General features: G+C 68.3%; 95 protein-coding genes and 1 tRNA gene (2 of these 96 cut by a window edge). 48 read left to right on the forward strand and 48 right to left on the reverse strand.

Going from position 1 to position 115343, the window contains the following annotated elements:
- Positions 1 to 648: the 3' portion of an agmatinase gene (speB, locus tag ROJ8625_RS07195; protein WP_085791185.1), read on the forward strand. 297 nt of this gene lie to the left of the window's left edge; only the last 648 of its 945 coding nucleotides appear in the window; its start codon lies off the left edge, out of view; its stop codon occupies positions 646 to 648.
- Positions 649 to 689: 41 nt separating this feature from the next.
- Here the strand turns inward: speB and ROJ8625_RS07200 are convergent, their stop codons facing one another.
- The 4 genes from ROJ8625_RS07200 to ROJ8625_RS07215 all read right to left on the reverse strand — a co-directional run bounded on the left by ROJ8625_RS07200 (position 690) and on the right by ROJ8625_RS07215 (position 5720).
- Entirely contained in the window at positions 690 to 1787 is a 1098-nt protein-coding gene (locus tag ROJ8625_RS07200) for a DUF1513 domain-containing protein (protein WP_085791186.1), read from the reverse strand.
- Positions 1787 to 2776: an imelysin family protein gene (locus ROJ8625_RS07205; protein WP_085791187.1), complete on the reverse strand. Its 990-nt coding sequence runs from the start codon at positions 2774 to 2776 to the stop codon at positions 1787 to 1789. The genes ROJ8625_RS07200 and ROJ8625_RS07205 overlap by 1 nt, the downstream gene beginning before the upstream one ends.
- Positions 2776 to 4359 (reverse strand): di-heme oxidoreductase family protein, encoded by a 1584-nt coding sequence (locus tag ROJ8625_RS07210; RefSeq protein WP_085791188.1) that lies wholly within the window; start codon positions 4357 to 4359, stop codon positions 2776 to 2778. Before ROJ8625_RS07210 ends, ROJ8625_RS07205 begins: the two co-directional genes overlap by 1 nt.
- Positions 4360 to 4457: 98 nt before the next feature.
- On the reverse strand, positions 4458 to 5720 hold the full coding sequence (locus tag ROJ8625_RS07215) for an imelysin family protein (protein WP_143535065.1): 1263 nt from the start codon (positions 5718 to 5720) through the stop codon (positions 4458 to 4460).
- Between the two features lie 306 nt (positions 5721 to 6026).
- Between ROJ8625_RS07215 and ROJ8625_RS07220 the strand changes: the two genes are divergently transcribed.
- Positions 6027 to 7904 (forward strand): bifunctional sugar phosphate isomerase/epimerase/4-hydroxyphenylpyruvate dioxygenase family protein, encoded by a 1878-nt coding sequence (locus ROJ8625_RS07220; protein ID WP_085791190.1) that lies wholly within the window; start codon positions 6027 to 6029, stop codon positions 7902 to 7904.
- 28 nt (positions 7905 to 7932) lie between these two features.
- Here ROJ8625_RS07220 and ROJ8625_RS07225 read toward each other — a convergent pair whose 3' ends face one another.
- Entirely contained in the window at positions 7933 to 8844 is a 912-nt protein-coding gene (locus ROJ8625_RS07225) for a LysR substrate-binding domain-containing protein (protein ID WP_085791191.1), read from the reverse strand.
- Between the two features lie 87 nt (positions 8845 to 8931).
- On the opposite strand from ROJ8625_RS07225, the gene pcaC reads away from it, so the two are divergent.
- The 7 genes from pcaC (at position 8932) to ROJ8625_RS07260 (ending at position 17322) form a co-directional block, all read left to right on the forward strand.
- Complete coding sequence (pcaC, locus tag ROJ8625_RS07230; protein ID WP_085791192.1) at positions 8932 to 9312, forward strand: 4-carboxymuconolactone decarboxylase; 381 nt, start codon at positions 8932 to 8934, stop codon at positions 9310 to 9312.
- Positions 9313 to 9329: 17 nt separating this feature from the next.
- The gene (gene pcaH, locus ROJ8625_RS07235; RefSeq protein ID WP_085791367.1) at positions 9330 to 10034 is read left to right on the forward strand and encodes a protocatechuate 3,4-dioxygenase subunit beta; all 705 of its coding nucleotides are present in this window, start codon (positions 9330 to 9332) and stop codon (positions 10032 to 10034) included.
- Positions 10034 to 10645 (forward strand): protocatechuate 3,4-dioxygenase subunit alpha, encoded by a 612-nt coding sequence (gene pcaG / locus ROJ8625_RS07240; protein WP_085791193.1) that lies wholly within the window; start codon positions 10034 to 10036, stop codon positions 10643 to 10645. The genes pcaH and pcaG overlap by 1 nt, the downstream gene beginning before the upstream one ends.
- Positions 10638 to 11471, forward strand: coding sequence for a 3-oxoadipate:acetyl-CoA acetyltransferase (locus tag ROJ8625_RS07245; RefSeq protein ID WP_085791194.1), 834 nt, complete (start codon positions 10638 to 10640; stop codon positions 11469 to 11471). The genes pcaG and ROJ8625_RS07245 overlap by 8 nt, the downstream gene beginning before the upstream one ends.
- A 277-nt stretch (positions 11472 to 11748) precedes the next feature.
- The gene (locus ROJ8625_RS07250) at positions 11749 to 13023 is read left to right on the forward strand and encodes an efflux RND transporter periplasmic adaptor subunit (RefSeq protein WP_085791195.1); all 1275 of its coding nucleotides are present in this window, start codon (positions 11749 to 11751) and stop codon (positions 13021 to 13023) included.
- Between the two features lie 30 nt (positions 13024 to 13053).
- Positions 13054 to 16179 carry an efflux RND transporter permease subunit gene (locus tag ROJ8625_RS07255; RefSeq protein WP_085791196.1) on the forward strand — a complete coding sequence of 1042 codons (3126 nt, stop codon included), beginning with the start codon at positions 13054 to 13056 and terminating at the stop codon, positions 16177 to 16179.
- A gap of 150 nt (positions 16180 to 16329) precedes the next feature.
- Positions 16330 to 17322: an aldo/keto reductase gene (locus tag ROJ8625_RS07260; RefSeq protein WP_085791197.1), complete on the forward strand. Its 993-nt coding sequence runs from the start codon at positions 16330 to 16332 to the stop codon at positions 17320 to 17322.
- 30 nt (positions 17323 to 17352) lie between these two features.
- Here the strand turns inward: ROJ8625_RS07260 and ROJ8625_RS07265 are convergent, their stop codons facing one another.
- The 8 genes from ROJ8625_RS07265 to ROJ8625_RS07300 all read right to left on the reverse strand — a co-directional run bounded on the left by ROJ8625_RS07265 (position 17353) and on the right by ROJ8625_RS07300 (position 26691).
- Positions 17353 to 18930 carry an LTA synthase family protein gene (locus ROJ8625_RS07265; RefSeq protein ID WP_143535066.1) on the reverse strand — a complete coding sequence of 526 codons (1578 nt, stop codon included), beginning with the start codon at positions 18928 to 18930 and terminating at the stop codon, positions 17353 to 17355.
- 67 nt (positions 18931 to 18997) lie between these two features.
- Positions 18998 to 19720 (reverse strand): CDP-alcohol phosphatidyltransferase family protein, encoded by a 723-nt coding sequence (locus tag ROJ8625_RS07270; RefSeq protein WP_159456735.1) that lies wholly within the window; start codon positions 19718 to 19720, stop codon positions 18998 to 19000.
- 415 nt (positions 19721 to 20135) lie between these two features.
- Positions 20136 to 22400: a xanthine dehydrogenase family protein molybdopterin-binding subunit gene (locus ROJ8625_RS07275; RefSeq protein WP_085791200.1), complete on the reverse strand. Its 2265-nt coding sequence runs from the start codon at positions 22398 to 22400 to the stop codon at positions 20136 to 20138.
- Positions 22400 to 23398 carry an FAD binding domain-containing protein gene (locus tag ROJ8625_RS07280; RefSeq protein WP_085791201.1) on the reverse strand — a complete coding sequence of 333 codons (999 nt, stop codon included), beginning with the start codon at positions 23396 to 23398 and terminating at the stop codon, positions 22400 to 22402. The genes ROJ8625_RS07275 and ROJ8625_RS07280 overlap by 1 nt, the downstream gene beginning before the upstream one ends.
- A 4-nt stretch (positions 23399 to 23402) precedes the next feature.
- Entirely contained in the window at positions 23403 to 24011 is a 609-nt protein-coding gene (locus ROJ8625_RS07285; protein ID WP_085791202.1) for a (2Fe-2S)-binding protein, read from the reverse strand.
- A gap of 539 nt (positions 24012 to 24550) precedes the next feature.
- A complete protein-coding gene (locus tag ROJ8625_RS07290) occupies positions 24551 to 25354 on the reverse strand; it encodes an AAC(3) family N-acetyltransferase (protein WP_085791203.1) in 804 nt (267 codons plus the stop codon).
- A gap of 66 nt (positions 25355 to 25420) precedes the next feature.
- Positions 25421 to 26224: an endonuclease/exonuclease/phosphatase family protein gene (locus tag ROJ8625_RS07295; protein WP_085791204.1), complete on the reverse strand. Its 804-nt coding sequence runs from the start codon at positions 26222 to 26224 to the stop codon at positions 25421 to 25423.
- A gap of 182 nt (positions 26225 to 26406) precedes the next feature.
- The gene (locus ROJ8625_RS07300) at positions 26407 to 26691 is read right to left on the reverse strand and encodes a DUF2218 domain-containing protein (protein ID WP_085791205.1); all 285 of its coding nucleotides are present in this window, start codon (positions 26689 to 26691) and stop codon (positions 26407 to 26409) included.
- 332 nt (positions 26692 to 27023) lie between these two features.
- Here ROJ8625_RS07300 and ROJ8625_RS07305 point away from each other — a divergent pair, with 332 nt between their 5' ends.
- Genes ROJ8625_RS07305 through ROJ8625_RS07320 form a run of 4 tightly spaced genes read left to right on the forward strand, consistent with a single transcriptional unit; the run spans position 27024 to position 30568 of the window.
- A complete protein-coding gene (locus tag ROJ8625_RS07305) occupies positions 27024 to 27953 on the forward strand; it encodes a siderophore ABC transporter substrate-binding protein (RefSeq protein ID WP_085791206.1) in 930 nt (309 codons plus the stop codon).
- Positions 27950 to 28885, forward strand: coding sequence for an ABC transporter permease (locus ROJ8625_RS07310; protein WP_085791207.1), 936 nt, complete (start codon positions 27950 to 27952; stop codon positions 28883 to 28885). Before ROJ8625_RS07305 ends, ROJ8625_RS07310 begins: the two co-directional genes overlap by 4 nt.
- Positions 28863 to 29819 (forward strand): iron chelate uptake ABC transporter family permease subunit, encoded by a 957-nt coding sequence (locus ROJ8625_RS07315; RefSeq protein WP_085791208.1) that lies wholly within the window; start codon positions 28863 to 28865, stop codon positions 29817 to 29819. The genes ROJ8625_RS07310 and ROJ8625_RS07315 overlap by 23 nt, the downstream gene beginning before the upstream one ends.
- Positions 29816 to 30568 (forward strand): ATP-binding cassette domain-containing protein, encoded by a 753-nt coding sequence (locus tag ROJ8625_RS07320; protein WP_085791209.1) that lies wholly within the window; start codon positions 29816 to 29818, stop codon positions 30566 to 30568. Before ROJ8625_RS07315 ends, ROJ8625_RS07320 begins: the two co-directional genes overlap by 4 nt.
- A 214-nt stretch (positions 30569 to 30782) precedes the next feature.
- Here ROJ8625_RS07320 and ROJ8625_RS07325 read toward each other — a convergent pair whose 3' ends face one another.
- The 3 genes from ROJ8625_RS07325 to ROJ8625_RS07335 form a co-directional block, all read right to left on the reverse strand.
- Positions 30783 to 32090 carry a calcium-binding protein gene (locus ROJ8625_RS07325; protein ID WP_143535067.1) on the reverse strand — a complete coding sequence of 436 codons (1308 nt, stop codon included), beginning with the start codon at positions 32088 to 32090 and terminating at the stop codon, positions 30783 to 30785.
- A 493-nt stretch (positions 32091 to 32583) separates the two neighbouring features.
- Positions 32584 to 42168 (reverse strand): tandem-95 repeat protein, encoded by a 9585-nt coding sequence (locus ROJ8625_RS07330; protein ID WP_085791210.1) that lies wholly within the window; start codon positions 42166 to 42168, stop codon positions 32584 to 32586.
- Positions 42169 to 42820: 652 nt separating this feature from the next.
- Positions 42821 to 43519, reverse strand: a complete 699-nt coding sequence (locus ROJ8625_RS07335; RefSeq protein ID WP_085791211.1) for a winged helix-turn-helix transcriptional regulator — start codon at positions 43517 to 43519, stop codon at positions 42821 to 42823.
- 177 nt (positions 43520 to 43696) lie between these two features.
- On the opposite strand from ROJ8625_RS07335, the gene ROJ8625_RS07340 reads away from it, so the two are divergent.
- From ROJ8625_RS07340 to ROJ8625_RS07350, 3 genes are all read left to right on the forward strand, one after another.
- Positions 43697 to 43918: a tautomerase family protein gene (locus ROJ8625_RS07340; RefSeq protein WP_085791212.1), complete on the forward strand. Its 222-nt coding sequence runs from the start codon at positions 43697 to 43699 to the stop codon at positions 43916 to 43918.
- Positions 43919 to 43993: 75 nt separating this feature from the next.
- Positions 43994 to 44395, forward strand: a complete 402-nt coding sequence (locus ROJ8625_RS07345) for a group I truncated hemoglobin (RefSeq protein ID WP_085791213.1) — start codon at positions 43994 to 43996, stop codon at positions 44393 to 44395.
- A 35-nt stretch (positions 44396 to 44430) separates the two neighbouring features.
- Positions 44431 to 44796 carry a cupin domain-containing protein gene (locus tag ROJ8625_RS07350; protein ID WP_085791214.1) on the forward strand — a complete coding sequence of 122 codons (366 nt, stop codon included), beginning with the start codon at positions 44431 to 44433 and terminating at the stop codon, positions 44794 to 44796.
- Between the two features lie 169 nt (positions 44797 to 44965).
- Here the strand turns inward: ROJ8625_RS07350 and ROJ8625_RS07355 are convergent, their stop codons facing one another.
- The 4 genes from ROJ8625_RS07355 to ROJ8625_RS07370 all read right to left on the reverse strand — a co-directional run bounded on the left by ROJ8625_RS07355 (position 44966) and on the right by ROJ8625_RS07370 (position 47936).
- Positions 44966 to 46534 (reverse strand): GMC family oxidoreductase, encoded by a 1569-nt coding sequence (locus ROJ8625_RS07355; protein ID WP_085791215.1) that lies wholly within the window; start codon positions 46532 to 46534, stop codon positions 44966 to 44968.
- Between the two features lie 18 nt (positions 46535 to 46552).
- A complete protein-coding gene (locus ROJ8625_RS07360) occupies positions 46553 to 47077 on the reverse strand; it encodes a Twin-arginine translocation pathway signal (protein WP_085791216.1) in 525 nt (174 codons plus the stop codon).
- A 75-nt stretch (positions 47078 to 47152) separates the two neighbouring features.
- Positions 47153 to 47548 (reverse strand): VOC family protein, encoded by a 396-nt coding sequence (locus ROJ8625_RS07365; protein WP_085791217.1) that lies wholly within the window; start codon positions 47546 to 47548, stop codon positions 47153 to 47155.
- Between the two features lie 97 nt (positions 47549 to 47645).
- Complete coding sequence (locus ROJ8625_RS07370; protein ID WP_085791218.1) at positions 47646 to 47936, reverse strand: ribbon-helix-helix domain-containing protein; 291 nt, start codon at positions 47934 to 47936, stop codon at positions 47646 to 47648.
- A gap of 436 nt (positions 47937 to 48372) precedes the next feature.
- On the opposite strand from ROJ8625_RS07370, the gene ROJ8625_RS07375 reads away from it, so the two are divergent.
- Together ROJ8625_RS07375 and ROJ8625_RS07380 are read left to right on the forward strand one after the other, a co-directional pair.
- Complete coding sequence (locus tag ROJ8625_RS07375; RefSeq protein WP_085791219.1) at positions 48373 to 48690, forward strand: c-type cytochrome; 318 nt, start codon at positions 48373 to 48375, stop codon at positions 48688 to 48690.
- Between the two features lie 187 nt (positions 48691 to 48877).
- A complete protein-coding gene (locus ROJ8625_RS07380) occupies positions 48878 to 50170 on the forward strand; it encodes a PQQ-dependent sugar dehydrogenase (RefSeq protein WP_085791220.1) in 1293 nt (430 codons plus the stop codon).
- A gap of 51 nt (positions 50171 to 50221) precedes the next feature.
- Here ROJ8625_RS07380 and ROJ8625_RS07385 read toward each other — a convergent pair whose 3' ends face one another.
- The gene (locus tag ROJ8625_RS07385; protein ID WP_159456736.1) at positions 50222 to 51013 is read right to left on the reverse strand and encodes an SH3 domain-containing protein; all 792 of its coding nucleotides are present in this window, start codon (positions 51011 to 51013) and stop codon (positions 50222 to 50224) included.
- 216 nt (positions 51014 to 51229) lie between these two features.
- On the opposite strand from ROJ8625_RS07385, the gene ROJ8625_RS07390 reads away from it, so the two are divergent.
- Both ROJ8625_RS07390 and ROJ8625_RS07395 read left to right on the forward strand, forming a co-directional pair.
- On the forward strand, positions 51230 to 54520 hold the full coding sequence (locus tag ROJ8625_RS07390) for an adenylate/guanylate cyclase domain-containing protein (protein WP_085791222.1): 3291 nt from the start codon (positions 51230 to 51232) through the stop codon (positions 54518 to 54520).
- A gap of 95 nt (positions 54521 to 54615) precedes the next feature.
- The gene (locus tag ROJ8625_RS07395; RefSeq protein WP_085791223.1) at positions 54616 to 55743 is read left to right on the forward strand and encodes a ligand-gated ion channel; all 1128 of its coding nucleotides are present in this window, start codon (positions 54616 to 54618) and stop codon (positions 55741 to 55743) included.
- 7 nt (positions 55744 to 55750) lie between these two features.
- Here the strand turns inward: ROJ8625_RS07395 and ROJ8625_RS07400 are convergent, their stop codons facing one another.
- Positions 55751 to 59350, reverse strand: coding sequence for a flavoprotein (locus ROJ8625_RS07400; RefSeq protein ID WP_085791224.1), 3600 nt, complete (start codon positions 59348 to 59350; stop codon positions 55751 to 55753).
- Between the two features lie 301 nt (positions 59351 to 59651).
- On the opposite strand from ROJ8625_RS07400, the gene ROJ8625_RS07405 reads away from it, so the two are divergent.
- Positions 59652 to 60365 carry a Crp/Fnr family transcriptional regulator gene (locus tag ROJ8625_RS07405; RefSeq protein ID WP_159456737.1) on the forward strand — a complete coding sequence of 238 codons (714 nt, stop codon included), beginning with the start codon at positions 59652 to 59654 and terminating at the stop codon, positions 60363 to 60365.
- 17 nt (positions 60366 to 60382) lie between these two features.
- Here the strand turns inward: ROJ8625_RS07405 and ROJ8625_RS07410 are convergent, their stop codons facing one another.
- Entirely contained in the window at positions 60383 to 61033 is a 651-nt protein-coding gene (locus ROJ8625_RS07410) for a Crp/Fnr family transcriptional regulator (RefSeq protein WP_085791226.1), read from the reverse strand.
- Positions 61034 to 61440: 407 nt separating this feature from the next.
- Between ROJ8625_RS07410 and ROJ8625_RS07415 the strand changes: the two genes are divergently transcribed.
- Positions 61441 to 62364, forward strand: coding sequence for an MBL fold metallo-hydrolase (locus ROJ8625_RS07415; protein ID WP_085791227.1), 924 nt, complete (start codon positions 61441 to 61443; stop codon positions 62362 to 62364).
- A gap of 7 nt (positions 62365 to 62371) precedes the next feature.
- Here ROJ8625_RS07415 and hemA read toward each other — a convergent pair whose 3' ends face one another.
- The 13 genes from hemA to ROJ8625_RS07480 form a co-directional block, all read right to left on the reverse strand.
- A complete protein-coding gene (hemA, locus tag ROJ8625_RS07420; RefSeq protein WP_085791228.1) occupies positions 62372 to 63601 on the reverse strand; it encodes a 5-aminolevulinate synthase in 1230 nt (409 codons plus the stop codon).
- On the reverse strand, positions 63598 to 64038 hold the full coding sequence (locus ROJ8625_RS07425; RefSeq protein ID WP_085791229.1) for a DUF302 domain-containing protein: 441 nt from the start codon (positions 64036 to 64038) through the stop codon (positions 63598 to 63600). Before ROJ8625_RS07425 ends, hemA begins: the two co-directional genes overlap by 4 nt.
- A gap of 57 nt (positions 64039 to 64095) precedes the next feature.
- The gene (locus ROJ8625_RS07430) at positions 64096 to 65358 is read right to left on the reverse strand and encodes an NAD(P)/FAD-dependent oxidoreductase (RefSeq protein ID WP_085791230.1); all 1263 of its coding nucleotides are present in this window, start codon (positions 65356 to 65358) and stop codon (positions 64096 to 64098) included.
- A gap of 28 nt (positions 65359 to 65386) precedes the next feature.
- Positions 65387 to 65728 (reverse strand): c-type cytochrome, encoded by a 342-nt coding sequence (locus ROJ8625_RS07435; RefSeq protein WP_085791231.1) that lies wholly within the window; start codon positions 65726 to 65728, stop codon positions 65387 to 65389.
- Positions 65725 to 67077, reverse strand: coding sequence for a c-type cytochrome (locus ROJ8625_RS07440; protein WP_085791232.1), 1353 nt, complete (start codon positions 67075 to 67077; stop codon positions 65725 to 65727). The genes ROJ8625_RS07435 and ROJ8625_RS07440 overlap by 4 nt, the downstream gene beginning before the upstream one ends.
- The gene (gene soxC, locus ROJ8625_RS07445; RefSeq protein ID WP_085791233.1) at positions 67058 to 68317 is read right to left on the reverse strand and encodes a sulfite dehydrogenase; all 1260 of its coding nucleotides are present in this window, start codon (positions 68315 to 68317) and stop codon (positions 67058 to 67060) included. The genes ROJ8625_RS07440 and soxC overlap by 20 nt, the downstream gene beginning before the upstream one ends.
- A gap of 97 nt (positions 68318 to 68414) precedes the next feature.
- Positions 68415 to 70109 carry a thiosulfohydrolase SoxB gene (soxB, locus tag ROJ8625_RS07450; RefSeq protein ID WP_085791234.1) on the reverse strand — a complete coding sequence of 565 codons (1695 nt, stop codon included), beginning with the start codon at positions 70107 to 70109 and terminating at the stop codon, positions 68415 to 68417.
- A gap of 75 nt (positions 70110 to 70184) precedes the next feature.
- Positions 70185 to 71045 carry a sulfur oxidation c-type cytochrome SoxA gene (gene soxA, locus ROJ8625_RS07455; RefSeq protein ID WP_085791235.1) on the reverse strand — a complete coding sequence of 287 codons (861 nt, stop codon included), beginning with the start codon at positions 71043 to 71045 and terminating at the stop codon, positions 70185 to 70187.
- 34 nt (positions 71046 to 71079) lie between these two features.
- Complete coding sequence (gene soxZ / locus ROJ8625_RS07460; protein WP_085791236.1) at positions 71080 to 71409, reverse strand: thiosulfate oxidation carrier complex protein SoxZ; 330 nt, start codon at positions 71407 to 71409, stop codon at positions 71080 to 71082.
- Between the two features lie 25 nt (positions 71410 to 71434).
- Positions 71435 to 71854 carry a thiosulfate oxidation carrier protein SoxY gene (gene soxY, locus ROJ8625_RS07465; protein ID WP_085791237.1) on the reverse strand — a complete coding sequence of 140 codons (420 nt, stop codon included), beginning with the start codon at positions 71852 to 71854 and terminating at the stop codon, positions 71435 to 71437.
- A 23-nt stretch (positions 71855 to 71877) separates the two neighbouring features.
- Positions 71878 to 72375 carry a sulfur oxidation c-type cytochrome SoxX gene (gene soxX / locus ROJ8625_RS07470; RefSeq protein ID WP_085791238.1) on the reverse strand — a complete coding sequence of 166 codons (498 nt, stop codon included), beginning with the start codon at positions 72373 to 72375 and terminating at the stop codon, positions 71878 to 71880.
- 92 nt (positions 72376 to 72467) lie between these two features.
- The gene (locus ROJ8625_RS07475) at positions 72468 to 73040 is read right to left on the reverse strand and encodes a thioredoxin family protein (protein WP_085791239.1); all 573 of its coding nucleotides are present in this window, start codon (positions 73038 to 73040) and stop codon (positions 72468 to 72470) included.
- Between the two features lie 23 nt (positions 73041 to 73063).
- Positions 73064 to 73816, reverse strand: a complete 753-nt coding sequence (locus tag ROJ8625_RS07480; RefSeq protein ID WP_085791240.1) for a cytochrome c biogenesis CcdA family protein — start codon at positions 73814 to 73816, stop codon at positions 73064 to 73066.
- Between the two features lie 80 nt (positions 73817 to 73896).
- Between ROJ8625_RS07480 and ROJ8625_RS07485 the strand changes: the two genes are divergently transcribed.
- The 4 genes from ROJ8625_RS07485 to ROJ8625_RS07500 all read left to right on the forward strand — a co-directional run bounded on the left by ROJ8625_RS07485 (position 73897) and on the right by ROJ8625_RS07500 (position 76871).
- Positions 73897 to 74310, forward strand: a complete 414-nt coding sequence (locus tag ROJ8625_RS07485; RefSeq protein WP_085791369.1) for a thioredoxin domain-containing protein — start codon at positions 73897 to 73899, stop codon at positions 74308 to 74310.
- 77 nt (positions 74311 to 74387) lie between these two features.
- On the forward strand, positions 74388 to 74696 hold the full coding sequence (locus ROJ8625_RS07490; RefSeq protein ID WP_085791241.1) for an ArsR/SmtB family transcription factor: 309 nt from the start codon (positions 74388 to 74390) through the stop codon (positions 74694 to 74696).
- Between the two features lie 57 nt (positions 74697 to 74753).
- Positions 74754 to 75797 (forward strand): YeeE/YedE family protein, encoded by a 1044-nt coding sequence (locus ROJ8625_RS07495; protein ID WP_085791242.1) that lies wholly within the window; start codon positions 74754 to 74756, stop codon positions 75795 to 75797.
- Positions 75798 to 76103: 306 nt separating this feature from the next.
- Positions 76104 to 76871 (forward strand): SDR family NAD(P)-dependent oxidoreductase, encoded by a 768-nt coding sequence (locus ROJ8625_RS07500; RefSeq protein ID WP_085791243.1) that lies wholly within the window; start codon positions 76104 to 76106, stop codon positions 76869 to 76871.
- A 115-nt stretch (positions 76872 to 76986) separates the two neighbouring features.
- Here the strand turns inward: ROJ8625_RS07500 and ROJ8625_RS07505 are convergent, their stop codons facing one another.
- Positions 76987 to 77790: a polysaccharide deacetylase family protein gene (locus tag ROJ8625_RS07505; RefSeq protein ID WP_234984202.1), complete on the reverse strand. Its 804-nt coding sequence runs from the start codon at positions 77788 to 77790 to the stop codon at positions 76987 to 76989.
- A gap of 861 nt (positions 77791 to 78651) precedes the next feature.
- Between ROJ8625_RS07505 and ROJ8625_RS07510 the strand changes: the two genes are divergently transcribed.
- On the forward strand, positions 78652 to 79587 hold the full coding sequence (locus ROJ8625_RS07510) for a YihY/virulence factor BrkB family protein (RefSeq protein ID WP_085791245.1): 936 nt from the start codon (positions 78652 to 78654) through the stop codon (positions 79585 to 79587).
- Between the two features lie 521 nt (positions 79588 to 80108).
- On the opposite strand, the gene ROJ8625_RS07515 is transcribed toward ROJ8625_RS07510, so the two are convergent.
- Positions 80109 to 80198, reverse strand: a tRNA-Ser gene (locus ROJ8625_RS07515).
- Between the two features lie 300 nt (positions 80199 to 80498).
- Here ROJ8625_RS07515 and ROJ8625_RS07520 point away from each other — a divergent pair.
- The 10 genes from ROJ8625_RS07520 (at position 80499) to ROJ8625_RS07560 (ending at position 89082) form a co-directional block, all read left to right on the forward strand.
- A complete protein-coding gene (locus ROJ8625_RS07520; protein ID WP_234984203.1) occupies positions 80499 to 81335 on the forward strand; it encodes an SPOR domain-containing protein in 837 nt (278 codons plus the stop codon).
- Positions 81336 to 81432: 97 nt separating this feature from the next.
- The gene (locus ROJ8625_RS07525; protein ID WP_085791247.1) at positions 81433 to 82599 is read left to right on the forward strand and encodes a D-alanyl-D-alanine carboxypeptidase family protein; all 1167 of its coding nucleotides are present in this window, start codon (positions 81433 to 81435) and stop codon (positions 82597 to 82599) included.
- A complete protein-coding gene (gene tmk, locus ROJ8625_RS07530) occupies positions 82599 to 83237 on the forward strand; it encodes a dTMP kinase (protein WP_085791248.1) in 639 nt (212 codons plus the stop codon). The genes ROJ8625_RS07525 and tmk overlap by 1 nt, the downstream gene beginning before the upstream one ends.
- Positions 83234 to 84367 carry a DNA polymerase III subunit delta' gene (locus ROJ8625_RS07535; RefSeq protein ID WP_085791249.1) on the forward strand — a complete coding sequence of 378 codons (1134 nt, stop codon included), beginning with the start codon at positions 83234 to 83236 and terminating at the stop codon, positions 84365 to 84367. The genes tmk and ROJ8625_RS07535 overlap by 4 nt, the downstream gene beginning before the upstream one ends.
- A gap of 88 nt (positions 84368 to 84455) precedes the next feature.
- Positions 84456 to 85259, forward strand: a complete 804-nt coding sequence (locus tag ROJ8625_RS07540) for a TatD family hydrolase (RefSeq protein WP_085791250.1) — start codon at positions 84456 to 84458, stop codon at positions 85257 to 85259.
- Positions 85256 to 86056 carry an MBL fold metallo-hydrolase gene (locus ROJ8625_RS07545; RefSeq protein WP_085791251.1) on the forward strand — a complete coding sequence of 267 codons (801 nt, stop codon included), beginning with the start codon at positions 85256 to 85258 and terminating at the stop codon, positions 86054 to 86056. The genes ROJ8625_RS07540 and ROJ8625_RS07545 overlap by 4 nt, the downstream gene beginning before the upstream one ends.
- 28 nt (positions 86057 to 86084) lie before the next feature.
- The gene (locus ROJ8625_RS07550; RefSeq protein ID WP_085791252.1) at positions 86085 to 87014 is read left to right on the forward strand and encodes an AEC family transporter; all 930 of its coding nucleotides are present in this window, start codon (positions 86085 to 86087) and stop codon (positions 87012 to 87014) included.
- Between the two features lie 104 nt (positions 87015 to 87118).
- Positions 87119 to 87592, forward strand: coding sequence for a hemerythrin domain-containing protein (locus ROJ8625_RS07555; protein ID WP_085791253.1), 474 nt, complete (start codon positions 87119 to 87121; stop codon positions 87590 to 87592).
- A gap of 33 nt (positions 87593 to 87625) precedes the next feature.
- A complete protein-coding gene (locus ROJ8625_RS20970) occupies positions 87626 to 87796 on the forward strand; it encodes a hypothetical protein (protein WP_159456738.1) in 171 nt (56 codons plus the stop codon).
- A 60-nt stretch (positions 87797 to 87856) separates the two neighbouring features.
- A protein-coding gene (locus ROJ8625_RS07560; RefSeq protein ID WP_143535068.1) for an IS3 family transposase occupies positions 87857 to 89082 on the forward strand; the annotation gives its coding sequence in 2 pieces (ribosomal slippage) (positions 87857 to 88199 and positions 88199 to 89082; 1227 coding nt in all).
- 147 nt (positions 89083 to 89229) lie between these two features.
- Here ROJ8625_RS07560 and ROJ8625_RS07565 read toward each other — a convergent pair.
- A complete protein-coding gene (locus ROJ8625_RS07565; protein WP_143535069.1) occupies positions 89230 to 90255 on the reverse strand; it encodes a D-alanine--D-alanine ligase family protein in 1026 nt (341 codons plus the stop codon).
- A 130-nt stretch (positions 90256 to 90385) separates the two neighbouring features.
- Positions 90386 to 91429 (reverse strand): replication initiator protein A, encoded by a 1044-nt coding sequence (locus ROJ8625_RS07570; RefSeq protein WP_085791255.1) that lies wholly within the window; start codon positions 91427 to 91429, stop codon positions 90386 to 90388.
- 513 nt (positions 91430 to 91942) lie between these two features.
- Between ROJ8625_RS07570 and ROJ8625_RS07575 the strand changes: the two genes are divergently transcribed.
- Both ROJ8625_RS07575 and ROJ8625_RS07580 read left to right on the forward strand, forming a co-directional pair.
- A complete protein-coding gene (locus tag ROJ8625_RS07575) occupies positions 91943 to 93322 on the forward strand; it encodes an AAA family ATPase (RefSeq protein ID WP_085791256.1) in 1380 nt (459 codons plus the stop codon).
- Positions 93323 to 93434: 112 nt separating this feature from the next.
- Entirely contained in the window at positions 93435 to 94469 is a 1035-nt protein-coding gene (locus ROJ8625_RS07580; protein WP_085791257.1) for a ParB N-terminal domain-containing protein, read from the forward strand.
- 27 nt (positions 94470 to 94496) lie between these two features.
- On the opposite strand, the gene ROJ8625_RS07585 is transcribed toward ROJ8625_RS07580, so the two are convergent.
- The 6 genes from ROJ8625_RS07585 to ROJ8625_RS07610 are packed head-to-tail and all read right to left on the reverse strand — an operon-like array spanning position 94497 to position 99839.
- The gene (locus ROJ8625_RS07585) at positions 94497 to 94901 is read right to left on the reverse strand and encodes a hypothetical protein (RefSeq protein WP_085791258.1); all 405 of its coding nucleotides are present in this window, start codon (positions 94899 to 94901) and stop codon (positions 94497 to 94499) included.
- Positions 94898 to 96163: a GT99 family glycosyltransferase N-terminal domain-containing protein gene (locus ROJ8625_RS07590; protein ID WP_085791259.1), complete on the reverse strand. Its 1266-nt coding sequence runs from the start codon at positions 96161 to 96163 to the stop codon at positions 94898 to 94900. The genes ROJ8625_RS07585 and ROJ8625_RS07590 overlap by 4 nt, the downstream gene beginning before the upstream one ends.
- Positions 96160 to 97236, reverse strand: a complete 1077-nt coding sequence (locus ROJ8625_RS07595) for a hypothetical protein (protein ID WP_085791260.1) — start codon at positions 97234 to 97236, stop codon at positions 96160 to 96162. The genes ROJ8625_RS07590 and ROJ8625_RS07595 overlap by 4 nt, the downstream gene beginning before the upstream one ends.
- Positions 97233 to 98072: a 3-deoxy-8-phosphooctulonate synthase gene (kdsA, locus tag ROJ8625_RS07600; protein ID WP_085791261.1), complete on the reverse strand. Its 840-nt coding sequence runs from the start codon at positions 98070 to 98072 to the stop codon at positions 97233 to 97235. Before kdsA ends, ROJ8625_RS07595 begins: the two co-directional genes overlap by 4 nt.
- A gap of 1 nt (position 98073) precedes the next feature.
- Complete coding sequence (locus ROJ8625_RS07605; protein WP_085791262.1) at positions 98074 to 98862, reverse strand: 3-deoxy-manno-octulosonate cytidylyltransferase; 789 nt, start codon at positions 98860 to 98862, stop codon at positions 98074 to 98076.
- Entirely contained in the window at positions 98862 to 99839 is a 978-nt protein-coding gene (locus ROJ8625_RS07610) for a KpsF/GutQ family sugar-phosphate isomerase (RefSeq protein ID WP_085791370.1), read from the reverse strand. Before ROJ8625_RS07610 ends, ROJ8625_RS07605 begins: the two co-directional genes overlap by 1 nt.
- Positions 99840 to 100075: 236 nt before the next feature.
- Here ROJ8625_RS07610 and ROJ8625_RS07615 point away from each other — a divergent pair, with 236 nt between their 5' ends.
- From ROJ8625_RS07615 to ROJ8625_RS07625, 3 genes are all read left to right on the forward strand, one after another.
- Positions 100076 to 101005, forward strand: coding sequence for a hypothetical protein (locus ROJ8625_RS07615; RefSeq protein ID WP_085791263.1), 930 nt, complete (start codon positions 100076 to 100078; stop codon positions 101003 to 101005).
- 69 nt (positions 101006 to 101074) lie between these two features.
- Positions 101075 to 102283 carry a glycosyltransferase gene (locus ROJ8625_RS07620; protein WP_234984204.1) on the forward strand — a complete coding sequence of 403 codons (1209 nt, stop codon included), beginning with the start codon at positions 101075 to 101077 and terminating at the stop codon, positions 102281 to 102283.
- Entirely contained in the window at positions 102280 to 103464 is a 1185-nt protein-coding gene (locus tag ROJ8625_RS07625) for a hypothetical protein (protein WP_085791265.1), read from the forward strand. Before ROJ8625_RS07620 ends, ROJ8625_RS07625 begins: the two co-directional genes overlap by 4 nt.
- Here ROJ8625_RS07625 and ROJ8625_RS07630 read toward each other — a convergent pair.
- Positions 103445 to 107173, reverse strand: a complete 3729-nt coding sequence (locus ROJ8625_RS07630; protein ID WP_143535071.1) for a capsular polysaccharide export protein, LipB/KpsS family — start codon at positions 107171 to 107173, stop codon at positions 103445 to 103447. The two genes, ROJ8625_RS07625 and ROJ8625_RS07630, sit on opposite strands and share 20 nt — an antisense overlap.
- A gap of 126 nt (positions 107174 to 107299) precedes the next feature.
- Here ROJ8625_RS07630 and ROJ8625_RS07635 point away from each other — a divergent pair, with 126 nt between their 5' ends.
- The gene (locus tag ROJ8625_RS07635; RefSeq protein WP_085791371.1) at positions 107300 to 108100 is read left to right on the forward strand and encodes a sulfotransferase family protein; all 801 of its coding nucleotides are present in this window, start codon (positions 107300 to 107302) and stop codon (positions 108098 to 108100) included.
- A gap of 22 nt (positions 108101 to 108122) precedes the next feature.
- On the opposite strand, the gene ROJ8625_RS07640 is transcribed toward ROJ8625_RS07635, so the two are convergent.
- Positions 108123 to 108920: a glycosyltransferase family protein gene (locus ROJ8625_RS07640; protein ID WP_085791267.1), complete on the reverse strand. Its 798-nt coding sequence runs from the start codon at positions 108918 to 108920 to the stop codon at positions 108123 to 108125.
- 191 nt (positions 108921 to 109111) lie between these two features.
- Between ROJ8625_RS07640 and ROJ8625_RS07645 the strand changes: the two genes are divergently transcribed.
- From ROJ8625_RS07645 to ROJ8625_RS07665, 5 genes are all read left to right on the forward strand, one after another.
- A complete protein-coding gene (locus ROJ8625_RS07645) occupies positions 109112 to 110146 on the forward strand; it encodes a glycosyltransferase family 61 protein (RefSeq protein WP_085791268.1) in 1035 nt (344 codons plus the stop codon).
- A gap of 50 nt (positions 110147 to 110196) precedes the next feature.
- Positions 110197 to 111174, forward strand: a complete 978-nt coding sequence (locus ROJ8625_RS07650) for a hypothetical protein (protein WP_085791269.1) — start codon at positions 110197 to 110199, stop codon at positions 111172 to 111174.
- Entirely contained in the window at positions 111171 to 113243 is a 2073-nt protein-coding gene (locus tag ROJ8625_RS07655; protein WP_085791270.1) for a hypothetical protein, read from the forward strand. The genes ROJ8625_RS07650 and ROJ8625_RS07655 overlap by 4 nt, the downstream gene beginning before the upstream one ends.
- 153 nt (positions 113244 to 113396) lie before the next feature.
- Positions 113397 to 114557 (forward strand): glycosyltransferase, encoded by a 1161-nt coding sequence (locus ROJ8625_RS07660; protein WP_085791271.1) that lies wholly within the window; start codon positions 113397 to 113399, stop codon positions 114555 to 114557.
- Positions 114558 to 114594: 37 nt separating this feature from the next.
- A protein-coding gene (locus ROJ8625_RS07665; protein WP_085791272.1) for a glycosyltransferase crosses the window boundary here: on the forward strand, positions 114595 to 115343 show its beginning. 3073 nt of this gene lie beyond the right edge of the window; only the first 749 of its 3822 coding nucleotides appear in the window; it begins with the start codon at positions 114595 to 114597; its stop codon lies off the right edge, out of view.

The raw sequence follows: 115343 nt of genomic DNA on the forward strand, positions 1-115343 counted from the left end.
TCGGTCGAGATCATCGCGGACCACTACCGCGGCATCCTCGGGCACGGCGCGGTGCCGCTCACCCTTGGCGGGGATCACACACTCACCTGGCCGATCCTGCGCGCGATGACGGAAGTGCACGGTCCGGTCGCGCTCGTTCACGTCGATGCACACGCGGACATCAACGAGGCGATGTTCGGCGAGACGGTCGCGCATGGCTGCCCGTTCCGCCGCGCGTGGGAAGAGGAGTGCCTGCAGAACGATCGCGTGTTCCAGATCGGCCTGCGGGGCACCGGCTACGCCGCGGACGACTTCGACTGGGGCCGGCAGCAAGGCTGGACCGTGGTGCAGGCCGAAGAGTGCTGGCACCGCTCGCTCGCGCCCCTGATGGAACAGGTGCGCCACACCGTCGGCGACGCCCCGGTCTATCTCAGCTTCGATATCGACAGCCTCGACCCGGCCTTCGCACCGGGCACCGGAACGGTCGAAGCGGGCGGCCTGACGACCATGCAGGCGCTCGAGATCATCCGTGGCCTGTCCGGCCTCCGGCTCGTCGGTGCGGACCTCGTCGAGGTATCGCCGCCCTACGACCCGACCGGCAATACGGCCCTGATCGGCGCGAACCTGCTCTACGAGATGCTCTGCCTGCTGCCTTCGCGGCCGGCCTGACGCTCGCGCCCGGATCCACAGCCTGACGTCGGCCGCGTCTCTCAGGCCGCGGCCTGTCCCACGCGCACGAGATGGTTGTCCCACGCCCTGTCGGGCGCGGCGCGCGGGCGCAGCCCGTCGGTGTCCGCCGCCATCACCCCGCCAAGCCCGTCGGTCGCGAGGAAACCGGCGGCCGACAGCGCCGTGCCCGGCGCCACGCCGCAGATATCCGCGCGCCGATGCGCGGCGAGGAACCGACCGGCGGCATCGAAGACATGAAGGCGGCCGCCGCGCGGGGCGGTGAACGCGACCGTCCGGCCGTCGCCAGAGACCGCGACGCTCCCGGCATAACCCTCCAGCGCGATCTGTTCGGCCAGCCCGGCCTCGGCGAGGACCGGCGGGCCGCCCCGGCGGTGCAGGCCGAGCAGCGGCACCCCGTCGGACGGCGCGCCCTGCCATTGCATCGCGAAGGCGACCTGCCCGTCCGGCGCCACGGCGAGATGCCGGATCGAGTTGAGATGCAGCGCGGGATCGAGCGCCACCTCCTCTTCGATGCGCCCGGACATCGACAGGTAGACGAGGCTCGGACTCATCGTCTCGAGGTTCAGCTTCTCGCGGCCGCTGTCGGGATGGGTCCGAATGCCGCCATTGGCCACCACGAGCAGATCGTCCGACACGGCGCGGATTTCGTGCGGTCCGATCCCGCCGGATGCGATCTCTCCGATCCGGGCATAGCCCTCGGACCGCGACCACAGCCCGATGCGTCCCTCACCGCTGTCGATGTGATTTTCACTCGTGGCGAGGATGTCTCCGCCGGCGAGAAATGCGCCGTGCCCGTAGAAATGCCGACCCTCGGGCGGGCGGAGACGCCGGATCTCGCGACCCCGCGCGCAATCGATCACAAGGGCGAAACGGCCCGGGCGCCGCGCGAAGAATACCGCCTCGGGCGCATCGGGGTGCGCGGCAGCGGCATGGCCGCGACCCGGCAGCGGAACGCGAAACAGGTCATGCCCCGCCGCGTCGAGCCCGAAAAGCGCGAATGTCTCGTCCGCCTCGCGCGCCGCGGCAAGATAGGACGGTGCCCCGGCATCCGCCCAGCTCAATGCCGGCGATCCGGCGGCGGCGACGAGACCGGCGATGAAGGCGCGGCGCGACGGCATCAGTCGCCATCCGCCGAGTTGAAGCCGACCGACACGCCAAGCGCCGGCGCGATTTCGGAGCCCACCGCCTGCGTGATCGCGTCGACCTCGGTCTGGAGCGCCTCGACCCGCAGGCGTCCGACCGGCGTCTCCACCCCGGCAAAGACCGGATCCTCCAGCTCGCGCGCGGTCTCCAGCGCCTGAGCGAACGCCGCCTCGGTCTGCGGGATCGGCGCATCCGACAGCGTGCGGGCCAACTCCTTCAGAGCCTCGAGATACCCGACCACGTTGCGCAGCGACCGCCCCGAGCGGCGGGCTTCGGCCATCTGCGGCCGCGGCGCGTCAAAGCTGCCCATCGGCACGCCGAGCCGGCGATCGGCCACGAACTCGAGGCCGGTGACGAGCGTCGTGAAGAGTGCCTGCGCCGCCTCGCGCTCGCTCAGGAATCGCGTATTTCCATCGGAACCGGCCTCGCGCATCAGCGGTGCGAAATCCTCGCGCCACTCGGATGCGACCGCGGCGGCCATGCGCGACAGGTCCTTCGCGACCGCGCGGACGAGACTGCAGGTGTAGTCGCCCTCGGCGTAACCGGCGTAGTCCGCATCGAACAGGAGCCGTTCGGCCGCGAAGAGCCCGCGCCCTGCGACCGAGACCTCGGCGAATGCGTCGGCATCCGATGTCGCAGGATCCTCGTCGGCCACCAGCCGCCGCACGGTGCGATCGACCATGCCGCGGGTGTCGGGCCAGAACGCGATGGCCAGGCCGCGGCCGCCATCCTCCAACGGGCCGAGCCCGAGATGCGCGATCCCCAGCCAGGCATCGAAAGCGTCGTGATAGGCCGGACGCAGCGCCTCGGCGCTGCAATCCTCTTGCGCGGCATCCTCGAAGGCCGCGGCGCGTTCGGCGAACCGGGCCGTTCCGGGCAGGACGTGCTCGTCCAGCGCTGCATCGACGCCGGCGACCGCCGGACCGGCGATCAGGCAAAGGGTGGCGACCAGGGCTCGGCGCATCAGAGGCTCTCCAGGTAACGGATCAGGGCATCGCGGTCGGGCTTGGGCATCGCGACGACGGCATCGCGGGCGGGCTGGGCCTCGCCACCATGCCACAGGACGGCCTCGAGCAGCGAGCGCGCGCGCCCGTCATGCAGGAACCGGATGTGACCGTTCACCGTCTCGGTCAGGCCGATGCCCCAGAGCGGCGCCGTGCGCCACTCGCGCCCCGAAGCACGGCCCTCGGGCCGGTCATCGGCGAGCCCCTCGCCCATGTCGTGCAGGAGCAGGTCGGTCATCGGCCAGATCAGCTGAAAGCTCTGCTCGGGCTGATCGGTCAGGCGATGTGTCACGTGTTTCGGCGTGTGGCAAGACGCGCAGCCGACCTCGTGGAATACGGCCTTGCCGCGAAGAACTTCGGGGGCGTCGGCGTCCCGGCGGGCCGGGACCGCGAGGTTGCGGCTGTAGAAGGTCACCAGATCAAGCCCCTCGGCGTCGATCTCGGTGCCGCGGGCGTCGCCGTCGCCATGCGGAGCGGTGCGGCAAGCGCTCTGCCCCGCAGCGCAATCGCCCCACGGGTCGGGAAAGATCGGGGAGGAGATGCCGATGTCCCCCGCGAAGGCGCTGGCGCTTTGCTCCCGGATCGTCGGTGCGCCGGCCTTCCAGCCGAAGCGGCCGAGCATCGGCCGGTCGTGTTCGAAGGACCAGACGATCTGCGCGCGGCCCGATATGCCGTCGCCATCCGCGTCGTCTGGATCCTCTCGCGCGAGAATGTCGGCGGCGGGTATCGCCTCCAGAAGGCCGAGGCCGATCATCTGCGGCGCAACGCGCGGGCTCAGCATCGCGCCATCGGCAAGCGGGCCGTAACCCAGATCCTCGGCGGTGTAGACAGGGTCTAGAAGCGTCGCGGTCTCGCCGTCTGACAGCGCTACGTCAATCTCCTCGTACCGGACGCCGAGGCGGTATTCGGCGGCGTGTCCGGCCACGCCGAAGTCCTGCAATTGGCCACCGTAGGTCGGGTCCGGCCGCGTGCGCGGCGTCTCGTCGCCGATCGACAGCAGGAACGCCTCGATCTCACTCATTCGGGCGTCGTCCGTCGCGGGAACCGAAACCCGCAGAAACATCGACACCGCGTCGTCGTCGGGCCCCGCCGGCGGATGGCCGCGGCCATCCTTCAGGTGGCATCGCTGGCAGGAGCGCGCGTTGTAGAGCGGCCCGAGCCCGTCAGAGGCGAGCGTGGATGCCGGAGCGGACACCCAGAGTTTCTTGAAGAGCCCGTTGCCGACCTTGAAATCGAGTTCGCGCTCGAACGGGATATTGCCCGAGGGCTGCGAGAACGCGTCGGCCGTGCGGCGCGCCCGCACGGTGGCGGCACCGGCGGGATTGGTCTCGAACGGCTCGGGTTCCGAGAAATCCTCCGGCGGCGCGACGACGTCGGCGATGCGCGCGCGCTCGGCCTCGGTGCGCGGCACGACGTCGAGATGCGGTGCGGACAGATCGACGCTGTCAGGCTCGGGGAGCGCCGGTGTCGCCGCCAGCAGCGCGGCGAGAGCGGCCAGCGTGCATCCCCTCGGAAATGGGGCTCGGGTGGCGCGCGGTGACATGTGACTCGGATCGCGATCTTCTGAATTGCGTGTACGCCCGGATGGCCCGCGCGCGGTGTCCGGGCCGGGACATCGCGGTGCCCCGGCCCGATACGGCGTTACTGGAAGACCGCGTTCGGATCGTCCAGGCTATCGGATCCCTCGAACGCGATCTGATCGACACCCAGCGCCGTCACCGCGCGTTCGATCGCGCGCGTCTGGTTCACCAGGGCGTCGACGGCACTCATGATCAGCGCTTCACCGGCATCGCTCCCGCGCGCCAGCATCATGTCGTAGCTGAAGCCCGCCTCGGCCGCGGTCTTGATCTGGCCGAGTTCGGTCATCGTCGCGTCGAGCCGGTCACGCAGTTCCGCGTCGACCTCGCTGTCCGCGGCGGCCACCAGATCGGAAAGCGACGCGCCCGACACCACGGTCCCGTCGACGCGCACGTATTCACCCACGTAGACGTTCCGGATGCCCAGCCCGTCGTAGTAGTGGCTGTTGTGGGTGTTGTCCGAGAAGCAATCGTGCTCTTCCTCCGGATCGTTGAGCATGACGCCGAGTTTCATTCGTTCGCCTGCCTGCTCGCCGTAGGACAGCGACCCCATGCCGGTCAGAATGGCGTTGATGCCAGCGTCGCCGTCCTCAAGCACCGCGGCGCGTGCCTCGCCCTCTTCGGCCCACTGGCCGGTCATCCATTCGAGATCGCTGACGAGGAGATCCGTCGCGGCCTTGAGGTAGTCGCCACGGCGGTCGCAATTGCCGTTGGAGCAGTCGTCGCCCGCGGCATAGTCCGTCCAGGGGCGGGTGCCGGCACCGGCGTCGGTGCCGTTCAGATCCTGACCCCAGAGCAGGAACTCGATGGCGTGATAGCCCGTGGCCACGTTGGCCTCGACCTCGCCCGCCTCGTGCAGTTGGCCCTCGAGCAGGTCCGGGGTGATCTCCGTCGCATCGACCTCTTCGCCGCCGAGCGTGAAGGTCGGATTCGCGATGACGTTGAGCGCGGCAAGCTGGTTGGCATCGGTCGCCCCACCGTAGGCGTCGTCGACATAATCGATCAGCCCCTCGTCGAGCGGCCACGCGTTCACCTTGCCCTCCCAATCGTCGACGATCGGATTTCCGAAGCGGAACACCTCGGTCTGCTGGTAGGGCACGCGCGCCTCCAGCCATGCCTGCTTCGCGCCTTGCAGCGCGGCGGCCGACGGCTCCGCGATCAGCGCATCGACGGCGTCCTGAAGGGCGCGCGCCTTGATCAGGCTGTCCTCGTAACTCGCGTGAGCGATGTCGGCATAGGTGCCGAGCACCTCCGACTGATCCTGCGCGAGCGCGGGCGCGGCGGCCGCGGTGCTCAGCGCGACGAGCGCGGTCATGGTACGACGCATGGAAATTCCTTTCGCTGGAGCTCTGTCCCGAAGAGATCGGACCGCCTGGCTTGGATTGGCTCGGCGAAATACGGCCGAGTATCTGACTGAAAACGTCGGGAAGGTCAACGGTCCGACTGGTACAGTCTCAAGCGGCGCGTGACCCGATACCCGGCAGGGTGCTGTGCCGTCGCGATCAGCTGTCCGCCCTGCCCTGCATCCGCCCCCGCGCCATCGCCCGCCATGGAGGCCAGGCGCCCGGGTCGCCGCCTTGACCTTCGGGTGATTGCTCGCCACCGTCCGGCAGACATCACGCAGGTTCCGATTTTGCGCACATCCATCGCCACCGTCTCCATCGCCGGCAACCTCACCGAGAAGCTCGCCGCTATTGCCGAGGCCGGCTTCGACGGGGTCGAGATCTTCGAACAGGACTTCATCGCGCATGACGGGGGGCCGGCCGAGGTCGGGCGCATGGTCCGCGATCACGGGCTCGACATCACGCTGTTCCAGCCCTTCCGCGATTTCGAATGCCTCCCCGAGCCCTACCGGACCAAGGCGTTCGACCGGGCCAGGCACAAGTTCGACACCATGGCCGAGCTCGGCACCGACATGATGCTGATCTGCTCGTCGGTGCATCCGCGCAGCCTCGGCGGGATAGACCGGGCGGCCGACGACCTCGCCGCTTTGGGCGACATCGCGACGGAGCGCGGCATACGCGTGGGCTACGAGGCGCTCGCGTGGGGCCGGCATATCAACGACCACCGCGACGCCTGGGAAATCGTGCGCCGCGCAGACCACCCGAACATCGGGCTCATCCTCGACAGCTTTCATTCGCTCGGACGCAAGATCGATCCGGAGTCGATCCGCGCGATCCCGGGCGACCGCATCTTCTTCGTGCAGCTCGCCGACGCGCCAGCGATCGAAATGGACCTGCTCTACTGGTCGCGCCACTTCCGCAACATGCCCGGCGAGGGCGACCTCGACATCGAGCGGTTCCTGCGCGCGGTCATGGCGACCGGCTATGCCGGCCCGGTCAGCCTGGAGATCTTCAACGACCAGTTCCGCGGCGGTGACCCGCGGCGTATCGCCCGCGACGGCTATCGCAGCCTCGTGGTGACGATGGACGATATCCGACGGCAGGAGCCGGACACCGCGCCGCCCCGGCTGCCACCACGCGCCTTGGCGCAAGGCGTATCGTTCGCGGAGTTCGCGAGCCGCGGCGAGGAGGCCGAGGCGCTCGGCCGAGCCTTCGCCACGCTTGGCTTCACGCGCGTCGCGCGGCACCGCAACAAGGATCTCGATCTCTGGGCGCAGGGCGACATCCGCTTCGTCATCAACCGCGAGACCGAGGGCCACGCGGCGACCAGCTGGAACGCCCGGGGCACCTGCGTCTGCGATATCGGGTTGTCGGTGCCGTCGGCACACGAGGCGGTGACCCGCGCCGAGGGTCTGCGCCTGTCGCCCTTCGCACAGCCGCTCGGCCCGGGCGAGATGGAGATCCCGGCGATCCGAGGCCTGTCGGGATCCGTCCTTCACCTGATCGATGCCGCGCACGAGGTCGTCTGGGACCAGGAGTTCGTCACCGAGACCGAACCCGAGAGCGACGCCGGACTGACCACCGTCGATCACATCGCGCAGACCATGTCCTACGACGAGATGCTGGGCTGGACGCTGTTCTATACCGCGCTCTTCGACATGCAGAAGGCGCCGATGGTCGATGTGATCGATCCGGACGGTGTCGTGCGAAGCCAGGCGGTCGAGAGCCGCCGGGGCGGCGGCCTGCGCGTCACGCTCAACGGGGCAGAAACGCACCGCACGCTCGCCGGAAGTTTCCTGGCCGAGACGTTCGGAGCCTCGGTCCAGCACATTGCGTTGGCCACTGACGACATCTTCGCGACCGCAGAAGCGCTCGCGGCCCGCGACTTCGCTGCGCTTCAGATCCCGACGAACTACTACGCCGATCTCGCGGCGCGGGTGGACCTCCCGGCCGAAGTGATCGCGCGGATGCGCAAGGCAAACATCCTATACGATCACGACGGCGTGGCGGGCTTTTTCCAACTCTACTCGCAGGCGTTGCCGGGCGGCGTGTTCATCGAGATCGTGCAACGCGAGCCCGGCTATACCGGTTATGGTGGCCCGAACGCACCCTTCCGCATCGCCGCGCAGAAGCGGCTGGCGCGGCCCAAAGGCGTGCCGAAGGACTAGCGCGCCGGAATGTCATCCGAGGCGCCGGTCAGTCGCGCGGCTCCTGCGCAACGGCGTCGAGCGCGGCGACGAGCTCGGCCAGATCCTCCGACGGCGGCTGGCCCGCGCGCAGGCTGATGCCGACGGGCCCGGCCAACAGCGGGTTGGACAGGTCCAGCGCGCGCAGCGTCCCGGCATCGAGCGCGTCGGCCACGACGCCGCGGGAGATGAAACAGATCGCGTCGGACCGGGCAAGAACGCGCTGCCCGAACGCGGACGCCACCGTCTCGAACTCCGGTGCGACGTCGCCCGCACCGATGCTCACGAGCCAGGCGCGCACCGTCTGGTGGATCGCCGCCCCGGCCGGCGGCAGGATCACCGGATACTGCCGAAGAGTCGCCGCCCCGTCGAAGGCGGCCGCGGGATGGTCGAAGCGCACGGCTCCGACGATCGGTTCTGAATAGAGCTGCCGGAACGTGAGCCCCTCCATCCGGCGCGGCTCTGCCATGCGACCGACGACGAGATCGAGCGCACCCTCGCGCAGCTGGTTCATCAGGAGCCAATTGGGGCCCGTAGAGACGCGCATGGTGCAGTTCGGCCGGGCGGCCCGAAAGCGCAGCGCCGCGTCGGGCATCAGCCGCGTCGCGGCGGTCGGAAGGGCCCCCACGCGGATCCGGCCGCGCCGGGCCGCCCCGCGCACCGCGTCCTGTGCCTGCGCGAGAGCCGACATGCCGGCGCCGGCCAGGCGCTGGAACTCGGTGCCCGCCGCATTCAGCACGACCCGCCGACCGGTCCGGTCGAAGAGCGGGACACCGAGGATCTCCTCGAGCTCGCGCAGCGTCTTGGACACGGCGGGTTGCGTCACTTTCAGCTCGGCCGCGGCCTGTCCGACCGAACCGGTCCGCGCGATGGCGAGGAATGTCGCCACGTGGCGAAGGCGGAAACGGGCATCTATATTCATAACCCATTGGTAATATTCAGACCGGAAAATATCAATTTTACTCTCGGTCCCGGCCTGCAATAAGGTCCGGAAACCGGGAGGACAGACATGACAGATCGGCACGAGGCCGGAATGCAGGTGCGCCGCACGGTGCTCGGGTCGGCGCATGTCGACCGCGCCGAGGCGGCAAAGACCGCGTTCGACACACCTTTTCAGGATCTGATCACCGAAAGCGCCTGGGGCAATGTCTGGGCGTCGGACGCGATCAGCCTGCGCGAACGGTCGATGCTGACCCTTGCGCTTCTGGCGGCGACCGGCAATTTCGAGGAAATCGCGATGCATGTGCGGGCGACGGCCAATACCGGCGCCACGCCCGAGGACGTTGCGCAGGCCTTTCAGCACGTCGCGATCTACGCCGGTGTGCCGCGCGCCAACCACGCGCTCAAGATCGCCAAGGAGACGTACCGAGAGATGGGAGTGGAACTGTGAGCGTGACCTGGGACTTCATGGAGCGGGACAGGCGCAGTCACCCGCCCGCCTACACGCCGGACTACAAGACGACGGTGGCGCGCAGCCCGCGCCAGCCCCTCCTGTCGGTCGAGACGTCGCTGTCGGAGCTGACCGGCCCGACCTTCGGACATCATGATCTCGGACCGCTCGACCACGATCTTCTGCGCAACCATGCGGTCGATGGCGATCCGATCGGTGAGCGCATCATCGTCCACGGGCGCGTGACCGATCAATCCGGTCGGCCGGTCCCCGGCACCCTCGTCGAGGTCTGGCAGGCCAATGCCGGCGGCCGCTACCGGCACGTGAACGACCGCTACCTCGCCCCGATCGACCCGAACTTCGGCGGCTGCGGGCGCGCTCTGACCGATGGCGACGGCTACTACCGGTTCCGTACGGTCAAACCGGGCGCCTACCCGTTCCGCAACTACGCCAATTCGTGGCGGATGGCGCATATCCACTTCTCGATCTTCGGTGCGGGCTTCGCGCAGCGCCTGATCACCCAGATGTACTTCGAGGGCGATCCGCTTCGGTCACAGGATCCGATCGCCCAGACGATCCCCGACGCGGCGGCGCTCGACCGGCTGATGGCGCCGCTCGATCTGGGGGCGAGCTTGCCGCTCGACTGCCTCGCCTACCGTTTCGACATCGTTCTGCGCGGGCGGCGTCAGACGTTCTTTGAAAACAGACCGGAGGGTGCGTGATGCCTTTGCCCTACCCGATCGAGACGCCGTCCCAGACGGCCGGCCCGTTCCTCCATATCGGCCTTCTGCCAGACGTCGCGGGCCACGACCGTCACCCGGCGGTGTTGGGCCGCGCGGTTGCCGGGCCCGCCGCCACGGGGCCGTGGATCGAAATCGTCGGCCGCGTCACCGATGGTACCGGCGCACCGGTCCGCGACATGCTGGTGGAGGTCTGGCAGGCCGACGCGGCCGGGATCTACAACCATCCCGCCGACCCGCGCGTCGCCGATGTGTCCCCGGATTTCACCGGCTTCGGCCGTACGCACACCGCGTTCGCCGACGGCAGCTTCGGGATCAAGACGATCAAGCCCGGGCGCGTGCCGGCGCGCTCTGGCACGTTGCAGGCGCCGCATCTGAGCCTCTGGCTCGCGGCGCGCGGCGTGAACATCGGGCTCGCGACGCGGCTCTACTTCGACGACGAGGCCGAGGCGAACGCGTCCGATCCGATCCTCAACACGATTGAGGCCGAAGCCCGGCGCGAGACGCTGCTCGCACGGTCCGAGGGCGACGGCCGCTATCGCTTCGACATCCGCCTTCAGGGCGACAACGAAACGGTGTTCCTCGATGTCTGACCCCTGCATCATCTGCGTCGCCATCACCGGCTCCGTGCCCACCAAGGCCGACAACCCGGCCGTTCCGATCACCGTGGACGAACAGGTCGAGAGCACCCACGCGGCCTTTGAGGCTGGCGCGTCGATCGCCCATTGTCACGTGCGCGACGACGACGGCAAGCCGACGTCGGACCCCGAACGTTTCGCCCGCCTAAAAGAGGGAATCGAAGCTGCGTGTCCGGGCATGATCGTGCAGCTCTCGACCGGCGGCCGCTCGGGCGCGGGGCGTGCACGCGGCGGCATGCTGCCGCTGGCGCCGGACATGGCGTCGCTGTCCGTGGGCTCCAACAACTTTCCGACGCGGGTCTACGAGAACCCGCCGGACCTCGTGGAATGGCTGGCCGCCGAAATGCGGGCCAACAACGTGAAGCCCGAGATCGAAGCTTTTGATCTGTCTCACATCTACCAGGCCAAGCTGATGGCCGATCGCGGCGAGCTGGAGGGCACGCCCTACGTCCAGTTCGTCATGGGCGTGAAGAACGCGATGCCCGCCGACAAGCGGGTGTTCGACTTCTACGTGGACACCGTGCGCACGCTCTTCGGTGCGGACGCACCGTGGTGCGCGGCGGGGATCGGACGCCACCAGGCCGAGGTCAACGCCTGGGCCGCCCAAGCCGGAGGCCACTTGCGCACGGGGCTCGAAGACAACATCCGGCTGGATCGCGAGACGCTCGCGCCCTCGAACGCTGCGCTGGTCGAACGCGCTGCAGAGATCGCCGAGAGCCATGGCCGCCGTGTCGCCACCCCCGCCGAAGCGCGCGCATTGCTTGGACTGCGCGCCGCCTGACGGCCCGGCGCCCGTCACCGGTTGCTCGCACAGACCCTGTGCATCCCCACACGGGCCGCGCGGCCCGTGTGACGCCCGGCGGTGCCAAAACCAGTCATATACTGGCTGCGGCACCGATCGCTCGCGGCCCCGTGCGTGCCACCGAACTGGGCAAACAGGTAAACCATCCTAACATTTTGATCGACAGGTCGGGTCCCCGCGCTTGCAGCGCCAGAGGAAACCGATAGTGCAATGCACACATCGCGCGGCCCGAGGGCTGCCGGCGGGGAGCAATACGATGCGAATTCGGATCACCGCGGTCTTGGCGACTGCACTGACGGCGGCGTGCCTCTGGCCCGCGGACGGGGTCGCGCAGCAGGGCGGAGACCGCCCGCCCCCGACCGTCGAAGTCGTCGAGGTCAACCGTCTCGACGTGACGCTGACCTCCACCCTGCCCGGCCGTGTGCGGGCCTACGAGACCGCCGAGGTCAGGCCTCAGGTCGCCGGCATCATCGTGGAGCGCACGTTCGACGAGGGCGGACGGGTCGAGGCGGGTGACGTGCTTTATCGCATCGATGCCGCGACCTACGAAGCCGCGCTGGCCGAAGCGCGCGCCGGCGTCAGCCAGGCTGCCGCACAGCTGCGCGCTGCCCGGCGCGAGGCGGACCGGCTTGAGGAATTGCAGAGCCGCAACGTGGCGAGTCAGCAGGCCCTGGACGACGCCGTCGCGGGTCGCGACGGGGCGGAGGCGGCTCTGGAACTGGCCGAGGCACAGGCGCGCCGTGCCGAGATCGAGCTCGACCGCACCAACATCCGGGCTCGACTGACAGGAGAGATCGGGCTGTCGCAGACCTCGCCGGGGGCGCTCGTCTCCACCGGGCAGGCCGATCCCCTGACGACGATCCGCAACATCGAACGGGTGTACGTGGACGTAACCCAATCGGCCGCCGAGCTCCTGCGCTGGCGTCGCGGACAGGCGCTCCTGGCGCTCGACGACACCGAGACGCAGGTCAAGCTGCGCCTCGCAGACGGCGAGGAATTCGAGGAGACCGGCACGCTCGCGGGTGCCGAACCCTACGTGAACGAGCAGACCGGGGTCGTCGTGCTGCGCCTCGTTTTCGACAATCCCGACAAGCTTTTGCTGCCTGGGATGTATGTCGAGGTCGAGATGCCGACAGCAACGGCCGAGGACGTCATCGCAGTCCCGCAAGAGGGCGTCACGCGCGACCGCCGCGGCACGCCGCAATCGCTTGTGGTGACCGCAGAGAACGTCGTCGAACAGCGCAGCCTGACCATCCTGCGCAACAACGGATCCGACTGGATCGTGTCCGAAGGGCTGGACGACGGCGACCGTGTGATCGTCGCGGGCTTCCAGGGCGCCGCGCCCGGCGCCACCGTCAATCCGCAGCCGCGCTCCGAGGCGGATGACGACGAGGCGACGCCGACGAGCTCGGAGCCCGGATCGGCCAGTGCGGCGGACGCTCAGGCCGATGCCGAGGGTCAGGCCGCCGGCGCGGCCGCCGCCGCCGAAGCGCGAAGCACCGAGGCCGGCAACGAGACAGAGACGAACTGAGCCCCGAGGGGCGGAACGAAAGGGCCCGGAATGGCGCGCTTCTTCATCGACCGCCCGGTCTTCGCTTGGGTCGTCTCGATCTTCATCATGGCCGTGGGCCTGCTGTCGATCTTCAATCTGCCGGTCGCGCAGTATCCCCAGATCGCGCCGCCGTCGGTAAGCGTCTCCGCGCGCTATCCCGGCGCGTCGGCCGAGACCGTGGCCAACACCGTCACCCAGGTCATCGAGCAGAACATGACCGGCCTCGACGGTCTGCGCTACATCTCGTCGTCCTCGACCAGTGCCGGGTCGTCCTCCATCACGCTGACGTTCGAGACCGGGACCGATGTCGACATCGCGCAGGTGCAGGTCCAGAACAAGCTCAGTCAGGCGACCCCTCTCCTACCCGAGACGGTGCAGCGGCAGGGCGTCGAGGTCGAAAAGTCCTCCGCCGGCTTCCTGATGGTGGTCGCGCTGATCGCGCGCGACGGCGGATACGACGACACCGACCTTGCCGATTACATGATTTCGAACCTCGTGGACGAACTGTCCCGGATCGAGGGTGTCGGCTCCGTTCAGGTGTTCGGCGCGCAATACGCGATGCGCATCTGGCTCGATCCGCAACGGATGCTCGCCTACAACATGACGCCAGGCGACGTGGTCGCCAAGGTTGCCGAGCAGAACACCCAGATCTCTGCCGGATCGTTCGGCGCACGCCCGGCGGTGGACGGGCAGATGCTCAACGCCACGATCACCGCCCAGTCGCTGCTGCGCACGCCGCAGGATTTCGAACAGATCGTGCTGAGGGCCGAAACCGACGGCGGTCTCGTCCTTCTCGACGACGTGGCACGGGTGGAGATCGGGGCGGCGAACTATTCGACCATATCGCGCTACAACCAGAACCCGTCGGCGGGCATGGCGATCAGCCTCGCACCGGGTGCGAACGCGCTGGAAACGGCCGAGGCGGTGAAGGCGCGCATCGACGAGTTCGCGGAATTCTTCCCCGACGGGGTCGAATACACGATTCCGTTCGACACCACGCCGTTCGTCGAGATCTCGATCAAGGAAGTGGTCAAGACATTATTCGAGGCGATCGGGCTCGTCTTCCTCGTGATGTACCTGTTCCTGCAGAACTTCCGCGCGACCATCATCCCGACCCTCGCGGTGCCGGTGGTTATCCTCGGCACGTTCGCGGTGCTCGCTGCCGCGGGTTTCACGATCAATACGCTGACGATGTTGGCGATGGTGCTGGCGATCGGCCTTCTGGTCGATGACGCGATCGTGGTGGTCGAGAACGTCGAGCGGATCATGGAAGAGGAAGGCCTCGACCCGCGCGAGGCGACGAGAAAATCGATGGGCCAGATCACCGGCGCGCTGATCGGCATCGCCATGGTTCTTTCAGCCGTGTTCGTGCCGATGGCGTTCTTTCCCGGCTCGACCGGGGTGATCTACAAGCAGTTCGCCATCACCATCGTCTCGGCCATGGCGCTGTCGGTGGTGGTGGCTCTGACGCTCACTCCAGCGCTCTGTGCGATCCTTCTGAAAAAGCCGGAGCATGGGCGCAAGCGCGGCTTCTTCGGCCTGTTCAACCGCGGTTTCGACGCGACGCTCGGCGGCTATGCGCGCACGGTCGGATATGTCGTGCGACGCCCTTTCCGCATCTTCGTGATCTATCTCGGTCTCGGCGCGGCCGTGGTCTTTCTGTTCCTGCGCACGCCCACCGGTTTCCTGCCGGAAGAGGATCAGGGGCTACTCTTCACCCTGATCTCGCTGCCGACGGGCGCTACCGCGGAGCGCACGCTCGATACGCTCGAACAGATCGAGACCCATTTCCTCGAAAACGAGGAAAGCGCCGTCGCCTCGGTCTACGGCGTCGTCGGGTTCAGTTTCGGCGGCCAGGGCCAGAACAACGGCCTCGCCTTCGTGCGTCTCAAGGACTGGAAGGATCGCGGTCCCGCCGACAGCGCGCAGGCCGTCGCCGGCCGAGCCTTCGGCGCATTCAGCCAGATCGTCGACGGCCAGGTCTTCCCGATCGTGCCGCCGGCAGTCCCGGCCCTCGGCAACGCCTCGGGCTTCGACTTCTACCTTCAGGCGCGCAACGGGCAGAGCCACGAGGAACTGGTGAATGCCCGCAACCAGCTTCTCGGATTGCTGAACCAGTCCGAGCGGATCGCGTCGGCGCGGCCCTCCGGGCTCGAGGATGCGGCCCAGTTCAACATCGACATCGACTGGCGCAAGGCCGGCGCGATGGGCGTGTCGGCCTCGAATGTCGGCGATCTTCTCTCGGTTGCGTGGGCGGGGCGCTACGTCAACGATTTCGTCGACGAGGGCCGCGTGAAGCAGGTCTATGTTCAGGCCGAGGCGGACGCGCGCATGCAGCCCTCCGACCTCGAGCTCTGGCGGGTGCGCAACGCCACCGGCGAGCTTGTGCCCTTTTCCAACTTCGCATCGTCCAGCTGGAGCTATGGGCCGCAGGGCCTCAACCGCTACAACGGCGTGCCTTCGATGCAGATCCAGGGCTCTCCGGCGCCCGGGGTGACGTCGGGCGAGGCCATGACCGAGATCATGCAACTGGTCGAGGAGAACCTCGATGCCGGGTTCGAAGTGGCGTGGACCGGCCTGTCGCTGGAAGAGCGCGAAAGCGGAAACCAGGCGCCGCTTCTCTACGCGCTGTCCCTGGCGGCGGTGTTCCTGTCGCTGGCGGCTCTTTACGAATCCTGGGCGATCCCCTTCGCGGTCATGCTGGCCATGCCGATCGGGGTGCTCGGCGCGCTGGTCGGCGCGTGGCTCGGCGGCTACGAGAACGGTGTCTTCTTCCAGGTCGGGCTGCTGACGGTGATCGGCCTGACGGGCAAGAACGCGATCCTGATCGTGGAATTCGCGCGCGACAGGATGGAGGCCGGCGCCCCGGTCTTCGAGGCCTCGGTCGAGGCCGCGCGCCAGAGGTTCCGGCCCATCATCATGACCTCGATGGCATTCTCCCTCGGGGTCGTGCCGCTCGTCCTGTCCTCGGGGGCCGGTGCCGCGGGGCGCAACGCGATCGGCTCGGGCGTGCTCGGCGGAACGCTGTCGGCGACGATCCTCGGCGTGGTCTTCGTCCCGCTTCTCTTCGCGACGATCGCGCGCCTCTTCTATCGTCGCAAGACAGCGAGGTCCTCTTCGCCCTCGGCCGCCTGAGCGCCTGACCCCGGTTCCGGCGTGTCACGGCTCGGTGCGGTCGGACGGTGCACCGCCGCGCCGCATCCGGCACACGGCGCAATCTGTCACGCTGGGCGGATCGCGCTAGAACCCACGAGACCCGCCCCTCGACAGAAGGAGAAAGCCGCGATGAAGATGACCCGTCTCGGAGCCAACGGCCCCGCCGTGTCTCAATTCGGCATCGGCGCGATGTCGTTCTCGGGCACCTATGGCGATGCCAGCATCGAGCAGAGCCACGCGGTGCTCGATCTCTGTCGCGAGGCAGGTGTCACGCACATCGACACCGCCAATCTCTACGGCAAGGGACGCAGCGAAGAGATCATCGGGCAGTGGCTGGCCGACCGGCCCGGCGCGGCGGACGAGATCGTGCTGGCCACCAAGGCCGGCAACACCGGCGACCCGGAGCGGCGGTTCAACAACGATCCCGACTACCTCGAGACCTGCATCGACGACAGCCTGCGCCGGCTTGGCGTCGATTGCGTCGATCTGTTCTACATTCACCGTTACGACCCCACGCACCGGATCGAGGACGTGGCGGGCACGCTGCGGCGGCTGGTCGACAAGGGCAAGGCGAAGGCGGTCGGCCTCTCGGAAATCGCGCCGAGCACCTTGCGCCGGGCGCATTCCGAGTGCCCGATCGCGGCCGTGCAGTCGGAATACTCGCTCGCGACCCGGGCGCCGGAGCTGGGTCTGGTTCAGAGTTGCGCCGAGCTGGGCGCGACGCTGGTGGCATTCTCTCCGGTCGGTCGGTCCTTTCTCACGGACGCGCCCTTCACGCCCGAACAGGTCGCGACCTACACCTTCACCAAGTCCAATCCCCGGTTCACGGAGCCGAACTACAGTACCAACATCGCGATCACCGACCGTTTCCGCGCGCTTGCCGCCGACATGGGCGAACCCGCCGCGGCGGTCGCGATCGCCTGGGTGATCTCGCGTGGCGATCACGTGCTGCCGATCCCCGGCACCAAGAACGTGGATCACCTGCGCGAATTGCTGCGCGGCACCGAGCTTCAGCTGTCGCAGGACGATGTCGCACGGATCGACGCGATCCTGCCGGTCGGCTGGGCGCATGGCGACCGCTACAGCTACGCGCAATGGGCCGGCCCTGAACGCTACTGCTGATCGCCTGCGGCGCTTCCAGAGCCGTTCCGTTCAGTTGGTGCGGCTGGCGGCGACGTCCGGATCCTCGAACACCGACGTCATAAGGCCGTAGATCGCGTCCATCGACAGCGCCGGACGATCCGGCGCGGGGCGGATGCCGTCGGAGAATACCTCGTCGGGCAGCCGCTCCAGCAGGCCCGTGTCGCGCGAGATGACGTGCATCGGCACGTCAGGCGACGCCCCCTCCCCGGTCAGAAGCGGCGCGGGCTGGTGATCGCCGAGCACGATGAAGAGCGCATCCTCGCCGTCGCGCGCGATGTATTGCCCCATGACTTCGAGCGCGTAGTCCAGCGACAGGCCATACTGTGTGCGGATCCGCTCCGGATCGGACCAGACCTCGCGCGGCGTGTCCCCGTCGCGCTGTGTCCCGTCGAAGATGCCACCATCGCCCACCGCGTCCCACGGCACGATCCGCGGCAGCGGGGTCCACGGCGCGTGCGAGGTGATGAGCGCCATCTCGATCATGTCAGGACCGGGCCCTCGAAGCAGACGATCCATCGCACTCCACGTGTATTGGTCGGGCATCGTGACCCATTCGAAGGGTTCGCCGGCATAGGCGAGCCCGGATGCGTCGAGCGTCGTGTCATAGTCGTACCAAGCGGCTTCGGGCCAGTCCTGGACGATGGCAGGCATCGCCGCCCCTGTGGCCCACCCGGCCTCGCCGAACAGCGCGTTGAGCGATGCGCGATCGGAGATCATCAGCCGGTCGTAGCGGCTCTGGTTGTTCACCCAGAGCCCGGACAGGAACGTCCCGTGGCTCAGCCAGCTTTGGCCCCCGCGGGTCGGGGCGGCGAGGAACGTGCTCCGGATGGACCAGCCCGCATCGCTGAGCCGCGTCTCGACAGCGTCGAGCCGGGGGTTTGACACCTCGGTGTATGCGGCATCGTCGAGGAAGGAGCGTCCGTAGGATTCGATGAAGGCAACGATCACGTCGCGGTCGCCCAGCGCCTCGAACGCGGGCGCGATGTCCTGCCGTTCGGCCAGCTCCTCGCTGAAGTCCCGAAGATCGACCACGCTGCGCGCCATCCGCGACACCTGGTTCGACACCACTGGGGTCGCCGCGAAGGCCGACCATCCAGGCACCGCCGTGGAGACGAGGACGGCGATCAGCGGCACGCCCGCCACAGCCCCGCGCGTCCGACCGCCAAGGCGCGGCAACCGCGACAGCCCCGCCCAGAGCATCCAGGTGGCCGCGCCCAGGGCACCGAGCACGAGGACGACCGCCAGAAGTGCCTCGTGGTAGGCCACGCTCGACACCAGAAGCTCCCAGCCCGAAACGAGCAGGTGAATGTCGAGCAGCGGATCGAAGGGACGGCTTAGCGCGAGATAGGTGGCGAGGTCGGCAATCCGCAGGACCGAGAACACGAGCGCCAGAGCGATCACCAGGGCTCGCAGTGGCCGGTTTGGAAACGCCGCGAGCAACAAGAGGATGACCGGAAGCTCCCACGTGGGACGCACGAACCGCGCCGGCACGAGGCCTGCGGGGTGGGAGGGCATCACCATCGCCAGGTGCAAGAGCACGCAGGCCCCGAGGACGAGCGCCATATCCACGATCCGCCGTCCGGTCATGGGCGCCCCGCTGACCGGACCGTCGGACGACGACGAGTGGTGCAGGCTAACCCGGTCCGGCGTGTCCTCATGATGTCGAGGTCAGCCAGCGCACGTCCCGCGCAAACGACCAGGCGACCAGGAGCGCTACCCCGATCGACAGCGTGCGCATGATGCCGTCGGGCAGGAACCCCAACGACAGAAGCGCGAGCGTGGTGATCTGGAGCGCGCAGACGGCCTTGCGGGCAAGGCTGTGCGGCAGAGGCGCAGCCAAGGCCGGCCATAGCGCCGTCGCCACGATGAAGAGATAGCGCGACGCGCCGAGCACGATGAGCTCCAGCCCGCCATACCCGGCCGCGGCGGCGTAGAGCGCGAGGATCGCAGCGAGCGCGGAGTCGACCTCCATGTCGAATCGGGCGCCGAATTCCGAGCAGAGATCCTGCTTGCGCGCCAGCCATCCATCCACGCCGTCGAGGCTAAGCGTCGCGACGGCGATCCCGAACACGATCCAGTCCGGCGCGCCGAGCGTGTCACCCGACAGCGTCGCCACGAGGATCGACGCCAGCGCGAGCCGCGTGGCCGTCACGACATTGCAGGCGCCGAGGCGATCATGCGGATACCGCGCGGCCATCGACCGGACGGCGAGCGCGAACCCAACAGCGAGCACAATGGCGGTCAGGTAAACACCCGACGGCGCGATCATCCACGCAGCGAACAGAGTTGCGGGGCTGATCGCGAGGCCGAAATACGCCAGAGCCCGGGCCGGGCCTGCGTTAACGAGAACCGCCGTGGTCGATTGGGCGGCCTTCATGCGACAGCCCGGCGACGGACGGCGCAGGCGCCACGGAACGCGCCGCCGGCGGCGTTCCGCACAGCTCCGCAATGTATCGGAATAATGTCGTTCAAGGTCGGACGGGCCCCGCGCTGTTACCAAAACGTCATGCATGAGCGACCTATTCTGCCGGACAGCCTCGGCAAGACCACACACAGAGACGCGAACGGGTGTCGGATCTTCAGCGGACGACCCAGAACAATAGCGCGGTGGCTGCGCGAAATATCAGGCGCAAGCCACTGTAAGTCCCGCAAACATTTGACGCGACCGAGGACCAGTGCTTTGCGACGGATTGACCCCGCGAATGCAAATCAGGCGCGTGCCGCCGAAAAGCGAACCCTGCCCCTGAAAATGCCGCGACGGGGCGGGTACGACCCGCCCCGTCGACCGCGTGTCACGTCGACACGAGATCGGACATGCGGATCGGCAGCGACGTGAGCCGCGTGCCTGTCGCGTGGTAGACCGCGTTGCCGATGGCCGCCGCGGTACCGACGATGCCAAGCTCACCGATCCCCTTGACGCCGAGCGGATTGACGTAGTCGTCCTGCTCTTCGAGCATCTCTACCCGCACCTCGCGGATGTCGGCGTTCACCGGGATCAGGTATTCCGCGATATTCGCGTTGAGAAAGCGTGACCGCGCGGAGTCGGTTTCCGTGACCTCATGCAAGGCGGAGCCGATCCCCCAGACCATGCCCCCCAGCAACTGGCTGTGCGCGGTCTTGCGGTTGAGCCAGGTGCCCGCGGCAAAGGCGCCGTGCAGGCGCGGCACACGGATCTCGTGCGTGTACCGGTGGATGTGCACCTCAGCCATTTCGGCGCCGAAGGCGAACATGGCGAAATCCGGCGTCACGGGCCCGGCGGTGCCGTATCCGCCCTTGAACGTCGCGGCCACGAGCTCGTTGGTGAGCGCGGGGTGACGGAACTCGCCGATCACCTCCACCTCGCCCTCGGGAAGCATCGACAGCGCTTCCGCCAGGCTCTGGCTCTGACCGTTCGGACCGCGCAGCGTGCCGTCGTCCAGTGTGACCTGTGCCGGATCGACGCCCGACAGCGGCCCCTCGGACATGGCCGAGACCCGCGTCGCGACCTGCTGGGCGATCTTCATGCAGCCATCGTGGACCGCCGAGCCCGCGGACGCAGCCGTTGTCGAGCCACCGGAGATCGGCGCGACAGGGAAGGATGCCTCGCCCATCACCACGTCGACCGCCTCGACCGGAACGCCGAGCCGGGCGGCGGCGACCTGCGCCATGATCGTGTAGGTGCCGGTGCCGACGTCATGTGCGGCCAGCGCGATATACGCATTCCCCGATGCCTGCATCCGGACCCGCGCGTTCGAGGCGAGGATGTTCGTCGGATAGGTCGCGGTGGCGCAACCGTACCCCACGAGCCAGTCTCCGTCGGTCATCGAGCCGACCTCCCGGCCCCGGTCGGCCCAGCCGAAGCTTTGGGCAACGGCGTCGTAGCTCTCCATCAGCGAGCGGGAGGAGAACGGAACTCCCTCGGTCGGGTGCTCGCGTGCATCGTTCACGCGGCGCAACTCAACAGGATCCATCTCGAGTTTCCACGCAAGCTCGTCCATCGCGGATTCGAGACCCCAGAAGGTCTGCATTTCGTTCGGCGCCCGCATGAAGCCGCCCGTGTTGGTGTCCGAGCGGGACAGACGCTGCTCGGTCCGGATGTTGGGGCAGGCATACATCGCGCGGGTAATGTGCGTGCCCGCGTTGACCACCATGTCGAACTGGGACGTCTGCGCGGTCTCGATGTGCTCGAACGCGGTCAGACGGCCCTCTGCATCGGCACCGAGACGGAACTTCTGCTCGCTCTCCGGACGGAAGGTGGCGACGGTATACATCTGCGGCCGCGTCACGATCAGCCGTACGGGCGCGCCCACACCCTTTGCGGCAGCGATCGTCAACATCGTGTAGGGCGTGATGCCGGCCTTCGACCCGAATGCGCCGCCCACGAAGGAGGAGATCACGCGCACCGACGTCTCCGGTAGACCGTAGGCGCCGGCGATGCCCGCGCGAAGCGTGCGCACAGACTGCGACGGCATCCACACGGTAAGGCGGTCGCCGCGCCACTCCGCGGTCGCCGCAAACATTTCCATCGGATTGTGATGCTGGAACGGCGTGGTGAACGTCATGTCGACCGACTGCGCCGCGCTGTCGAGGCCAGCCTGCAAATCGCCCTGATCGAGGATCATGCCGTCGCTGTCCTCGCCGGCACCGACAACGAAGCTGTCATCCGGCGTCATGTGGATGCGGGACTCGCCTTCCTCGTAGGACACCTCGACGAGATCCGCGCCGCGTCGCGCGGCCGCCGCCGTTTCGGCAACGACGTAGGCGACGGGCTGACCCGCGTAGCGGATCTCGGTGCCCTCCATCGGCCAGAACGACGCCGAGCCGGGACCGCCGGCATAGAAGCCCTTGACCGTCTTGTAGTCCGGCAGGGTCTCGTGCGTGTAGACGGCGACAACGCCCGGTTCGGCCTCGGCCACGCTGGTGTTGATCGACGTGACGGTGCCGACAGCGATCGAGGAGCAGGCCAGCGCCCCGTGCAGCATGCCCGCAGGGATTTCGTCCGCGGCATAGGTGGCGGCGCCCGTCACCTTGCGCCGGGCATCGGTGCGGGTGACGCGCGTGTTGATCGTCTGGGCCATTATTCGCCTCCCATCCGGGATTTCACTTGCATCAGAGCGCCGGCCACGACGTCGGCGCCGAGCGCGATCTTGTAGGCCGAGCCTTCGAGCTCTTCGGCGGTCTCGAACGCGATGCGGCCGGCCTCTCGGGCCGTTTCCTCGGTCAGGGGCTGACCGCGCAGGCTGTCTTCGGCATCGGTCGCACGCCACGGCACCGAGGCGACACCACCCAGTGCGATCCGCACGTCGCTGACCGTATCGCCGTCCATGGCGACGCCGACGGCCGCCGAGGCCGAGGCGAAGGCGTAGCTCTCGCGGTCCCGCGCCTTGAGGTAGGTGCTGTTCGCCATCGCGGGCACGACAGGCAGGACGATCTCGGTCACGATCTCGCCCGGCTCCAGAACGGTTTCGACCTCCGGACTATCGCCCGGCTGCACGTGCAGCTGGCTGAACGGGATCGTGCGCTCTCCGCCGGCGCCGCTGACCACGACCTCGGCATCGAACGCGATCAGAGCCTGCGCGAAATCGCCGGGATACATCGCCACGCAGGCCGAGGAGCCGCCGAGGATCGCGTGCAGGTTCGTCTCACCGCCTTCGAGCGCGGCGCAGCCCGACCCGGGATTGCGCTTGTTGCACTGCGCATAGGCGGTGTCACGGAAGTACGGGCATCGGGTGCGCTGCAGGATATTGCCACCGAGGGTCGCCACATTCCGGAGCTGCGGGCTCGCAGCCTTCCAAAGCGACTCCGACAGCGCCGGGAAGGCATCGATCACCGCGGGATCGTCGGCGACCGTCGACATCTTCGCCAGCGCGCCGAAGCGCATCCGGTCGCCGGCAACCGCGTATCCCTCGAGGTCGGACAGACCGTTGATGTCCACGAGCGCATCGGGGGCGATGACCCCGATCTTCATCAGATCGACCATGGTCGTGCCGCCGGCGATGATCTGCGCGCCGGACTCGCGCGCGGCATCGGACGCGTCGCCGATCTGACCCGGGCTGGAATAGCTGAAGCTTCTCATCGTCTCACCCCTGCTCGCTGTCACGGACCTGCTCTATGGCGGCCACGATGTTCGGATAGGCGCCACACCGGCACAGGTTCCCGCTCATGTACTCGCGGATCTCGACCGCGTCGTTGGCGTGGCCTTCCTCTATGCAGGCGATCGCCGACAGGATCTGGCCGGGCGTGCAGTAGCCGCACTGGAAGGCGTCGTTCTCGGCGAAGGCCGCCTGCATCGGGTGCAGGTCGCCCGTCGGATCGGCCAGACCCTCGACCGTCACGATCTCGGTGCCTTCGGCCATCACTGCGAGCGTGAGGCACGAATTGACACGTGTGCCGCCCATCAGGACCGTGCAGGCCCCGCACTGACCCTGGTTGCAGCCGATCTTCGTGCCCGTCAGGCCGAGCGTATCGCGCAGCGCCTCCACGAGGGTCGTGCGCGGCTCTACCGTCACGTGGCGCCGCGTCCCGTTCACGGTCAGCGCGATCGTCCGGGCGTCCGCGCTCGGCTCAGCCTGTTGCGCCTCGGCCGCGCCGACGGCCATACCAAGCGAGCCGGCGACGGCGGAGCTGCCTTGCAGGAAGCCGCGGCGAGAGACGCCGGGCCGGGTCAGATCTGGGGGTGTTTCGGACATCACTAGGTCCCTTTATCGGTGCCGTTGCGCGGCGACTTGACCCGCGTTTCGGTCGCGACAAGGTCGGGCATGAAAATTGCGTTTCCTGATTTTTTCCATCGGCTTTACGGCTTCATTGGCCGTAGCGCCGATTTATGGCCATTTCCCGCCAATCACGATTTCGCCGGTGAATTCATGGGCGCTTCTTCCCCGAGGCGTCTGGAATACCGGCGCCGCTCCAACACGCCGCGCTCGCTCCAGTCACGCCTTGTGTCCGGAGGCTTTCGAAGGGATCTTAAAATTCAATGTTTCCATAGCTTTATGTCTCAACCTCAAAGTCGACGCATCGCTCGACACGCATTGTTCTGCGCTGCGGGCACGGTGGAGCTGCGTTTTCGGATCACTCGACCGGACACGCACGGAAACTCTTGTTGGCAATATTGAATGATCTGCCGAGCCATCAAATATCCGCGACCGGCGGAACACTCTCGGCAAGCCGGAAACGTAGAACGGGGGCTGGCTCAATTCGCCGCGACGGCGCCTCCAATTCCAACGATGGATTAATGGAGATCGCCGCTCGCCCGGTTCGCCGCATCAATCTCTTCGGCGGCAAATCCCACGAGTTCGGCCAAGTCGCACAGCCGGCATTCGGCCGCGCCGACGCGCCCGCGATGGACGCGGCCCGCCGCCTCGAACGCGGCACCGACCGCGGGAAAGAGCCGGCCCAGATCGTCCGCCACATCGTGAGTTTCGACCCAGTCCGCATCATTCGGTCCACTCTTGAAGCGGCGCAGCTTGGTCCGGCGGTGGCGGGCCCGCGCTTCGGCGGTGTGGAGCGCGGTGCACCGGGTCCAGTCCACCCCGATGAGCAGGATCTTGGTCGCCGGTCGATCGCACAGCCGGCCAAGGGGCGTGTCCGGGCCCGTCGCCCAGGCCCTTGAATGCGACGCCGTCAATTCGGCCGCGCCGCGTCCGTTCAGGCAGATCGACACGTTGGGATGGTCGCTGCGCTCCGTTCCAGGCCACGTCCGGAAGGTCTCGGCGATCACGCCCATGCCAAGTGTCGCGGAGCGGCGCCGGTCAAAGCCTGGAACCGCCCGCTCCGCCTCGGCGATCTCGCGCTCCGACATCGCGGCCCGGTCGAGATGCGGCGGAAAGCTCGCATCCCCCGAGAACCCCGGCATACCGATCAGGCCATCGCGTCCGAGAACCTGCTGCAGCGCCTCGATCACGCTGCGCGCACCGCCGATCACCGGCCCGATCGCGCGCATCGACGCGTGAACGAAAACGCCGTCGCCCGTGCGAAGGCCCAGCACCCGCAGATCGCGGGCCAGACTGTCGACGGTGAGGATCGGCGCGCCCATGCGAGACGATATTGCATTGGACCCGCGCGGCCACAACGCTTGCGTTCGACGGGACGCGCGCGCGCGTCAGTCGCGCGAGCGATCGATGCGGAACGACGCGACGAAAGGCAGATGGTCCGACACGCTTTCGCGGAACCGCTCGCGCCCCATGTCGAGCGTCCAGTGCATCGGGAACAGGCGCAGCGAGCCGCGGATATACTCCGTCGAGAACGTGCGCGAGATCGCGAACCCGTCCAGCAGGTTTGCCCGACCGGCCGGAAGGATGTGCGAGAACCGATCCTGCAGATCCCACGACGACACGAAGTTCATCAGGTCGTCGCCGCCAAGGTGATGGAAGTTCGAGACGTCCTCGCCCGGGATCATGTTGAAATCGCCCATGAGCAGGATGTCCTCGCGCGACTGGCGGCGCAGATCGGTAATGAACGCGCCAATCACCTTGCATTGCTCGTCGCGGATACGCTGTTCGGGACCGCCGCGCCCGGATTTCAGGTGCACCGCGATGAGCGTGAAGTCGAACCGGCCGATGCGCACGTCCGCAACAAGCGCCTTGCGGCGGTCGGGATCCCCGAGATCCGAGCCCGGGATGAAGCGCAGGTTCTGGACGTCGACGCCGTCCTTGAACAGAAGCCCGATGTTGAGGTCGCTGGCCTGCTGCAGCATCGCGGAGCGGTAGGTGCATCCGCGCGCCTCGAGACCATCGATCAGTCGCTGCATGTGCGAGAACGGCTTGACCTCGACGAGCGTGACGAACTCTGCGTCGAGGATCGCGAGCCCTTCGACCTGGTTCGCCGCCCGCGCGTCCGAGATCTGGAGAAATCCGGCGATGTTCCAGACCGCGACGCGCGCGGTCATGTGCTTGAACTCGGTCATCACGGATCTCCTTCATCGCAGCGGGATGCTACGCGCAGGATGCAACCGTACGATGAAAGGTCGGCGACCGCTGCCGGTCTACGCCGGTGGCCGGGCGGTCGACTGCACGGCGCGCCGCGACAGAGCAGGCGATGCAGGATCAAGGACGGTGCGCGACATACAGCGGCGGCGGCTCTCCGCGCTCAGTCCGACCAGACGAGCGGCGCCGGCTCTTCGCGGAAGGCGAAGCGCAGCAGGTGGTTCTCGACGACCGCCTTGCATTGATCGAGCGCCTCGGCGTCCGCGCTTTCGACTGCGATGTCGAGCCCGCCATCGTCTGCCGCCAGTTCGGCGTCGCCCACCGGAAAATTGAGGCTCGCGGTACGGCCTGACTGGGCGGCCGGGATCTTGTGCGCGAAATGCTTGACCATCTGCCCGAGATAGCGGTCCGCGCTGGACGTCTCGAAGCGTGTGTGTGCTGTGGTCATTCCGGTCTCCTGATGTCGCGGCGGCATCCCGCCTTGCCCTGACTGAATTACTCAGGTAATCGGCCGGCGCAAGCCCGAACCGGGCTGTCCGCCAGATTGCCGTCGACCGCGCGTGCTCTCCAGCCAACATCGTCGATCTCGCGCAAGAGGCTTTCATGCTCCTTTCGACCAGCCGGGGTCCGGTCCGGCGCCGCGCGGCGCCACCTCCCGGGCTTCTTTCGCACCCCGACCTCGCTCGCGGTCTCGCCCGGCCGCTTCTGGCGCGACCGCAAGGGCCGGGCCACTTGCCCGCCTCCTCCCAACCCCACCTGATCGAAGGAGACGAAACGCACATGCTTTCGTTCACATCCCCGCATCGCCGGCGCGCCGTAGGGTGCGTTTTCGCCCTGATCGCGACACTCGCCCTCGCCGCTCCCGCCGTCGCCCAGACGGTCGAGATCCAGACAGCGCGCGGGCCTGCCGAGGTGACGTCGCAACCCGAGCGCACGGTCGTCTACGACATGGCCGCGCTCGACACGCTGGACGCTCTCGGCGTGTCGGGTCTGAGCTCGATCAACACGATTTACCTCGATTACCTGGCGGACCACGCCGGCGACGCCGGCACCCTGTTCGAGCCTGATTTCGAAGCGCTCAACGCGATGGCGCCGGACCTCGTGATCGTCGGCGGCCGATCGTCGGAGCAGCACGACGCAGTGGCGCGGATCGCGCCGACCATCGACATGACGATCTGGGGGGATGACATCCTTGGCCAGGCGCAGGACCGCATCACCGCCTACGCCAGCCTCTACGCCCGCGAAGACGCCGGCGCGGCGCTGAACGCGGAAATCGACGCGGCGATCGACGCGGCGCGCGCGGCAGCCGAGGGCGCGGGCGATGCGCTTGTCGTGCTCACCAACGGACCCAAGGTTTCGGCCTACGGGACCGGCTCCCGCTTCGGGTGGCTGCACGACGCCACGGGCCTGGCCGAAGCCGCCGACGGGCTCGACACCACCACCCACGGCGAAGCGGTGTCGTTCGAGTTCATCCGCGACGTCGATCCCGATTGGCTCCTCGTCATCGATCGGGGTGCGGCGATCGGCTCCGACAGCCAAGGTGCGCGCGCGACGCTCGACAATCCGCTGGTGCGCGAAACGACCGCCTGGCAGCGCGACCAGGTGATCTACCTCGACGCCGCGCGGATCTATCTCGCCGGTGGCGGCGCACAGGCGACGCTCGACACGCTCGCCACGCTGACCGAAGCGCTGTCCGCCGGCGGATCGTGACAGCGGCGCGGGCAGCGGGCGCCGGCCTCATCGTGCTGTCGGTCGCCAGCCTGTTCGTGGGTGTCGGGCAGCTTTCGGCGGATGTCGAGGGCCTGTGGCTGCTCGCCGTCAGTCGCGCCCCGCGCACGGCGGCGGCGCTTCTGACCGGGGCCGGCCTCGCGGTGGCCGGCGTCATCATGCAGATGCTCGCCCGCAACCGCTTCGTCGAACCGTCGACCGCGGGCACCGGCCAGGCCGCGGCGCTGGGTCTCGTGGCGATCACGCTCATCGCGCCCGGTGCGCCGCTGTGGCTGAAGATGACAGGGGCGACCGTAGCTGCGCTTGTCGGCACGGCGGTCTTTCTCGCGCTCGTGCGCCGACTGCCGCCGGAGGCTCCGCTTCTCGTGCCGCTGACCGGGATCGTCTATGGCGGCATCCTCGGGGCGGCGACCACGTTCCTCGCGTTCGAACGCGACCTGCTGCAGTTCATCGGTGTCTGGATGAACGGCGAGTTTTCGGGCGTGATGCTCGGGCGCTACGAGTTTCTCTGGGTCTCGGGGCTTCTGACCGCCCTCGCCTTCGCCTACGCGCATCGCTTCACCATCGCGGGCATGGGCGAGGAGGCGAGCACGGGCCTCGGGCTCGATTATCGCCGGATCCTCGCACTCGGGCTCGCGATCGTGTCGGTCGTCACGGCCGTCACGGTGGTGACCGTCGGCCTCGTGCCGTTCGTGGGCCTCGTCGTGCCCAATATCGTCAGTCGGCTGCGGGGCGACAACCTCGCCTCGACGCTGCCGACGGTGGCTCTTTTGGGGGCCGGGCTGGTTCTGGCCTGCGACATCCTTGGTCGGGTGCTGCGCTATCCCTACGAAGTGCCGGTCGGCACGATCCTCGGCGTGCTGGGCGCCGCGATCTTCCTGTGGCTTCTGCATGCGCGGCCGGCCCGTGCCTGAGCGTGCCGTGGTCATTGCGTTGTGCCTTTGCGCGCTGGCCTGCGGGCTCTTCCTCACGCTCGGCGCGCGCGGGGACTGGAGCTTCGTGCTCGCCTTCCGCGGGCAGAAGCTCGTGGCGCTTCTGGTCGTGGCCACCGCCGTCGCGCTGTCGACGGTCGCATTCCAGACGGTCACCGGAAACCGGATCCTGACGCCCTCGATCATGGGCTTCGATGCGCTCTACCTGCTGATCCAGACGGGGCTGGTTTTCGGGCTCGGCGGGGTCGGCGTGGCGATGCTCGGCGCCATCCCCCGGTTCATGATGGAAACAACCCTGATGCTGGGCGCGGCGCTCGCTCTGTTCGCCGCGCTGATGCGGCGAAGCGACGACCTCGGACGGCTCGTGCTGACCGGCATCATCTTCGGGATCCTGTTTCGCAGCCTCACGAGCCTCATCAACCGGCTCATCGATCCGTCGGAATTCGCCGTGGTGCAGGCCGCGAGCTTTGCCCGATTCAATGCCGTGGAGGCCGACATCCTCTGGATTGCCGCCGGGGCAACTTCGCTTGCCACGGCCCTTCTGTGGACTCGCCACGACCGGCTGGACGTGGTGGCTCTCGGCCGGGAGACGGCGATCGGGCTCGGCGTCGACCATGACCGGGAGGCGCGGCGGACGATGGGGCTCGTCGCGGTGCTGGTATCGGTCTCGACCGCGCTGGTCGGGCCGGTCGTGTTCTTCGGCCTGCTGGTTTCGGCGCTGGTGCACGCGGTTGCGGGCACGTGGCGGCACGCGGTGCTGCTGCCGCTGGCCGCGCTCGTCTCTTCGACGATCCTCGTCGGCGGCCAGACGATCTTCGAGCGCGTGCTGTCCCTCCAGACATCCGTGTCGGTGGTCATCGAAGGGATCGGCGGCGTCGTCTTCCTGCTTCTCGTGCTGAAAGGACATGCGCGATGATTGAAACGCGAAGTCTGGACGTGCGCATCGGCGGCACACCGGTTCTCGACCGGGTCGACGTCGCGATCGGCGGTGGCGCGATCACGGCGTTCGTCGGCCCGAATGGCGCCGGCAAGTCCACTCTGCTTGCGGCGCTGGGCCGGCTGATCCGCCCGCACGCGGGCCGGATTCTGATCGACGGGCAGGAGATCGGCACGATCCCTTCGCCCGCGCTGGCCCGGCGTCTGGCGATCCTTCGGCAATCGGCGGGCATCGCCCCGCGCCTGACGGTCGGCGACCTCGTGGCCTTCGGGCGCTACCCGCATTGCGGCGGGCGCCTCGGCCCCGACGACCGCGCCATCGTCGCCGACTGCCTCGCGGATCTCGACATCGCCGACCTCGCGGGCCGCTTCCTCGACACGGTCTCCGGCGGGCAAAGGCAACGGGCGCTGATCGCGATGACGCTGGCACAGACACCCGAGATGCTCCTGCTCGATGAGCCGCTCAACAATCTGGATCTCTCGCACGTGCGTCGGGTCATGGAAGTCGCGCGCCGCCGCGCGGCGGACGGTGCCGCCGTCGCGATCGTGCTGCACGATCTTACGGTCGCGGCGCGCTACGCCGACCGGATTGTCGCGCTCAAGAACGGCCGGGTCTTCGCCGACGGCACGCCTGCCGAGGTCGTCACCCCGGCAACGCTCGGCACGCTCTACGGCACCCCGATCGAGGTGCACGAGGTCGCCGGACGCAGGGTCGTCCTGACCGCCTGAGCCGGACGCGCTCAGGCATCGGCATGTCTGGCGGTCGTGAGGCCGCTCCGCAAAGACCGACAGTGAGACTCGGCCGGGTGTGCGAGGCGCCGGCTCGGCCTGCCCCGGTGCGCGCCACGGCGCTCACCAGCGCCGCAGCCGTCTGCCGAGGTCGCTGCCGGCCCCGAATAACCGGGAGACGACGGCCCGCGGCTGGCAGGCCGAACGCCGGGGTCTAGAGGAAAACGAAGTCCTCGAGCGTGAGTTGATCGGCCGTCACGCCGGCGACCAGGATCGTCTGGTCGTTGTAGCTCAAGGCGACGCCGGCGGCGCCGTCCACGATGGTGTCGGTGATGTCGAGCGCATCGACCCGCCCTTGCAGACCGCTGCCAGGTTCGTTTTCGACGCCCGTGAGCTGCAGAAGGTCCGCGCCGTCGGTGAAATCGAGAACAAGGTCGACGCTGTCGGTTTCGCTGGTGGTCCATACGAAGACATCGGCGCCGGCGCCCCCGGTCATCACGTCGTCGCCCTCGCCGCCGTTGATCGTGTCGTTGCCGTCGCCGCCGTCGATCGTGTCGAAGCGGCCGCCGCCGGCGAGGAAATCGTTGCCCGCACCACCGAAGATCAGGTCGTTGCCCAGGCCGCCGCCGACCGAGTCGTTGCCGGCGCCCGCCTCCAGCGTGTCCTCGCCAAAGCCGCCGCCCATGCTGTCGTCACCGTCGCCACCGGTCAGGGTATCCGACCCGTACGAGCCGCCCATCGTGTCGTTGCCCGCATCGCCGGTCAGGGTGTCGGTGCCGGCGCCCCCTGCGAGCACGTCGTCGCCATCGGCGCCCATGATGCTGTCATCGCCGAAGCCACCGCCGACGATATCGTTGCCACTGCCCGCGTCGATCTCGTCATTGCCGAGGCCGCCGCCAATGAAATCGTCGCCGTCGCCTGCGTCGACCGTGTCATTGCCGTCAGACGCGGCGATCGTGTCCGCACCGCCGCCCGCTTCGAACTCGTCGTCCCCCTCCTCGCCGCGGAGGATGTCGCCCAGGTCGCCGCCGATCAGCGTGTCGTTCCCCGCGCCCGCGACGATCGTGTCCTCACCCTTGTCCGTGCAGAGGAAATTGTCACCGTCGTCGCCGATGATGATGGCGTCGATGTCACCGAGAAAGATCACGTCCTCGATGTCGATAAGCTCATCGCGGAGGTCCGGCCGCCCGACGGCGCCGCTTTCGCCTGTCACGAGGCTGGCTTCGGCAACATACGCGTCCGCCGGAACCCCATTCAGATCGAAGAGGAGCGTGTCCCGCCCGGCTCCGCCGTTGAAGGTGTCCTGGCCCGAGCCGCCCTGGAACGCGTCGTCGCCGTCGCCACCGTCGACGGAGTCGTTGCCGTCACCATCCGACAGCGCATCGTTGCCCGCACCTCCGAGGAGCGTGTCGTCGCCACCGAGGCCGAAGGCGGTGTCGTTGCCGGCCAGCAGATCGAAAAAGTCCGCCTCCGCGGTCCCGTCGAATGTATCTACCCCGGATGTCCCGATGAAGTCGGCCATGGCGCCCTCGAATATGCAATGAAGAATAACTCACGGGATGACGCCAGAACTTCGCCCACCGGTCAACCTGAAGCTTTGCGCGGCCCGCCGGTTACGCGCATGCCGTCACATATCTCCCCCGGTAAGGGTTCGGCGCAGTGTACGACACGGGTCCGGTCGTGCGGCCACGATCGAATTGTCTCTTTCTGCGGGACGATCCCGCGGCGGAGCCATTGGCTGCGCAAGTGTCCGCGCCGTCGACCGCGATGCCGATCCGGAAAAGCCAAATCGAGATCGCGCGAGTAGGATCGCGCCGTAATCCGAAGATCACCGCTCAGCCCCCTGCCCGCCCGTAGCGGCCATTGCTTCGAAAGACCGTTCTCTCTCGACACCGGTCTTGCGCCCCCGCGAGATCATCCGGCGACGCCGGCGGGCGCTTCCCGGCAGGCGCCAAAAGAAACGGCGGGCCGGAAGACCGGCCCGCCGCATGTCTCGTGTTCGCCTCGGTGACGCCTCAGACGAAGTCGAAGTCGTCGAGACCGAGTTCGCTGACGGACACGCCGATGAGCTGGATCGTCTGACCCTGATATTCGAGCTCGGCGCCGCTGTATTGCTGCCCGTTGAACGTGATGTCGCTGACATTTTCGATCGACAGGGCGTCCACCTTGCCGGCGAGGCCGGTTCCCGGTGCATTGTCGACGCCGACGAGTAGCATGGTGTCCTCGCCAACCTCGAAGTCGGTCACGACGTCGGTGTCGCCAGCCGGTCCGTCCTGCCAGACGAACGTGTCGGAGCCGGGACCACCGGTGAGGAAGTCGCTGCCCTCACCGCCGTTGATGCGGTCCGACCCGTGAGCGCCGACAATCGTGTCGTCGCGGCCGCCTCCGGCGAGGAAGTCGTCGCCCGCGTTGCCGACCACGACGTCGTTGCCGAAGCCGCCACCGAGCGAGTCGTCGCCGTCGCCGCCAGCGAGCCGGTCCATGCCGGAGCCGCCGCCGAGGCTGTCGTCCCCGCCGTTGCCGTGGATGGTGTCGTTCCCGAACGAACCGCCGATGGTGTCGTCTCCGGGTCCTCCGGTGATCTTGTCGTCACCGTCGCCGCCACCCATGCGGTCGTCACCGTCGCCACCGTCGATGGTGTCGTCGCCGAGACCGCCACCGATCATGTCGTCGCCGGCATTGCCCGACAGGCTGTCCGCGCCGAAGCCGCCACCGATGGAGTCGTCGCCGGCTCCGCCCGTGGCCGTGTCGTTTCCGGCACCGGACGACAGGTCATCGTCGCCGTCACCGCCCGACAGGACGTCGTCACCGGGTCCGCCGAGGATGCCGTCATTCCCGCCGAGACCATCGAGCGTGTCTTCACCCTCGCTGCCCTCGATGCGGTTGTTCCGGCTCGAGCCCTGCAGCTCGTCGTCACCATCGTCGCCGATCAGCACCCGGTCCGGTTCCTCATCGTCCGTGACGCCCTCGATCTCGATGGAGACCGTCTGCTCGGTGCCGTCCACGCTTTCGACGATGAAGCTGTCACTCAGGGTGTCGCCCTCGTCGAGCGCATCCACCGCCGGCTCGGATCCGTCGAGCATGTAGCTCCACGCCCCGCCGCTGGTGACGGTCCAGGTGCCGAAGCCGCTCCGGCTGGTCTGGCTTGCGGACCGCTCGGTGAACGTGTCCGGGTCGTCGACATCCGACACGGTGAGCGTGCCCGTCGCGACCTCGGCCTCGTCCTCGGTCACGCTGCCGCTGGTGTCACCGCCGATCTGCGCCGGATCGTTCACGGCATCCACCGTCACGTCGACCTCCGCGGTGTCGCTGCCACCTTCGCCGTCGGTGACGGCTACGGTGAAGCTGTCATCGCCGTTGAAGTCGGCATCGCCGGTGTAGGTGAACGTGCCGTCCGCGAAGGTCACCGCGCCGTTCTCCGGGCTGCCGCCATCCGCGACCGTGTAGGTGAGATCTTCACCGTCCACGTCCGAGGCCACGATGTCGCCGCCGATGGCGGTGTCCTCGTCACCCGAAACCGAGAGGTCGGAGGCCGCCTCGTCGATCACCGGATCAACGTTCGAGGGCTCATCGTCCACAGCATCCACCGTCACATCGACATCGACGGTGTCGCTGCCGCCGTCCCCGTCGTTGACGGCCACGGTAAAGCCGTCCTCACCGTTGAAGTCGGTGTCGCCGGTGTAGGTGAACGAACCATCCTCACCGAACTCGACGGAGCCGTTCTGAGGCGCGCCGCCACCGGCCAGCGTGTAGGCGAGGTCGTCACCGTCCACGTCCGAGGCCACGATGTCGCCGCCGATGGCAGTGTCCTCGTCGCCCGAAACCGAGAGGTCGGAGGCCGCCTCGTCGACCACCGGATCGTCATTCACGGCATCCACCGTCACGTCGACCTCGGCGGTGTCGCTGCCACCTTCGCCGTCGGAGACGGCCACGGTGAAGCTGTCATCGCCATTGAAGTCGGCATCGCCGGTGTAGGTGAACGAACCATCCTCGCCGAATGCGACGGAACCGTTCTCCGGAGCGCCGCCGTCGGCCACAGCGTAAGCGAGGTCATCGCCGTCGGGATCGCTCGCCACGACGGTGCCCGCGATCGGAGAGTCCTCGTCCCCGGTCACCGAGAGGTCGGAGGCGTCGCCGTCGACCTCTGGCGCGCGGTTCTCCGGCTCGCCGACCTTGAGCGCGAGCGGCTCGGCCGTGAGGCCGGTCACCTCGCCGCCGGCGTCGATGGCCGCGGCGGTGACGTAGTTGCGGCCCACAGAGGGGTCGCTGTCGTCACTGTCGGCCAGGCTGACCTCGACCGAACCCTGCCCTTCGGCGTCCAGCTGGACATCGTAGGCTGTCACGGTCTCGGCCATGTTCGCGCCGAATTCGCCGAGAGCGTCGAAGACCTGCTCCGGCGGCTCGACGCCATCGGTGCCGACGCTGCCTTCGACCACGAGGACGCGGACCGTCTGACCGGCGAGCGCTTCGCCGCCGTCGATCTGCACGACCTGTTCGGTCTCAGGCACGATCGCGGTGTCCGCCTCGGCATCCGTGTCGCGGTCGGCCGTGCGGCCCGGAACGCTGATCGAGGGCGCCGCCGACAGCGGCGCGGAGCCGACGACGGCTTCGCTGCCGCCCTGGCTCGGTTCACCCTCGGTGCCGGTATTGTCCGCGAACAGCTCACCCGTCTGGGTGGTGCCGTCCGAGAACGTCACCGTGACCTCCGATCCGGCGAGCTCGAGGCCGGACACGGATCCGGCAAAGCCGGTGGTCGCCCCGCCCTCGATGCTGGCCGGATCGACATCGACGGAGAAGCCGAAGCTTTCGCCGGTGTCGAAGTCGTCGAAGGTGGTCTGCAGCGTCTCGTAGCCGTCATTCCCGGTCGGTGCGCCGAAGGGCGGAACGCCCTCGGCTCCTCCGGACGTCACGAGACCGACCTCGGCCGCCCCCGAATCCGGTGTGAAGGCCTTCCCGGCCGTGTCGCCGGCGTTGCCCTCCGGGTCGAACACCATGTCCGGAAGAAGCGCCGAGGACAGGTCGAGCGTCACCGTCTCGATCTGCTGGCCGCTTCCGCTCTCGTTGGTGATGGTGAACGCGTTGCCGCTGAAGCTGCTCGAGTCGATCCCGCTTCCGGTGAGGACCTCGATCCGCGCCGCCGCGTCGTCCGCGGGCTCGGCCACGGTGAAGCTGTCGCTCGCCGCCGCGACCGGCTTGGTCTGGGCGTCGGTCACCGCGCCGGCCGGCAGGTCGACATCGTAGTCGCCGGCCGGGAAGCCGCCTGCGGGCGCCTCGAAGAGGTAGTCGGCCGCGATGTCGCCGTTGCCGAGATCGGTCGTCTCGACCGATACGGCATTGTAGACGGTGCCCTCCGGCCCGGTGACGGTCACGTCGTCCGCGCCGATGCTCGCCGCGTCGAGCGCCACGTCATCGGAATAGACCACCGACACCGTCTGGCTGTCGGCCAGCGTCGAGACCGGCGCGATCTCCTCGATCGTCGCGGTCGGCGCCTCGGTGTCCTCCACCGGGGTCTGCGGCGACAGGGGCGCGTTTTCGTCCGGCGAGACCGGATTTGTGGTCTCTCCGGCGGACGGATCGGCCGGATCGTCGATCTTCGCGATGTGCACGCGGTCGACCTCGTGACCCTCCGAGCGGCCCGACATCTCGAACGTGTAGGTGGTGCCGGCCTCGAGGTCGTAGGCAACCGGGATGCCGACGTCGTCCACGTTCTTGTTGGCCCAGAGCCAGTCGGTCTCCGATCCGCCGGACTGGTAGGTCTTCAGCCAGCCCTCAGAAGCGTCGCCGGTGTATTCGGGCTCATGCTGCTGGCCGCCCTGGTAGCCGTCGAGCGCCTGAAGCGGCGTGCCGTCCTGCAGGATGCGAGTGAAGCTGTCGTTGCTCTCGGTCGGGTCGTCCTCCTCGAACCGGCTGCCGCGCAGGTTCACGTAGTAGGTGCCGTCCTCCGTCGGCGTGAACTCGTAGCTCAGCGTGCTGTTGCCCGGATCGTTGAAGTTGTCTCCGCCGGTCCAGCGGTAGTAGCCGCTGCCGGTGAAGTCCTCGTGCCCGTCGGGCTGGTTCTCGGTCACGTAGCTCCAGCCGCCCTGATCGGACGCGCCGGCATCCTCGACCTCGAAGACGATGTCGCCATCGTCGTTCGGGCGATAGGCGCCTTCCTGCGGCGCCTCGGCATGGGTGAGGTAGACCGGTTCGGTCACCGGGCCCTGCACCTGATCGCCGTTCTCGGGGTCGATCACCGCCGCCGACAGGGCGAGCGGAAGCTCTCCTTCGCCGGGAATGTCGTAGTCGGGCACATCGTAGATGTCGAACATCTCCGAGATGTCCTGCGGCGTGCCGTCAAGCTCCACGTCCACGGTCTGGAACCGAGCCGCGTTGTTGGCCGGGAACACCGCGTTCTGAAGCTCGGCGAGCTGATCGCCGAGCTGGTCGGCGGAGTCTCCGCTCAGGTTGTTCTCCTGCGGCTGGATCATGCCGGTCGACAGCACCACGCGTGCGGTCGTGCCGGCTTCGCCCTGAACCACGATGCTGACGCCGTCATCGCCGTATTCACCCGCGGCGCCCGGCTCCACGCCGTTGACCGTCAGATCGACCGACTTGGCCTGCGGCACCTGCGTCGCGACGCCTTCGGACCCGGCCTGCGTATCGGTGCCGTGCACCTGGCCGGTGGCCTCGGTGCCGTCCGCAAAGGTGACGGTGAACTCGGACCCGATCAGCTCGGCGCCGGAGATGCCGCCGATGTCCCACATCGGGTCGCTGCCGCTGTCCAGCGGTTCCTTGTCGGTGCCGGCAATGGAGTTGGGATCCATGTCGGCCGCGAAGGTCACGGTCTCGCCCGGCTCGAAGCCACCATCCGTTTCGTCGTCGAAACGCAAGATCACGCCCTCGAAGCCGTCCTCGCCGCCGGCGCCCACATAGGTCGCGGTGTCGCTGTCGAAGGTGGTGGCGCTGTCGGTGGTCGGAGCCTCGACACCCGTTCCGCCCGCGGAGTTGATGGTCAGCTCCTTGCCGACGTCGTCACCGGCGATACCGAAGGGATCGAACACGCTGTCGGGATAGAGCGCCCCCGACACGTCGAGCGACACGCGCTCGACCTCCTTGTCGCCGATGTTCTCGAGAATGAAGGACCCCGCTCCGAAGTTCGACGCCTGAACGTCGTCCGCGTCCGGCGTGATGCCGAGCGAAACAGCGCCGATCTCGTCCGGCGTCTCGTTCACGCGGCGCAGCTCGATCGCGTTGATCTTGGGATTCTCGGCATCGCCTTCGGCGAACGACACGTCGACGGACCCGTCGGTGACCTCGACCGTGCGGCTCACCTGCGTCGCGGTCGAACCGCCTCCGGCCTCTTCCCAGATGTCGTAGTTGCTGATCGTCTCTCGGTTGATGGTGATGTCGAACTCGCGTCCGCCCGGACCGCTCAGACCGTTGCCCTGCTGGGGCTGATCGAAGATCTCGGCGTAGTGCAGCACGACCTCGTAGGTGCCGTCGGCGAGATCGGAATTGTCCGGGTTCTTCAACTCGTAGGAGAAGACGCCCGTGTCGTCGTCACCGATCTCGCCCGCATCGCCGTAGCGCTCGGTCTGGTAGAGCGGGTCGTCCGTCGTGCCCTCGATCGGGTTGGCGGTATCGGAGTAGGCGTTGTCGCCGTCCTGACCGGACACGTAGAACGGATGCGGATCTCCGGCCTCGTCGGCCTCGAAGACCGCGCCATCACCTGCGCGGACGTACTCGGTGCCGCCGGCATTGATGCCGACCACGAATTCCGACTGGCCGGGCTCCGGCTCCGGCGTCGTCGTCTCGACCGAAAAGTCCTGGCTCGCCGCCGCGTTGACGTTGCCGGCTGGCGCCTCGTCACTCACCGCGCCGGCGAGGACCTCGACGGAATAGCTGCCGTCGGTCCATGCACCGCCATCGGGATTGTCGACCTCGTAGGTGACCGTGAGGGTCGTGCCGTCATCGGACGCCGTGCTGTCTGCGACCGTGACCGGCCCCGTATCGCCGGGCCCGCTGACCGCGATATCGTTCGCGCCGATGCTGGACATCGCCACGCCCGAGGGATCGCTGTACTCCACGGTGACCGCGGCACTCGCGTCGCCCGCCTGCGGCGGCGAGACCGAGATCGACTCGACCGTCGGGCCGGTCGTGTCCGCCGGCGGCGGCGTGCCGCCCGCCTCGCGCACCACGATGGCGCTGATCTTGGGATTGTCGCTGTCAGGCTGGCCGAGCGAGACGTCGAGCGTGCCATTCTCGCCGACGCTCACGGCATCGGTGGTGATCTTGTACGCCACGTCCGGATCGCCTGTCTCTTCCAGGATATTCAGATCCTCGCGCACGGTTTCACCTTCGACGGAGACGTCGAAGATGCGCGGGGTATCGTCTTCGGTCAGGAAGATCTCGGCGAAGTGCAGTTCGACCACGTAGTCGGTGCCCGCGTCGAGGTTCGGGATCTGGTAGGAGAACTCGCCGTAGCGCTCGGTCTCGTAGACCGTCCCGTCATAGACCGGCTGTTCGCCGTTGCCGCCGCTCCCGTCCGTGTATGTTTCGCCGCCGGTCGAGAACTCGTCCGCCTGGTAGGAGATCCCATCCTGCTCGAGAGCGTCGCCACCCGCGTTGATCGCGGTCACGACCTCGCCGGGGCCGGGATCGTAGGTGATGGCCATCTCGCCGTCGGCAACGGCCACATCGAAGTCCTCCGGCGCGGCGCCGTCCGTGAACGGCTCACCGGTCAGCGTCACCTCGCTGTCCGCCGATCCGTCGCCGGTGGTGTCGAGCCCGAGCACGGCGGAACCTGCCGTCACACTCGCGAGGCCCGCATCCGCGTCGACGTCCTCGACGAGAAGCGTGTCGTCGTCCTCGAAATCGGTGATCTCGTCGCCGTCGAGCTCTTCGCCCGTCCCGGTGATCGTGTCGGCGCCGCCGCCGCCGGTGAACGTGGTCGCGCCTGGTCCGGCCTCGAAGGTCGTGCCGGCGTCGCCGCCGGTGACGGCGATATCGTTGTCGTTGCCATCGAGGCTCAGGATCTCGATGTCGTTGGGAACGGTGACGTCCTGGTCACCCTCGTAAACCACTCGATCGAGGCCGGCCGTGCCGTCGTCCGACAGGTCCGGGTCGTCGGTCGTGACGGCGTTGTCGGGCTCACGCTCTGTGGTCGCGATCCGAAGATCGTCAAAATCCGCCTGGAACGGCGCGCCGCCGTTCGACGTGGCGATGATCCCGGCGGCAAGGCCGCTCTGCTGCCCGTTCACCTCGAGCGATCCGTCGATCGCCTGGGCGAGCGCGCTGCCCTCGGGAATCGTCACCGGCTCACCTTCGGTGAAGACCGTGGAGGGATCGTCTGTCGCCGGCACGCTGCCGGTGCCATAGGCCCAGGACGGCGTGACGGTGCCCTCCTGCTTGTCGATGGAGACGCGCAGCTGCACCCAATCCGCCTGGGTCGGATCGAGCAGAGCGTTGTCGGTGACCTGCGTACTGGTCGCGGCGCCGTCGCTTTCGATCACGGTCTCGAAGATCGCGCTTTCGAAATCACCGCCATCGTTGCCGCGCCCGCCGAGCACCAGCTTGAGGTAGTCATCCTGGTTGCCCGCGCCGATCTGCAGACCGGCCGAGGGGAATCCGCCCTCGGACGTGGCGTCCGGGATCCAGTTGGTCATGCTCAGCGTGATGTCCGCGGTGCCGACGCTGTCGTCCAGCGTCACGCCGGTCTGCATCGCCGCCTTGTTCTTGTTGGTGTCCTGGTAGGCGTCGCCCGGCGTCACCGACTTGATGGTGAAGACACCCCCGGCACCGCCGGCGATGATGTTGTCGGCGTCATAGAGCCCGCCATCGATGAAGGCGTCCTCGCCGTTGGTCATCGCGCCGGTAAAGCCCGACCCGCCATAGGTGTTCGGCATCGTGCCGGATTCGAAGGGCAGAAACAGGCCCTCTCCGCCCGACAGCGTGTTGGCGGCGCCGGTCCCGTTCTCGGGGTCAAGCGCGAACCGATCGGCGGTGTTGTCGAGCCCGTCGTTGTCGCGGTCGGTCGACACGCCGCTGCCTTCGCCAGGTTCGAGAATGTTGATCTCGGAATTGTTGAGGTTGGCGACCCAGACGGAGCCGGCGAACGCCTCGCCGTCGCCCTGCGCGTCGATGCCGAGCGGACCGCCGCCGGCATTGAGGTCGATCACCTGCTTGCCCTCGGCCACCGTCTGGCCGTTGCCCCCGGTGGTGGTCTGGACCACGCCATCCTCGTCGCGCGGGATCACGTAGATGTCGCCGTTGTAGTCCGTGGCGAGAAGCGCGCCCTGGATCGATTCCTGAACGCCGTTGCCGTCATCCCAGGTCGTGCTCGCGGTGTATTCGGCCAGGCCATTGACCGAGCCCGAACCGGTGTCGAGCGCAGTGTCCTCGTAGCCGCCCTCCTGGTAGACGCCCTCCTCGGGGTTCGTCGTCGGCACGACGTCGGCGAAGTCCTCGGGAAGATCGCCGTCCCCGGCCTCCAGCCATTCGCTGTCATTCACGCCCTGTTCGGGCGTCACCAACAGCCCGGCGTCCTCGCCCGCGGCGCGGATCGCGTTCGGATGCCCGCCGTAGCTGCCCTCGGTCACACGGTGCAGGTTGTCGTAGTTCTGCGGATCGTAGTCGTCGTCCTCGTGCGGCAGGGTCGTCGCAGTCTGGGACGGATCGTCCACGTGGGCGCCGGACTCGTCCACGGCCTGACCACCCCAGCCGTTGTTGGCGCCGTTGTCGTAGGTGTAGAGGTGCCCGTCCTCGGTTTGCAGGATGTCGTAGGCGTTGCGATAGCCCGGCGAGAACACCTGTACGGGGCTGTCCTCGGTGAGCTTGGCCATGTTGAAGCCGTCGTTGCCGCCCCACGGACCATCGACATCTGTTCCGTCGGGATTCTCGTTCCCCGCCGTCCCGTCGTCGGGTCGGCTCGGGTCGTTCAGGGTCGGCAGATCGTAGACGAACGGGTTCGCGCCGTCGGCGTCCTTCACGCCCTCGCTCTGTTCGATCTGGTCGATCTGGTCGAGGTCCACCGAAAGGATCGCGCCGGAATACGCGTATTCGGGCAGACCGGCAAAGTTGTTGGAGGGCGCGCCGGCGTTCGTGTGCCCGCCCTGCGCGACATAGAGCGTGCTGCCGTCGTCAGACAGCTCGAGCCCGTTGGTGGAATGGTTCTCTTCCGAGCGCGGCAGACCGCGCACGATGTCCACCTTGTCCCAGGACCCGGTCGCGTCGTTGTAGGTCAGGCGCGAGATCACGCCGGAATTGGTGTCGAGGCCCTTGTCCTCGCCGCCGCCGCCAGCGCCGATGCGCGGATCAGACGACGACACGTAGATCACGGGGTCCTCGGCCGTGTCGCCCACAACAAGGCCCGTGACCTGCCGGCCCCCCACGTCGGACGCTTCGGTCCCGTCGTCGTTGTGATTGACGATGTTGTTGATGAGGTCGATCTGATCGGTGCTCGTCACGTCGAAGTCGCCGGAGTCGGTCTTCTCGACATCGAGCACTTTCACCGATCCGGTTCTCTCGGCGACGTAAAGCCGCCCGTCGCTGTGCCACTGAAGCGCCGAGGCAAAGCCGTCATATCCATTCAGCGTGCTTTGATTAAAACTAACGTCGACCATGTGAAATATCCTTCACCGTCTATATTCCGGACACGGCGCAAAGGGGGCGCTGACCGCGCCCCGGGAACCGCTCCTTCGGATTTTCTCTATAGCGCCTCTGCTCGGGGTGGCCTTTGGGCCGGCAGGCGCTGACTGGCTCACCCAAGGCCATTTAAACGCCCCAATTCAATACATTTTTCTTGGAAAAGACGCATTCTCTCAGCGCCAGATGACATGAGAAAAATGTTTATTATCAAACCTCTAAAAGTAGAATGTCGCGACCGATTAATTTATGCTAATCCATACGCAGCCGATTATAGGCAATCGTGATAATACCAATAATTGCATAACTATATTGCCCTGACAACCTCAGGCGCGAAACGTGCCGCGCGGATAAAGAAATCGAATAGTTCCGATTCGGATGAACCCGCGCAATGTTGTTGTCTCCCCGTGAACAAAATGGGCCGAGCCGGTGTGACTTCGAAACAATGACCAGTGGCGCGCGCGCAGGAGCCGCGCTATCCGGGCGAGCATCGAAGCGGATGCGACACGCGGCGAAAGCGACAGCCCTCCTTTCGACACGCCCCCCCGCAACGACCGGCACGCCGGCGTCGGCCGTCCCGGCACGCCGCGCGGCACGTCCGGCCTGTTGCGCTTCAGCGCCGCCGCCAGCCTAGCCGGCCAGCTTCTGCTGCACCGCGAAGGGGCTGAGGCCGAGCCATGTCTGCATATCCCGCGCCAGTGCCGAATGGCCGGTCATCGTCATGGTGTCCGCTTCGACCGCACGGCCGACCGTGGTCAGCCCCATCCAGATCTGCGTCATGGTCCGAAGATCCGTGTGCACGAAGAGGTCGACATCAAAGCCCGGGTCGACATTGCACAAGTCGACGCTTCGGTCGGGCTGAACGATCAGCCACCATCGGCGCTGCGCCGGGGGCAGTTCGGGATAGGTGAACTCGATCACCGTCTGACGGTCCGGGACCGGGTCCGTGTCCAGGTTGCGACGCATGTCCCACATCAGCAATTCGGGATCGAGGTTCTCCAGCGATGGTTCGGCTTCGACCCATTTCTGGCCCCACATCCCGATCGCTTCGATCACCGGCTGCAGGTCGCGGCCCGACGAGGTGAGCCGATAGGCCTCGACCTCGGGCGCCTCCCGCAACCGTTCGCGCTCCACGACGCCCTGCGCCTCCAGCTCGCGCAGGCGCTTGGACAGCAGTGCCGGCGACATGCGCGGCACGCCGCGGCGCAACTCGTTGAACCGGGTCGAGCCCGCGATCAACTCGCGCAGGAGCACGATCGTCCAGCGGGTGCACAGGATCTCCGAGGCCATGGCGACTGGACAGAACTGGCGATAGCTCGCGTTCGTCATCGATACCTCCCTTGTCTCGGGTGCCCCCGAGGGTGCCACGCACGCGCCCCGCACGGCCAGTTCAGAAACTGTATCTGCGCGATTCAGACCGTGAACTGGCGCGCAGCGGGCCGCGATTGGCAGCCTGAGGCCACGCCGGAACGGACTGGCGCACCCTGCAAGCACGGAGGATCGGCCATGCCACTCGTCGATATCGAACTGATAGAAGGTGTCTTCGACACCGACCAGAAGCGGCGCATGCTCTCGGAGGTGACCGACGCCATGGTGCGCGTCGAGGGCGAAGCGCTGCGCGGCACGACCTGGGTCCGCATCCGCGAAATCGCCAGCGGCGAATGGGCCATCGGCGGCACCCCGATGACCGCCGCGGACATCAAGGCGGCGAAGTCGCAACCCGCCTGATCCCAAGCGCTCTGCCGCGGTGCCCGTCATTGCGAGGTTTGCACCGCGGCCACCACAGGACAGGGAGGACCGACAATGACGGACTCTGCAGCCCGCGGGCTCTCGAGGGTGACGCTCTATGAACGATTGGGCGGTGGCGCGGGTCTGCGCACGCTGGTCGATGGCATCGTCGCGGCGCACCTCGAGAATCCCACGATCCAGCACCGCTTCACGCCCTATCTCGACCGACCCGACCGCGTGGAGGAGATCAAGCGGCACACCTGCGCCTACTTCTCCGAAGGCAGCGGCGGCCCGGACACCTATCGCGGGCGCAGCATGACCGAGGCGCACCGCGGAATGCTCGTGACAGATGCCGAATACACGGCCGCAGCCGACGACATCATCGGCACGCTCGCCCGGCACGGCCACGACGCTGAGACGCGGGCGGAGGTCCGCGACATCCTCGAAGCCATCCGGGGCGAGATCGTCGGCGTCTGACGCGCCGCGACACCATCAGCGAAAGGAGATCGACCATGATCGACGGCATCGAAACCAGACGGTTCGAGACGCCCGACGAGGCTCTCGACATGAAGGAGCATGGCGGCATCGACATCGTGCGCACATCGGCCGGGTCGACCGGAATGTACGCAAAGTTCGAGCCCGGCTGGACATGGGAGCGGGACGAGAAACCGCTTCTGGGGTCGCCCGATACCTGCCCGATGCACCATACCGGCTATTGCCTGTCCGGCACGCTGGTCGTGCGCATGGTGGCGACCGGGCACGAGGCGATCATTCGGCACGGCGACTTCTTCGAGATCCCGCCGGGCCATGACGCCCATGTCGACGGAACCGAACGGGTCGAGCTGATCCTCTTCGAACCCGCGGCACACGCGCACTGAACCGCAATAGTCCGATCCGGCGCGGACGCCGCGCTGGATCGCGAACAGTTCAAGCGTGTCCCGGCAGGATCTCAAACGCGCCTGCCCGACCGCTTCGCGTCCGTGCATTCCCGCGCACCGCGAAGCGACCCTCCGCAGTCTCCTGCGGAGGGTCGGATTGGCGCAGGGATCAGAGCACGCCCTGGTTCATCTCGGAGGCGATGTGCTCCGCCTGACGGATCGCGAGTGCCACGATGGTCAGCGTCGGGTTTTCCGCCGCGCCGGTCGTGAACTGCGACCCGTCGGAGACGTAGAGGTTGGGCACGTCGTGCGCACGCCCGTTTCTGTTCACCACGCCGTCCTCGGGCCGCTCGGACATGCGGTTGGTGCCGAGGTTGTGCGTCGACGGATAGGGCGGTGTCGGCAGCGTCCGGGTCGCCCCCACCGCGTCGTAGATCGCGGCCCCCTGCTTGTAGGCGTGATCGCGCATCGCAGTGTCGTTCGGATGGTCGCTGTAATGAACGTTCGCGACCTTGAGCCCGAACGCGTCCTCCGCGTCCGAGAGCGTGACGCGGTTGCTCTCCTGAGGCATGTCCTCGCCCACGATCCACATGCCGGCCATGTTCTCGTAGCTGTCGAGCGCCGTGGTGAACTCGCGGCCCCATGCGCCCGGATCAAGGAACGCAGCCATGAACGGCAGGCCGAGCGAAAGGGTTTCGAGCTCGTATCCGCCGACGAACCCGCGCGAGGGATCGTGACGGGCTTCGTCCTGCACGATCCCGGCCATGGTCGTGCCGCGCCACATGCGGACCGGCTGCTCGAACGTCGCGTAGACCGATCCGGTCAGGTGCCGCATGTAGTTCCGTCCGACCATCCCCGAGCTATTGGCCAGTCCATCGGGGAACATCGAAGAATGCGAGTTGAGCAGAAGCCTCGGGCTTTCGAACGAGTTGCCGGCCACGCAGACGACGCGGGCGCGCTGCATTTGCAGATCGCCGGCCTCGTCGAAATACTCGACACCCGTCACCTTGCCGCTGTCGTCGTGGAGGATCCGCGCGACATGCGCCTTTTCTCGGACCTCGAGGTTGCCCGTCGCCTCGCCGGCGGGAATGTCGGTGTAGGCTGCCGACCACTTCGCGCCCCACTTGCAGCCCTGAAAGCAGAAGCCGGTCTGCTGACAGGCCATCCGGCCGTCACGCTCCTGGCTGTTGATCGCCATGCGGCCGGTGTGGACCTCCTTGTAGCCGAGTTTCTTGGCGCCGGCCTCGAAGACCTTGTAATTGTTGCAGCCAGGCAGACCGGGAATGTCGTTGGTCCGGGTCACCCCGAGCTTGTCCTCGGCCCGGGTGTAGTAGGGATCCATCTCCTCGGCGTCGATCGGCCAGTCGAGAAGGCTCGCCCCGTCGACCGCGCCATAATTGGTCAGGGCCTTCCATTCGTGCGGCTGGAACCGCAGCGACGCGCCGGCCCAGTGCGTTGTCGTGCCGCCGACCGCCTTCACGATCCACGCCGGCAGGTTCGAGAAGTCCTTGGCGACGCGCCAGTCGCCCGATGTGGTCCGCGTGTCGGTCCAGGCGAGCTGGCCGAAACTGTCCCACTCGTCGTTTACGTAATCCTCGGGCAGGTAGCGTCCGCCCGCTTCGAGCGCGACCACGCTCACGCCCTTCTGCGCAAGCTCGTTGGCAAGGACGCCACCGCCCGCGCCGGTGCCGATGATGACGACCACGTTGTCGTCGGACAGTTCAAAAGGTGCAGCCATTTCAGTGTCCTCCCCGCCTCAGATCCACGTTATGTCGTCGAAGCCGCGATACATGTAGCCGCCCTTCGAATAGGACTCGCCCTCGTAGCCGAAGATCGGCCACACCTCTTTCTGGTTGTAGAGGCCGGTCACGAGTCCGCCGCGGATGCGCTGGAAGAAATCGGTATCCTCGATGCCGCGCAGGATTGCGACGCGGTCGGCCTCCCAGCCTGCGCCGAGGTAGCTGTCGAAGCCGGCGGCGCGCGACGCCTCGTCCAGCATGTCGATCCCGGCCTGCGCGAAATCGACTTCTTCGGGCACGTCGTAGCCCTTCACCGCCGCTGCGTAGTACTGGTCGCCGACCTTGTCGTGCGGGTAGATGTCGCGCGCCATCTGCACGAGCGTCGCGAAGCTCTCGGGCTTCATCGCGTCCATCTCGGTGGCCCAGGCGGCGTCGCGTCCCGCGACAAAGCCCGACCCGACGACGAGCCCTGCCCCGGCCGCGACACCGCGCGACAGAAGCTGGCGACGCGTCAGCGTCTTCAGAGACCGTGTCTCGATCATGTTGGGTTCTCCTCCCTTGGGTCATGTCCGGCGCGCGCGACTCCTCTTCCGCGCGGCGACCGGGACGTCCTCACGTCATTTGAAGCGCCCGCTGCGCTCCAGCACCTCGATCTGGTATCCGTCGGGGTCGGCCACGAAGAAGAAGCGTCCGACGAGCGTGCCGCCGGGGGCGAATTCCACGAGCTTGCGAGGGGCGAGGCCTTCACGCTCGAAGCGTGCGTGTTCCGCGTCGAGATCCTCGACCGAAACGGCGAGGTGGCCGTAGCCGTCGCCGAGATCGTAGGGTTCGGTCCGGCCCTTGTTGACCGTGAACTCGACTTCGAAGTCCGACTCCGCATTCGACATGTAGACGAGCGTGAAGTCGTCGAAATCGAGCCGGTCCGCCACTTCGAGGCCGAAGGCCTGTCGGTAGAACGCGACCGATCGGTCCTCGTCGAGTACGCGGATCATGCTGTGTATGGCCTTCGCCATGCTTCCTCCTGTGTGATCTCAGGCACACAGGATGGGCGAGGCGGACGTGGTCAGGGGTAGTAGGCGAATACTACAGGACCGCGCCTTTGGTCGTAGATCACTCGGCCGCGACAGCCGCGGCGGGTGCCGCCGACTGGCCGAGATGGATCAGGCAGGTCGTGCGCAGGAGAGACGAGAAATTCTCGGGCTCTCCGCGCAATTCAAGGACTTCGGCGTGAAGCGTCGACAGGAAGCAGGGCGTCGAGACACCCTCCCCCGCGGCGATCTCGTCCAGCGTATCCCAGAAGGCGTTCTCGAGCCGGATGCTCGTGCTCTGCCCGTTGAGGCGCAGCCGGCGCGTCGTCGACGCGTAGCGCGCAGGATCCTGTCCGGCGAAGACTTGGCACATGATTGGTCCTCCCAAAACCTGCGTCGCGCGATTGCGCGTCGCCACAGGCCGTCTCAAAAACTCCCACGAGATTGGTCTCTGGTCAATTGCGGCGCCGCGCCGCCGCACCGCGCTCGGCGCGGCCTTCGGGTGTTCTTTGCGGTGACGGCGGAGGGGCTCGCGACCGTCACTGCCGGGCCGGGACATTGCTACGGCTGTCGGCCACGAAGCCTTTGAGGCGCGTCCGGCGGACGGGTCCGCAGCCCGAACACCTGCGCGAAGGCGGCCGGCCCACCGCCCGCGGACGAGAGCGGCACGGCGCAGCCCACGAGGGTGGCTGCTAGACCCCACAATCCGCTTGATCATCGGAATTGAACCGGTAGCGTCTGCGAACTGCGGGCCAGAGAACCGCGCCAGGGCGCCCGGGGTCGCAGCCGGCCAGAGGAGGACCGTCGACATGACACGAACGTTGCTTGTTGCGCTGCTGGCGCTCGGTGCTGCGAGCCCGACCCTTGCGACCGAAGCCGACATCGCAGCCGGGGAGGAGATCTACCAGGGCGTCTGCCGGAACTGCCACGGCCCGAAGGCGCAGGGCGTCGCCAGCTACCCGCGGCTGTCGGACAAGGACGTGGATTACCTGACCGAGCGTCTCGAGCGGTACCGCGAGGGAGAGAAGATCGGCCCCAACTCGATGCTCATGATACCGCATGCGCGCGAGTTGTCCGATGCCGATATCCTGAATATCGTCAGCTACATCACCACCGAGTTCGAGTGACCGACAGCCGGCGGCGCGCGGCGTCCGCCGGCATGACTCCGGCGCGGACGACGTCCGACCTTTGACACTTAAAACGGTTGCCGGGCGAAGACGCTCCTCCTACCGTCGATTGCATCGATCCACCGCAACCCTTCTATTCCGGGTGGTTGGCGAGCGGGTCGATCAAGCAAGCTCTTGGGAGGAGACAATGCTTCATTCACCGAAAATCAGATTTGCCAAGCTGGTTCTGCCCGTCGTCGCAGGCGCTGCCCTGACGGCGACGTCGGCGCTCGCGCAGACCGGCATGAACACGACGAGCCTCGAGCACGAGGTCGTACTCGACGGTCTGGAGAACCCGTGGGACATGGCGTTCCTCGACGACGGGACGATGTTTTTCACCGAGAAATGCAAGGGCCTGTCGGTCCGCATGCCCGACGGCACGGTGAACGCCCTGCTCGGCATGGAAGGCAGCGAGGGCTATCCCAGCACCGAGGACGACCTGTTCTGCGAGGGTCAGGCCGGGATGCAGGGCGTCGCGATCGATCCGAGCTTTGGCGACAACCGGCGCATCTATGTCTACTCGACCTCGAACATGTCGGATCCCCATACGAACCGGCTGATGCGGCTCGTCGTGAACGAGGATTTCACCGAGGTGTCGGACCGGACCGACATCGTCGATGACGTGCCCTACAAGATGGAAGCCTCCGACCACCCGTTCGGCGGGCCCGGCGCGCATAACGGCGGCCGCGTGCGCTTCGGCCCGGATGGCGCGCTCTGGCTCACGACCGGTGACAACCACAACGAAGAGATCCCGCAAAGCCCGACGATGATGGGCTCCAAGGTGCTTCGCATGGACACCGACGGGAACGCGCATCCCGAAAACAGCCCGCCGGAGGATTTCGATCCCCGCACCTACACCTACGGGCACCGGAACGTGCAGGGCATCGCCTTTCATCCCGACACCGGCACGCCGATCACGGCAGAGCACGGCCCGTGGCACTCCGACGAGATCACGGTGCTCGCCAACGGCGGTAATGCCGGCTGGGATCCGCGCGACAACATGGCCGGGCGCGGCGACTGCCCGGACGGCTATTGCGGGTACATGCCGAACCAGAACGAGGGCATGAACCGCTACGAGCGCGCGGCATTCATGCCTATGACCGATTTCGAGACCTATCCCGACGCGATGCCGCCGGTCTGGACCAACAATGGATGGTCGCAGGGCACATCCTCGGCCGCGTTCCTCGAAGGCGAGGAATGGGGCGACTGGAACGGCGCCATGGTCGTGGGCATCATGGGCATCGGCTTCGGCGGCACGCCGATCGGTCAGCGGATCGACGTCATCGAGTTCAACGACGAGGGCACCGAGGTGGTCGACGTCACCGAGATGACTCTGCCGATGGAGTCCGGCCGCTTCCGGTCCGTGGTGCTCGGGCCTGACGGCAGCCTCTACACCGCAGTCGACGAGGGCATGATCCACAAGCTCACACCGGGCAGCTGAGCCCGTTTCGATGCGCCGCCCGTTCCGGGGCGGCGCATCCCACCCGCGGGATCAACGGCCCACGATCAAGCCGGCAGGCACTTCGAACCGCTGATCGTCGACCCGAACATGGTAAACACCGCCGTCCAGGTGCCAGTCCGTGTCGGTTCCGACGCCGGACATGGTGGCATTGCCGCGCAGGAACAGGCCGTGCTGGAAGTGGAGGACACGGCGAAAGCCGTTCGCGAAATTCGCGATGAGTGTTGCGTCCCCGCCGGAACTTCGTGCGACCTCGGCCCGGCAGGTGCCCATCGTTTCGCCCACCTCCTGAGCGCAGGCGATGTCGTCTGCCGCATCGAAGTCGCCACGCCGGGCGCGCCGGGGGCTGTCATCGACTCCGACTGCGACAACGCCGTCCGGCCCGGCGATCGGCGCGAGGTCGTCGGCCGGCACAAAGCCGCGTTGGCCACCGGTCAGGCGCGCAACCTCGCACCACATGCCGCTGGCCAAGCGACTGCACCCGAAATTGGCGAGGACAACCCCGCGCTCGACGACGCCCACGATCTTGTGCACCGGCCCTGCGTCAGCCCGGATCTCCGACGGGGCCTCCGTCGCGACGATCCAACGGCGCAGCCCGCCCTCCTCCGGAGCGGCGAAAGCGGATCGATCCGACGCATCGATCGGCGCGGGTGCGTCTTGGGCCATGGCGGCCGCGCCCCACCAGAGCCCGACCGCCGCCAATCCGGACCGCAGGATCGCACGCCGTTGGCGCGCGCCCAGCCGCGTCGACCTCGAAGGCTCATACCAATTCGTTCGCGCACGACACATGCGCGGCATGCTGCACGACGCGGCCAGAGCAGACAACGCAGACAAGTCCGGGTGTCGCGACACGACGCGGCGATCACGGAGGTCCGACGGTCGCCTTTCGTTGTCGCACGAGGCCCCAATGTCAGAGAGCCGAGGCCGAACAGCGTCAGAGTGTCCCGCACCCGTTCAGATTGTCTTTTCAGGGCAGGCCATGTCCGTTTAGGTTTTTGTCTGCATTCCTGAAAGCATATTGGCGAAAGCGGGTTTCAACGAATGTCGGACGGCGTCGAGAGATGGCTGGCGGAGCGCGATCTCGCGGAATACGCGCCGGTGTTTGCCGAGAACAGGATCGATCTCGACATCCTGCCGCACCTCGCGCTCGAAGACCTAAAGGACATGGGCATCACTGCGGTCGGCGACCGTCGTCGCATCATGCGCGCGATCGAGGCGTTGCAAGGCGACGCGGACGCCACCCGCGAGCGGCCGGCCCCTGCGCCGGAGCCTGCGCCGCAGCCGATGGCCGCAAAGCGGCAGGTCACCGTCATGTTCGTCGATCTTTCGGGGTTCACCCGGATGACCAGCGGTCTCGACGTCGAGGAAACTCACGCGGTCCTCAACCGGTTCTTTGCCGCGGCCGACAGCATCATCGAAAGATACGGCGGCACGATCGACAAGCATATCGGTGACGCCGTGATGGCGGTGTTCGGCCGCGAGGTTTCGAGCACCAACGATACCGAGAGGGCGGCGCGCGCCGCGCTCGATATCCATGCGACGATGCCGTCGCTCGATCCACCGATGCGATGCCATATCGGGATCGCGTCCGGGCAAGTTATCGCGAGCGCCACGGGCAGCGACGTGCACACCGAAAGCACGGTCCTCGGGGATGGCGTCAACCTCGCCGCCCGGATCACGGATCAGGCGACGGCCGGTGAGACGCTTGTTTCCGACGACATCCACCTCGCCCTCGGCACGCAGTTCGGCGGGGAGGATCGCGGCGAGGTCGCGCTGGCCGGGATCCGGACGCCGCAGCGGCTCTGGTGCCTGACCGAGATCGCGTCTTACGGGACGGCGCCCAAGCACGCCTTCATCGGTCGCACGCGCGAGATGTCGCTGCTGCGCGCGGCCTGCGAACGCTGCCGTGAACACAACACCGGAGAGGTTCACGTCGTGTTGGGCGAGCCCGGCATCGGCAAGACCCACCTTGCCGAAGAGGTCGCGGCCGCGGCACACGACATGGGCTTTGCCGTTCACCGCGCCGCGGTGCTCGATTTCGGCGCCCTCGAAGGGCAATCCGCCCTCCAGAGCCTCGTGCGGAGCCTCCTCGGCGTTCAGCTGGCCGACGACGCCGGCACCGTCAGTGCGACCGCCGACCGGGCCGAGGCGTCCGGCTGGATCGCCGCTGCCAGCCGCGTGCACCTCAATGCCCTGCTCGAACTCGAGCAGGACGCCGGCATCGCCGAGGTCTATGCCAACATGGACAACGCCGCCCGGCAGCGCGGGCGCCGCGCGCTGATCGAGGAACTGATCCTTGCGCGCAGCGCCGCGGCGCCGCTCCTCATGCAGATCGAGGACATCCACTGGGCGACGCCGGAGATCCTGTCCGCGTTCGCGCATGTCGCGGCGTCGATCCGGGATCTGCCCTGCCTGCTCCTTATGACGAGCCGCATCGACGGCGATCCGCTCGACCTCGAGTGGCAGGCGCAGACCTTCGGCACCTACCTTGCCAAGATCGAGTTGTCGGGGCTGTCGGAAGAGCAATGCCGGCAACTGACGAAGTCGATCCTCGACGCCGGCGACGAAGATGTGGGTCTCTTCATCGAACGCGCCGGCGGCAATCCCCTGTTTCTCGAACAGCTCTGGCGCAGCCGCGCTTCGATGGCGGACGACGAACTGCCGGGCAGCATCCAGGGTATCGTGCAATCGCGTCTCGACGCGATCGCCCCCGCGGCGCGCCGCACGATCCAGGCGGCCTCGGTCCTCGGGCAGCGGCTGTCGCCCGAGGCGCTGTCCCACCTTTTGGACCCAGAAGAGCCCGATCTGGTCGCGCTGACACGCTCCGGCCTCATGCGCGACAGAGGGTCGTATCTTGCCTTTGCGCACGCACTGATCCGCGACGGATCCTACAACAGCCTGTTTCGGACCGAGCGGAACGCGCTGCACGCGCGCGCGGCTGTATGGTTCGCCGATCACGACGCGACGCTGCGTGCCCAGCATCTGGACCGGGCGGGATCGCCCGAGGCGCCGGCGGCCTACCTCGATGCAGCCGCGAGCCTGATCCGCGCCTACCAGTTCGAAGCCGCGGAGCCTCTCCTGAAGCGCGCGCTCGCCCTCGATGTGACGCCCGAGGTTCGGGTCGACCTGCTCTGCATGCTCGGAGAAACGATCCGGTTGCAGGGTCGACCGCTCGAGGCGCTCGAGCAATGCGACGCCGCGGCCGACCAGGCGGAGACCGATGCGCAACTCTGCCGTATCCACCTCGAACGCGCCCAGTCGGCACGCGAGACCAGCCGCTACCAGGAGGCACTGGACAGTCTCGGGATTGCCGAAGGCGCGGCGCGGCGAAGTGGCGACGACACGAGTCTGGCTCGGGTGTTCTACATCCGCGGCAACATCTATTTTCCACTCGGCCGGTTCGACGAGGCGCTGGCCAGCAACGAGAAGGCCTTGGAGGTCGCACGCGCGCTCGGCTCCGTAAGGCTCGAAGTCGGGGCGCTGAGCGGTTTCGGGGACGCGTATTTCATGAACGGCGCGATGAAGACGGCCGCCGGCTACTACAGTCAGGCGGTGGAGCGTGCCCGGCCAGACGGGCTCGTCCGCGACGTGGCGGCGAACCTGCATAATCTGAGCGTGGCCCGGACCTACAGCGGCGACGTGCGGCAGGGTCGCACAGACGGCATCGAGGCGGTCGAGATTTCCCGGACGTACTTCGCGCTGGTGCCCGAATGCGTGTCGCAGACATGCCTGGGCGTCGCGCTCACGCTGCTCGACGAGATCGATGACGCGCTGGAAGCCTTTGGCCAATCGGCGGAGGTTGGACGCCGAGTCGGGGCCAAGCGGCTGGAGGCGCAGGCACTCGAACATCTGGCGCGCACTCAGGTCTATGCAGGTCAGTTCGACAGCGCGCGACGCACCGGCCGCGACGCCGTCGAGATGGCATTGGCGCACGGCCCCAATTTCGTGGGTCCGAAATCGCTGTCCGCCCTGGCCCTCGCGCTAGACGATCCGGCCGAACAGGACACGCTGTTGGCGCAAGGGGTCGAGATCATTGCGAAAGGCTGCGTCGGGCACAACCACCTGCATTTCTATCCCGATGCCTGCGCGGTCATGATCGCGCGCGCCGAGTGGGACCGCGCGATGGCCTACGCGGACGCGCTCGAGGCGATAAGCGGGAAGGAACGGCTGCCGCTCGTGGACCTGACGCTGCGCGAGGTCCGGCTGATCGTCGAATGCGGTCGGCAGCACCAGCCGGTCGCGGACACGGACGCGGCTGCTGCACTGCGCCGGGACTTCGTACAGCTGGGGATCCGGCGCAGCCTGCTGGGCGGCACCGATTTCGCCGGCTGATGCGGGCGGGTCCGGGCATTCGGCCGGAAGAGCCGACGGCACGGGCCGCACTGGGATGACGTACGAGATGCGCAAACGGGGAGCCAGGGGACGGGATGAGTGCAGAAAGTAAGATCTGGATCGTAAGCGGACTGGTATCCGCCGTGCTCGCCTGGATCCTGTTCACGCTGTGGTCGATCATGAACCAGTTCGAGGGCGATCCGACACAGCTGGCCGGGCCCGATGCGGTTCACGCCTATTTCGACGAGATGAACGTGGCGCCCGCCTTCGAGATCGCGACCGGCGTCTACGTGCAGTCGCTCGAATTCGAGGGCGCGACGGACGTTCGTGCCAGCGGCTACATCTGGCAATTCTACCAAGACGGCGTCCACGACGAGGTCAAGCCGCCCCCGGGTGAGGCCGGTTTCATCCTTCCCGAACGGGTGAATGCCGGCGACGGGGTGATCGAGGAGGCCTACCGCCTGCGCAGGAGCGACGGCGAGCTTATCGGCTGGTACTTCGAACAGACCTTGCGGCAGAGCTTTGACTACACCGCGTATCCCTTTGATCACAAAACGGTCTGGATCCGGATGTGGCCCAACTCCTACGGCCGGCAGGTTGTCCTCACGCCCGACTTCGACGCCTACCCGGCCACGGGCGCGGAGGACATCTTCGGCATCGACGAGCGCATCGTTCTCGGCACGTGGGAGCGGGAGAACACCTATTTCGACTACAAGCCATCGGATCTGAACACGAGCCTCGGCCTCGATCGCTCGCCGATGCAGGCGGGCTTTCCGGAACTGCACTACAACGTCGTGGTCAAACGCAAGTTCGGCAACGCCTTCATCGTGCACATGGTGCCGCTCTTCGTTGTCGCGACGTTGCTCTTCGGCGCGCTCATGACCGTCACGCGAAAGGAAGACCTCGCCGCGCGGCACGATTTCAGCACGTCCACGGTGATCGAGACCGCCTCGGTGCTGTTCTTCGTCGTGCTGCTGGCGCACGTGCAGCTGAGGGAGTCCATTGCCGGTTCCGAGGTGATCTACATGGAGTACTTCTATTTCCTCATGTACTTCCTGCTGCTCGGCGTTTCGGTGAACACGTACTGGTTCGTGTCCGACATGCTGCCGTGGGCGCGGGTCATCCATTACCGCGACAACCTGATCCCGAAGGCCGCGTTCTGGCCGGCGGTCCTCGCGGCGATGATCGCGATCACGCTCTACAACATGGCGATCCTGATATGACGCCGCCTCACTCGGCGTGCTCGAAGCCCGGCTTGAGCGAACCTTGTGCCATTTCGAGCGTGTAGACCGACACTGTCTCGGCCGCCCCCTGCTCCAGCGCGGCGAGCGGCGAGGCAGGATCCGCGATGACGTACGCGTAGGCGTGCTCGACCCGGTCATTGACGACCACCGCGATCTTCTTGCGGACATAGACGTTGTCGGCTGCCGCGCGACCATTGTAGCCCTCGAGCGCATCGAGTGTGCGCAGGCCAGATGCCGTCACGCAGTACACTTCGCCCTCGACCGGCGCGCCGCGGCCCTTCAGATCCACCAGCGTCGCCATCCGATGCAGGTACGGACACTTCCGGTTGTCGCAGGCGGCCTCCTTCTGAACGATCAACGGCATGGCCTGTCGGGTCCGTGCTGCGCCGACGAACTGGCCCAGCGCGTCGGCATGTGCCTCATGGTTCGGAAATCCGCGCTTGAGCGAGCCGTAGGTGAAATAGAGATACGTGGGCTCGTCCTGCGGAGCGTCCGGCGGGCCGGGCTCCGGCTCCGGCGCGGTCTCGATCCGTGCGCCGGCTTGCGCGGCCCACGTCTTCAACCGGTCGCGGATCGGCTCGGGCACGTTCGGATCCTGCGCATACCCCAGGCAGGGGCGCGCATCGATGCCCTCGGCACCGAGAAGGATATCCACCATCTCGGTCGAGCCGTTGGAAATCGCGACGTGCAAGGCGGTGAAACCCATGTCGTTCGTCGCGTTGACGTTGATGCCGCGCGCGATCAAGTCGCGCGACACCTCGAGATCCGGAACGCCGCGGGCGATTCCGTGCTCCGTCATCTCGCCCTCGCCGCCGGCGGCGAAATGCAACAGCGTGTCCCCGGTCAGCTCGTCGATGACATCGATGCCCACCACGCCCTCGTCGATCGTTCTGAAGATCCGCCGCCATTGGGCGTATTCGTCCGACGCGGCGGCATCGCGGGCCCAGGCGATCACCCGGCTGTCCTGATCGTCGAGCTGGTCGAACGCCTGGTCCAGCGCCATCATGATCTGGTCGGGCGTCGCCATCATGCCGATGCCCTGCGTCCCGTTCGACAGCGTGCCGGCGCGCGGCCCCACCAGATCCACACCCAGCTTCTTCAGGGCTGCGACGTTGTCCTGGGTGGTGATGTTGTTCCACATGTGCGTGTTGCACGCTGGGCAAAGCAGAGCCGGCTTGCGCTGGTACTGCCACGCCACGAACACCGAAGAGATCAGGTTGTCGGCGAGTCCGCCGGCGATCTTGGCCATCGTGTTGCAGGTCACAGGCGCGACCACGACGCAATCCGCCCAGTCGCAAAGCGCCAGGTGCGACGCCCGCAACGGCATCCCGTATTCGATGTAGTGGAAGTTCCACTCGTGATCGTCTCGGTAGATGTCGTTGGGGCTGATCCGCGCGAGGATGCGCCCGGCCCCGTGATCCTTGAAGAACTTCTCCGCCGCGACGGAGGGAACGAGCTTCACGTTGTGCCCGGCATCGGTGATCCGTTCCACCAGCTCCGGGATCTTGTCGGCGGCCGACGACCCGCAGGCCGCGAGAAGCACGTTGCGCTTGCCGTCCGGCCGCTCGGTCAGTCCGCCTTTCGGATAGCCGAAGATGTTGCGGTCGAGACTCGGCGACTCGTGCCGCAGAAGGACCGGAAGCCCGGCCTCGTGGATTCGCGCCTGCAGGCTGCCATCCATGACCATGCCGACGATGTCCTCGCGCCCGCCGAGGCACTCGCCGTTGAAGAACAGGTAGGGCACGGAGTCCTGACCGGTCATCGCAACCAGCTGACGGCGCATCTTGACGGCACGGGCCTCGCCTCCCGACACGTCGATCGCGGACACCTCGGTCACACCGATGTTGTCGAGGATGTTGCGCAGCATGTTCGACCACGGATCCTCGTCGTCGTAGAACAGCACGATCGGCCTGTTTTCCACGAGGTCCGGAGCATCGTCCGGAACGCCGACCGGCGCGCTTTCCTTGAGCACCAGCATCCCCGGATTTCGCAGGTCGCGCAGCCCGCGGAAGATCTGCGCCCGCGGCGCCTGCCAGACCTGCGAGGTGGCCGGGCTCATGTCGACGAGCGTGACCGTGTCCTCGTCCGCGTCGTAATCGATGCACAGGCACCAGAACTCTTCCAAGAGCGCGGTTTCGCGATAGGCGCTGTCGGGCGCCTTGATCGCATCGAAGCCGAGCACCCGGTTGAGGTCGATGTTGATCATCAAGTGGCAGCCGTCCTGGTCCGCGACCTCGTGCAGCTGGGCGGTGAACCAGTCGTCGGGAGACAGATCGCGCTGCGCCTCGTCCCGTTCCGAATACCCGCGGAATTCGCTTCTGAGGTGCTTGTGCGCGGCCTGCGCCAGATACATCTGCGCGATGCGGTCCATCTCGCGCGCGTCTGCGGCCCGGCTAAGCGCCTCGCTGTAGCCGGCCGTCGAGAACAGAAGGAGCTTGTCCTCGTCGACATCGGTGTCGCCGAGAATGGCCAGGCTTTCGGACAGGACACCGAGACTGTTCAGGTTGGGGCTCGATCGGCGAAAAAGGTTGCGCTTGTTGCGGCGCCCTGCAGCCAGATAGCGCGTCGTGTCGACGTATCGGCAGGGCTGCTTGAGGCACTGCAGCCGCGTGGTCACCGCGTTGCGTGCCGAGAAGCGCAACAGCCCGCGCGAGCGCATCGAGGTCCCGTCGCGGTCGGACATCGCGGCGTAAAGCCGATCGACCGTCGTCACCCACAGCTTGCCGTACTTTTCCGGATGAACGTCGATCATGTGGATGAGGCCGGTGCTCGGGTTGCACTTGGCGATGATCGCGAAATGTCCGCCGGGCATCGTCGCCTTGCCGTGGGCCATCCCGACCTGGAAGTTCGCGACAAGAATGTCGTTGTCCCCACCGAGGCGGTTCGATTCATCGATCGCCTCGAGCAGCTTTTCGGTCGAGGTCGTCGCCTGATCCATGAAGTAGGCCTGCACCTGAACGGTTTCCCGCAGGCCCTGCTTGTGGATGAAGGTGCATGCCACGTCGAAGAGCTCGGCCAGGGAGATGCCGTCGTTGACGACGAAACTCGCGGGCAACTGGCACTCGCGAAAGATGTCGTTCACCTCGCAGGTGAAGCCGAGCGCCGACATGCTCAACGCGGCGGCCGTCACGCTGCAGCAGTTGATCGGCTGCTGAAAGTTCTGCATGTGAACCGCGACGAGATCCCCGAACAGGACCGAGAACACCGCCGCGCGCACGTCGTCAGGCAGTTCGAACCACTCCGCGCTCGACAGGTACGCGAGCCGCGTCCCGGACCGCGCACGCGCCTGCATCGTGACCGGGATGTTGAAGATTTCGAGGTGCTCTTCGTAGAAGAAATCGCCCGCATCCGCGGTGGCGAGCGTCGCTTCGCCCTGCAGCAGCTCCACCGCGCCGTCGAGGACCACGTACATACCCTTCGGTGCGAGGATGGCCTCGCCCGTCGCCTCGATCACCTGCAGGCGGGGCTTGATCGCCGCGGCGTCGAGCGGCCCCGCCTCCGCCTCGAATGCGGACAGGACAACCTCGAGATCCTGCTCCGACAGGGCATCGGAACTCGAGACTTGGATCGGTTCATTCGATGTCATGACGGAAACTCCTGCAATACCCGAACACCCCACGGATCGGCGGCCGACAACCGCGGCGACACGCCAACGCTAGTTGCAATAGCGCGCTTCGGGCAACCTTTAGGGGCATCGCGCGGCGTTCCGTCCCGGGGCCGTCACCGAGTGCCGATGGACCTTCGGTCGCATTCGGGATCCCTGCCGCCGCCTTGCATCGGACCGCGCTCGCATGCAGGACTCGCATAACTCAGACAGTGTGGTTCGCAGGTCCAGGTCATTCGGTCCCGGTCGCGAGGCACAGCCCGCGGCCCAATCACGATCGCGAATGACACAGACGCTTTCTCCCTTTGCCGCCGATATCCTCGGAATCGTCGGGGCGGTCATCTACCTCGGCGCCTATGCAGCGCTGCAACTCGGCCTGATCCGGGGGAACGGATATCTCTATGCCTCGCTGAACCTTGTGGCGGCCGGTTTCGTCCTGGCGGGAATGTCGCACCGGTTCTATCCGGCGGCCGCAATCATTCAGGTCGTTATCATCGCGATCAGCGTCATCGGCATGGCCCGGCTCTTGATCCTGTCGCGCGCTATCCGGTTCAGTCCCGAAGAACAGCAGATGCACGCGGCGAAGTTTCCCGAGTTGTCACGGATCGCGGCCCGGCGCCTGTTCGACTCCGGTCTCTGGCTCGATGCCGAGGCCGGCACCACCCTCATGCGCGAGGGCGAAACGCACGGCGTCCTGATCTACCTCGCGTCTGGTGCAGCCGACATCTATTCCGCCGGAAAACACGTCGGCACCGTGGAAGACGGGAATTTCCTGGGCGAAATGACTGTTCTGCAGAACGAGCCTGCCACCGCGACGGTGGTGCTGGCGCGGGACGCCGATTACTTCCGGATCGAGGGAGCCAAGCTGAGGCGCCTCGGCGCGCGAGATCCGGAGGTTCGGGTGCAGATCGAGAACGCGCTGAGCCGCGACACGCGCCTCAAGCTCGTGAGCGCCAATTCCCGCCTCGGCCGGGGCAGTCCGGTCGATCCGTCCTGAGGCCGGCGCCCGATCGCCTAATCCGGCGCGCGGCCCGGGGCTGACGGAGCTTCGGTGAAGCCGTCGTAAAGCTCGGGTCGACGCCTGCTGCCCTCGATCAGGCGACGCGCAATCGTTTTCAGTATATACATGCCGAAGACCGGGCTCTGGTGATAGAGGCGCGCGAATGCCTGTTCGTCGATCACCAGGATCCGGCAATCGCCCTGGCAAATTGCCGATGTGGTCCGCTGTCGCGCATTCGAGAAATACGCCATTTCGCCGAAGAGTTCGCCCTTCCCGAGACGGACGTCGATCTCGGGCAGCGAGACCTGCCCGGCCTCGATGTAATATACCCGATCCGGCGCATCGCCACGGGTGAAAAGGACCGACCCGTCGGTGTGCGTTTCTGCCCGCATCAGCGGACCCAGGACCTCGATCGGATCACCTGTGCGACGCATGCGTTCGAGCCGCCGTTTCTGGACGAGGATCTGGGAGAGTCTGAAGATGTTCAGCGGCAAAAGCAGGGCGTGCAGAACAAGGGTCGGATAGATCTCGGCGAGCACACCGAAACCGACAAAGAACAGGTTCGCCGCGATGTTGATGATGCGAAGCGGCAGCATCGTCCGCATGGAGCTGGCCGAAAGCGTCAATACCGCCGCGACCCAGCCCAGGATTTCCGCCTCAATCATCGATGCAGCCTCGCATGTCGATCATCCCGATACATGGGATATCCGGGCGAGCAGAACGTGACCGGGTGCGGTCATGCAAGTCCCCAGTGCCGCTGTTCCGCGTCTTCGCCGGAATTGGCACGCGGTCGACGGCAGGATCTTCACTTCGGATTGCGCGATGACCGGCACCGGAATTTTCGGGTCCTATCGCCCGTGGCGGGGCCCGCTATCGAGCATCGGCCGCACGGGGATCCACGCACGGTGCCAAAGCCCTTGGAGATTCATTTTCAAGTGCTTTATCGACCGCGATCAAGGCCTTGATCCTTGCGGTTTCGGCCCGATCACCCAACACTGCGAAGACAGATACCGGGCCGGACCGCACGATCCGACCGAGGTCGCGAGATCAGACACACAGGGACGTATCGAACATGGTCGCCATTCATCGAAGACTCGTCTGCAAATGGCTCATGGCGGCCGGTGGTGCGTCGGCCCTGACCACGCTTGCCACCAAGACGATCGCCGAGGTCGAACTCGGTCAAGGCGTCCTGCAGACGGTCTCGGACGGCCACCTGGTCCTCCCGGAAAGCTTCGTGATCGGAGATCTTCCGGCAGACGAAGCCCGCGAGATCGTCGAGACCGCCGGGCTGGCGACCGACGGCGGCTACCGTGCGCCGTGCAACCTCGCGCTGTGGCGCACCTCGGACGCGACAGTGCTGTTCGATGCCGGGTCAGGCTCCGGGTTCATGCCGAGCGCGGGAGAGTTGCTGGCAAATCTGGACGCAGTCGGCGTCGCGCCGGGTGACGTGACCCACGTGATCTTCACCCACGGACACCCGGATCATTTCTGGGGCGTTCTAGACGATTTCGACGAACCGCTCTTTGCCAATGCCCGGCACGTCATGTCGGACACCGAAGTCGCCTACTGGTCGGACCCGGCCACCCTCGACGCGTTGGGAGAGGCGCGCCAGAGCTTTGCGGTCGGCGCGGCGCGGCGGATCGAACTCCTCGGCGACCGGCTGGAGCGCGTCGCGGACGACGCATCGATCCTGCCCGGCGTACAGTTGGTTCCGTTGCCCGGACATACGGCGGGACACGTGGGCGCACAGGTGACGAACGGGGACGCCTCCGCGCTGGTGGTCGGCGACGCGATCGGGAACGGGCACCTGGCACTTGCTCGCCCCGAGTGGCCGAGCCCGGCCGACCACGACCCCGAGCGCGCGATCGCCACGCGGACCGCCCTGCTCGACCGGCTTGCCGCCAGCGGCGAAACCGTTGTCGGGTTTCACCTGCCGGATGGCGGCCTCGGGTCCATCGCGCGGGACGGCGACGGCTACCTGTTCGAGACCGCGTGATATCCGGTCACTGGGCGGCGCGTGGGAGCCGGGCCAACTGGCACTGTTCCCAGAGCGCGCCCAGCGCGTCGAGCAGAGCCGCCACGTCGGTCTCCGAGTGAACCGGCGACGGCGTGATGCGCAGACGCTCGGTCCCCTTGGGCACGGTGGGATAGTTGATCGGCTGGATGTAGATCCCGTGGTGCGCCATCAGCAGGTCGGAGATATAGCGACACTTCAAAGGGTCACCGACCATGACCGGAACGATGTGAGACGGGTTGTCGACATGCGGGATGCCCAGCCGGTCGAGCCCCGCCCGCACCGTGGCGACCCGAACGGCGTGCGCCTCCCGCTCCGCTGTCGAGGTCTTCAGGTGGCACACGCTGGCCAGCGCTCCGGCCGCCACGGCAGGTGGCAAGGCGGTCGTGAAGATGAACCCGCTGGCAAAGGACCGGACGAAGTCGATCAACGGCGCCGATGCGGCGATATAGCCGCCCATGACGCCGAAGGCCTTGCCGAGCGTGCCCTCGATGATCGTCAGGCGGTCCATGAGGCCCTCCCGCTCGGCGACACCGCCACCGCGTGCACCGTAGAGCCCGACGGCATGGACCTCGTCGAGATAGGTCATCGCGCCGTAGCGCTCGGCGAGATCGCAGATCTCGGCGATCGGGGCGATATCACCGTCCATCGAGTAGACACTCTCGAACGCGATGAGCTTCGGGGTTTCGTCGGGCAGCGCGGACAGCTGACGCTCCAGATCGGAAAGATCGTTGTGCGCCCAGATCCGCTTTTCGGCGCCCGAGTGGCGGATCCCCTCGATCATGCTGGCGTGGTTGAGCGCGTCCGACAGGATCACGAGACCGGGGATGCGCGCGCCGAGCGTACCGAGCGCGGACCAGTTCGCGACGTAGCCGCTCGTGAACAGCAGGGCCGCCGCCTTGCCGTGCAGTTCCGCCAGTTCGGCCTCGAGCGCGACATGCGCGTGCGTGGTGCCGGAGATGTTGCGCGTACCGCCGGCCCCTGCCCCCGCGGTGTCGAGCGCGTCTCGCATCGCCGCGAGCACGGCAGGATGCTGGCCCATGCCGAGGTAGTCGTTCGAGCACCAGACGGTGACCTCGCGGTCGCCCTGCCCGCCCTCGTGGTGCGCCCGCGGAAACGCGCCGCAACGGCGTTCCAGGTCGGCAAAGCGGCGGTAGTTCCCCTCGTCCTTCAGGGCAGTCAGGGCGGCGTCGAAGAAGGCGTCCGGGGCAAACCTCATGTGCCGCCGGCCTCTGCCACGATCTGCGACAGAAGATCCTCGACCTGCTGCATCGGCCCGTCGGGATAGTCGCGGTGCAGGATCATCACCTCGCCCTCCCGCTCGGCCACGGTGATGCCGTAGGGGCAGTGAACGATGTTCATCGGATCCGCGGCCATCACCTCGCGGCTGACCACGGCGGAGCAGAAGATAAAGATGTCGGCCTCGGTGAACAGCATCTCCTCGCCGCCGACATCCTCGCTCGTGCGGTTGAGCATCTCGCCCACGTGGCTGGTGTAGTCGATGACGAGACCGCGGTTCACGATGGCGTTCTCGACGGCGAAACTCGCGTCTCCGAAACTTCCGTCGAAGGAATATGTGACCGCCTCCTGAGCGGTCGCGGATCCGGCCGCGCAGAGCGCGAGACCGAACGCGGCGGCGATGCAGCGCGTGACCATGCGATTGGCTCCCTTTCTAGGTGACCGCGGGCCGGAAGGCTCCGGCCCGCGACGGCATCAGCCGAACATGTCGGCCGTTATCGCGGCGTACCAGCCGACGCTTTCCTGGTAGGTCTGCGCGCGGGTCGCGTCGTCCTCGCCGGTTTCGCTGATGAACCCGCCGGAGGATGCGATCTTCTCCTCGGTCGCCTCGTAGGACGCGCCGACCTTCACCCCGTCCTCGGGCGCGATGAGCGACCAGCAGGTGTTCGAGAACCGCGCCGGGAACACGCGGCTGTCGGTCAACGCGCCGAGCACCGCATTGGCACAGACCTTGGCCTGGCTGTTGGCGGCATAGCCCGATTTCGGCATGTCGCCCTGGGCCGCCGCATCGCCGAGAATGTGAATCTCGGGATCCGACTTGGACGACATGTCCGCGGCGTTGACCGGGGCCCAGTCGCCGTCGGTCAGCCCGGCCTCGTGCACGATCCGTCCGGCGCGCTGCGCCGGGATCACGTTGCACACGTCGACGGACTCGACCTGCCCATCGATGTCGACGGTCATCTCGGCCGGGTTCACCGACACGTTCTCGCCGCCGAAATCGGGGCCGATGCGTTCGATCATGCCGCCGTAGTGGCGCTGCCATCCTTCCTCGAACAGCGCCTGCTTCGAGAAGTTGGCCTTCGGATCGACGATCAGGATCTTCGCGGTCGGGTTCACCTCGGTCAGGGCGTGGGCGACCATCGACACGCGCTCGTAGGGTCCGGGCGGGCAGCGGTACGGGTTGGGTGGCGCGACCATCGCGAAGGTGCCGCCCTCGGGCATCGCCAGGATCTGCGCCTTGAGCAACTCGGTCTGCGACCCGCCCTTGTAGGCGTGCGGCATCACGTTTTGCGCCGTTACGTCCCAGCCGGGCACGGCACCGTCCTTGAAATCGATCCCCGGCGACAGGATCAGCCGGTCGTAGGGAACCGACGCGCCCGAGGCGAGCTCGACGGTCTTGGCGTCACGGTCGACACCCACGGCCCAGTCGTGCACGACGTTGATGCCGTATTCCGCGGCCAGCGCCCCGTAGTCGTGGCCGAGGCTCTCCATCTCGCGGAAGCCGCCGATATAGAGGTTCGAGAAGAAGCAGGTGTAATACGTGCGCGTCGGCTCGATCAGGGTCACGTTGACCGCGCCGGCCGAATCCTTGGCGATGTAACGCGCCGCGGTCGCGCCGCCGGCGCCGCCTCCGACGACCACCACCCGGGGGGCTCCCTGCGCCATGACCGTCGGCGCCGCGAGTGCCGCGCTGCTGGCGGCGATGCCGCCCAGCACGCTCCGTCTGTTGAAGTGCATGTCAGTCCTCCCTGGGTGCGCGGGCCCGCTATTCGGCCTCGCTGAAATACTTGGCGAGCGCGGCGATCTCCTCCTCGCCGAGCCGCTTCGCGATCTGCTCCATGACCTGATGCTCGCGTTCGCCGATCCGGTAATCGACCAGCGCGCCCACGATGTAGCTCTCCGGCAGCATGTGGATCTGCGGGATACCACCTTCCGGGTTGGGCGCGTGGCACGCCGTGCACTCGGACGCGAGGTAGGCGCCGTAGTCGCTGTCGGCCTCGATCGCCATGATCTGCGCGACCTCGGGATGGGTCAGATCGTTCGCCGCGTGCGCGGCGCCGGCGAGGGCCAGCGCCGCACTGGCGGGGAAGAGGGCGCGTTGGATCATTCCGTGCCCTCGGCCTCGATATACGCAGTCACCGCGGCGATCTCGTCCGCGCTGCGCAAACCGGCGAACGACATCTTCGTGCCTTGGTAGGTGCCGCGCGGATCCGACAGGAACTCGGCCAGATGCGCCTCGGTCCAGACCACGCCCTCCGCGGCGGCATCCGCGAACACGCCGGAATAGCTGTACCCATCGAGACCGCCCACAGTCCGGCCGATCAGGCCATTGAGTTGCGGACCCACGCGGTTCGCCGCGCCGTCGCCGACCTGGTGGCAGGCCTGGCACTTGCGGAAGACGGCGGCCCCGGCCTCCACGAGGGCCGGGTCGGCCGCGGCGGTCTGTGTTGCCCCGGCATCCGGCGCCTCTGACGCGGCGTCCGCGGTTTCCGCCACCCCGGTCTCGGGCGCGGCGGCTGCTGGCGCGCTGGCGTCCTCTTGGCCGCCACCGTCCATGGCCTCGTCCATCGTCGGAGTTTGCGTCGGGTCGGTGCCCTCGCCCCCGCCCGCATCGGGTGTCACGTCGAGGACGCGGGCCCGCGCGGTGATCTGCACGTCCTCCTTGCAGTTCTCCATGCAGACTTCGCCCGAGAACGCAGTCAGCTCGGTGTCGGGCCGGTCGTCCATGAAGAAGTTGCCGGCGTTCGGCATTTCGACATCCGCGAAGCTGCTCGACGACAGGACAAAGTCGTCCTCCACCAATTCGTTGAGGTAGAGAATGTAGGCGGTGATGGCGTAGACTTCGTCGTCGGAGAGCGTCTGCGCGGCGCCGAACGGCATCGCGCGGTGCACGTAGTCCCAGACCGTCGAGAGGTAGGGCCAGTAGGAGCCGACCGTCTTGACCGGGTCGTCGCTCGTCAGCGTGCCCATGCCGAGCGCGAGCTGCGGCCAGCGGCCCGCGCCTTCGCCAAAGTCGCCGTGGCACGTGGCGCATTGCGCGACGTAGAGTTCTTCGCCGGTCCAGACGTCGCCTTCGCCTTCGGGCAGTCCCTGTCCGTCGGGCCGGATGTCGATGTCCCAGGCCGCGACCTCTTCCTCCAACGCCGCGCGTCCGAGGCCGTAGCCGCCATCGCGCGAAGGCGCCGCGGCCTGGTGACGCGATGCACCATCCGCCGCCTCCATCGCATCCGAACCGTCGGCGACCTTTTCCATGTCCGCGGGCTCGGGAACCGACGGCGCACCATCGGCGGCATCGACCGAGGCGCCGGCCGCGCTTTGGGCGTGGGCCGCGCTCACCCCGAAGCCGACCGCCGGAGTTTCGGCAACGAACTGGTCGGCGAAGACGTATGCGCCGCCCAGCAGGACGGCGATGCCGCCGAAAGTGGGCGCATAGATCTTAAGAGGAGACTTCGACATTCTCGGCGACCCCCTGCTCGTTCACGGCCCAGGTCTGGATGCCGTTGTTGTGGTAGATCGAGTTCTCGCCGCGGACCTCGCGCAGCATGTCCTTTGTCGGTTGAACATACCCGGTGCTGTCATGCGCGCGGCTCTGCAGCAGAAGCGGGCGGCCGTCCCAGTCGAACTCGTAGTAGAAACGGTGCATCGACTTGTCGAAGCTCGGCCCGGACATGCGTGCCCGCGCCCATGTCGCGCCACCGTCGAGCGTGACGTCCACCCGAGGGATCGTGCCGCGGCCCGACCACGCGATCCCCGTGAGGACGGTCGGCCCCGGCCCATGAGTGATGGGCGCTTGCGGGCTGGGATTGGTGATGACGGATTTGGCGTCCATCTCCCACGTGAAGCGACGCGCCTGCCCGTCGGGCAAGAGGTCGGTGTATTTCGATGTCTCCTCGCGGTGGTGCCAGGGCTGATCGCCGATCTCGATCCGGCGCAGCCACTTCACCCACATGTTGCCTTCCCACCCCGGCACCACGAGCCGGACGGGGTAGCCTTGCTCTGGGCGGAGCGCTTCTCCGTTCATCTTGAAGGCGACGAGGCAGTCGTCGAGCGCCTTCTCGAGCGGGATGGACCGCGTCATGGCGGACGCGTCGGCGCCTTCCGGCAGGATCCACTTGCCTGCGGTCTTTATCCCCGCCTCTTCGAGAAGCAGGCGCAGCGGCACGCCGGTATACATCACATTGTGGATCATGCCGTGGGTGAACTGGCAGCCGTTGAGCTGCGCGCCACGCCATTCCATGCCCGAGTTGGCCGCGCATTCGAGAAAGTACGCGTGGTTTTCGCGCGGGAAGCGCTTGAGATCATCCAGCGTGAAGACGAGCGGGGTGTCCACGAGGCCGTTGATCATCAGCCGGTAGGCGCCGGGATCGATCTCCGCGATGCCACCGTGGTGGCGCTCGAAACACAGCCCGTTCGGCGTGATGATCCCGTCCAGCTCGTGCAGCGGCGTGAAGTTGACCGACGAAACCGGGTCCGCGGTCAGCCACGGCACGTCGCGGCGCACCACGTGCGCCTCGTGCTCGGACGGCATGCCGTAGGGCCGCGCATCGACGCCCTCGCCGAGGTATTGCTGCCAGGGTTGCAACTCGGTGATCGCGGGATCGGGCGCGGCCTGGGCGGCCACCCGGCCGCCGACGAGAGCACCCGCCCCGGAGATCGCGGCGCCGCGCAGGAAGCTGCGTCGGGAGGTGTCGGTCATGTCTGGTCATCCTCCGTGTGTCGGGACCGCGCCTGTGCACGGCTTGATTGGTGCGACGCCCGGGCCGAGGTGAATCGCGCGCTGTCCGTTTGACCGCTCATCCGGTCACCACATCGACGCTGTCGTTCGGCTCCAGGCTCACGGTGCCGAGCCGCCTGATGTGGCTCTCGACCACCTCCCAGATCGGCGGCCCCTCGGTGCCTTCGTTCACGCTGGCCCACCCGGCCACGACGTAGGATGTCGCGGGGTCGATCGGCGCGCCGGTGCGCAGAAGCGTCATCTCCGAGATGCGCGCGCCCTGCGGTTTCGAGATATCGATCCGGTAGCCCAGCCCGCCCACGCGAACCATGTCGCCGCCCTGCTGGTAATAGGGGTCGGGGTTGAAGAGATTGTCGGCGACGTCCTCCATCACCGTGTGCAGGAACTCGCCCGTCATCTCCGTGCGGTAGGCTTCGGGATAGCTCATCGCGGTGACGTTGAAGACGTCCTCGCGGGTGATCTGCTGACCCGGGATCAGCGAGGCGCCCCAGCGGAACCCCGGCGACAGTGCGATGTCTGCCTCGCGCTCGGAGATGAGCGCGTTGCAGATCAGGTCGTCCCACGTGCCGTTGAAATTGCCGCGGCGGTAAAGCAGCGACGACGTCTCGCCGAGCACCTCGCTCATCTCTTCCGCGAACGGCGCGCGCGTTTCCTCGACGAGCGCGGCCATCTCGGGATCCGGTGCAATCACGTCCGAGAAGATCGGGATCAGCCGGTGCTCGATCCCTTTCACACCCGAGCCGTCCAGATCGAGATCGACGCGGCTGACGAACTTGCCGTGGCTGCCGGACGCGATGAGGGCCGTCTTGCCCACCATCACCGGCTCGGGAATTGCGTCGTGCGTGTGCCCCGTCAGAATGACGTCGATCCCGGGAATGTCGGCCGCGAGCTTGCGGTCGACATCGAAGCCGTTGTGCGACAGAAGCACGACCGCGGCCGCGCCCTGATCGCGCGCGGACTGGACGACCTCGGCCATCCGCTCTTGCCGGATTCCGAAGGACAGTTCGGGGAACATCCAGCCCGGGTTGGCGATCGGCATGTAGGGAAACGCCTGGCCGATCACGGCGATCTGGTGCCCGCCCCGCTCGAACATCTGCATCGGCTCGAACGCGGGCTCGTCCCATTCGGCGTCGAAGATGTTGGCGCCGAGGAAGGCGGGATCGAGCTCGCCTTCGACAATGTCTCGGACGCGCTCGGAGCCGAGGGTGAATTCCCAATGGGCCGTCATCGCGTCGGTCCCGAGCGCGTTGAAGAGGCGCACCATGTCCGCCCCTTGCGTGCGCAGGGCCGGGAGAGAGCCCTGCCACGTATCGCCGCCGTCGAGGACAAGCGCCTCGGGCCGGTCGCCCTTGATCGCCTTGACGACCGTGGCGATCCGGTCGAGCCCGCCCATCCGGCCGTAGGCCTTCGCGAGCGAGACGAAATCGTCGTGCGTCAGCGCGTAGTCCCGCGCGCTGCCGGCCTCGATCCCGAATGCCGAGCGAAACGCATCGCCGGTGATATGCGGCGGCTTGCCGTTTACCGCACCGACGCCGAGATTGATCTCGGGCTCGCGGAAGTAGATCGGCTGGGTCTGCGCGTGGATGTCCGTGATGTGGACCAGCGAGACGGTCCCGCTGCCCGGCCCTCCGATCAGGTCCTCCTGCGTCAGGCTCTGCTGTGCGGCGAGGCGGGCCCATTGGCCGAACCCGGACGCGCCGACGAGCGCCGAAGCGGCCAGTCCGGCCTGGAGAAAGTGGCGGCGTGCGATCATCGTCTCATCACAATCATATTTGTGAATTATTAAGGCGACAGAGGCCCCCGCGCGTGTGCGGAGGCCGGGAAAGGTTCAGTTGCGGACGGCCGGGCCCTCGACCGAAAGGCCGTTGCCGCGCGAGGCGACGTAGAGTTCCAGCGCCACGAATTCGGGCGACCCGGGCGAGAACGTCTCGGCCATGGTATCGCGCACACAGCCTTTGAAGCGGCCATGCACCGAATTGAGCTTCGCATTCTTCAGGCGGTAGGTCGGGAAGCCGTTGACCTGACCCTGGCTGAGGTGATCGGCCCGGATCATGTTGTCGTAGTTGTCCTCGTGACAGTTCGCGCAGGACAGTTCGAGCAGACCGTAGCGAGTGTAGTAGATTTCCTTGCCGCGCTCCCACGTCTCGGCGGCGGGTCCGTCGATGGCGACGTTGACCGCCTCCCCGCGCGATACGAAGGACATGAGCGCGGACATGTTGATCATGTCGGTCTTGTCGTAGTCCCAGGCCTCCGCACCGGCGCGATCGGTGATGCATTCGTTGATCTGCATCTCGATCGTCTGAACTTCGCCGGCGGACTCGTCGAACTTGGGATAGACCGCCCGGACGCCCGCCAGCTCTTCCGGCGCCTCGTGGCACGAGGCGCAGCTTTCGCCATTGCCGAGGTCGCTGGAGAACTTGGCGCGCGCCGCCTCGACGCCGAGTGTCGCGGGATTGTCGAAGTCGTCCATCTGCATGGTCTGCGTCTCGGGCGACCGGAAGGTCCATCCGGACCGGATCGTGGAGAGGTTCTCCAGATGCGCGGGGGCGTCGGCCTCGGTGACGATCTCGATCTCGCCGTTGATGACGAGGCTGCGCTCTGCAGGGTCTTCCTGCGCGGTCAGCATCGCCGGGCCGCAGATTATCAGGGCCGAGGCGGCGCAGCCGCCCAGCCAAAAGGATCTCGACATCGGTAGCTCCTCCCTTCGCTGCCGTGGATCGGGCTCAGCCCACCGTGATCTCTTTGGACTCCTCGTAGACGGAGCCGTCATCGTCGTACCAGGTGAAGGACATCGTCCCGCTTTCGGGGATCTTCGCCTGGAACTCGAAGTACGGGTTCGTGGAGATGGCGGGCTCCATCGTCACGTCGATCACCGTCTCGCCGTTGAAAGCGGCCACGAAGCGGTTGATGATCGAACGCGGGATCGTGTTGCCGGCGTCGTCCTTGCGCTGGCCGGATTCCATCTGGTGGCTGATCAGCGTCTTGATCGTCACGGTCTCGCCGGCCGAAGCGGACGAGGGGACGCGGACGCGGGGTGTCACATTCTCTGCCATGGTCTCTCTCCTCTGTTCGCTGGCGTCAGCCGCCGCAGCCGCCGATGGTGACCTTCACTTCCTGGCGGGCTTCCACGAAGGAGCCGTCGGACATCTTGGCCACCGCCACGACATCCTGCGTTCCGGCAAGCCGGATTCGGGTGGACGCGACATGCGATCCGGCCAGCGGTCCGAAGTGGAACGTGGCGACATCGGGGTTCGGGTTGCCGGCGGCGAGGATCAGCACGGCCTCCGCCCCCGGCGCATCGATCTCGATCGGGACGGTGTTGCCGTTCTCCGCGATTTCGGGCGCGGTCAGGGTCAGATCGCCCTGCCCCGTGGCGGCACCGCCGGTGAATTCGGCGATCGCGTCCTCCGTCGCGGCGAACGCGAACTTGGGCAGCACGAAGGTTGCGGCAAAGGCGCCGAGCCCGATCGTCAGGGTCTCTCTGCGGGACAATGTCATCGGAGCGTGCTCCTTTCTGGGTATCATTCTGGATAGGTGTCGAGCGTCATCAGGAACGCGACGAGATCCTCGACGTCCTGCGCGCTCAGGATCGGCGCAAGGTCGCCCGTGGCGGCCTCGCCGGTGTAGGCGTCGCCAGGCCGCACGTAAGGGCCGGTGTGATAGAAGGCCGGCATGATCGTGCCCGGGAACGTCTTCTTGGCATTGGCGACGATCCCGCGGATCTGCGCCTCGTCCCAGCGCTCGGCCACACCATCGAGCGGCGGACCGACCTCGCCATGAAACGGCAATTCGCTGAGAGCGGACACCTGGTGGCAGGCGATGCAATTGCCGGAGCCCTTGTTCATCAGGGCCTTGCCGTTCTCGATGTCGCCCGGCGTATCGCTGAGCGGCTCGGCGATGCCACCCAATTCGGTGTAGCTGACGTCGGTCGGCGCAACGGCATCTGCGGCCCAGAGGGGCACTGCGGACGCGATGGCGAGAAGCGCCGCGCTTGCGGCGCGTCGTTCAATGCGGGTCATGTCTCCTCCCTTTGGGCCCTCCAAGCCCTGTAGACGATGGTAGACTCACCAATTCCGCGGAAGCAACATAATAATCATGGATGTGAATATTTTTATTCGATGACCCCATCCTCGGCGAGACGGCGCGCGTGATACTTCTGGAACGGCTCGTCGCCGGCATAGGCGCCTTCGGATACGAACCGCAGGAGGTTACGCGTGGTGTGCGCGCCGAACGCCCCCGGCATCGTCGCCACCGACGCTTCCTGCGCCGTCGCGTCTGGGCCCGGCGCGTCGGGGAAGAACATGAGCGTCGGCGTGAACATCAGGCCCCACCGCCGCACCATGTCCTTTTCCGGCATCGCGGTGCCATCGAAATCGACCACTTCGCGATCGCCGAACATGTTCAGCTGAACCACGAAGAACTCTTCCCGAAGCGCCTGCTCGATTTCGGGCTCGGTAAACACGGTCTCGTGCATCCGGTCGCAGTAGATGCAGCCGCGCTGCTCCACGATGACCATGAGAGTGCGGTCGTCCGCAGCCGCCTCGGCCTGATCCTCCCGCATGTCGAGGAACGTGTCGCGGAGCCACGCGGGCTTGTGCAGGCCGTCGTCGCCGACCGGGACCTCGGCCGTCGCCGGAGCGGCGAGCGCCGCGGCGGTGAGAGCGAGAAACGTGCGTCGAAACATCGGTTCGGTCCTTTCTGTCGGGGTCAGCCGTAGCGCGAGAAGACGGGAAACGTGTCCAGCATCCACTGCGCGATGAGGTTCACGGAGTTGGTCGCGATGAGCAGACCGAAGACCACGAGCATCCCGCCCGTGACCTTCTCGACGGTGCCGAGGTGGCGGCGGAACCGGGCCATGAAACGCTGGAATGGCCCGACGAACGCCGCCGCGAGCACAAAGGGCGCCGTCATCCCGATACCGTAGGCAAAGAGCAGCCACGCCCCCTGCCCTGCGGTCTCTGTTCCTGCCGCGGCAAAGAGGATCGCCGCGAGGACCGGCCCGACGCAGGGCGTCCAGCCGAACGCGAAGGCGAGCCCGAGCACGAAGGCCATCGGTAGCGATAGCGCGTTCACGTCACCGGGCTCCGCGCGAAACTGCCGATAGAGGACACCGATCTTCAGCACGCCGAGGAAATGCAGGCCCATCGCGATGATCAGCGCCGCGGCGATCCAGCGGAGCACGTCGAACCACTCGCGGACCACCTGCCCCGCAAAGCTCGCGGACGCGCCGAGCGCGACGAACACCACGATGATCCCGAGCGAGAAGAGGATCGCTGGCAGAACCGCCGGGCGCGCCGCGACCGTTCCGCCGGGCGCGCCGCCGGGCGCGCCGGCCTCGGCGCGCTCTGCCCCGGCCCCTGCGAGATAGCCAAGATAGAACGGTACGATGGGCAGAATGCAGGGCGACAGGAATGACAGCAGACCGGCCAGCGCGGCGCCGCCGAGCGTGACTTCGAACAATTCGCGACTCCTCCCTTGCCGCAACGAGTTTATATATTATTATTCGTGAATAATACTTGGTCAATCGGGCCGTTCAAATCATGCACACATCTCTCGCCGCCCTCGCCGCCGCCGTCGCGATCGCGTTTCCCGGTGCCGGCCTGGCGGACATATCGCTCGTCATGGTCGAGGAAGATGGTTGCATCTGGTGCGCGCGCTGGGATGCCGAGGTCGGTGACGCCTACGCCAAGACGGAGCTCGGCCGCCGCGCGCCGCTCCGCCGGATCGATATCCGAGATCCTTTGCCCGACGACCTCGAATTCGCATCGCCGCCGCGCCTGACACCGACGTTCGTGCTCGTGGACGACGGGCAGGAACTCCACAGGATCGAAGGTTATCCCGGCGAGCACTTTTTCTGGCCGATGCTCGAGCGTATGTTGACAGAGGCGGCGCCGTCGGGTCCTGACGGCGATACCGCGCACGGCGCGCCTCTGACCGAGGAAGCGACGCCGTAAACCTGCAATGCCCGAACGGCGTCACGGAGACCACGTCCATCGCCCCCCCGAATTCCCTGCCACGGTTCGATGAGGACATGTCCGACGAGGATCTCGATCGGATGATGGCGCAGGCCCGCGAAGCGGCCGACTTCCTCAAGACGCTTGGCCACGAGGGCCGGCTGATGATCCTGTGCCACCTCGCCACGGGCGAGAAGTCGGTTGGCGAGCTCGAGCGCATGCTGTCGGCCCGGCAGGCCGCTGTGTCTCAGCAGCTGACCCGGCTCCGGCTCGAGGGGCTGGTCCAGCCCCGGCGCGAGGGCAAGACGATCTATTACAGCTTGACCGACGAAAGACCCCGCCGGATGATGGAACTCGTCTACGAGCTGTTCTGCAAGGACGGCTGAGACGGGCCCGGAGCGTCCGGCAACGACCGGCGCAGCCTCTCCGGGCGGGGAGGAAACATGCTGGACTTCGTGTCAGGAAGCGCCGCGAGCGTTATCATCGGTGTGTTCGGCGGCCTGCTTTTGGGCCTTGCCACGCGCCTCGGCAGGTTTTGCACGCTCGGCGCAATCGAGGATCTTCACCTGGCCGGAGACACGACGCGCATACGCATGTGGGGCGTCGCACTCGGCGCGTCGATCCTGCTGGTGCACCTGTGCATGGCACTTGGATGGCTCGATGCCGGCGCGTCGCAATACCTGACGCTTGCCCCGGACGTCGCCGCCGCGGCGATCGGCGGGCTCACCTTCGGGGTCGGCATGGCGCTGGCCGGGAATTGCGGACTCGGCGCGCTGGCGCGGCTCGGAAGCGGGGAAATCCGCTCCTTCGTCATCGTCGTCGTCATGGGCCTGGCCGCGCTCGCCACCCTCTCGGGTCCGCTCGCGCCGGCTCGTGTCGCGCTCTTTCCGCAGGACGTCGCCAGCGAACCGGCAAGCCTTGCGCACGGCCTCGGTAGCGCGTTCGGCGTGCCAGCATCGGTCATCGGCGCTGGCCTCGGCCTCGCGCTCCTGGCCGTGTCGCTGCGCGGCGCGTCCCGCCGCGCGCTCTGGGGCCTGCCCGTCGCCCTTGCCATCGTGTCCGGCTTCGTGGGCACCACGCTCGTCGCCGCGCAGAGCTTCGATATCGTGCCCGTCCGGTCTCACACGTTCTCGGCTCCGCTCGGCGAAACGATGGTCTGGCTGATGCTGTCGAGCGGCGTCGCCCCCGGCTTCGGGGTAGGCTCGGTTCTCGGCGTTCTCGCGGGAGCCTGCGCCGGCAGCCTGATCCGCGGCGTCTTTCGGTGGGAAGCCTGCGACGATCACCGCGAGCTTCGCAGGCAGATCGGCGGCGCGGTCCTGATGGGGGTCGGCGCCGTCATCGCCGTGGGCTGCAGCGTCGGCCAGGGCCTGTCGGCCTTCGCGCTGCTCGCCTACACCGCCCCGATCACGCTGACCTGCATCTGGCTCGGCGGCGTCGTCGGCCTGAAGCTGATGATCGAGGGCCGCGCCGGTTTTTTCCGGGCCTGATCCCACGCAGGCCTACCGGCCCCTGGGAGCTCTGTCAGGGAGACGCGCGCGACATGCGACGCCAGCATGTCTATGGTCACCCGAGTGGCGCGCCGATTTGACATGCCGCACCCGAGGGAGGCTGGCTGCGTGGCGATGACGCGAACGAAGACGCGCCTCCGCTGCGCGCCCCGGGATGGGTCACCGAGGGCGCGATCAGCCGCGAAGATGGGCGCGACCACGCCAGCACGCTACACTGAGGAAAAATTGGCCAAGATCGTCGCGGCCTGAGACGCTGCGCGCATCGAGAACACTGGGACAGACATCATGAGCAAGAGACTCGAGGATCGCGTCGCGATCGTCACCGGCGCCGGTCACGGGATCGGCAAGGCCTACGCGCGCGAACTTGCCCTCAACGGCGCAAAGGTGGTGATCGCCGAACTCGACGAACGCGCAGCGCTCAAGGTGGCAGAGGATCTTGCTGCGGACGGCCACGAAACTCTGGGCCTCAAGGTCGATGTCAGTTCGGCTGCGGATCTCGATACCATGGCCACGCAGACGATCGAACGGTTTGGGCGCATCGACATCCTCGTCAACAACGCAGCCATCTTCTCGACGGTGCCGATGTCTCGCGCGGGCTTCGACACGATCGAGGAGGACGAGTGGGACGCGATGATGCGTGTCAACGTGAAGGGCCCCTGGCTCGCCAGCCGGGCAGTCATTCCGCACATGCGCGCACGGAACTACGGCAAGATCATCAATATCAGTTCCGGAACTGCCCTGAAGGGCGCACCGACGCGGATCCACTACGTCACCTCGAAAGCCGGAATCCTGGGCTTCACCAAGACGCTCGCCAAAGAGGTCGGCGACGCGAATATCTGCGTCAACTGCGTCGCGCCGGGCAACACGCTGGCCGAGGAAAACCCCGACGATTCCGTCGTCGCGATGCGCGAAAAGGCAAAGGGGGCGCGCGCGTTGAAACGCGTTCAGACGCCGGAAGACCTGACCGGAGCCATCGTGTTCTTCGCGTCGTCGGAAAGCGATTTCATCACCGGCCAGACACTGGTCGTCGACGGCGGATCACACATGCACTGAGCGAGCGCACCTGAATGTCCTGAATGCCCGCACCCCTGTAGAGAATGACGCTGACGGATCGCGCTCATCGGTGTGACCGCGATCTCGGCTCGGCCTTTCGTCACCTGACGGCAGCTCACTCACGAGCGGAGCTATTCACTTCGCAATGACGTCTCCACGCATCGGAGATTTCGCCACCCGTCGCCATCCAGACATCGCTGTGACCGGAGATATGCGCGAGCGCTTCGGAGAGGGCCGTTATTCTGTGCGGCACCCCGGAAACATATGGATGAAGCGCGATCGCCATGACCCGACCACTGTCCCCACCCTCTTCGTAGAGCACGTCGAACTGGCGGCAGATCATGTCGCGGAACGTGTCGGCCGTGTGGTGAAAACGCTCGAAGACGGGTTTGTCGTTGATCTGCGTCGAGTACGGGATCGATGTCATCCGGCGCCCCCTCGGGAGGGTCATGGTGTAGGGCTGGTCATCGTTGACCCAGTCGGCGACATACTGCACCCCTTCGTCCGCCAGATGCTCGAGGGTCGACCACGTCTCCTGCAAGCCGGCCCCGAGCCAACCTTTCGGACGAATTCCGGTCGCCGCCGCGATCGTACTCAGCGTATCCGCGATGACCGTCCGTTCCGCGCCCGGCGGAACGGCGTTGAGGCGGGTCGTGTTCGACTGGTTGTGGCCCATGAATTCCCAGTTTCGCGCCAACGCTTCGCGGATGATGTGGGGATGGTTTTCGCAGACATCGCTGTTGAGCGCCGCGGTTGCCCGAACCCCGAAACGGTCGAGAACCTTCATCAATCGGAAAATCCCGACGCGATTGCCGTAATCCCGTGCCGCCCACTCCGGAACGTTCGGAACCGGAGCTTTCCCACCCCTCTCGGACGGGATCGGGGCATCGAGCGCGAAGAACTCGATGTTGGGGATCACCCAAAGCGCGACACGGGCGCCACCGGGCAGCGACCACCTTGGACGATCGAAGATCGGAGAATACTCGAACGGCCCGTAGGACGATGGTTGCATCGGTCATTCTCCCGCGTACCGCGCCGCCAGCGTCCCGCGACCTGAGCACCTCCGCAGCGTGTCTGGCACTCGGCAGCAGACACGTGCGTCAACCCACTGCTTCGGCGGCACGAGAGAGCCGGAACTCTGCTATGACATAATCTCGGCCCGGTGGCTGGCCAGCGTGTCTCGACCACTCGGCCGCGCCGGGCGCTGCGAAATTGGCATGCGTTCATTCGTCGGATAGCCAAATGCGCGACCTTGAAAGGGTCATTGTGTTCGGCGGGTGAAATCGTGGCTGACCAATCGCTTGCGGACCGTAGGCAGATGGTTGGCGTCGTGCGGCTCTGCTGGGAGTACAGGATATTGGATAACGCGATGGCAGGCCTCGGCCGGCTGCCTCGGCAAGAGCGGGTCACGCCACGTCGTGATCGTGCGCCTCTGGCCACGCAGGCTCGGCGTCGGGTCCGGAGAACTCACATGGTCTGGTCGCAAACGACCCAGCGACTGCTAGGTAAGTTTGCCTGAAGGACGGATCTTGGCCTCATGTCGATCCGCGGGGGACAGTGCGGAAGATGCCGGGCCTACGATCCGAGGCGGAGCTGGTTTGATGACCACCAGAAGAGCAAGCATTGGCACGGCGCGATGTGGATGTATCGCCGACGGCGTTCAGCCCGGTGGCATTCGTCAAGACGCGAACGCATGGAACGCGGCCGCTGGAATGACTGAAGCAACGCTGTGCAGACCGGAAGATGAAGCGACGATCATGACCCGGCACGGTCAGCGCGCATGAATGCCAAGTCGAGCCAAACGACACTCCGGGACACCGTTCTGACCCACGGCGTCGTCAGTGCCGACCCCGAGGATCTTCTCCGCGGCACAGGTTGGCGCGTTCCCTTGGCCATTTCTCGCGAGGCGGCATTGCGACTCTGGAGCGACGATGCGTTCGGACTGGCAGGCAACGTGGCCTTCCGCGCGCTGCTCGCGCTCTTCCCGTTCCTGATCTTCACCAGTTCGCTGACCGCTTTCATCGGTGACCGGACGATGGCCAACGACCTCATAGCATTCCTGATCGCGATCGTTCCGGCCGCACTCGTCGAACCCATCGTATCCGAGGTCGAACAGGTGATGACCGTCCAGCGCGGCGGCGTGCTCAGCATCGGTATCCTTCTCACGATCTGGTTCGCAATCGGCGGCGTCGACGGCGTGCGTGTTGGTCTCAACCGGGCCTACGGCATACGGGAGACGCGATCGGCTCTGGTGATGTACGGCACCGAGATCGTCGTGGTCGTCCTCGCCAGCATGGTGCTCGTGCTGGTCGGATACCTGCTCGTTCTCGCTCCGCGCGCGGGGTCGTGGCTCCACGTCCTCCTGCCCGGCTTTGACCCCTCGTCGGTGTCCGTCGATCTTGTCCGCTACCCCGCAGCGGCGTTCATACTGATCGCGGCGCTGTTCGCGGCACATGTCTTCCTGCCTGCGCGACGCACCCGCTTCTCCAGCATCTGGCCCGGCGTGGTGTTCACGGTTGCCGCTTGGTCGCTCCTCACGGCGCTTTTCTCCTTCTACCTTTCGAACATTGCCGACTACCGAAGCTATTACGCCGGCTTGGCAGGAATTATCGCGGCACTTTACTTCATGTATCTTGCAGCACTCGTTCTGATCTTCGGCGGTGAACTCAATCGAGCCGTCCGCATCCGGCGCCTGGCTAGAGCCCTGCGCCAATAGATGCGTTTCTTGTCGGCCGGACACTGCGCTTAGATGCAGCCTATTCCGCTTCAACCGGGCGAAGTCGGGAAACGGGCCTGCTTCGGACACCATGCGCCTCCAGCAAGCTCGGAAACCCCGCACGGTGGCACATCGCGGCGCTGCCTGTCCCGACAGCACCGCTGAGGAAGTGCTCTGCGCGAAGCCGCTCCCAGCGACGTGGATCAATTTGGGCGACCGGCCCTGACCGGATCTTCAGGTCCGTTTCAGTTTGCTGCAGCGCGGCCAGCAAAAAATCGGCCGCTCGCTGCGTTTTGGAGCCCGGGTAGCGGTTGCAGGCCAGCTATGCGCACGAAGCACCAATTCGCTGATCCGAGTGTTCTGGGACCCGTTTCTTCCCCCGGTTCGAGGTCGGGTCCGCGCCAACCGTCGCTGCGGACGTATCGCATCGCTTGCAGCAATGTCGCCATCCTTTTGGGGGACGCCCGTGTCCACTCCGAAACATGACGACAATTCAGACCGTTACGGCCAACTGGCGAGGTTGGCGGAGGCTGAGGGATTCGAACCCTCGGACCCCGTGAAGGGTCAACGGTTTTCAAGACCGCCGCATTCGACCGCTCTGCCAAGCCTCCAATCCGGACGGGGTAGTCGGCTGCGCGCGATTCGGGAAGACGGTCGCGAAAATGCACGGCCGCCGCGCAACGGGCTTCCCTTGATGCCGGGTTCCCGCTACCATCGCCGCAGCGTCAAGAGGCAGGCGCACCCGCGCGCGACCAGCAGACCGGACAACCGGCAGTGCGAGCGGACCGAGAGACAGGCAAGGGCGAGCAGATCAGATGCATTCTTGGGACCGATCCCGTCGGACACGCGGCCGCGCAGGCGTTGCAGTCCTCGCGCTCACGCTCGGGCTCGCAGGCTGCGACAGCGCCTCGATGCCGGGCTTCCTTAAACCAAAGGCCGGCAACGGGGACGAGGCGGCAACGCTCGACGCCGGCGGCGCACGCGGCGGCCGGCTGGTCGAACGCGACATCGAGGCCCCGGAGGTCTTCCAGGCGACGACGCGCGGGCTCTGGGACGGGCGGCCGTCGCTCGGCGGCGTCTGGGTCGCCCACCCGGAGGTCAAGGAGCCCGAACGCGTCATCATCCGCAACCAGGAGAACGGCCAGTTCGTGATTGGCGCGCTGTTCAAGCGCGAGCGCGAAACGCCGGGCCCGGCGCTGCAGGTGTCCTCAGACGCCGCCGCGGCGATCGGGATGCTGGCTGGCCAGCCGGCCGAGCTCAACGTCGTGGCGTTGCGGCGCGAAGAGGTGAGCGCCCCGGGCGAGAGCATGCCGATCGCCGCGAGCGATGCGGGCACGGCGGGCCTCGACGGCGCGGAGGATGTCGAGACCAGCGCGCTCGACCCGGTCGCCGCGTCGGCCGAAGCCGCCCTCGCCCCCGCCCCCCAGACGCCGCAGGCCGACGCGCCCGAGCAGGTGGCGGCCGCGTCGCCGGCGCCGGAGACGATCGAGGTCGCACCGCGCCCGAGTGGCGGCCTCGACAAGCCGTATCTGCAGATCGGCATCTTCAGTGTCGAACAGAACGCCGAGAACACGGCCGAGGCGATGCGGCAGGCCGGCATGGTCCCGACCGTCAAGAAGCAGAGCTCGAGCGGCAAGACGTTCTGGCGCGTGGTCGTGGGACCGGCGCAGTCCGCCTCCGAACGCGCGACGCTACTGAGCACGATCAAGGACAGCGGCTTCACCGACGCCTACGCCGTGACGAACTGAGCGGGCGCGCGATCGTGATGCCCCGAACCGGCGGGCGCGGACTCCCGGTCCGCGCCCGCCTGCGTTAGACGATAGGGTGCTGCCCGAAGGAGGAGCCATGCCGATTCTCAGATCCCTCGCCGCCGTGCTCATCGCCGGTCTCGCCTTCGCCCAGCCCGCGCAGGCCTTCGATACCAGCGCCCGGGCCGCCTACGTGCTCGACCAGAAGACCGGGACGGTGCTTCTGTCGAAAAACGCCGACGAGGCGTTGCCGCCGGCCTCGATGTCCAAGCTGATGACGCTCTACATGGCGTTCGAAGCCATCCGCGAGGGCCGGCTGTCGCTCGACGAGACCCTGCCGGTATCGAGCCACGCCGCCAGCTACGGCGGATCGACCATGTTCCTCGACACGACCGACCGCGTGAGCGTCGAGGACCTGCTGCGCGGGATCGTCGTGCTGTCGGGTAACGACGCCTGCGCCGTTCTCGCCGAGGCGCTGTCGCCCGACGGGACCGAGCGCGGCTTCGCCGAACTCATGACCCGGCGGGGGCAACAACTCGGTTTGACCAACTCGGTTTTCAAGAACTCGAACGGCTGGCCGGCCGAGGGGCACGTCATGTCGATGCGCGATCTCGCGCTGCTGGCGAACCACCTGATCGAGGATTTCCCCGACTTCTACCCGATGTTCGCCGAGCAGCGCTTCGAATTCGACGGACGCGCCCCGGCGAACGTGAATAACCGCAACCCGCTTCTCGGGCTCGGCATCGGCGCCGACGGCCTCAAGACGGGTCACACGCAGGCCGCCGGCTATGGCCTCGTGGGCTCGGCCCAGCAGGGCGATCGCCGGGTGATCTTCGCGTTGACCGGCCTCGACTCGACGCGCGCCCGTGCCGAGGAAAGCGAGGCGATCGTCAACTGGGCCTTCCGCCAGTTCGCGGAGAAGACGATCACCGAGGCCGGCAGCCGGATCGCCACTGCCGACGTCTTCATGGGCGCAAGCGAGTCCGTGGGGCTGGTCGCGCAGGAGGACGTGGCGCTTCTGGTGCCCGTCCTGACCGGCGCACCGCTCGAGGCCGAAGTCGTCTATACCGGCCCGCTGCAGGCGCCGATCGCCGAGGGCCAGCGCCTTGCCGAGCTCATCATCCGTCCCGAGGGCTTGCCAGAGCACCGTGTGCCGCTCGTCGCCGAAAGCGCGGTGTCTGGCGCGGGTTTCGTTAACCGGGTGATGACGGTCGCCGGCGTACTCCTGCGGAGGTTCGGGCCTTCTCCGCAGGACGTGATGTAATGAGCGATGGAAAGTACGGGGCATTCCTGACGTTCGAGGGTATCGACGGCAGCGGCAAGTCCACGCAGGCAAGACGGCTCGCTGACGCGCTGCGCCAATCCGGTCACGACGTCCTGCTGACGCGCGAACCGGGCGGCAGCCCCGGGGCGGAGGAGATCCGCTCCCTGCTTCTCCACGGCGAACCGGACCGCTGGTCGGCCGAAACCGAACTCCTGATGTTCACCGCCGCGCGCCGCGACCACGTGGAGCGGACGATCCAGCCCGCGCTCGAGGCCGGGAAGGTGGTCATTTGCGACCGGTTCGTCGATTCCACCCGCGTCTACCAGGGGATCACGCGCGGCGATCTGCGTGCGAAGGTCGACACCCTGCACGCGCTGATGATCGGGCTCGAGGCCGATCTGAGCTTCCTGATCGACATCAATCCCAATATCGCGCTGGCCCGCGCCACCCGTCGCATCGGCGCCGAGGCCCGGTTCGAGAGCTTCGGGATCGAACTGCAGGCGACCCTGCGTGCCGGATTCCTGAACCTTGCGAACCGCAGCCGGCGGTTTCGCGTCATCGCCGGCAACCGCTCGGAGGACGAAGTCCATGCCGACGTGGCGCGCATCGCCGAGACATGGCTGGGCCCGAACGGATGAGCGACAGCGCCCTGCCCGAGCCAGACCGCGTCGAAGGCGCCCCGCATCCGCGCGAGACCGAGCGGCTGATCGGCCAGGAGACGGCAGAGGCCGCGTTCCTGCGCGCAGTCGCCGGCGACCGCCTGCATCACGCGTGGCTGCTCATCGGGCCGGAGGGCGTGGGAAAGGCGACGCTGGCGTGGCGCATCGCGCGCTGGCTGATCGCGACGCCGCCGGAGACGGGCAACGGGCTGTTCGGCGCTCCGCCCCCGCCCGCGACGCTGGATGTCGACGCCGACCATCCCGTCGCGCGGCGGCTCCGCGCGATGTCCGAGCCGGGCCTGTTCCTTTTGCGCCGAGGCGCCAACGAGAAGGGCGACCGCCTCGCATCCGAGATCCGGGTTGCCGAGGTGCGCGAGCTGAAACGCCGCATGTCGCTGAGCGCCGCGGACGGCGGACGCAGGGTCATCCTCGTGGATTCCGCAGACGAGATGAATACGAACGCGGCGAACGCGCTGCTGAAGCTTCTGGAGGAGCCGCCGGCGAACACGGTGCTGCTGCTCGTCTGCCATCGACCGGCGCGGCTTCTGCCCACGATCCGGTCGCGGTGCAGAGAGGTGCGGCTGTCTCCGCTCGGCCCCGAAGACATGGCCGACGCGCTGGCGCAGGCCGGCGCCGCGGTGTCACCGCAGGACAGTGCGGCGCTGACCGAGCTGTCGGGCGGCTCTGTCGGCGCGGCGATGCGCCTGCTGACGCTTGGCGGACTCGACCTCTACGGCGCGCTCATGCAGGTGTTGGCCTCCCTGCCCGATCTCGATCGGCCGCGGGCCCTCGCGCTCGCGGATCGGGTGGCGGCGCGCGGACACGAGAGCGAGCTGGAACTGCTGCTGTCGTTGACCGATCTCGCGCTCGCCCGCCTCGCGCGGACCGGGGTCACGGGCACACCGCCCGACCGCCCCGCGCATCCGGAGGAACCGCGGCTGCTCGCCCGCCTCGCGCCCGACCCGCGCGCCGGCCGCGCCTGGGCCGAGATCGCGCAGAGCGCCGGAGAGCGCGCGCGCCGCGGCAGGGCAGTCAACATCGACGGGGCGGCGCTGGTCTTCGACATGCTCGCACGGATCCGCGAAACCGCGGCCGGGATCGCGGCCTGAGGCCCCGCGCAGCGGCGCGCCGCCTTGACCCTTTCCCAGCGATCCTAGATACCCGCTCCGACCCCGTGCGAGAGAGAGGACGCGGCCCGTGAGCGACGCTCTCATCACCGACAGCCATTGCCATCTCGACTTTCCCGACTTCGCCGATACGCGCGACGAGGTGATCGCCCGCGCACTCGACGCTGGCGTGCACCGGATGGTCACGATCTGCACGCGTCTGCGGAACGAACCCGCCGTGCGCGCGATCGCCGAGGCCAACGACCCCGTCTTCTACGCGGCCGGCACGCATCCTATGTCCGCTGCCGAGGAACCGATGGCGACCGTCGATGAGCTGGTCGCGCTGACGCAGCACCCGAAATTCGTGGCTATCGGCGAGACCGGGCTCGACTACCACTACACCGCCGAAAGCGCGGATGTTCAGAAACGCAGCCTCGAGATCCACATCGCCGCGGCGCAGGAAACCCAGCTGCCGCTCGTCATTCATGCGCGCGACGCGGATGACGACATGGCCGAAATCCTTGCGCGAAACTTCAAGTCGCGCCCCTATCCCTGCGTCATGCATTGCTTTTCATCAGGCGCGGCGCTGGCGCGGACGGCGCTCGACTGCGGCTTCTACCTGTCGATGTCGGGGATCGCGGCGTTCCCGAAATCGACAGAGCTTCGCGAGATCTTCGCCCTCGCGCCGCGCGACCGCATCCTCGTCGAGACGGACAGTCCGTACCTCGCGCCGCCGCCCTACCGCGGCAAGCGCAACGAGCCCTCCTACACCGTGCAAACCGCGCGTGTCGGCGCCGATCTGTTCGAGATGAGCTACGAGGCTTTCGCCGCGCAGACCGAGGCCAATTTCGATCGGCTCTTCGCCAAGGCCGCCCGCTGGGCCGAGGCCGCATGAGCGGGGAACTGCGATTCACCATTCTCGGCTGCGGCTCCTCCGGAGGCGTTCCGCGGCTCGGCGGCCTGTGGGGCGCGTGCGATCCGGACAACCCGCGCAACGCCCGCCGGCGCTGTTCCATCCTGATCGAGCGGGAGACCGAGGCAGGCACCACCACCGTGCTGATCGACACCTCGCCCGACTTGCGCGCGCAACTGCTCGACGCCGGCATCGGGCGGCTCGACGGCGTGGTCTACACCCACGCCCACGCCGACCACGTGCACGGGATCGACGACCTGCGGATGATCGTCTTCAACATGCGCCAGCGGCTTCGCGTCTGGGCGGACGAGCCGACGCGCGACGCGCTGTTCGAGCGGTTCGGCTACGCCTTCACCCAGCCCGAAGGCAGCCACTATCCGCCGATCCTCGACATGCACGAGATCGACGGCCCTGTCACGGTCGATGGCGCCGGTGGTGACGTCACGCTGACCCCGTTCCTTGTCCATCACGGCAGCATCGACGCGCTCGGGTTTCGGGTGAACGATGTCGCCTATCTCCCTGATGTAGCCGAGATTCCCGATGCCGCGTGGCCCACGCTGAAGGACCTTGACTGCTGGATCCTCGATGCGCTCCGGCGCGATCCGCACCCGACGCATGCGCACCTCGCGAAGTCGCTGGACTGGATCGAGGCCGCGGCCCCGCGTCGCGCAGTGCTGACCAACATGCACATCGATCTGGACTACGCGACGCTGGAGGCCGAGACGCCCGCACACGTGACGCCCGCCTATGACGGGCTGACGCTGCGGTTCCCGTTGTGAGCGGCGCCGCGACCGTCCGGCGGTCCTGATGCAGTCGCTTCTCGAGGTCATTCTCCCGGTCTTTCTGCTGATTGGTGCGGGCTACGCCGCGGTCTGGCGCGGGCTCTTTTCTCAGTCGGGGGTGGACGGCCTGATGGTCTTCACCCAGAATTTCGCGATCCCCTGCCTGCTGTTTCGCGCGATCTGGACTCTCGACCTCGGAACGAGCTTTCATCCTGCGCTTCTGACGAGCTACTACACGGGCTCGCTCGTCGGGTTCTCGCTCGGGCTTCTGGTCGCGCGCTACGCCTTCGCGCGGGACTGGGAGGACGCCGTCGCGGTCGGGTTCTGCTGTCTTTTTGCCAACTCGCTGCTGCTCGGCCTGCCCATCACAGAACGCGCCTACGGCACGGACGCGCTCGAGCCGAACTACGCGATCATCGCGATCCACTCGCCCATCTGCTACGGCATCGGGATCACCGCGATGGAGATCGCCCGGGCCCGCGGCACCGGCGCACGCGCGCTGCCCGGCAAGGTTCTGCGCGCGGTGTTCTCGAACGCGCTGGTGATCGGCATCGCACTCGGGGCGGCGTTCAACCTGCTGTCGCTCGGGCTGCCGGGCCCGGTCGAGGATGCGCTCGACATGCTGATCCGCACGGCACTGCCGGCTGCGCTGTTCGGATTGGGCGGCGTGCTCTACCGATACCGTCCCGACGGCGATTTTCGCATCATCTTCTTCGTCTGCGCCGTGACCCTCCTGTTGCACCCGGCGATCGCCTGGAGCCTCGGCACGGTCTTCGGCCTGTCGATCGGAGAGCTGCGCTCGGCCACGGTGACTGCCGCTATGGCGCCGGGCGTCAACGCGTATGTCTTCGCCAACATGTACGGGCGCGCGCGGCGGGTCGCCGCGTCCTCGGTTCTGCTGGCGACGGCGCTGTCGGTGGTAACGGTCTGGGGCTGGCTCTCGATCCTGCCCTGAGGGGCGTGACACGCGACACGACCCGCCTATCTGTCCTGCAACCCGCGGATCAGCGCGGACGGCCCCTCACCCAGTGACCAAGCCAGGTACGAAGGACCCTGACCATGTCGATCTACGAGGCCATCAAGGCCGACCACAAGACCCACCGAGACCTGCTCGCCCAGATCGCCGATACCGAAGGCGACTCCGAAGAACGCAGGAAGGCCTGGGCCGAGTTCTTCCGCGACGTGAAGAGCCACGCCGCCGCCGAGGAAGAGACCTTCTACTCTAAGCTCATGTCCAAGACCTGGGGTCAGGACGCGGCGCGCCACTCTGTCGAGGAGCACGCCGAGATGGACGACCTGATGGAGGAGCTGCAGGAGATGGACATGTCGAGCCCCGGCTGGCTCAACAAGTTCAACAAGCTCAAGCACGACTACGAACACCACATGGACGAGGAAGAGGACGAGGTGTTCGGCCGTGCCCGGGAAGTGATCCCCGAAGACGAGATTGACGGCTACGGGACGCGCTTCAAGGACCGCAAGGCCGAGGAACTGAAGCTCGTCGACAAGAAGCGTGCCGACCAGCTCGAGGACTGACACGGACTGTCCGGGCCGGGTGATCGGCAATCAATGATGAACGCGATCCGCCCTGCCGGCCCGGACGACGCCGACGAGATCGCCGCGCTGCACATGCAGGCGTGGCGCGAAACCGATACCGGCATCCTTCCCCCTGACGAGATCGCGCGCAATGGACTGAGCGCGCGCCGCGCCCTGTGGCGCCGTGTCCTCGGCGCAGGATAACGCGTGAACTGGCCCCCGTTTCGACAGGACACTTGGGCATAGCCATGGAGGCTTAGGCATATGCCTGAGCACGTGCTTATGTCTGAGATTGAGATCATCACCGATGGCGGCCGCCGACGCCGCTGGCCTGCCACGGAGAAGCTGCGGATCGTCGAGGAGACGTTGGAGGAGGGCGCCAGCATCTCGGTCGTCGCGCGCCGGAATGGCGTGGCTCCCAACCTGCTGTATCGTTGGCGTCGTCTGATGCTGGACGGAGGAGCAGTGGCCGTGTCCGAGGATGACGACGTGACCAGCAATCGTGCCGTGCGGCAGATGGAGGATCGCATCCGCGAGCTCGAGCGCCAGCTCGGCCGCAAGACGCTCGAGGTCGAGATACTGAAGGAGGCCCTCGACAAGACGCGCTCAAAAAAACGGACGTGGCTCGCGCAGTCGCAGCCGAAGGGCGGTTCCCGGTGAAGGCCGTGGCCGAGACCCTGGGCGTCTCCCGGTCGAACCTGCACGCCCGGATGAACGGGAGCGCAAAGCCGCGGCGGCGCTACCACAAGGCGCAAGACGCGGCGCTGCTGCCGATGATCGAGGCGCTGGTGGCGGCGCGGCCGACCTATGGCTATCGACGCATCACCGCGCTTCTGAACCGGCGACTGCGGGTGGACGGCGCGGCGCCTGCGAACCACAAGCGGGTGTATCGCATCATGCAGGCCCATGGCCTTCTGCTGGCACGAACACATGCCGAGCGGCCCGAGCGCGCCCACGACGGAAAGGTCGTGACGATACGCTCAAACCTTCGCTGGTGCTCCGACGGGTTCGAGTTCACCTGCTGGAACAAGGAGATCATCCGCGGCGCGTTCATCATCGACGCGCATGACCGCGAGATCATCTCCTGGCGCGCCGTGGCAGGCGCCGGCATCAGCGGCTCGGACATTCGCGACATGATGTTGGAGGCCGTTGAGGCCCGGTTCGGAGGCTACCGCGCGCCGCATCCCGTCGAGATGCTGAGCGACAATGGCTCGCCCTACACCGCGCACGACACACGCATCTTTGCGCGCCAGCTCGGGCTGAAGCCATGCTTCACGCCGGTGAGGAGCCCGGAGAGCAACGGCGTCTCGGAGGCGTTCGTGAAGACCCTGAAGCGTGACTACGTGCAGGTCACGCCGCTGCCTGACGCTGCCACCGTCCTCGAATTGATTGCCGGGTGGTTCGAGGACTACAACACAAGTCACCCGCACTCAGCGCTGAAGATGCGCTCGCCTCGCGAGTTCATCCAAGTTCAAATCGCAACCGCCTGAGTGTCCGATGAAACGGGGGCAAGACCAGCCTAGAGCCCCTGTGAACTGTGAACCGCGCCGGTTCTCAAAGGCCAGAGCAATATCTTCGGAGCAATGCGAGCAGGCGTTTTGCACGCAGTTAGGTCAGACCTAATCTTGGTTACCAATTTACTCCGCCACCGAGCGTGGCCGCGTGCTTTGCCCGGCCGCGTCGCGCCACAGACGGCCGGTGATCTCGGTCGGGTCGTGACCGGCGCCGGCGAGCATCTTCGAGATCGCGCTGAGCGCGCTGAACGACCAGAAGAGCCCCGCCTCGAGCAGGTGGGGCTCGCCGGTCTCGGCGTGGATGCGGAAATCGAAGAGCGAGTAGTGCCGCGCGCCGAGCGCCCGGTGCGCGGCCCGGGCGGCCCCGCCGAGCGCGCGGCCGAGATCGGGATCGACCGGCGCGGGACAGACCGGCTGGGCGTCGGCGCGGCGCGACTGGCGCAGACCCGCCCTGCCCTCGCCGTCCCCGGGTTCGAGCTTGTCGGCGACCTCGCGGATCGGGCGCGCCGCGCTCACCGGGTACTCGAGGAAGGCCGGGACCAGCGTCTCGCCGTCGAGCTCGACCACGGCGACGCGGATCTCGCGGCCGGGCACGAAGGCCTCGGCGAAGACCTCGGCGTCGAAGCGGCGGGCATGGGCCACCGCCGCGGCCGCCTCCGCGGAATCGTGCACCACCGAGATGCCGAGCGAGTTGTCCTCGCTGTCGGGCTTGACCACGTAGGGCGGCGCCAGGCCGGGCAGCGCGCCGGGGGAGAGCCGCTCGGCCGCGGACACGCGCACGCCGGCGGCGGCGACCACGTCGCGGGTTCGGGTCTTGCTCTGGGCCAGTGCCGCGGTGCCGGCGGCGGCCCCGACGAGCGGCAGGCCCAGCACCTCCTCGACGAGCGCGCGATAGGCGGTCATGCCCCGGCGGCAGAACATGTGCGGCACCACGAGGTCGGGCCGGCCGATCTCGGCCAGCGCCGCAGGCAGCGCCATCGGCGCGCCGAGCGCGTCCGGGGCCGGGCCGAAGCGCCAATGCCCGTCGGGGGCCACCGCGGCATAGCGCGCCCGCGTCCCCGCGGGCGAAAGCGCGGTCTCGGCGTACATCCGCGACAGGTCGTAGTAGAACGCGTCATGCGTCGATCCAAACAGGTGCAGGACATCCATGGCGCGCGCCTCCGGTCGCGGTCGGTTTCCGGCGACAGAGATGGCGCGCGCGCCAACGACGACGAGCGCGGCCCGATGCCGCGGGGCCGTTTCGCGCGCGAAACGGCGGCCGGCGGAAGGGCTGGCGGGATCAGCGCGCGGCGCGGGCGCGGGCAAAACCGAGGAAGGCCGCGTCGGCCGAGCGCAGCCGCGGCCGGCCCGAGGCCGCCCAGTAGGCGCGCCATTCCGCCTCGAGCGCGTAGACGTCCCGGCCCGGCAGCGCCGCGCGGGCGGCCTCGCGCGCGGCGTCCGACACCGGCGGCGCATCGCGGCCGTCGTCGCGCAGGGCGGCGCGGCGGGTGACGCGCAGGATGTCGCCCTCCTCCTCGGCCAGCGCGTAATCCGGCAGGTGGTCCGAGGCGATCATCCGGCGCACCGCGGCGCGGAAGACCCGCAGCGGCGCCGCGCTGCCGGATTTCTTGTGCAGCACCGCCACCGACACCCGCCAAGACGGCTGGCGCCCGCAATGCTTCCGCGCGATCTCGTAGATCCGCCGCTCGAGCGGCTTGCGCAGCCGGAAGTAGTCGCGGCTGAGGGTGAGCACCGATTTCGCCATCACCGCGCGGAAGAGCCAGTCCGACAGCGTCACCGAGACCGAGATCATCCGCCCGCCCCGGCTCTTGCGCAGGATCTCCCAGCGCTCGATCAGGCCGAAACCTGAGGTCGTCTCGGTCTCGCCGGTGACGATGTTGGTCGTGATCCGGGTGCCGGCGAGACGCTCGAAGGCCTCGCGCAGACGGCGGTAGGCATCGCCGCTCGTCTCGCGGTTGGTGGCCACGAGCAGATCGTGGGCGCGCAGCGTCAGCGTCCGCCCGACCGCGCGGCCGGCATTGAGCGCGGCGACGAGCTGGCTGATGCAGAAGATCAGGATGTCCTTGTCATGGATCGTGGCGAGGCCCTTCACCGAGGGCGTGACCTCGATCTCCGCGCCGTTGTGGGCGTAGCGCAGGATCCGCCGGTCGGGCCGCGTGGCGAGGCTGAAGACCGGGTGCTCCATCGTCGCCAGATCGTCCTTGGGGATCGCGTCGAAGATGTCGCAGATGAAAAAGTCCATCTGCCCGTGGCGGTCCGGCAGAAGCCGCCCTGCCCCGCCGCCGACCGCACCCGGCCCGGTTCCCGTGATGTCGCCTGTCATCGCCCGTCCCGTCCTGCCCGGCGCGCCTGCGCCCGCCGGGATCCACTGCTCGCCCGACCCCGCGCTGCCGGATCTGGAGCGTCCGGCTTATCGTGGTTTCGGTGACGCCAGCCTAGGCAGCCCGGCCGTGCCGGTCCAGCGCGGGATTCGGGGGTTCGGAATCGCCGCCTCGGGGGTTCGGAGTCGCATCATCGTGGGTTCGGAGTCGCCGGCATCTCCGGCAAGCGCCAAAACGCCAGCAGGCACAAGGACTTTGCCGATCCGTCCCGATCCCGTAACACTAAAAATAACACGACTCTAACACCGGCAGAAAAATCGCAGCCCCCTGCCCCGGCGTCGTGCCCGGCCCCGAGCCCCCGGATTTCCTGAGAAAAATCGAATCGGATGCCGTCTTCGCTTCCATGTTCGCGGTTTTCGCGTATCCTGGGCAAAACGCGGCACATGGCGAGGTGTCCCGGTCACTCGGGGGCTTCGAACGAGACCCGCGGTCAGGCAGGATGCAGGAGGCGAGCGATGAGCGGCGAGGACGTTCCCTATCACAACATCGATCCCGACCGGGCCCTGCGCGAGCTCGGGGCGCCGTTCTCGACCGGGCGCTTCGCCGAGATCGCCGAGGCCTGTGCGCGGGGGCGCCACGACCTCGCCTCGCGGGGGATGGACGAGAGCGGCGAGAAGACGCTGCGCCTGTTCTCCACCTGGGAGATCACGCGCTACATGATCCCCGTCGCCACGCCGCATTTCCGGCGCGTGCTGAAGGCCAATCCCGAGCTGCCCCAGGGCCGGTCGGACACCGCCGGCGGGGCCAAGTGGTTCACCCTCGACGAAGTGCTGCGGCTGCGCGCGCACTTCGCCGCCGAGGGATCGCGCACGAAATCCTACCTGCCCTACCGCCCCGAGGGGCTGCCGGCGAAGATCGCCGCGGTGGCGAACTTCAAGGGCGGCGTCGGCAAGACCTCCACCGCCGCGCACCTGGCGATGTCTGCCGCGCTCGACGGCTACCGCGTGCTGGTGGTGGACCTCGACAGCCAGGGCTCGATGACCTCGATCTTCGACGGCCGCGTCGCCGACGAATGGGGCACGGTCTTTCCGCTTCTCGCGCGGCACTACGCCCGGCACCTGCGGCGCGAGAACCAGTCCCGGCTCGACCGGGGCGAGGCGCCGCTGCCGCTCGACGACACGCTGTCCGAGGCGCTGGAGATCACCGCACAGGAGCTGATCCGGCCGACCCACTGGCCCAACATCGATCTCGTCGGCGCGCAGCTCAACCTCTACTGGTCGGAGTTCCAGATCCCGGTCTGGCGCATGCAGGGCCGCACCTGGAAGCTCTGGGACGCGCTCACCGACTCGCTGGCCGAGGACGGGGTGCTCGACGCCTACGACCTGGTAATCCTCGATACGCCGCCGGCGCTCGGCTACCTGACGATCAACGGGCTCGCCGCGGCCGACATCCTGCTGGTGCCGCTCGGCGCGTCGTTCCTCGAGTTCGACTCGACGGGCCGCTTCTTCGACATGCTGCACTCCACCTTCGCCTCCATCGAGGAGGGCGAGAACATGGCCGCGCGCGCGCTCGGCCGCGAGGGGCTGGCCTTCGAATGGGACGCGGTGCGTGCGGTGCTGACCCGGTACGACGGCGCGCAGCAGGGCGAGCTCGCTTCGCTGATGCAGGCCTATCTCGGCGCCACTCTGGCGCCCGAGCGGCAGGACTACACCGCGCTGATCGGCCAGGCGGGCGAGCAGGTCTCCGGCATCTACGAGGCCGATTACCGCGACTTCAACCGCGAGACCTATGCCCGCGGGCGCGCCACCTTCGATGCCACCTACGCCGCTTTCAAGCGTCTCCTCGTCGCCACGTGGCGGCGCGACGAACTGGCCGCGCAGGCGGCGGCGGAGTGAGCGCACCGCGCCTCCTCCCGGCCACCCCGGCCCGCTGCGTGAAGGCGTGGTTAACCATGCCGCGCGCATCCTCATCCGGCCCCGTCCGGCCCGCTTCACGGAGATCCGCCCCATGGCCAAGCGCAAGCGGCTGAGCCCCGCCAACCCGCATTACATCGACGCCGACACGCCGCCCGAGGCCGATCCCGGCGACGTCCGCCCCCTCGGGCGCCGCCCGGCCCGCGCGCCGATCGCCGAGATCGCCGGCGAGACCGCCTCGGCCGCCGCGCTCGGCGAGCTCAGCCGCAGCGTCGAGGCGGCGCGCGCGGCGGGCCGGATGATCCTCGCCCTGCCCCTCGAGGCGGTCGAGGCCGAGCACCTCGTGCGCGACCGGCTCGGCGCCGAGGACGAGGAGCTCTTCGCGCTGATGGAGAGCCTCGCCACCCGCGGGCAGCAGACCCCGGTCGAGGTGGTCGACCGCGGCGCCGAGGCCGAGCCGCGCTACGGGCTCATCTCGGGCTGGCGCCGGCTCCGGGCGCTGCGCCGGCTGGCCGCGGAGGATCGCGGCCCGAACGAGGTGCTGGCGGTGATCCGTGCGCCCAAGGCCGCCTCGGACGCCTACATCGCCATGGTCGAGGAGAACGAGATCCGCGTCGGGCTGAGCTACTACGAGCGCGCGCGGATCGTGGTGAAATCGGTCGAGGCCGGCGTCTTCGAGGATCGCGAGGCGGCGCTGCGGGCGCTCTTCGGGGCCGTTTCGCGCGCGAAACGCTCGAAGATCCGCAGCTTCACCGAGATCGTGTCCGCGCTCGACGGCGCGCTGTCCTTCCCCACCCGGCTGGCCGAGCGCGGCGGGCTCGAACTCGCCCGGCGCCTGTCCGATGACCCCGACCTCGCCGCGCGGCTCCGCGCCGATCTCGCCGCCGCGCCGCCGGAGAGCGCGGAGGCGGAACTGGCCCGCCTGTCCGGCCCGCGCCGCGCCGCGCGCCCGGCCACGCCAGATCCTGAGACGGCGCCGCCCGACACGGCGGTGCCCCCTGCCCCGGCGGATCCGCCGCGCGTCGTCACCGCCTACAATCCCGAGCGCGGCGAGATCACGCTCTCGGGCCCCGGCGTCACCGCCGCGCTCCGCGCCGCGCTCGATCGCTGGCTCGCCGACCGCGGCTGAGCGTTTCGCGCGCGAAACGGGTCGGCCTCACTCCGGCGCGGGCTTCACCACGAGACCGTCCGCGAGGACGAAAAGGATGGGCCAGGGCCGGGGCGGCCCGAAGGTGAAGCCGGTCATGTCGTAGTCGAGGTTCAGCGCGGCCCGGATGTCCGGCCGCGCGAGCCGCGCGGCGGCCACGAGTCGCCCGCCCGCATCGATGCCGAGGATCGCGGCGACCGGCGCCCGCATCTCCGTCGCCACGGCCCAGCCCGACAGCTTGCCATCGGGGGCAGGCGGCGACAGGTCCGCGCGCAGCGCCGCGTCCGGCAGGCGGGGCCAGACCTGGGGCGGGCCCGCCCCCTCGAGCCGGACCTGCGCCGACTCCAGAGCGGTGAGCCGCCAGTCCGCGGGCGCGGCGAGCAGCGCGGCGATCTCGGGGGCGCGATCGGTCATGGTGCCGTCTCCGGATCGTCCGGCCAGTCCTGCCAGGCGAGCGCATCGAGCGCGGCACGCGGGCCTCGCGCGCCGGGGTCACGCCAGAGCGCCAGCCGGCGGAGCAGGGCCGGGACCAGGGCCTCCTCCGGCACGAAGGCGGTGGCGAGAAGGATCTCCGCCACGCCTGCGGCCCGCGCGTGCCAGGCCGCGCGCCACGCCGGGTCGGCGTATGCCTCGAGCGCCTCGTCGAGATCCGGATGCGCGCCGGGCGGTGCGAAACAGGCCGCGCCGAGCGGCACCGCGATTCCGCCCAGAAGCGTCGTCTCGAACAGGACGGAGCTGTTCAGTCCGACCACCAGGTCGGCTGTCGCGAGCCGTGCCGGGAGCGCCTCGGCCGGTTCGGGGTCGGGCAGGATCGTCACGCCGGGCGCGGTGCGCCAGCGGGCGAGGGCGCGGGTCTGCGTGTCCCAGACCTCGCCGCCGCGGATGCGCGCGCCGGGATGCGGCTTCAGATCCACGGCGAAACCGGCGCCGAGAAGCCGCGGCAGAACCGCGTCGAGCATGGCCTCCGGGCCGGAATAGGGACTGTAGAGCAGGACGTTCGCATCGTCCGAGAGCTGCAGCGGCACCAGCGCCACGGGGGCGGGGCCGTGCGCGGCCGGGGGCGACGGGGCCGGGCGCAGGGCCGGCGGCCGCACCCGCGCGGCGGCCCGGTCCGGCGCGCCGAGCGCAGGATGGGGCTGAAACGCGTCCGCGCCGAGCCGGGCGGTCGACGCGCCGCCGTTGACGCCCTCGGGATCGATCAGAAGCGCCGGGGCGAAGGGGGCGCGGAAGCTCGCGAGTTCGAGATGCGCGCGCGGCAGGCCGGCCCGCGTGCAGACCGCCCGCACCGCGGCGTTGTCGCCCCAGAGAACCACCGCGTCGAAGGCGAACCGCTCCGCCCGCACGAGCTCCAGGAGCGCGACATAGGCCCGCGTCAGCGGCGCTTCGGGATCCTGCATCAGGGCCGTCCACGCGCTCTGGCCGGCCGCGTCCCAGGCGATGGCGTCGCGCTGCAGCGCCCGGCGGGTGTCCGGATCTGGCTGCAGCACCAGCGGCCAGAGATGCGGCGCCTCGGCCAGCACGAGATCGGCCATGAGCGGGTTGCACAGCAGCCGCCCCTCCCAGCCCGGGCGCCGGTTCAGCGCCTCGAGCACCGGCAGGAACCGGCGGAGCGGGGCTTCGAACTCGGCGAAGCCGTCGCGCAGCCCGTGCGGCTCCACGTGGATCAGCACCTTCATCGCGGCGCTCCGTCCGCCGGGAGGATCTGCGCGAGCATCCCGGCGAGCGCCGCGTCCTGTCGCGCGGGCGAAAGGCTCTGACGCCAGCGATATTCGTCTCTGATCCGGCGCGGCCAGTCCTGTCGCAGCGGCGCGGTGAAGATCTCGTGCAGGTCCTCGCCCCAGTCGTCGCGCAGCGGAACGCAGCGATGCGCCGGTGCGGCGGAGGCGGCGATCTGCTCGGGAACGGCGCCCCAGCCGGTGGCCCCGGCGACGAGCGCGCGCGCCATCGCCGCACCGCTGCGGGCGGCGGTCCAGTCGGCCGCGCCGTCGCTCGGCCAGACGGCGACGGTGCCCGGCGCCATCGGGAGGGGCCGGCCGGCCGGCACGATGTCGAGCGCGGGATGGTCGCGCAGCGCGTCGGGCAGGATCACGTCGGCGCCGATCACCAGCCGGGCGCCGGTGCGTTCGGCCGCCAGCGCGAGCCGCGCGGCCTGCGGCAGAAGCGCGGTGCGATCGGTGGCATCCGTGGCCTCGACGACGATCCGTCGCGCGCCGGGCGGCGGAGCCCAGCCGGGGCGCAGGCCGGGCAGGGGCGGGCGCCCGGCCGCCTCGGGTACGAGCGGCAGGGCGAGGCAGGTCGTGCCCGGCGCGCGGGCCGCCAGCCGCGCGGCCATCGCCGGGCCGGTCACCAGGAAGGCGTCGCAAAGCGCCACCGCCCGCGCGAGGTCGCGCACATGCCGCAACAGCGCCCCCTGCGTGGCGTCGGGATGGCCGCGCAGGCGTCCGTCGGCCCAGAGGCCGAGGTCGAAATCCGCGCTCTCGTAGGCGCCGACGATCCGCGTGCCGCGGGCCCGCGCGGTCTCGACCAGCGCGGCCAGATCCGGCGTGTAGGCGGGGTTCGACAGGATCACCGCGCGGGCGTCGCCCGGCGCCTCTGTCGGGGGCGCGTCCTCCGCCGCGCCCGGGGGCAGCCAGCGCGCCCGCCCGGTGCGGACCAGCCGCCGCATCCAGGCCGGCGGGCGCCGGTCGAGCGCCGCCGGCGCCGGCGCGTGGTGCAGGTAGAGGCCCGCCGGAGCGCGGGCCGCGCTCACCCGCGGCCTTTCCTCAGGTCGTCGAAGGCGCGCAGCTCGGCGATGAGACCCGCCATGCGGTCCACCGGGATCATGTTCGGCCCGTCCGAGGGGGCGGTGTCGGGATCCTGGTGCGTCTCGATGAAAAGCGCCGAGACGCCGACCGCCACCGCCGCGCGGGCGAGGACCGGGGCGAACTCGCGCTGGCCGCCCGAGGTCGCGCCCTGGCCGCCCGGCTGCTGCACCGAATGGGTCGCGTCGAACACGATCGGATGCCCCGTGCGTTCCATGATCGGCAGGCCGCGGAAATCCGACACCAGCGCGTTGTAGCCGAAGCTCGTGCCGCGCTCGCACAGCAGGATGCGGTCGTTGCCGGTGGAGGCGATCTTGGCGGCGACGTTCGCCATGTCCCACGGCGCGAGGAACTGGCCCTTCTTGACGTTGATCGCCGCGCCGGTCTCGCCGGCGGCGAGCAGCAGGTCGGTCTGCCGGCAGAGGAAGGCGGGGATCTGCAGCACGTCGCAGATCTCGGCCGCCGGCGCGCAATGGCCCGGCTCGTGCACGTCGGTCAGGACCGGCACGCCGAACTCCTCGCGGATGCGGCCGAGGATCTCGAGCCCGGCCTCCATTCCGAGTCCGCGCGCTGTGCCCAGCGAGGAGCGGTTGGCCTTGTCGTAGCTCGCCTTGAAGACGAAGCGCGTGCCGGTGGGCGCGCAGGCCTCGGCGATCTTCTCGGCCATCATCCTTGCGTGGTCGAGGCTCTCGAGCTGGCAGGGGCCGGTGATCAGCGCGACGGGGGCGTCGCCGCCGATCCCGATATCGCCCACGGTGACCGTTTTCGTCTCGATCGCGTCCAAATCACTGCTCCTTCAGGGCGGCTTCGATGCGGGGGATGTCCTCGGGGTTGTTGAGCTCCCAGAACACGCGGCCGCGGGCCTCGACCTCGACGCAGGCGACCGCGGCGCCGTTCTCCACGAACCGCAGCTGCTCGAGCCCCTCGAGCCGTTCGAGCGTGCCCTCGGGCCAGCCGGTATAGGCCCGCAGTGCGGCCGGGCGGTAGGCGTAGACGCCGACATGGTGAAAGACCGGGATCGGGTCGGGCAGGGCGCCCGGGGCGATCCAGGGGATCACCTCCTTGGAGAAGTAGAGCGCCCGCCCGGCGGTATCGAAGACCGCGGTGGTGCCGCCGACGCGGCCGGCGCGGCGGTCCTCGGTGAAATGGCCGTAGGTCACCGGGTCGCAGCGCAACACCGGGGTCGCCACCTGCGCCGCGGGATCGGCCGCCATCGCCTCGATCAGCGCGGTCAGGAACCACGGCGGGGTGAGCGGCGCGTCGCCCTGCAGGTTGACCACGAGATCGGTCTCCAGCCCCGCGCGCGCCAGCGCGTCGGCGCAGCGTTCGGTGCCGTTGCGGCAGCCCTCGGCGGTCATCGCGACCTCGGCACCGAAGCCCCGCGCGGCGTCGGCGATACGGTCGTCGTCGGTCGCCACCAGCACCCTTGCGGTGCCGGGCACCTGCATCGCCGCCTCCCAGGTCAGGCGGATCAGGCTCTTGCGCGTGCCGTCGGGCAGGGTCAGCTCGGCCAGCGGCTTGCCCGGGTAGCGGGTCGAGGCGTAGCGCGCGGGAATGACGACGGTGACGTCCATCACACCACGCCCGCGCGCAACAGGTCGTGGACGTGGATCACGCCCTCGGGCCGGCCCTCGGCATCGACCACGACGAGCGCGTTGATCTTGCGCGCGTTCATCAGCGCCAGCGCCTGCGCCGCCAGCATGTCGGGCGGCACGGTGACCGGGTCGGGATTGGCGACCTCGCCGGCGGTGTGGGTCATCAGCTCCTCCATCTTGCGCCGCAGGTCGCCGTCGGAGATCACCCCGGCGAGCCGGTCGCCGGTGACCACCGCGGCGATGCCCAGCCCCTTCGAGGTCATCTCGATCAGCGTCTCGCTCATCGGGGTGGCGGCATCCACGAGCGGCAGTTCGGCGCCCACGTGCATCAGCTGCGCCACCGTCGCCATCTGCGCCCCGAGCTTGCCGCCGGGATGGAAGATTCGGAAATCCTCGGCCAGAAAGCCGCGCTGCTCCATCAGCGCCACGGCGAGCGCGTCGCCGAGCGCCATGGTCAGCGTCGTCGAGGTGGTGGGCGCCATGCCGATGGCGCAGGCCTCGGGCGCGGCCGGCAGCGTCAGGCGGTGATCGGCCGCCTTCATCAGCGTGCTCGCCGGTTTCGAGGAGATCGCCACCATCGGGATCGAGAAGCGCCGGGTATGGGCGACGAGGTCGCGCAGCTCGGAGGTCTCGCCGGAGTTCGAGATCAGCAGGCAGATGTCCTCGCGGGTGATCATGCCGAGATCGCCGTGGCTCGCCTCGGCCGCGTGCACGAAATGCGAGGGCGTGCCGGTGGAGGCCAGCGTGGCCGAGATCTTGCGCCCGACATGGCCCGACTTGCCGATGCCGGACACCACCACCCGGCCCTGCGCGCGCAGGATCAGCTCGACCACCGCGGCGAAGTCCATCGGCATCTGCTCGGCCAGGAGCTGCAGCGCATCGGCTTCGGTGCGAAGCACCCGGCGGGCGGCGTCGAGCGCGGGGTCGGTTTGCGTGGTGTCGGAAAGTGAAGCCATGTCGTCCATGCGGAAGGATCCCGTGATCAGGCGGCGCGGGCGGCACCGGCCGCGCCTCCCGATAGCAAGCCGGGCGGCGCGGAGAAAGCGCATTTCCGGGCCGTATGCCGGTTCCGCCGGGCGCCCGGCGGGGCGGCGCCGGCGCGCGCGTGGCGGTTGAGTCCGGTCCGGGCGGCGGCTAGGACACGCAGCAGCGCGGGCAGGTCGCCCGCCGCGCACGCGCCCGAGGAGCCCCGATGACCGACGACACAGCGCCCGCAGACTCCCCGGCGCCGCGTCCGGGCGACGCCGCGCGCGAGCATGGCGCGGCGCCGGGGCGGCCGGAGGGGCGGGATCCCGATCTCGCCGCGCTGGCGGACCGCGTCGTCACGCTCCTGATGGCCGAGCGGCTGGGGCCCACGCTCGATCTGCGCGAGATCGAGGGCAGCTCCGAGATCGTCGCCGCGCTGCGCCGGCTGTTCGAGGCGCCCTACGCGCCGCTCCTGGCGGCGGATAACGCGGAGAACGCGGAGGGCACGGAAGACGGAAGCGCAGCGACGGATCCCGCGCGCCAGGCCCTGCGCCGGCTCGTGGCCGACACGGCGGCGGCGCGCACCGACCTGTTCCTGATCAAGGCCGCGCTCGAGCGCGACAACCGTTACGTCGCGGGCCGCGGCACGGCCTACGAGGATCCGCTGATGCTGGCGCGGCAGCTGATGGCGGAGGCGCCGGACCCCGCGGCGCATCCCGCCGCCGAGCTGGTCCTGCCCTTCGACGCGCGGCTGCTCGGCTCGGGCTGGCATCCGCCGGAGACCGCGCCGGACGGCCGCGTCTTCCGCTGGTCGAGCCGGGCGCGCAACCTTTCGGTCGTGCTGCCGGTCCTCGGCCCCGGTCGCCACGCGGTGGCGATGGATTACGAGGTGCTGCTGCCCGAGCAGATGTCGGAGGTCACGGTCGCGGTCGACGGCACGCCGGTCGCGCCCGCGCTCGAGGCCGGCCCGGACGGCAAGCGCGGCACGTTGCGCTTCGAGACCGACGTCGCGCCCGAGGGCGCGGCCGGGTTCCAGGTGCTCGAGCTGTCGATCGCGGGGCCGGTGCGCCCGGCCGATTACGGGCTCGACGATGCCCGCGTGCTGGGGCTGAAGAGCTGGGGCTTCGAGATGTCCTATGCCGGCCATCCGGGCTGAGCGGTGAGCGGCGGACGCGGCCTTCTCGGACGGCTCCGGCGCCGGTCCGGCCCCGCCGCGACCGGCGCCGTGGACGGGGCAGTGGATCCCGGCACCGCGGCCGAGGTCGCGGCCGGCCGCCGCGGCCGGGTCACCGTGCTGACCGACATCCCGTTCTGGGAGGGCGTCTACGGCAGCCACGCGCGGCTGCAGGCGCTCTTTGCCGCGCTGGCCGGCGCGGTCGATCTCGAGGTGCTGGTCTTCCGCCGGCTCGACGACCGCGCCGCGGCGCGGCTGGCCACGCTCGGCGTGGACTACGCCGTGGTCCCGGCCCTGTCCGGGACGCCGGAAGCGGAGCCCGGCGAGGACGTGCCGGCGCCGCCGGCGACAGGGCTCTCCGCCGATCCGCTCCTGGCCGGACGGGCGCGCGCCGACTGGCTCGCGGCGGCCTCGGCGCGACTCGCCGAGACCCGGCCCGACGCGGTGATCGTGGAGTACATCGACCGGTCGTGGCTGCTTGACGCGGTGCCGGCGGGCACCGCGCGGATCCTCGACGCGCACGACGTGATGTCGGCGCGGATGGGCAGCTTCGCGCGGTTCGGGCAGGAGACTTCGATCCAGATTCCGGCGCGCGACGAGGCCCGGCTGATGGGGCTCTACGACGCGGTGCTGGCGATCTCGCGCAGCGACGCCGCCGACATCGCCGGCCGGCTCGGGCAGCGGCGGGTGCTGACGGTGCCGCACGCGATCCCCGCGCGACCGCTCTACCGTCACCGGGAGGCCGCGCGGACGCTGCTCTTCATGGGCGCGGGATCGACGGCGAACGTCGCCGGGCTGAAGTGGTTTCTCGATCAGGTCTGGCCGGTGCTCTCGGACCGGTTCACGCTGAAGGTGGTGGGCACCGTCTGCGGCCAGCTCGGCCGCCGGCCGCCGAACGTGGAGCTCCTGGGCCGGGTCGAGGACCTCGACGCGGTGCTGGGCGAGATCGACATCGCGGTGAACCCGGTCTTCATCGGCGGCGGGCTGAAGATCAAGACGCTGGACGCGCTCGCCGCCGGGCTGCCCTCGGTGAACTGCGCCGAGGCGGTGCGCGGGATCGAGCACCTCGCCGGCGACGCGCTCGCCGTGGCCGACAGCCGCGCCGCCTTCGTGGCCGAGATCCTGCGGCTGGCGGCAGACGGGCCGCGCCGGCAGGCGATGTCGCGCGCCGCGCAGGCTGCCGTCGCGGCGGAGTTCGCGCCCGACCGGGCCTTCGCGGAGCTCCTGCGCTGGCTCGCCCACGTGCGGAGGCCGGCATGACCGGGCCCGCTGCCGCCGCCGATCGCGTGCCGGTGCCGGCCCGGCCGCCCCGGCGCATCGTCTTCACCGCGGATTTCCTGCGCGCCTCGCCCTATCACTGGCGGCCGACCCAGCATTTCAACGCGCTCTGGCTGAAGCAGCTCTTCGGCGAGTCGCTGCGCCAGGCCACCGGCCTGCCCTCCGAGCTGATGATGTGGGACCACGACAGCGTCGCGGGCGGCGGGTTCGATGCCGGGCTCGTGGCTCAGATCTACGACGCCTTCGGCGTGCCGCGGAACATTCACGGCTGGGTGCGGATCTTCAACGCCGACCGGATGCCGCCGCAGGTGGAGGCGCTGATCCTCTCGCGGGTCCGCGACGCGCTGGTCGTGGGCTTCGAGATGCCGCCCTTCCTCGAGGCGCTGCTGACCCGGCACGGCATCCCCTTCGTCGATGTCATCAACCACCCTGTGCGGTTTCTCGACGACATCATGTTCGGGCTGCGCGGCAACCTCGCCCCCATCGACCGGGCGCTGGCGCAAGAGGCGGTGTCCGAGGACTGGCTGCGGCTCATGGCCGGGATCCAGGCGGCGGCGGCGCAGCGGCTGTTCCGCCGCGAGATCCCCGACGACAGCGCGCTGTTCCTGATGCAGATGGAGCACGACCGCAGCCAGGTGGACGGCCGCCGCTTCGTCAAGGCGGTCGAGTTCATGGACCGCATCGCCGGGCTCGCGGCGCGGCACGAGCGGCTCTTCGTGAAGACCCATCCGCTGCAGCCGCGCGCGCCGCAGGCGATGGCGATCCTCGGGGCCTTCCCGAACGCCGAGGCGATCGACGCGAACTTCTACACGCTCGCGGCCACGTCGCAGGTCCGCACCGTGGCCGCGCTGAGCTCCAGCACGATCACCGAGGCGGCCTATTTCGGCAAGGCGGCGGAGTATCTGTTCCGCCCGCCCTACCGCTTCGCCCGGGGCGGGGACATGCCGTCGGGCGGAGACTATGTCGGTGTATACCACAAGTATCTCGAGCCGGACTTCTGGCGCCGGCTGCTGCGCGAGGTGGTCGAGACCACGCCCGAGGACGGGATGCGCGTGGCCGAGAAGCCCAACCGCCTGCGGCTGTCGCTGCGCGAGTTCTGGAACTTCAACGAGATCGACACCGACTTCGCCGTCGAGGCCTATCTCAGGGCGCATCCGCGCTGAGCCGCGGCGCGGCGTCCGCGTCGGTTTCTGTGTCGGGGCCGCGCCCCTCGGCCAGGAAGGCCATGAGCAGGTTCTGACCGCGCGCCAGCAGGTCGGGCCGGGCGCGGTAGGTGGCGAGGGTGTCGATCGCAGGATGCGGATCGCGCCCCTCGGCGCAGCCCGAGCGCAGGAAATGCGCCAGCGGATCGATCCCGGCAGCGGCCACGTCGGGATACCGCGCGCGGTAGAACGCCGGATCGAAGAGCCCCGCGGCGGCGAGGCGCGGCGCCGCGGCGGCGATCGCCGCCTCCGGCAGCGGCGCGAGGCGCGCGGCCATCTCCGCGCGCAGTTGCGCGATCTCCGGCGGATCGGGCTCGAGGTCGCCGGCATGGCGCCGTCGGGCGGCGGCGATCTCGGCGCGCTCGGCCGCCGACAGCGGCGGGGCAGGGGGCGCCGCCGCCCCGGCCGGGGCCGCGGGCAGGTCGGGAAGCCCGAAGCGGCGGGCGAGCCGGGCGTTGCCGGGCGCGCAGGCGGCCATCAGCGCCTCGCGCGCGGCGGCGGACAGCACCTGCGGCGGCGCCGCGTCCGGGCGGTGCCGCCGGGCGATGCCGTGCACCGCCTCGACGAAGGCGAGATAGGCCGTGGTCGAGGGCCAGGGCCGCGCGTTCATCTCGCGCATCGCCTCGAGATAGGCGCCGTCCAGCACCGCCTCGTTGCCGAGCCCGGCCGCGGGCGGCACGAGATCCGGCCCCGGCGCGAGGCCCGCCGCGTCCAGGAACCCCGCGATCAGCCCGTCCGGATCGGGATAGCGGCGCAGCCGCAGCGCCCCCTCCGGCAGGCGCGCGGCCCACTCGGCGACGAAGCTCTCGTGATCGAGCCGCGCCCGCGTTTCGGGCCGGGCGAGCCAGTCCTCGGGCGTGTCGGCGACCGGGAAGGTGGCGCCGCCGCCCACGTATTCGCGATATTGCGAGGCGGCCCAGTCGTCCTGGCGGCGCAGCCAGATCAGTACCTTCGGCTGCATACCCGAAAAATACTCGAGGACGCGCCACGGCGCGGGCCCGAGATGGAAGCCCTCGGAGGACACCAGCACCGTGTGCAGGCCCGGATCGGCGGCGAGCGCGGCCTCCACATGCGTGCGCAATTCGGGCGCGCCGGTCTCGGCCGCGGCGAGGAAGGGCGCGTGCCCGCCGGTCTTGTGCGGTCGTCCGGGCTGCACCCAGATCCCGCGCTCGGGCACGTAGACGCCGCGCGCCAGGAGCGCGGCGCGGTTCGCCTCGAGCCAGTGCTGCAGCGCCGTGGTGCCGGTCTTCGACAGCCCGGCATGGACCAGCAGCCGAACCTCTTGCCGCGGCGCTTGCGGCGGCGCGGCAGAGGTGCTGCCGGTGTGCCGCGCATAGGCCACGATCGCGCGGGCGAGCGCGCTGCCGGGTGCGCCGCGCGCCGTGCGCACCATGTCGGCCACGTCCACCGGCGTGCCGGCCACGGCGCAGTCGACGAGATCCGCGCGCCCCGCCCGCAGCGCGGCGAGCGCGAGGCCGTAGCGGCCGCCGGCCAGTGCGCCGGGATCGACCACGCCGGGGGCGGGGCGCAGGTCCTCGGGGTCGAGGTCGGCGGCGTCGAAGGCGGCGGCGAGCCGCGCCGCCCAGTCGCGGCGCGTCGCCGGTCCGGCCGCTGCCGCCACCGCGCGGAAGAAGCCGAAGAGCACGACGTGCAGGAACTGCGACAACGTCGTCTCGAGCAGTGGGCGCAGCGGGCTCGTCCGCGCCACCGCGCCGTGCCGGGCGAGGCGCGCGACCACCGCCTCGAGATTGCCGAGCATGTCGGCGGCGTCCACCTCCGTCTTGTCCCGCCGCGCGACCGATCCGGGCCGCAGCGTGTAGCGCGTCGCCGCCCGGTCGAGCACGGTGATCCGCCGCGCCGCGAGAAGCGCGGCGAGGGCGAAGGCGCGCTCTTCCCAGAACCCGGTGGCGAAGCGGATGCGCGCCTGCTCCAGCATCTCGCGGCGGTAGAGCAGCAGCCAGCAATGCCGGTTGTGGGCCAGCTCCGGCAGGTCGGCGAGCGCCGCGCCCCGCGCCGCGCGCGGGATCAGCCGCTCGGCCGGGTCGGGCCGGTCGGCCAGCACGGTGCCGTCGGGCGCCAGCACCCGCTCGGCGGCCTTGCGGGCGCGCACCACGTCGGCGCCGTCGGCGCGCGCGGCTGCCACGAGGTCGGCCAGCACCCCGGGATCGGCGAGCACGTCGTCGCTGTCGAGCAGCCAGACATAGGTGCCGCGCGCGGCGTCGAGGCCGGTGTTGCGGGCCCGGCCGGGGCCGCCGGCCGTGTCCTGTCGCACGAGCCGGATGCGCGGATCGGCGGCGGCGCGGTCGGCGACGATGTCGGCGGTGGCGTCGCCGCTCGCGTCGTCGACGACGAGGATCTCGAGCCCGGTCAGGGTCTGGTTCTGCACCGAGGCGAGCGCCGTGCCGATCCAGCCCGCGCCGTCGCGCACGGGCACGATCACCGACACCTCGGGCGGGGTGCGCGGCGCGGGCCGGGGCGGGGCGACGGGACGGTTGGCCTCGATGAAATCCACAACCGTCTCGACCTCGGCCGGGCCGTCCCGGCCGGGCACGTGGTAGAGCGGTGCGCGGATGTAGGCGGCGTGGACCAGCGTCTCGAGATCGCGCGCGCGGTGCCGGTGCGGGATTGCCTGGCGGTCGTCGGTCAGCCCCCAGCCGGCGTAGAAGGGCGCGCCGAAGGTGACCACCCGCTTGCCCGCGAGGAGCGCCTCGAGCCCGATCTGGCTGGTGCCCGCGTAGACGGTGTCGACCGCCTCGATCAGGCAGTAGGGGTTGATCGGCGCGCGCAGAAGCGTGACGCCGTCGGCCGCGGTCAGATGATCGAAATAGCCCGCCCGCGCGCCGTCGCTCCAGGCGGTGTCGGGATGGGTCTTGACCAGGATCTCGGCGTCGGGGGCCTCGGCCCGGGCGGCGGCGAGCATCGCCGCGAAGTCCGCCGGGCCCATCCGTCCGTAGCGGATCGAGGCGTCGGCGAAGGACTGGTCGCAGACCAGCACGCGCCGGTGCGCCGCGGGCGGCAGCGGCCGGATCGGCTGGGCGTTGTATTTCGACACCCGGCTCGCCACCAGCCGGTCGATCAGCGCGCGGGCGCGGGCGCGGTCCGCGGCGGTGATCTCCTCGGGCCCGTTCAGCCAGCGGATCATCCGGCTCGGGTAGTCGGCCATGTAGTACTGCGCGAGATCGTCGTGGATGTAGCCGAGGCAGGCCGCCTCGGGCCGCGTCCGGTCGGGCGCGAGCCACGAGAAGGCGGAGCCGAGAAACGCCTGCTCGGTGAAGATCTTGCGCGTGTCGGGCCCGTCGAGCGCGACCATCTCGGCGGTGCCGCGCTGGCGCCCCGGCGCGTCGTCGAGCACCGCGCCCAGCATCAGCAGGCGCTCGGGCGCGGCCGGGTCCGCGCGGACCGCCTCGCGCGGGCGCAGATGCGGAAAGAGCGCGGCGAGCCCGCGCGGATACTCGTGCGCCAGCACCGGCGCCGAGAAGCTCGTGCCGAGTACGCGGTTGCGCAGCGCGAGGATCTCCGCCCGCGGATCGCGCGTCGCCGCCGCCGGCCCCTCGGCCGCGGCGGCGCGGGCGCGCCGGCGCAGCAACGCGCGGAAGGCCGCCTCCGGCGAGCGCCGGAGGAGCGCCGCGCCCGGAACGGCGCGGAGAAAACGCGGAAGTCGACCCGTCATGGACGCGGCTATGCACCCTCGGCGGGGCCGGGAAAAGCGGTTTGCCCGCCGGGGGCATCCTGCTAGACCACGCCGGCAGTCACGACCGCGCGGCCCGGCGGGTCGTGCCGAAGCGGGAACGGCAAGATGTCCGACCATCCGATCTTCCACATGGCGAGCTTCTCGCGCTCGGGCGAGACGCTGCTGCTGCGCTGTCTCGACGCGCATCCCGACATCGCCGTCGTGCACCAGATCCGCGAGCCCGACACGCCCGAGGATCTCGCGCTCTTCCGCCACCTGAAGGATCTCCGCGAGACAACGATTGCCGCCGATCATCCGGCGCTCGCGCATCGCGGTCTCCGGCCCGGGGCGGCGCTGGTCCTGAAGAACGCGGTCTGGACCCACGGCCACCCGCGGCGGGGCTTCACCCTCGTGCGCAACCCGTTCTCGGTGGTGGTGAGCGCCTATCGCCACGTCGCGCCGAAGGATCCCGCCCACCAGCGCAACCAGCAGATCCGCTGGTGCCGCGCCATCGACCCGGTGATGCTGCCTTTCATCGAGCAGTGCGACATCATGGACGGCTTCCTCGCGCTCTACGCGCGCAAGATGCTGCAGGACCGCCGCGACGGGCTGCCGTTCCTGCGCTACGAGGATTTCGTGGCCGATCCCGAGACCTGGCTCCGGCGCATCGTCGCGCATATGGGGCTCGACTGGTCCGACCGGGTGCTGAAGAGCCACGAGGACTATGCCGAGGGCGAGACCGGGCATGGCCGGATCAAGCTCTGGCAGCCGATCCATGCCGGCTCCACCGACAGGTTCAAGGCGGCGCTCTCGGCCGGGCAGGCGGCGCGGATCCACGCGCTGACGCACGAGGTCCTGGCAGCACACGGGTACGATTGGGACGGAACGGACCTTACGGTTCGTGCGGACGTCCCTGGAATACTCTGAGGCGCGCCGCCCGGGTCCGGTCTTAGAGCGGCTTGAACCGCGTCTGAGAGATATCGTTGGTCTTTCGATACATGCGGGTCTTAGAATTCGCGTTAATCATCTCGATACGGGCGAGAAAATGATCTATCTGCGCTACTCCGAGGCCTTGGCGGCCCAGTTCGCGAGCGACAGAGCGGAAATGGCCGTGGACCACAAAGCATTTGCCACTCAGAATCCCGCCGAAATTGGTGCGAAAGTTGTAGTTGACCGGAAGCTGAAATACCTCCGGATTTAGTAAGGCAAGTGCTTGCTCAAGTGAAGGTTGATCCGCAGCAGCGGGACCAAACTGCCCAAACGCCGTACGGTATTCCTTTGCCCATGCGGTGGCGAGCGGTTCGACTGTGTTGCGCCGAACGAAAAGAAGGCCGGAATTGAGCATGAAGCGCCGCCGCTGCTCTCGTTCTACCGCCCGTTCTATCGAAGTGATACCTTCACGCCAGATTGCTTGAACCGCCGCAATATCGAACATTCCGAAGTCGAAAACTCGCGAGATGTCGTCGAGAATCACCGTGTCGCTGTCGACGAAGACGGCGTCTTGGTCGGCCATGCCGCGCAACGCCTCGATCTTCTGCAACTTCGGGGGCGTGTCCGCCCCGGCTGCGACGAGGTCGGTGAACGGGTTGTAATCGAGTGCGCGCACTCGGTCGAGAAAGTCGGTGTTGTTCGTCACAAGCCGGATCGGAAGGTTTGTGTGACGCCGCAGCGAGGTTGCTGAGATCAGCGCCTCAAGGCTGTAGACCGGATCCGAGGCATCCTTATCGTGGGTGCTGTAGACAAACATTTCGATCTTTCGGGGTTAGGCTCTGCCAGTCTTGTTTCGTCTGACCAGAGTCGTGTCAATCGACCGGAGCGCGGAGGACAGCCGGGTTGTCGCGCGGGATGCGCTCTCTATCCTGCGTGCGATGCGAACACTGTCCGATGGCGGGCCCGGACAACTTTGAGAGATGCGACTAATTTAAATGCGAAAATGTGATGCTTCTGAAAACTGAGACGTTCGACGCCTATAGCCATCTTGCACACATGCAGGTTCTGGCGGACAGAAAATTTGAAGGAATTGATTGGGCAAGGCGCAGGACGCGGACATCCGAGTTTCGCATCGTCATGGTCGAAAACGGAGTCACCAATTCGGCCTTTCACCTGATCGACCTCGAGCGCCGCCTCTATGTCAGTGACCAGCAGAACAAACGCTTTTCCAATCCCTTGGCGGAGTGGGGAGGGGCGGTTCCTGTGCTGTCGGACGTCGTCCACGACCATGATGAGACCGCATTGCTGATCGGCGGCATGCGCAATCACTGGCACTTCCTGATCAACTTTCTTCCGCGGCTTCTCATGGCCCGTGCGCTTCTCGGGCCTGAACTCGATGGAGTCGACAGCGTAATCATCAACACACCGACGCCCGCGCAGAGGAAATTCCTTGCAAGGGTCTTTCCGGATGTGCGGTTCAGGGAATTGCCGGAGGACCGCACGCAGGGTCACCGGTTCCGGCGGCTTCTGTATCCCTCCTTTCTGCCCAATACGGTGCTGGTGCCCGAGGCCCTGCATGCCACGCGCGCGGCCATCGGTGCCGCGTTCGATACGGCACCGATCCCGGACACGCCCGATCGAATCTTCGTGGATCGAGATCCGAAGATCCCGCGCCGTCGGCTTGCCGTGCGACATGTCGGGATGCGTATCCTGGAACGGCACGGCGTCGTGCCGATCATTTGCGAGAAGCACGATCTTCGAAGTCAGATTGCCCTGTTCAGCCGAGCGCAGTTTGTTGCCGGGCTTCACGGGGCCGGACTTGCAAACATACTGTTCTGCGCGCCTAATACGCCGGTGTTGATCCTCGATTACAAATGGCCGTCGGAAATGCACGGGCTGGCGCAGGCAATGGGATTGCGCCCGTTCACTCTGCTGGCGCAGCCCCAGCCGGATCCGGATCGCGAACCCCGGCTGCGAGACCTCAAGGTGCCCGGAAAACAGCTGGATGCAGCCCTCACGGCCTTCCTAGGATCGCTCGGCTGAGACCCTGCCATTGCCTCGGGGGCCCGTCATGATGTTGGACGACTTCGCAGATGAGTGAAGGCTTCGTCCATCGTGCCGCCGCTGCGCGCACGGCTCTGGAGCGTCACGGGTCGGGGCTGGACCAAAGTCCCCAGATTCGCGTGCTTCTCGACAACGCGCGCCATGCCCGCGGCGCGCGCACCGTGTTCCGCGTCGAGGCCGGGGATCCGCGCCACTGGATGGTGCTCAAGGTCTACGCCGAGCCCGGGCGCGCGCAGGCGCAGCACGATTTCCTCGCCGCGCTGTCGGCGCGCACCGACCGGGTGGTCGCGCCGGTCTTCGTCGACGCCGCGCTCGGCGTGGTCGGCACGCGCTTCGTGGGCGCGCGCACCGCGCTCGCGATCGTGCAGGATGCGGGCCAGCGCGCCGCGCTCCGGGCCGTGGCCGGCTGGCTCGACGGGTACGGCGCCGATCTCGGCGTGGAGGCCCGGCGCTTCGACGGCACCGTCGCCATCGACGCCATCCTCGCCCGCGTGGGGCAGGCGCCGGCGATCGCCGCGACCGTGCGGCTCGCGGCGGAACGCCTGCGCGCGGCCTTCGCCCGCCGTGCCGGCACCGTCGTGCCGCAGCTGGAGGCCTTCGGCGATCTCAAGCCCGGCAATCTCTGCCTTGACGCGGCGGACCGGCTTGTCGGGATCGACGGCAACCCGGGCGTCGGTACCGTGCCGCTGGCGCGCGAGCTGTCGAGCCTCGTGCACTGGAGCCGGATGCGGCGCTGGCGGATCCTGCTGCGCGACGGCGCTGCCTCCGGGGCGCCCGGGGGCGCCGACGCGGCGCGGCGCGCGGCCGTGGACCGGGCCGATCGCGACGCCGTGCTCGGGGCGATGCGGGCGCCGCCCGATCCCGGGCTGCTGGAGCTGTTCTGCGCCGAGAGCCTCCTGCGCGACTGGATCCGCCTCCTGCGGCAGGGCGCGGCGCCCCAGCTGCGGGAGATCATCGCGGCGGACATTGCGGCCGCGGTGACGCGCGCCGAAGGAGGGATGCCATGAGCACGGACCGTCGCGGATTTCTCAGGCTCACGGCCGGCGCGCCGCTCGTCGCGACCGGGACCGCCGCCGCGGCCGCGGGCGGGGCGGCGACCTCGCGGGCCGCGCTCGCCCGGCACGTCGCGGCCGAGGGCGCGGCGCCCGGGGCGCCCTATTTCGACGGCCGGCTCTTCTATGCCGGGCAGGAGGGCGCCGCGGCGATCCCGGACCTGCCGGGCCTCGTGCCGCAGGGCGACGTGTCGGCGTCGCATTTCGGCGTGGTGGCGGACGACCGCGCGGCCGGCGCGGAGAACGTGGCGCGGATGCGCGCGGCGGCCGAGTGGTGCCGCACGGCGGGCGAGCCGCTGCACCTGCCGGCGGGATCGGTCTTTCTCGACGACCGGGTCGACGTGACCGGGCTCACCGTGATCGGCAAGGGCGTGCGCGCGGTGCCGCACCTGCCGATGGCGCGGGGCGGGGAGGCGATCGCGCCCGCGCCCTCGCAGCTGGTGCTGACCGGGCGCGCGGCGACGCCGCTGCGGATCCACGGCATCTCGTCGATGCGGGCCTGCGGTGCGGCGCGGGCCTTCTCGGCGCGGGCGGGGCTGGCCGAGGCGGTCTGGGCGCCGGTGTCGCTGATGAACGCCGATGCCGGGGAGGGCGCGGCGACGCCCGCCGCGCTCGTCGTGGGGCTGGTGATCGAGAACGGCACCGGCACGCGGCTGCGCGATTTCCGCGTCGTGGCCGATGGCGGCGGGGCGCATGGGCTCGACACCTACAACGACGCCGGCGCCGCGCGGATGGCGGGGGCGATCGACATCGGCATCCTGCAGCTCGGCGGTCGCGACACCACGCTCGAGAACGTGCAGTGCACCGGGCATTTCCGCCGTTACGGCTATCTCGTCGCCGCCGTGGACCGCGACGGCGACTTCGACGACTACTCGGCGCCCTACGAGACCTCGGTGATCCGCTGCAGCTTCCAGGGGATGCGGGCCGTCGGCATCCGCGGCCCCGACAAGTTCGCCATCCTCGGGCACACCGGCGACAGCGTCGACCTGCCCTGGGCGGAGGACCATCCCTTCACTCTCGATCCCGGGCACGACGCGATCCGCCTCGCCGCGGTCGGGACCGGCACCGCGGGCGGCGCGGTCTTCCGCTACGCGCGGGTCGAGAAGGTCCCGGTCGACGGCACGCCGCGGCTCCGGCTGTCGGGGATCGACGGCTTCGACCCCGGGCGGTGGGGCGCGGTGGTCGCGGCGCGGGCCGGCGGGGCGAACTCGCACGTCGTGCTGCGCGATTGTCAGATCGGCGGGCTGGTGATTCCCTCGGGCCACGCCGCCAACGACACCGACCATGTCGAGGGCGCAGTGGAGAACGGCGCCGTGGGCGGGTTCGAGATCAGCGGCTGGCGCGCCGCCGAGGCCGACATCCAGGGCCGGATCCAGCATCCCGGCACGCTGATGGGGCTGATCCACGAGGCCCGCGAGACGGTGCTCGACGTGATGTGCGAGGCGAACCCGGCGCGCGGCCGCGGCGCCGGCGCCACCTGGATCGTGTCGCCCCAGCACAACGAGAACGACCACGCCGCGCACCCGACCGGCGGCCCGCGCTGGATCGAGTGGCGCTACGCCATGGTGACCGAGCGCAGCGCCTCGAACACCGACTTCGCGCCGTTTCTCGATTTCGTGCCGCGGCCGGAGGCCTTCGCGGACGGGCCGGGCTGGTTCCAGGGCTACTGGGTGCTGCGCGCGCCGCAGGTGCGCTACCGCCACGACCGCGACGGCGCGCAGCGCTACCTCGCGGCCCCGGCGCTGAGCCTCGGGCCCGGGGCCGAGGGCTACGGCGGCGGCCCGCCGGGCGCGCGCGCGGCGGTCGACGGCGCCGCGGTGGTTGGGGCGGGGGGTGCGCTGCGCGTGCTGCCGGTCGCGCCCGGCGCGCTCGCCGATGCCGCCCACGCAATCAACCGCGCGGGCAAGGATGCCGGCACGATGGTGCTCGAGACCGACGGCTTCCGGCTCCTGCTCGCGGCGGGGTCGTCGCCGGACGATCCCTGGCGGACCCCCGACGGCCAGGTGGCGATCCGGCCGCGCTGAGCGTCACCCGCCGCGCACGCTTCCGCCCGCAACCCGGCCGCCCGAGCGGGGAGCCTTGACCCGCCCCGCGCGCGCCGACTATCGCGACATCGTGATGCCCGCCGGGTCTGCGCCGGGGGCATCCATGTCGTGCCACGAAGGGATCCCGGGTCCGTGAAACTCTGCGTCATCGTTCCCTGGATCACCCAGAGCCGCGGGGGCACCGAGAATGTCGGCCACGCGATGGCCAACGCGATGGCCGGGCGCGGCCACGAGGTGCACGTGCTGACCTTCGACCCCGAGCGGCAGCCGGCGCGCTGGCCGCTGGCCGCAGACATCCGCCTGCACCACGTCACCGCGACCGAGCCCGGGCGCCAGGACGACGCGCTGATGCTGCTCCTGGCCTCGATCGGTCCCGATCTGGTGGTCGGGCTGCACATGAACCGCACCTTCCTGCAATACGTGCGCGCTGCCCGCCGCGTCGGCATCCCGGTGGTTTTGTCGGAACATATCGACCCGCATTTCCCGCGCCGCATCGGCACCTTCACCGAGCCGGAGCGCTGGGCCGCGTTCCAGGGCGCGACGCGGATCCACCTTCTGGTCGATGCCTTCCGCGAGACGCTGCCGGCCCACCTGCAGCCGCGCATCCGGGTGGTGCCCAACACCGTGCCCGAGGCGCCCGTGCAGGCCGATCCGGATGGGCCGGAGGACGGTCGCTGCACGCTGGTTACCGTCGCGCGGCTGGTGCCGCGCAAGAACATGCGGCGGCTGTTGCAGGAGTTCGCCTCGGTCGCGCCGGCCCATCCCGACTGGGTGCTGCGGGTGGTTGGCGACGGCCCCCTGCGCGGGACGCTGGAGAGGGACGCGGCGGCGCTCGGGCTCGAGACGCGGGTGGAGTTCGCGGGCGAGCTCGACGACGTCTATCCCGAGCTCGCCCGCGCCCAGGCCTTCGTGCTGCCTTCGCTCTTCGAGGGCTTCCCGATGGTCAGCCTCGAGGCGATGGCGCACGGACTACCGGTGGTGGGCTATCGGCTGTGCAACGGCATCAACGTGCAGGTCCTGCACGAGGAGACCGGCCTTCTGGCGGAACGCCCCACCGAGGCCGGCGGGCTGGCCCGGACGCTCGACCGGCTGATGGGCGACGCCGCGCTGCGCCGGCGGCTGGGCGCGGCGGGGCGCGCGCGCTACCGCGCGGACTACGCCCCCGACGTCGTCGCCGCGCGCTGGGAGGAGCTCTTCACCGAGGCGGTGGCGGCGGGCCCGGCGCCGCGGCCGGAACTCGAGACCCGGCTCGAGGCGGCGCTCGACCGGCTGGTGCACACGGAAACGCCCTGACCCGGACCGGGTCGCGGGGAAAGGAGAGCGCCGGATCATGTCGGCAGACCGGGACAAGCTGAACCAGCGGGCCTTCCAGAGGTTCGACGACTTCCTCAACCTGCGCCGCAAGGAGGTGACGGGCGAGGACGGGACCGACATCCGCGCGCATGTCCTGTCGCTCCGCGACGCGCCCTGGGTGGCGGGCTACGCGGCCTTCAACCTCGAGACCGCCTACGCCGCCAACATGCGGCTGTTCTGGTCCGACCTGCGCGCCTTCGACGATCCCGGCGCGCTGCCCGACAACCGGCTGCTGATGGGCACCGTCTACGCCGACGCCGCCAAGTCGCACCAGGGCGCGGTGGAGATCCTGCAGGAACAGGGCGCGGCGCACCGGCTGCTGATGGGCGAGCAGGGCTTTCTCGCCTCCACCCACAGCTGGTCGCAGGCCTTTCGCGCCCGCGATCCCGCGATGGGCTGTCTCGGCTACGTCTACGACGACATCGCGCACTACTTCATGTCGGACTATCCCAACCGGCTGATCCACCGCCTCAACAGCGACCAGGTGCCCGAGCCGCGCGCGCTGGAGCGGGCGCGCGGGCTGATCCGGCGGATCGTCTCGCAGCGGATTTCGAAGTACAATTCGCAACCCATCCACCCGCCGACGATGAGCCGCGGCTACTCCCGCCGGGTGCTCGTCTGCGACCAGTCCTTCGCCGATGCCTCGACGGTCTTCGGCCGCATCGACGAGGCCGGGTTCGAGCGCATGCTGGTGGCCGCGCTGACCGAGAACCCCGACGCCGAGGT

Origin of the sequence: Roseivivax jejudonensis, from assembly GCF_900172265.1 — a bacterium.
GTDB classification, from domain to species: Bacteria; Pseudomonadota; Alphaproteobacteria; order Rhodobacterales; family Rhodobacteraceae; genus Roseivivax; species Roseivivax jejudonensis.

Coding starts and splice junctions, on each gene's coding strand:
- ROJ8625_RS07200 (WP_085791186.1), bottom strand. CDS start 1,787: ATGCCGTCGCGCCGCGCCTTCATCGCCGGTCTCGTCGCCGCCGCCGGA.
- ROJ8625_RS07205 (WP_085791187.1), bottom strand. CDS start 2,776: ATGCGCCGAGCCCTGGTCGCCACCCTTTGCCTGATCGCCGGTCCGGCG.
- ROJ8625_RS07210 (WP_085791188.1), bottom strand. CDS start 4,359: ATGTCACCGCGCGCCACCCGAGCCCCATTTCCGAGGGGATGCACGCTG.
- ROJ8625_RS07215 (WP_143535065.1), bottom strand. CDS start 5,720: ATGCGTCGTACCATGACCGCGCTCGTCGCGCTGAGCACCGCGGCCGCC.
- ROJ8625_RS07225 (WP_085791191.1), bottom strand. CDS start 8,844: ATGAATATAGATGCCCGTTTCCGCCTTCGCCACGTGGCGACATTCCTC.
- pcaC (WP_085791192.1), top strand. CDS start 8,932: ATGACAGATCGGCACGAGGCCGGAATGCAGGTGCGCCGCACGGTGCTC.
- pcaH (WP_085791367.1), top strand. CDS start 9,330: ATGGAGCGGGACAGGCGCAGTCACCCGCCCGCCTACACGCCGGACTAC.
- pcaG (WP_085791193.1), top strand. CDS start 10,034: ATGCCTTTGCCCTACCCGATCGAGACGCCGTCCCAGACGGCCGGCCCG.
- ROJ8625_RS07245 (WP_085791194.1), top strand. CDS start 10,638: ATGTCTGACCCCTGCATCATCTGCGTCGCCATCACCGGCTCCGTGCCC.
- ROJ8625_RS07250 (WP_085791195.1), top strand. CDS start 11,749: ATGCGAATTCGGATCACCGCGGTCTTGGCGACTGCACTGACGGCGGCG.
- ROJ8625_RS07255 (WP_085791196.1), top strand. CDS start 13,054: ATGGCGCGCTTCTTCATCGACCGCCCGGTCTTCGCTTGGGTCGTCTCG.
- ROJ8625_RS07260 (WP_085791197.1), top strand. CDS start 16,330: ATGAAGATGACCCGTCTCGGAGCCAACGGCCCCGCCGTGTCTCAATTC.
- ROJ8625_RS07265 (WP_143535066.1), bottom strand. CDS start 18,930: ATGACCGGACGGCGGATCGTGGATATGGCGCTCGTCCTCGGGGCCTGC.
- ROJ8625_RS07270 (WP_159456735.1), bottom strand. CDS start 19,720: ATGAAGGCCGCCCAATCGACCACGGCGGTTCTCGTTAACGCAGGCCCG.
- ROJ8625_RS07275 (WP_085791200.1), bottom strand. CDS start 22,400: ATGGCCCAGACGATCAACACGCGCGTCACCCGCACCGATGCCCGGCGC.
- ROJ8625_RS07280 (WP_085791201.1), bottom strand. CDS start 23,398: ATGAGAAGCTTCAGCTATTCCAGCCCGGGTCAGATCGGCGACGCGTCC.
- ROJ8625_RS07285 (WP_085791202.1), bottom strand. CDS start 24,011: ATGTCCGAAACACCCCCAGATCTGACCCGGCCCGGCGTCTCTCGCCGC.
- ROJ8625_RS07290 (WP_085791203.1), bottom strand. CDS start 25,354: ATGGGCGCGCCGATCCTCACCGTCGACAGTCTGGCCCGCGATCTGCGG.
- ROJ8625_RS07295 (WP_085791204.1), bottom strand. CDS start 26,224: ATGACCGAGTTCAAGCACATGACCGCGCGCGTCGCGGTCTGGAACATC.
- ROJ8625_RS07300 (WP_085791205.1), bottom strand. CDS start 26,691: ATGACCACAGCACACACACGCTTCGAGACGTCCAGCGCGGACCGCTAT.
- ROJ8625_RS07305 (WP_085791206.1), top strand. CDS start 27,024: ATGCTTTCGTTCACATCCCCGCATCGCCGGCGCGCCGTAGGGTGCGTT.
- ROJ8625_RS07315 (WP_085791208.1), top strand. CDS start 28,863: ATGCGCGGCCGGCCCGTGCCTGAGCGTGCCGTGGTCATTGCGTTGTGC.
- ROJ8625_RS07320 (WP_085791209.1), top strand. CDS start 29,816: ATGATTGAAACGCGAAGTCTGGACGTGCGCATCGGCGGCACACCGGTT.
- ROJ8625_RS07325 (WP_143535067.1), bottom strand. CDS start 32,090: ATGGCCGACTTCATCGGGACATCCGGGGTAGATACATTCGACGGGACC.
- ROJ8625_RS07330 (WP_085791210.1), bottom strand. CDS start 42,168: ATGGTCGACGTTAGTTTTAATCAAAGCACGCTGAATGGATATGACGGC.
- ROJ8625_RS07335 (WP_085791211.1), bottom strand. CDS start 43,519: ATGACGAACGCGAGCTATCGCCAGTTCTGTCCAGTCGCCATGGCCTCG.
- ROJ8625_RS07340 (WP_085791212.1), top strand. CDS start 43,697: ATGCCACTCGTCGATATCGAACTGATAGAAGGTGTCTTCGACACCGAC.
- ROJ8625_RS07345 (WP_085791213.1), top strand. CDS start 43,994: ATGACGGACTCTGCAGCCCGCGGGCTCTCGAGGGTGACGCTCTATGAA.
- ROJ8625_RS07350 (WP_085791214.1), top strand. CDS start 44,431: ATGATCGACGGCATCGAAACCAGACGGTTCGAGACGCCCGACGAGGCT.
- ROJ8625_RS07355 (WP_085791215.1), bottom strand. CDS start 46,534: ATGGCTGCACCTTTTGAACTGTCCGACGACAACGTGGTCGTCATCATC.
- ROJ8625_RS07360 (WP_085791216.1), bottom strand. CDS start 47,077: ATGATCGAGACACGGTCTCTGAAGACGCTGACGCGTCGCCAGCTTCTG.
- ROJ8625_RS07365 (WP_085791217.1), bottom strand. CDS start 47,548: ATGGCGAAGGCCATACACAGCATGATCCGCGTACTCGACGAGGACCGA.
- ROJ8625_RS07370 (WP_085791218.1), bottom strand. CDS start 47,936: ATGTGCCAAGTCTTCGCCGGACAGGATCCTGCGCGCTACGCGTCGACG.
- ROJ8625_RS07375 (WP_085791219.1), top strand. CDS start 48,373: ATGACACGAACGTTGCTTGTTGCGCTGCTGGCGCTCGGTGCTGCGAGC.
- ROJ8625_RS07380 (WP_085791220.1), top strand. CDS start 48,878: ATGCTTCATTCACCGAAAATCAGATTTGCCAAGCTGGTTCTGCCCGTC.
- ROJ8625_RS07390 (WP_085791222.1), top strand. CDS start 51,230: ATGTCGGACGGCGTCGAGAGATGGCTGGCGGAGCGCGATCTCGCGGAA.
- ROJ8625_RS07395 (WP_085791223.1), top strand. CDS start 54,616: ATGAGTGCAGAAAGTAAGATCTGGATCGTAAGCGGACTGGTATCCGCC.
- ROJ8625_RS07400 (WP_085791224.1), bottom strand. CDS start 59,350: ATGACATCGAATGAACCGATCCAAGTCTCGAGTTCCGATGCCCTGTCG.
- ROJ8625_RS07405 (WP_159456737.1), top strand. CDS start 59,652: ATGACACAGACGCTTTCTCCCTTTGCCGCCGATATCCTCGGAATCGTC.
- ROJ8625_RS07410 (WP_085791226.1), bottom strand. CDS start 61,033: ATGATTGAGGCGGAAATCCTGGGCTGGGTCGCGGCGGTATTGACGCTT.
- ROJ8625_RS07415 (WP_085791227.1), top strand. CDS start 61,441: ATGGTCGCCATTCATCGAAGACTCGTCTGCAAATGGCTCATGGCGGCC.
- hemA (WP_085791228.1), bottom strand. CDS start 63,601: ATGAGGTTTGCCCCGGACGCCTTCTTCGACGCCGCCCTGACTGCCCTG.
- ROJ8625_RS07425 (WP_085791229.1), bottom strand. CDS start 64,038: ATGGTCACGCGCTGCATCGCCGCCGCGTTCGGTCTCGCGCTCTGCGCG.
- ROJ8625_RS07430 (WP_085791230.1), bottom strand. CDS start 65,358: ATGCACTTCAACAGACGGAGCGTGCTGGGCGGCATCGCCGCCAGCAGC.
- ROJ8625_RS07435 (WP_085791231.1), bottom strand. CDS start 65,728: ATGATCCAACGCGCCCTCTTCCCCGCCAGTGCGGCGCTGGCCCTCGCC.
- ROJ8625_RS07440 (WP_085791232.1), bottom strand. CDS start 67,077: ATGTCGAAGTCTCCTCTTAAGATCTATGCGCCCACTTTCGGCGGCATC.
- soxC (WP_085791233.1), bottom strand. CDS start 68,317: ATGACCGACACCTCCCGACGCAGCTTCCTGCGCGGCGCCGCGATCTCC.
- soxB (WP_085791234.1), bottom strand. CDS start 70,109: ATGATCGCACGCCGCCACTTTCTCCAGGCCGGACTGGCCGCTTCGGCG.
- soxA (WP_085791235.1), bottom strand. CDS start 71,045: ATGTCGAGATCCTTTTGGCTGGGCGGCTGCGCCGCCTCGGCCCTGATA.
- soxZ (WP_085791236.1), bottom strand. CDS start 71,409: ATGGCAGAGAATGTGACACCCCGCGTCCGCGTCCCCTCGTCCGCTTCG.
- soxY (WP_085791237.1), bottom strand. CDS start 71,854: ATGACATTGTCCCGCAGAGAGACCCTGACGATCGGGCTCGGCGCCTTT.
- soxX (WP_085791238.1), bottom strand. CDS start 72,375: ATGACCCGCATTGAACGACGCGCCGCAAGCGCGGCGCTTCTCGCCATC.
- ROJ8625_RS07475 (WP_085791239.1), bottom strand. CDS start 73,040: ATGTTTCGACGCACGTTTCTCGCTCTCACCGCCGCGGCGCTCGCCGCT.
- ROJ8625_RS07485 (WP_085791369.1), top strand. CDS start 73,897: ATGCACACATCTCTCGCCGCCCTCGCCGCCGCCGTCGCGATCGCGTTT.
- ROJ8625_RS07490 (WP_085791241.1), top strand. CDS start 74,388: ATGTCCGACGAGGATCTCGATCGGATGATGGCGCAGGCCCGCGAAGCG.
- ROJ8625_RS07495 (WP_085791242.1), top strand. CDS start 74,754: ATGCTGGACTTCGTGTCAGGAAGCGCCGCGAGCGTTATCATCGGTGTG.
- ROJ8625_RS07500 (WP_085791243.1), top strand. CDS start 76,104: ATGAGCAAGAGACTCGAGGATCGCGTCGCGATCGTCACCGGCGCCGGT.
- ROJ8625_RS07510 (WP_085791245.1), top strand. CDS start 78,652: ATGAATGCCAAGTCGAGCCAAACGACACTCCGGGACACCGTTCTGACC.
- ROJ8625_RS07520 (WP_234984203.1), top strand. CDS start 80,499: ATGCCGGGCTTCCTTAAACCAAAGGCCGGCAACGGGGACGAGGCGGCA.
- ROJ8625_RS07525 (WP_085791247.1), top strand. CDS start 81,433: ATGCCGATTCTCAGATCCCTCGCCGCCGTGCTCATCGCCGGTCTCGCC.
- tmk (WP_085791248.1), top strand. CDS start 82,599: ATGAGCGATGGAAAGTACGGGGCATTCCTGACGTTCGAGGGTATCGAC.
- ROJ8625_RS07535 (WP_085791249.1), top strand. CDS start 83,234: ATGAGCGACAGCGCCCTGCCCGAGCCAGACCGCGTCGAAGGCGCCCCG.
- ROJ8625_RS07545 (WP_085791251.1), top strand. CDS start 85,256: ATGAGCGGGGAACTGCGATTCACCATTCTCGGCTGCGGCTCCTCCGGA.
- ROJ8625_RS07550 (WP_085791252.1), top strand. CDS start 86,085: ATGCAGTCGCTTCTCGAGGTCATTCTCCCGGTCTTTCTGCTGATTGGT.
- ROJ8625_RS07555 (WP_085791253.1), top strand. CDS start 87,119: ATGTCGATCTACGAGGCCATCAAGGCCGACCACAAGACCCACCGAGAC.
- ROJ8625_RS20970 (WP_159456738.1), top strand. CDS start 87,626: ATGATGAACGCGATCCGCCCTGCCGGCCCGGACGACGCCGACGAGATC.
- ROJ8625_RS07565 (WP_143535069.1), bottom strand. CDS start 90,255: ATGGATGTCCTGCACCTGTTTGGATCGACGCATGACGCGTTCTACTAC.
- ROJ8625_RS07570 (WP_085791255.1), bottom strand. CDS start 91,429: ATGACAGGCGACATCACGGGAACCGGGCCGGGTGCGGTCGGCGGCGGG.
- ROJ8625_RS07575 (WP_085791256.1), top strand. CDS start 91,943: ATGAGCGGCGAGGACGTTCCCTATCACAACATCGATCCCGACCGGGCC.
- ROJ8625_RS07580 (WP_085791257.1), top strand. CDS start 93,435: ATGGCCAAGCGCAAGCGGCTGAGCCCCGCCAACCCGCATTACATCGAC.
- ROJ8625_RS07585 (WP_085791258.1), bottom strand. CDS start 94,901: ATGACCGATCGCGCCCCCGAGATCGCCGCGCTGCTCGCCGCGCCCGCG.
- ROJ8625_RS07590 (WP_085791259.1), bottom strand. CDS start 96,163: ATGAAGGTGCTGATCCACGTGGAGCCGCACGGGCTGCGCGACGGCTTC.
- ROJ8625_RS07605 (WP_085791262.1), bottom strand. CDS start 98,862: ATGGACGTCACCGTCGTCATTCCCGCGCGCTACGCCTCGACCCGCTAC.
- ROJ8625_RS07610 (WP_085791370.1), bottom strand. CDS start 99,839: ATGGCTTCACTTTCCGACACCACGCAAACCGACCCCGCGCTCGACGCC.
- ROJ8625_RS07615 (WP_085791263.1), top strand. CDS start 100,076: ATGACCGACGACACAGCGCCCGCAGACTCCCCGGCGCCGCGTCCGGGC.
- ROJ8625_RS07625 (WP_085791265.1), top strand. CDS start 102,280: ATGACCGGGCCCGCTGCCGCCGCCGATCGCGTGCCGGTGCCGGCCCGG.
- ROJ8625_RS07630 (WP_143535071.1), bottom strand. CDS start 107,173: ATGACGGGTCGACTTCCGCGTTTTCTCCGCGCCGTTCCGGGCGCGGCG.
- ROJ8625_RS07635 (WP_085791371.1), top strand. CDS start 107,300: ATGTCCGACCATCCGATCTTCCACATGGCGAGCTTCTCGCGCTCGGGC.
- ROJ8625_RS07640 (WP_085791267.1), bottom strand. CDS start 108,920: ATGTTTGTCTACAGCACCCACGATAAGGATGCCTCGGATCCGGTCTAC.
- ROJ8625_RS07645 (WP_085791268.1), top strand. CDS start 109,112: ATGCTTCTGAAAACTGAGACGTTCGACGCCTATAGCCATCTTGCACAC.
- ROJ8625_RS07650 (WP_085791269.1), top strand. CDS start 110,197: ATGAGTGAAGGCTTCGTCCATCGTGCCGCCGCTGCGCGCACGGCTCTG.
- ROJ8625_RS07655 (WP_085791270.1), top strand. CDS start 111,171: ATGAGCACGGACCGTCGCGGATTTCTCAGGCTCACGGCCGGCGCGCCG.